Origin of the sequence: Pedobacter glucosidilyticus DSM 23534, from assembly GCF_000425145.1 — a bacterium.
In the GTDB taxonomy this organism is placed as follows: Bacteria; Bacteroidota; Bacteroidia; order Sphingobacteriales; family Sphingobacteriaceae; genus Pseudopedobacter; species Pseudopedobacter glucosidilyticus.
This window is the reverse complement of sequence record NZ_AULF01000015.1, coordinates 1-115343: the sequence shown is the minus strand read 5'-3', so window position 1 is coordinate 115343 and position 115343 is coordinate 1. Positions and strand designations below refer to the sequence as shown.

Below are 115343 nucleotides of genomic sequence, written 5' to 3'. Positions count from 1 at the left end.
CTAACATGGTTGCAGTTGCTGTAAGTAGTACAGGCGTCATCCTAGTTCTACCCGCTTCTAAAACAGCCTCGAAAGGTTGCATTCCTTGTTCTATCATTAAATCGGCAAATTCTACCAATAAGATACCGTTACGCACCACAATACCTGCTAGTGCCACAATACCTACCCCCATCATCACGATAGACATTTCCATTTTAAATAAGCTAATACCTAACAATACCCCAATGATACTAAACAGAATTTCACTTAAAATGATGATTGGCTTACCTATAGAGTTAAACTGAATCACGAGGATAATTAGAATCAGGAAGAAAGCTACACCTAAGGCTAAACCTAAGAAAGCTGCTGTTTCTGCCTGCTCTTCTTGGGCACCAGCCATTTTAACCAACACGCCATCAGGTGCATTAAATTGATTAATTTCTCTTTGGATATTAGCTACAACTTCGTTCTCATTATAATCAGACAATACGTTTGATGATAAAATAATGATTCTTTTTTGTTGCTTACGCTTGATACCTCCGTAAGTATTTACATAATCAATATCAGCAAAAGAAGAAACTGGTACTTGACGAATCATACCGCCCATACCCATATCACGATAAGTAATTTTTAAGTTTCTAAGCGCCTCTAAACTATTGCGTTGGTCTTCCTGAGCTCTTACGTTAATTTCATAATCCTCATCCAAATCACGGAATTTAGAAACTTCTTTACCGTAAAGAGCAGTTCTTAAATCCAAAGCAATTTGTCCGGTAGAAATACCTTCACGGTTGGCTCTTTCTCTATCAATATCAAAAATAATTTCTGGCTTATTGTTTTGGAAGTCGGATTTTAACTCCTCAATCCCAGGTATATTTTTGGCTACTAAGTAGTTTTTTAATCTTTCTGATGTTACCACCAAAGAGTCTAAATCATCACCCGTAATTTCTATACTGATAGGTTTAGCTGTTGGCGGACCAGATTGTTCTTGGGTTACAGAAATTTCTGCTCCAGGAACACCTTTCACAGCTTCTCTTATGGCTGTCATATATTCTGTAGTTGGTTTGCCGCTACGCTTACCAAACTCCACAAAAGCTACGGTAACTTTACCACGGTTTGGATAATCGCCTTGATCTTCATCCTGAGGATCGGTTACACCTTTGGTTACGTTAGAGATAATAGAAGAAACATTTTGTTTTCCCATACTATCCACTACGGCTGTAACTTTAGCTTCAACTTTTTTGGTTACTTCGTTGGTATAAGCTTGATCTGTACCGACTGGTAAACTGATGTATACATAAGTAAAGTTAGGATCAGCTTCCGGGAAGAACACAAATTTAGGCTTCATAATCATGGTGAAAATGATAGAAAACACCAATAAACCTAAAGTACTTCCTAAAATAGTATAAGGCCTGTGTAACGCCCATTTTAAGAAATTGGCATATTTATCCTGATATCTTGGCCATACTTGATTTTGGAATTTATAGATAACTCTGTTAAGATAAAAATGCTGTAATAAGTAAAACAATGCTAATACAACTACCATATTACCAAAGCCAAAATCTATGATATAAGCTAAAACAGCAGCGCCAGCAAAGTATTTAAGCACCTTTTTAACTTGTTTATCAAAAGTTGGCTTATGGGTATCATCATGCTCATGAGCGGTCATAAAATCAACCGCAAAAACCGGGTTAATAATATAAGCTACCAGCAAAGAAGCTAATAGAGTGATGATGAGTGTTATAGGTAAAAAGAACATAAACTCGCCTATAATACCTGGCCAAAATGCTAGTGGAATAAATGGTGCTAGGGTTGTCATGGTACCAGAGAATACGGGTAAGAATACCTCGCCGGCGGCCATTTTTGCAGCTTGTTTAATAGGCACTTTTCCATTGTCGAAAATACGGTGTGTATTTTCGATAACCACCACAGCATCATCCACCACTATGCCTAAGGCAAGTAGGAAAGAGAATAATACAATCATATTCATGGTAAAACCAATGGTAGGCATCAGTAAGAAAGCCACACACATAGATAATGGTACCGATAATGCCACGAAGAATGCATTGGTAACCCCCATAAAGAACATCAATATCAGGGTAACCAAAATAAAACCAATGATGATGGTATTGATTAAATCGTGTAAAGTAACACGGGTTTGGTCTGATTGATCTCCGGTAGTAACAATTTCTAAGCCTTTAGGAAACTGCTTTGTCTTCATTTCGGCAATAACGGCCTCTATTTTGTCTGAGGCCTCAATTAAGTTCTCGCCAGAACGCTTTTTAACGTTTAGTGTAATTACATTTTTACCATATAAACGAGCAAACGATTCTTGCTCTTTAAAACCATCCACAACTTGCGCAATGTCTCTTAAATAAATAGAAGAACCAACAGGATTTTTAACCACGATATTGGCAATCTCCTCCGCAGAAGCAAATTCTTTTTTAATGTTTAAGGTACGTCTAACACCATCCATAGGAACAGTACCACCAGATGCTGAAACGTTTTCGTAACCTACCGCTCTTTCTATATCTGAAAAAGATATTTGTGCGGCGGCCATTTTGTTCATATCTACATTGATTTGAACTTCTGGGTCTAAAGCACCAACAATATCAACACCCGAAATTTCTGGTAAAGCCTCTATCCTATCTTTTAAGTCATCAGCATATTGCTTTAATGTTTTCAAATCATAATCTCCGGATAAGTTGAGATACATGATAGGCAAATCAGATAAATTAATATCTAAAACCTCTGGATCATCTGGTAAATCTGTAGGCAAATCTTGCTTGGCTTTATCTACGGCATCTTTAATCCTTTGTTTAGCATCTTTAATATCAACATCGGCATTAAATTCTGCGGTGATGAATGAAAAATCCTGATAAGAATTTGAGGTAACTTTTTTTAGCCCTTGCTGAGACTTTATTTGCTTCTCTAGCTGTTTGGTTACTAAATTCTCCATATTTTCTGGAGAAGTACCTGGGTAAACCGTAGTCACAAATATTTTAGGTATAGAAATCTCTGGGAAGTTTTCTTTAGGCAAGCTTACATAAGCAAAGTAACCTGCTATTAACAATATCACCGTAAGGACATAGATAGCAGTTTTGTTATCTATTGCCCAACTGGCGGGTTTAAATTCTTTTTGTACGTCTTTCATTGTTGTTTATTTAATCAACCCTGTTTTATAAACAGGTAAAAACATCTTATTTATAGTACGATTAAAACTTAACTAAATCACCTTCGTTAAGGTTGTTAAAGCCTATTGTGATAACTTTATCACCAGCATTTAAACTACTTAATACTTCTGCCATACCGTTATAAACATTACCTATTTTAACGGCTACACGTTTTGCCTTTCCGTTATCAGCAATTAGTAAGTAATCTCCTGCTTCTGATTTTTGTACTGCTTTGATGGGTACGGTTAAAGCATTTGCTTTCTCATAATCAACAATTCTTAAAACTGCTAACATATTAGGGCGATAGATTTTTTTGCTTGGCAAATTTACCTCTACACTAAAACTTCTTGAGGCTGGATCTATCACTTTAGAAGTGAAAGAAATTTTGGTGGTTAAAGAATCTTTAGCATCTGGAATAATGATTTCTACTTCATCACCTTTATCTATTCTTGAAGCGTAAGTCTCTGATAACAATGCTTTTGCTTTTAAATCATTAGCATTTACAATTCTTACACCTGGTGCACCTGGTTGTACAGCCATACCAATTTTCCAATCTAATTGGTCTATGGTACCATTAATTGGCGATTTTACTTTATACATAGCCGCTTGTTGTCTTAAAACCGCCATTTGCTTTTCTAAACCTTCTTTTTGGGTTTTAGCATTTAGGAACTGTACTTCGGTACCAATTTTTTGGTCCCAAAGATTTTTTTGACGGTTATATAAATTGGTGGCTAAATCTAACTGTGTTTGTAACTGCGCCATACTCTGACGAAGAACAGCATCATCTATCTGAGCTATAACTTGTCCTTTAGATACATTTTGGCCAATATTTACAAATATTTTGGTAAGCACACCAGCAGCCTCAGGGTTAACTTGTACGTTTTCTTCTGCATCTACCCTACCTTGTATTTCTATATAGTTTTTGAAGGTTGATGATTTAACTTCGTAAACATTAACATCTTTAGTTAAAGTGTCTTGATTAGAGCCTAGCTCGGCTTCAAGCTTTACTATTTTAGCATTTATTTCTGCTTGTTCTTTTTTAAGCTTATCTAGCTGTGCTTTCTTGTTATCATCGCCGCTTCCGCAAGCTGCTAAAAACACGATAACGGTTAGGTATATAAAATTTCTCATTGTATTATGGATTATATTTTTTTGATTATTCATTGATTTTACCGCTTGCTTTGTCTAAGTTAACTTTGTTCACTAAAGCATCATACAACACATTGATATAGTTATTTTCTGCCTCTTTTAAAGATGTTTGTGCTTGTGTAACTTCTATACTAGACCCCACACCTTGCTCGTATTTAATTTTAGAAACTCTTAAAATTTCGTTAGCTAAATTAAGATTGGCTCTTTGGTTGTTTAAAGAAGCTATACTATTTCTGAAATTGGTTGCGCTACTTTTAATCTCCAAATTGATATAGTTTTTAACCTGAAATAAATCATTATTTGACTTTTGTAGAGTAAGTTTTGCCTGTGCTACCCGGTTTGCTTTTTGAAAACCACTAAATATGGGTACGTTTAATTGTAAGCCTACTACTACCGTTGGAAATCTATTATCATAGAGCTGATTGAAATTATTACTTTGGAATTGGTAAGCGCCAGAACCAAAAGCAGCTAAACTGGGCAAGTATTGAGATTTATATCTTTTTAGGTCTAACTCGTTCAATTTAATTTGAGTTTGAGTTAAACTGTACTCAATTCTGCTTTTATAAGCAGTAGTATCTAATACCACTTCTTCTGTATCAGTTAAGTTAACATCAGCTATTTTACCCTCTACTATAAGCGTATGTTCTACTGGCATTCCAATTTGAAACTTCAACATTTGGTTGCCTAGCGCTAATAAACGTTTTATGTTTTCTCTTTCAGTAACTAGGTTATTATATAATACATTTAACCTATCTACATCAATTTTTTCTGCAAAACCATTTTCATTTAAAGCTTTTGTTTGTTTTAATTGCTCTTCTAATTGGCTAATATTTGCATTTAACAAATCTAATTGCTCATTATTTACCAAAACCATGTAATAAGCCTTTCTTACTGCTACATTGGTTTCTATCTTGGTTCTTGTAAAAGCTCTCTGAGAAAGTTCTTTAAAAGTTTTAGAGGCTTGTAAACCTACGATGTAACTACCATCAAATAAAAGCTGACTAACGTCTATACCTGTACTTGATTGATATTTAACCCCAAATTGTACTGGAGTAAAAGTACCTGGAGTACCACCAAAGATTTCTGAGGGTATCAAAGATGTTGGTATCTTCAAAAAATCCTGAAACGTTGCATTTCCACTAATTTGTGGTAAACCTATACCAATGGTTTCTTTTACTTTAGCATCGGCTATTTTCTTGTCTATATCTGCATTTAAAACATCTGTTTGATGCTTATAAGCATATTGTATACATTCTTCTAAGGTAAAACTATGTGTGGTTACCGTATCTGTTTGGGCCAGCAAAACAGAAGAAGAAATTAAACTTAAAATTGCTGCAAGCAGCATTCTGTTGGCTATCATGTGTTTACTATTTGTACTTGTCTTTATATTCTGTTATTAATTCTAATCCTTTTTGAGTTGCTACACCACATAAAAAATGGTTAGTAAGTTCGGTTATGACTTCATATAAACTATATTTTCCGCCTCGCACCAAGTCTGATTCAAACACCCAATCTATCTGGCTTACCCTTGAAGCTGCCAAAACTTCGATATTTAAATCATCGCGATACAACCCTTCTTTTATACCACGTTCTAAATTGATTTTACATTTCTGTAAAATATGACCATGTTTAAAATCTTTCATAATACCATTTGCTTCTGCATGATATTTCTCTAAATCGTAAAAAACTATCGGATTGATACCAGACAGGCTATCTTTTAAATAATTCATAATCTTGAACATCTCATCTATCGCGTTTTCAGCCTCGGCACTACAACAATCTAACTGACACTCATCTTCCTTTAAAATGGTGGTAAACATGTGGTTTACCAAATCATTCTTATCCTTAAAATTTACATAGAGTGTTTTTTTAGACATACCTAAATGCTTGGCAATGTCATCCATGGTAACACTGCGCAAACCGTATTTCATAAACAGTTTCTCTGCTTCTTTAATGATGTATAACTGCACTTCTTCCATAATTTCTAATCGCCGACAAAACTATGGAAACTTTTATCATTTCCAAAGTTTCCAATAAAAATTTTATTTTTCATAATTCAACGAGGTATTTTTCAAGAATCATTTCATCTTTCCTTAGCCTATCCCACTCATTTTTGTATTTTTGCAAAAATTTTTAACATGAGTTTATCTTCTTTATACGCAATTTCTCCAGTTGATGGCAGATATCATCAAGCAACTAAACAATTAGGTGAGTTTTTTTCTGAGGCTGGTTTAATCAAATACCGTGTTTTTGTAGAAATAGAATACTTTATAGCTTTATGCGAAGTAAAACTGCCACAACTTCAAAACTTTGATGCTAAAAAGTTCCTTGATTTAAGAAAGATTTATCAAGACTTTAGAGAAGAATATGCTTTAGAAATTAAAGAGATTGAAAAAACGACCAATCACGATGTTAAAGCTGTAGAATATTTTATTAAAAACAGATTTGATGAATTAGGCTTAGGAGAATTTAAAGAGTTTATCCATTTTGGTCTAACCTCACAAGACATCAACAATACGGCCATCCCTTATTCTTTGAAATTAGGTTTAGAACAAGTTATTTATCCAGAAATAGAGGCTTTAATTGCTTTATTAAAACAGTTAGCTACCGATTGGAAAGATATTTCTTTACTAGCACATACGCATGGGCAGCCAGCATCGCCAACTAAATTAGGTAAAGAAATTTTGGTTTTTGTAGAGCGTTTAGAAAAACAATACGAACAACTAAAAGCCGTTCCTTTTGCGGCTAAATTTGGTGGTGCTACCGGAAACTTTAATGCCCACCATGTAGCTTATGGCAACATCAATTGGCAAGATTTCGGTAATAAATTTGCAAACCAACAATTAGGTTTAAGTCGTTCTCAATACACTACACAAATAGAGCATTACGATAATCTGGCGGCACAATTTGATGCGCTGAAAAGAATTAATAATATCATATTAGATTTAGATAGAGATATGTGGACTTATATCTCTATGAACTACTTCAAACAAAAAATTAAAGCTGGCGAAGTTGGCTCATCTGCTATGCCACATAAAGTTAACCCTATTGATTTTGAAAACTCTGAAGGAAATGTGGGTATTGCAAATGCCCTTTACGAGCATCTGGCTGCTAAACTACCTGTTAGTCGTTTACAAAGAGATTTAACAGATTCTACAGTTTTAAGAAACGTGGGTGTGCCATTAGCACATACTTTAATTGCCTTAAAATCTACGGTTAAAGGTTTAAATAAATTATTGTTAAACCAAGATGCGATAGCTCAAGATTTGGAAGATAATTGGGCTGTGGTAGCAGAGGCCATACAAACTATTTTAAGAAGGGAAAACTACCCTAATCCTTACGAAGCATTAAAAGCTTTAACACGTACCAATACAGGTATAAATGCGGCTGTTATTGCTGATTTTGTGAATACTTTAGATGTTTCTGATGCTATAAAAGCCGAATTAAAACAAATTACACCAGCTAATTATACAGGAATATTTTAAAGTTCTAGATTAGACGATATATCATCTATAAATTAAGCTTTAAGCTTTGCGTAACTTTGCAAAGCTTAAAGTTTTTTAAGCCTAAATGTCTAAAACTTAACTTTGATTTTTAGCTAATATTGCATTTATAATCATATCAGCATGTTCTCTAGAGTTTTCTATAAACCAAAGATGTGTATCCATACCTCCACAAATTACACCAGCTAAATAAATACCCTCTCTATTGGTTTCCATAGTATCTGGATGGTGTTGAGGATATTGTTTTTCATCATCGGTTAAAGTAATTCCCATTTTATTTAAAAACTCAAAATTAGGTTGATAACCTGTTAGAGCTAAAACAAAATCATTTTCTAGGCACATTTCACCATCAGGGGTTTCAACAATAACTTCATTTGCTCTTATTTCTTTAATAGATGATTTAAAATACGCTTTTATAGCACCTTCTGCAATACGGTTTTTAATATCAGGTCTGACCCAGTATTTAACCCTCTCACCAATATCATCTGCTCTAACAATCATAGTAACATCAGCGCCTTTTCTATAACATTCTAAAGCAGCATCTACAGATGAATTACTAGCACCAACAACTATAACTTTTTGTAAAGCAAAATAATGGGGGTCTTTATAATAATGGTAAACTTTTGGCAAACCCTCACCAGGTACATTTAATAATACAGGTAAATCATAAAATCCAGTTGATATGATGATATTTCTAGATTGATATTTATTTTTAGATGTTAAAATTTCATAATATTGTTTTTTATCTAAAGCTTTTACTTCTTCAAAAAGCTTTATCTGAAGCTTGAATTTTAAGGCAACTCTGCGGTAATATTCTAATGCCTCGGACCGGGTAGGTTTTGGATGATTAGAAACAAAAGGAACATCGCCAATCTCTAACTTTTCTGATGTAGAAAAGAAAGTCATGTTTTGTGGATAATTGTAAATAGAGTTTACTAAACATCCTTTTTCTATAATCAAATAACTGAGCTTAGCTTGTTGCGCTTTTATGGCACAGGCTAATCCAATAGGGCCACCACCAATAATGATGATATCATAAACATCTTCCATAAATTATTTTGTTCCTATCACAAATAACGCAAGTTTTAGTTTTGAACAACGAATTCAAAATTTAGTTTAGCGTCTTCTGAATGAGAACCAATAAATAAGCCATATTTTCCTGATACCAAAGTTAAAGCTTGTTTAGTATCGTCCCATTTTTTTAAATCGTTGATAGGGATATTTATTTTAGTATTGGCTGATTGTTTTTGGTTTATGGATAATCTTTTATAATACCTTAATTCTTTTAAAGGCAACAACTTATTGTTTTGCGGATATTTGATATAAACTTGTAGCACCTCATCTCCGTCTTTGTTACCTATATTTTTAATATTTACAGCTGCATTTATAGTCTCGTTTTCTTTATAAACGTTTTGTGAGGGCTTGTTGTCCCAAGTATAATTAAAATTGGTATAGCTTAAACCATAACCAAAAGGAAAAAGTGCTTTACCTTTAAAATATTTGTAAGTTCTGTTAGCCATGTTATAGTCCTCAAAATCTGGTAAATCTTTATCAGAGGCATAAAAAGTTAAAGGCAATTTACCTGATGGATTATAATCGCCAAAAATAACATCAGCAATAGCGGTGCCTGCAGATTGGCCAGCATACCACGCATTGATGATAGCTGGTACATGAGCTGCTTCCCAAGGAGTAGCAATAGCGCTGCCAGTCATCATCACAAAAACAATGGGTTTTTGTGTTTTCTTTAAGGCTTTCATCAAATCTGTTTGAACCTGAGGCAACAAAATAGAAGTTCTATCGCCACCGTTAAAGCCCGGATAATTCACAGGCATTTCTTCGCCTTCTAATTGTGGAGAAATACCTCCTACAAAAATAAAAGCCTCAGCATCTTGATGTTTTTTAGCTAAAGCCTCAAAATCTTGCTTATAACGTGTTCCGGTTCTTAACTGAATAGATGCTTTTCCTTCTGTTTGCTGATATTCTACCACCAAACGATAAACTTTATCTTTTTCTATAGCTAGTTTAAATGTTTTTGCACCCCACCTGTTTCTTGTCCATGCGTTTAAAACTTCTTTACCATTGATGTAAAATTTATAACCATCATCCCCCTCCAGTTCAAAGGTTATTTCGCCGGTTTCATGTGCTTTATAATCTGTAGTATAACGGGCTGTAAAATGATAAGCTTTTAGATTATTAACTACTATTTGCCCCTCTTGCCAAAAGTTTTGTATTGATTTTTCATTTCTCACAAAAATTGGATTACCACTTAGATTCTGGTTATCAAAATATTCAGCCTTAAAACCTTGCTTACCATCGTATGAGAAACAATCATCAAGATTCATATAATTTAACAAGGTATCATTGGTAAAGTTAACAGCTTGTTCATATATCACTTTTGTTTGGGCTCCTACTTTATCTTGAATACCCTTTAATGCTGTAATGGTTGTAGACGGTATACCATTATAATTACCAAGTACAGCAATGGCATTATCAGCATTGGGACCTAAAACAACAATTTTCTTTAAGTTTTTATTTAATGGTAAGGTTTGGTTTTGATTTTTTAAAAGTACCATTGATTCTCTTGCCATTTTTAAGGCATGAGCCTGATGTGCTTGACTTTCTAAAATAGATTTTGGTGTTTGAGCATATTTTACTTTAGCAATATCATCAAACATCCCTAATCTAAAACGTATGGTAAATAACCTTTGTACGGAGATATCTATTTGTTTTTCTGATATTTTACCTTGTTTAACAGCATCTACCAATGCTTTGTAAGCGGCTGTTCCACAATCAATATCAGTACCATGTATTACAGCGTCTGCTGCTGCACTGGCGGCATCTGGATGTGTTTTATGGTTTTTATAAAAATCATCAATAGCCCAGCAATCTGAGGTTACATAACCTTTAAATTGCCATTGATTTCTTAAAATATCGGTCATCAAATCATCACTAGCACAACAAGGTTGACCTTTAAATGCATTGTAAGCACACATTACACCAGCAACTTTAGCATCAACAACTAAATCTTTAAATGCAGGTAAATAAGTATCCCATAAATCATACATGCTAGGAGAAACATTAAAAACATGTCTGGATGGCTCTGGACCACTATGAACAGCATAATGTTTAGCACAGGCTGCCGCTTTTAAATACTTAGGGTCATCACCCTGCAGACCTTTCACAAATGCTTTTCCTAAAGTTCCTGTTAAGTAAGGGTCTTCGCCATATGTTTCTTGCCCACGGCCCCAACGTGGGTCTCTAAAAATATTTATATTGGGTGTCCAATAAGTTAAACCCACATAACGCTGTCCCGATTTTCCGGTTTTAATGGCTTCATTATAGATAGCCCTACCTTCTAAAGCGGCATAATCTGCCATTTTATTTAAAGCATCAGGATTAAAGGTGGCTGCCATAGCAATTGCCTGGGGGAAAACAGTAGAATGATATGGTGTACGAGCTACGCCATGCAAAACCTCATTCCACCAGTCATATGCCGGAATGCCTAATCTTGGAATTGCAGGTGCAGCATTTAACATTTGAGCTACTTTCTCTTCTAAGCTTAATAAACTTACTAAATTTTGAGAGCGCTCTTCGGCAGTTAAACGGTCATCTTGAAATTTATAAGTTTGAGCCTGACTAAGGATAGAAAAAGTTAAAAAACAAACAATTATCAAATATTTCTTTAATTTCATAACACTTAATCTTATCTGATTCTTTTAAGTTGGATGGCATTTAAAATAGGTTCTGCTTTATTAGCTTGAAAGGAAATTGTTATACCTTCATTAGCTTTTGTACTCACACTTAATTTGGTTGAGAAAGCAGTTTCTGGCGTTAAAAATTCTTTATTACTTAGCTGTAAAGTTTGGTTATCATTTACAACAACAGCAAATACCCTCTCTGTAAATTTATCTTGCTGGTTTTGGTTACCTAAGTTATAAATTAAATCTTCCTTTTTTTCATCAGAAAGTAGCTCGGCAAAATGTAATATCAATTCGTAATCTCCGGCAGGAACATCAAATTTAAACTGCTCAATACCTATTCTTTGTGTTGCATAAATAGGATCTAAATCTGTATTCAGGATATTTTTATCGGTACCGTAGCTTTGTCTTTGACTGTTTTCTATAGAAAAAACTTTACCTCCAATATAACCCCAACTACCGGGTTTGTAAACTTGTTCTGGTATCCAAATTTGTCTACTTAAATTATCGTTAAAGTATCTATAATCTCCTAAACTAATATTTATATTTTCAAAGGGAATAACTGTATTGGCTAAATCGTCTGTTAACAGTTTAAAATTTATAACTAATTGATCTGTTATTTCTTCAAAACCGTTAATTTTTGCTGAAGCGATGAGAGTATTCTCGCCATTTACAAAAGGTACTTCAAAAGTGGCAATACCCAAAACTGATTTAGCCTCTGCTATAAATTTACCATTATGCTTTAAAGTTATATAAGGTTGATTACTAAATACTAATACAGTCTGATTAGAAGTTATATTTGAGTTAGAAACAGCAAAACCAGCCCTTAAATTCCATTCTTTAGAGCCTATTTGCAGATATGGTTTCTTTAATAAATTAGCTTGATAAAACCTGTATCCGTCTTTTGGTATTCTGTCCCAAGTCATGATACCTTTATTGTTGATATGCGGCATAGATTCAGTCCTTGTTTCCGAATTAAAATCAGCCAAATTCCAAATCATCCCTGCTGCTACGAAAGGTCTGTCTATCATAGCCTTTAAATAAGCTTGATGATACAGATTGGTATACTCCATTGATTTATCGAAACGAACAGGATTAAGACTATGTAAACGTGGGTCGGCATCAGCCCCATATTCGGTTATTAACAAAGGTTTATCAGGCAATTCTCGATGATGCTTGTCTAAAAAATCTGCAAAGCCATCTAATTTGCCAGAGTACCAACCTTGGTATAAATTCCAGCCTACTAGCATAGGAATTTTGGTTAACTTAACTTGTTGATATAAATCAAAATTACCATGATTTGGAATCATCGTATAACGAAAAGCGTCTTCCCTCCTAGTAATATTTTCTAGCTCCTCTGCTAGTTTTGTTATTTTATTAAAGTAAGCGATTTGCTCTGCTGAATTTTTCTCATGAGAAGGCAAGCGTAAAAGTACCTCATTCATATAAGCCCAAATAATTAAGCTAGGATGATTGTAATGCTGCCTTATCATCTCTAAATGCATCGTTTTAGCATTATCTGCAAAAGCATCAGACTCGGTAATTTGGTTTACGATAGGCGTTTCAACAGAGGCTAAAATACCTAACCTATCGCAAGCTTCTAAAATAGCAGGGTCTTGTGGATAATGTGCTATTCTTAAGAAATTACCACCCATTTCTTTTAATAAAACTACATCTCTTAGATGCATTTCATCTGTTAAAGCATGGGCCATATCTTTAAAATCTTGATGACGACTAGCCCCCATCAACTTTAAAGGTTTACCATTTAAGAAAAAGCCATTTTTAGCATCAAAACTAAACCATCTGAAACCTAAAGGATTAGAAATTTCATCTAAAACGATATTAGTTTTAATATCTGTTATAGAAGATATAAGACGGTATAGGTATGGAGATTCTGGAGACCATAATTGAGGATTTTTAAGGCCAATCATATTTTGGTTTAAACTTATTTTTTCTTGAGCTTTTGCTTGAAGTGTTTGTTTAATTTCTTTAATAATACCGCCTTGAGCGTTAACCAATTTATGACTAATGACCAAAGCTTTAGGGGCATTACTACGATTGATAAAAGCACCTTTGATATTTACCGATGCCTCTGAAGCTGATACTTTAGGCGTAGTGATAAAAACACCAGAAGAGGCGTAGTTATCCATATCAAAATGAACTTTATCTACCGCTTTTAAATAAACATCGCGGTATAAACCACCAAAAAAAGTAAAATCTGCCGTTAAAGGAGGAATATCAGGATGGTAAGTATTATCCACCTGAATAACTAATTCTTGAACTGTATTAGCACCATCTTCATTAAAAACAAGAAATGGGCTAATGTTAAAATTAAAGGCATTGTAACTACCAGTATGTTTTCCAACAAGCTTTCCGTTTAAAAACACGGTTGTAAGCTGTGCTGAACCTTCAAAATGTACATAGACAGTCTTATTTTTCCAGTTTGTAGGAATGTATATCGTCTTCTTATATGTTCCTAAACCACGGTAATAGCCGGGTTCATCATCCATGACATCAAATTTATTCCAGCTATGAGGAATAGATACCGTTTCCCAACTGCCTTGTGTATTATTTTGTGTAGTTCCTTTAGTAAACTGCCAATTAGTATTTATAGAGAAACTTTCTCTTACTTGGGCATTTACAGAAAAAGAAAATAATAGAAAAACAAATAATAGTAAAGTAGATGAATTTTTAATGTTCATGATTTATGGAATCGAAATAGGAAATTAATTTATAGCGATTGATGTTAAGTTGTTGCATTTTATGAACCAAAGCTTGGTAGGCTTTATAATCATTATCAAAAATCCCTTTATTAGCATCTCTATTAGATGGTTCGGCATTTTTATCTTCAGGGTCGTTATCCTGATACTTAAACCAGTGCCAACCTACACAATTTTTAGACTCTAATAATCCTAAGCAAAAGTTTTGATAAGCTTTGCCCCTATCTTCTTGAGTTTTCACTTGCCAGCCTGCACCAGAAATGTTTGGCAAGCCAGAATCCATACCTTTTGTATAAAACTCTGTGATGATGAACGGCTTGCCAGACCATTCTGTCCATTTAGCCATAAAAGATTTGGTTGGTGTCCATACGCCATAATAGTTGATAGATACGATATCTAAGTATTTCCCAACGGCTTTCATAAATTCTGGTATATTTTTCTCGCCAGAGTAAAACCTACTTCCAATAATCATGTGGTTAGCATCATACTTTTTGATGGCTTTAGAAACGATAGAGAAATATCTATCCCCAACATAAGCTAAAAAAGCTTTTCTGTGTTCATCAGTAATATCAGCTTGTTCAATACCTTTATCAGTAAGCCATTTTTTAGCAGCTTGGTAGCCATAATCCTGAGGATTTTTTATACTTAAATAGCCATCTAAATTTTTAAGGTTAAATGGCAATTCATTGTCAGTAAAATATCCAAATAAGTTTGGATCATCTTTATAAGCAACTAATTTTTGAGCCTGCTCATCACAATATTTTTCAAAATCGGGGTCGAATACAAAAATGGCATTCCCTAAGAAACCTGTATGCCCAGGAACGACAAAAGTACCACCTCTTTTTTTTCCATAAGAGGCCATAAAGCTTAAATTTAAACTATAAACAAAGGGCTTTTCTGTTTTATTATTTTTGATGATTAAATCATTTCTAGACCAAGAACCAGAAGAATTAAAACCCATTTTTTGAAGTTCTTGTGTGGTATTTTTCATCCATAAATCTTCATTTTTAAATAAATGGTTAAAAGCTTCTTTATTTCTTATAGATGCGCCAGGGCTTATAGCATTAACACTAACATTAGTACCCAAATAACCTTCTGCGTCTACTATCCACCATCTGTCTTTAACTTTTTCTGTTCTAAAAAAGCCGGTAGCCTTAAGTTTGTATTCCTTTTGGCTACCGTACTTATTTAAGTCGGACTTTGTTAGCGGTACAAAATCCGTCATATTATCAATTAACCTTGTTTCATAAAGTTTCCAATCTGAGTATTTAGAACTTCCTGATGCATTTGCACTTCTGGTTTTAGCATCTACATATTCGGGCTTATAGTTGCCACTTTGCTGTGCATAAGTATTTATAGAAACAGCTATTAAAATAAGAGCGTAGAAAAGTGCAGTTGCTTTAGTCATTATTATTGAAGTTGAATTTTTGATGATTTTGTTAAACCTTGTGTGCTTGCTTGTATAAGGTAAGTGCCTTGCCCTAATTTACTTTTTAAGGATAAAGATTTAACGGTATTATTTAAAATATCAAATTGTTCTTGATATACAAGCCTACCTAGCATATCAGTTATCATTAAAGTTGTTGTTTTACCTTCAAACTCAGATAAATTAACATTGATAACATCTGTTGATGGGTTAGGATATATCATTAAACTGGTATTATCTGATGAATTTAAGCTAAAATTAACAGATTTGACACCTTTCTCTGTAAACTTACCATCGTAATCATACTGTAGTAACTTATAATAGTTAGTACCTATTGCCGGATTGATGTGTTTGAAAGAATAAGTATGAGCAGCATTTGTGGTACCGTTGCCTTTTACTTTAGCTATAGTTGTAAAATTATTAGCTGTAGTAGCATGCTGAATTTCAAAATAATCGTTAATTCTTTCGGAAGATGTAGCCCAGCTAACATCTACTTGATTAGCATTTTTAATAACTTTAAAATCCTGAAGTTCTACAGGTAATGTTTGTGTTAATAGATATTCTCTTAAACGATATACGTCTTGTCCAATTTCTGTAAAAGACTGACGCATAGGCTCCCACCACCTATATTCTACATCTAATAAGCCTTTATTATCACCTTTTGTTGGATCTGCCGGATCTAAAGGAGTGTCTTTATATTCGAAATATTGAAATCCAACACTCGATTTATTCTTCAAAGTAGTCAGGGTAAAATTTTCAAAATAATCGGCTCTGTCTTGTTGTGTTAAAACTCTAAAACCAGCACCTAAACTGTTAGGCAAACCAGCATCGGCAGCTTGAGCGTAAAACTCACCAATTAAGAAAGGTTTATTTGAGTTGGCTGCCCAAACATCATATCTAGCGTTTAATTCTGCTTCTGTCCAAACGTTATAATTATTAACAGAAACTACATCGCAATGTAAAGCGGCACTTTGAAATAAGAAAGGGTTTTGCAAATCCTGATGTAAACGACTACCCAAAAACAAATGGTTAGGGTCTCTTTCTTTAATAGCCGTATTACAAACTTCATAATATTTAGCAGCTACAACCCCCGGCCATTCTTGCTTATCGGCATTGTTAGGAGCCACTAAATTACCACCATGTCTACTTTTCATCCAGTTTACAGCGGCTATATAATTTGGATCAGTATCAGCAGCAGCCTGACCGCCGTAAAAAGAAACATCAAGCCATTTTTCTATTAAACTAGGCCCTGTAAAAGCATTGGCTAAAGGCACTTCATTATCAGAAAAATAACCTACCAAGAATTTATTTGTTATTTCTGCAGTAGTAATTTCGGCGGCAGCTCTATTTCTACAATACGTTAAAAAGGCAGCATCAAAAACAGGAATAATAGAATTATCATAAAGTGTTCTTGTTCTGGTGTCTACACCTCTGTAATTTAAAGCAAAGTTTAACCTAGATGTCCATGGAATTTTATTATTAATAGTTTCATCAGAGAAATTTCCTATGGTGTTAGCATAAATACTAGTTAGTTGATTTACAGGTTCTACACCGCCACCTTTAAGTACAACGTTTACGCCCATCATGTAAAATAAATGCCCATCAGGGTCTAAAAAATGCCACACGCCAGTAACTGGGTCTTTATAGGTGCTAAAATATCCTGTACCTGTACCTTTATCATCAGCCAGCGAAGCTCTGTAAGGTGTTAAAGCCTCAACACGAGTAACGCCACTTACAACATTAGTAGCATAAGTATTACCATTTTGGGCAGTTATATTTTTATTAGAGATGGTATAACCTGTAAATGTTGGAGGCGCTGGGGCTGTATCTACAATAAAATTATCTATAGCGTAGCTAGGTCTATCGTTTGAACTTGCTGGATTATTATCGCCAGAAATATATCTTAAAATCCATCTTAACTGTAAAACAGGAACATTACTGCATTCTTCTGGCAATATGAAGGTAAAGTTTTGTAAACTCTGGCCGTTTGTACCTGATGTTTGTGCAGTTGTACCATTTCTTACCGTATTATTTACATTGGTAAACTCTCCGCTAGTACCAATACGATATTGTAAAACTAACGATGTAACCAAATTTAAGGTAGTACCGTTATAAACGTTACGTATAACCATGGCATCAAACTTAACCCTTACTCTTTGAGTAACACCAGCTGTATTTAATGCTACCATAATGGTATTATCTGATGAGTTTCCACTTTTAAAACCTATTTTTCCTGCAAAGTTGTAAACATTGTTACCCGTTGAAGCGGCAGTTCCATTCAATATGGTATTTATATTTACTCTAGGCTCTTTAATACGTGGATTTACCGAACCACCTGGAGCAGATTCTTCAACATTCCATCCATACCAACCTGCGGGATAGGTTGTTCCCATATTATCAAAATTTTGAGAATAGCCACCCGCAACGCTTACTGCAGTTGGATGAGTAACCGTAGCTTGGCCAAACACTACATTTGTTGAGGCTAAAAAAAGCGAGCCAACAAATAGTTTTTTTAAGTAATTGTATTTCATAAAATGCCTTTAAAATGATTTAAGAATTGGTTTATTTTGAGCAATAAAGCCCTATCCTATCTTGAAATAAGATAGGGCCTACATTGTATTTAGATTTTACTATCTGATATTAATAGCTAGATTAACGATGTCATTATAAATACCACCTTGAAAGTCTTTAGCTTCTACAGCAAAAGAATCTGTACCTGCTGTAGTGCCTGCATATAGATATTTAACAACTCCTCTGGTTATTTGCTCTTGTGTAAAAGATGAATTTACGTTAGCAGGTAAACCATTGATAACGATAAAACCATTTTGAGGTAAACTAGTAATGGTAAAAGTTATATTTTTATTAGCAGTACCTGTAAATTGTAACTCGTTTAAAGTTAAAGCTTTAACTTTTTTTGATAGCTCAACATCTAAAGGATTATTATTAACAGGGCTAATAATGGTTACAGGAGGACTGTTTAGAATAATCCTAGCTCTGAAACGACCACCATCAAACTCTTTTGTTCTAAAGCCAATGGTTTGGTCGGCAGAAATAGATGCACCAATATTCATGAAGGTTTTTCCATTCGCTAACGCAGAAATGTAAACGGGTGAAATATCAACATTTTGCCAAGTATTTCTTAAAGCTGTAGTGACATTTATACTTGCTATTGGAGAGGCTCCATACACAGGCATATTATTCCAATTTACGGTTAGCTCATTAAAATCTACATTTTGGTCTTCATAGAAATTTAAATTTGCTGGTCCGGTAATATTATGAAAATACATTTCTAATTTAACTGTACCAATTCTATCATTAAATCTAGGTTGTCTTACAGGGAACTGCGTTAATATCCTTCTAGCAAAATTGGCGTTGTTACCTGTGGCGTTTACTAATTTTGTAATGGTTTCTAGTAAAGTACCGTGGTTTCTATTTTTATTTGCGGTACTTCCGTTTTGGTTGTAAGTATCTTTTGATACATAAATGGTATCACTTAAAAAATCAACTAAATTAGTATTAATACTATCAGGAGGATTAACTGCACCAATATAATGGGTAAAGTTATTGACAACATGCCCCGCACCATTCTTAAACTCTAGATTTTGAGTTCTAACTGATGTACTTATTGAATTTGAAGTTGTTGGAGAATTAACTGTTAAAACATATTCGTTTGATACAGTAACCGTTCTGCTAAAGTATAAGCTATCATTACTTAAACTTACAAAAGCTGTGTTTTTACCTGCTTCTAAATCAAAAGAACGCACTTTTGTATCTGTAATAAGATTTAACAATAAATTTTTTAGTACAACGGGAGGCACATCTGTAACTGTAGCATAACCCAATCCTGTTAAAAATGATCTTAAAGTATTATTTGTGGGTATAATTACTGTCAAGCTTGCATCTTGCTGATTTAATAAATCTTTTAAGCCAGCATGTTCTATAGCTCTTCCAAATAAACCAACGTTTGTAGAATCATTTTCATGAAAGTTATTTTCAGATAAAAATTCCCAAATGGTTTTATTTAATAGATTTTGTCCGGCTGGCTGATGGTCAATATCAACACTTTTAAGGACAGAAAATTTTTCACAGGAAGTTAAGCCGATAGCTACTATCAGCAAACAAACCATTGATTTTATTAATGCTTTCATATTTTCCTGATTTATTTATAGAAATTATTTTGCTCTATTAAAGGGTTTTGTCTAATGATATTAAGGTTGATAGGGAATAATATATTCTCTGCGTTAACTACAAGGGGGCGTTCTGTATTATTAACGGTTACTTTGGTAGTAAATACCCTGCCAGTTCTTACCAAATCAAACCATCTTTTACCTTCAAAACATAGTTCTTTTTGTCTTTCTTCTAGAATTACATCATGAGCTTCTTGTACACTTAACGCTAAAAACGCTGCTTTTGCATCTAAACCTGTAGGTCCTGTAATATCATTATTATAATTGTTGGTTGAAGAAGCTATGCCAAAAACACGCTCTCTCACCTTTCCTAGTAAGGCCCAAGCACCATTTCTATCTCCTTTTAATGTTAAAGCTTCAGCTCTCATCAACATTATATCTGCTAAACGGTAAAGGATAACATTTTTATCATTAGCAGTAACCCTATCAAAGGTTCCTTTGGGGAACATTTTAAATATCTGAACATCAGATTTAAAATTAGCAAACACTCTTAAATCAGTCGGGAGAAATTTTGATGCAAATTCTGATTTGGCAAAATACTGAGCTAAACCCGGTCCACCTCCAAATAAAGAAATTAACCCTGATGTGGTACCTTCATCAAAGCTAAAGGCCATTTCAAAGATAGACTCAGGACCGAAACCATCAATAAACATTTTGGCGTATTCTGTATTATCAATATCAACCTGTGGTCTTGCCAGATAATCTATAGCAGGGTCATATAAATTAGCTAATCTGTATTGGGAGTTACCTAAAATTCTTGCTGATGTAACTAAAGCGCTATCTAAATCATTTCGCCACATGTAATAATCAGTTAATATAGCATCAATTCCACCTCTGGTTAAAGTTGCTCTGGTTTTTCTAGCATCGCTATAAGATACAGGTAACAAAGGTTGTGCTCTTAACAAATCCGCTACTATTTGATTGTAAACCTGTATACTATCGGTACGAGGGGTTTTAAATGCATTAATATCACCATTACTTATAACAGGTTCTGTAATTAATGGTACTGCTCCCCAAACTTTAACCATATACAAATAGCAAAGTGCTCTTAAACCAAGTGCTTGACCTAAAACTCTGTTATACTCAGCATCTTGATTTACATACAAACCTTTAGCCCTCATTTCTTGAACATTTTTGATGATGAGGTTAGCTTGACCTATAACACGATAGAAATTTGTCCAATCGGTTAAACCTAAATCAGGGTTGAGGGTGTTATTTTGTAATGCTAGAGTAGTTACATTATCAGGTCTGGTAACCTCTAAAATATCAGCTCTGGCTTCACCATAACTGATAAACTCTGTATTTAAGGTAGATTGCAATCGGAAATATGCACCACTTAAAGCTGCACTAGCTTGTGCGGGCTCGTTCCAAAAATTATCATAAGTATATTCTGTAAGTGGATCTTTATCTAAAACCGAGTTACAAGAGGCAAATACAACTAAAAAGCTGATTGCTATGAGAATATGTTGAATTTTAGTTTTCATATAATTAAAATTTAACGTTTAAGGATAGGTTATAAGAACGAGTTTTTGGGAAAGCACCATTATCAATACCAAAGCCTAATGGATTAGCGCCAGAACTTACCTCGGGGTCGTAACCAGTATAGCTTCCTAGGGTTAAAAGATTTTGTACGTTTATACCAATATTAGCATTGGTTAAACCCAATTTGCTGATTGTTTTTGCAGGTAAACTATAAGATAATGCCACATTTTGGAATCTGATAAAAGAACCATCTTCAACAAATCTGCTACTGATAGCATAGCTTTGCATCGGGTCTCCTTTAACCAATCTTGGTATATCGGTTACATCTCCTTGCTGTCTCCATCTTCTTAATTGTTTATCAGAATAGTTAGGGTCAAATTGGTTACTATCCTGATTTCTATTTAATTGGTTGAAGATTTGATTACCAAAAACATAATTTACAAATACACTAAATGTAAAACGTTTGTAAGCAAAAGTATTTTGCAAACCGCCAAATGCTCTAGGTGTTGGGTTACCAATAATTTGTAAATCATTGATATCTATAATTCCATCGTCGTTGATGTCTTCATAAATTACATCCCCACCTTTGTAAATATCACCATTAGCAGAGCCTCTTCTGTATTGCGAAGAAACACCATTTGCATCTATATAAACATTATCTTCATCCCTAGCATAAATACCTAAAGCTCTAAATCCGTAGAAAACACCAACTGCTTCGCCAACTCTTGCTAAACTAAAAGGATTTGGACGGTAATCTTCTCCACCAGGTAAAGATGTTACCCTATTTCTATTAGTACCCAAGGTAAATGAAGAAGACCACCTAAAGGCTTTGTCTATGATAATTCCATCAACACTTAACTCAAAACCTTGATTACTTAAGCTTCCAAAGTTGAAAGGAATAATGCTGTAACCTGTTTGTGAAGGTATTTGTACGTTAAATAGTAAATCGTCGCTGTTTTTGGTATAATAATCGGCTGTAAGATTTAATCTTCCTTTAAGGAAAGATAAATCAACCCCTAAGTCAAACTGCTTTGTGGTTTCCCATCTTAAATCATTATTACCCAAAGCATCAGCAACCAAAGAAAGTTCACCTAAATAAGAACCTGCTCTTGTAATAGCTCCTTGAGAAGCATAATTACCAATACTTTGATTTCCAGTGATACCATAACTAGCTCTAATTTTTCCATCATAAAGCCATTTATAGTTCTTCATGAAAGATTCTTGAGAAAATCTCCATCCACCAGATAAAGAAGGAAAATAAGCATTTTGATAGCGCTCGCCAAACCTTGAAGAACCATCTCTACGCATGATAAAGGAGAATAAATACTTTCCTTTATAATTATAATTAGCCCTAGTAAAATAAGAAAGTAATACGTTTTGCTGCTCGCTTTGGCTAAAGTTTGCTATACTAGCAGAACCACTAATAGAAGTTATTTGATTATCAATATTTCCGATACCTCTTACGAAAGTAGCATTGGAATTAAATATTTGATAAGACTGCCCTAATAATAAACTTAAGCTATGGTCTTTTTTAATTTTAGTGCTATAAGATAAAGTATTAACATTTTCAAACATGGTTCTTAGCTCGGGACGGTAATCACTAAAAACAGATCTGCCTGAAGAGTTAGTTGCCAAAATTGGGGGCGAGTAATAAAATGCCTCTGTATTACTAAAATCTAAGGCTATACTACTTTTAAATTCTAATGCTTTAGTAATATTAGCACCAACTTCTTGCTTTCCAATTAATCTCCAACGTTTAATATCATTGGTAACAAATTGTGCTTGTGCTAAAGGGTTGGTTTTAGAAGCCTCAAATAAAGGAATAATATTACCTGTTATAGGGTCGTAAGGAGCATAAACAGGCATGGTAGTTAAATACCTTGAGATAATGCTATTATCCTGTCTATTATACCCATAATTAGAAAGATTAAAAGTTGTAGAACCTTTTATAGCATTACTGATTTTGTAATTTACTTTAGCATTACCAAAAATTTGGTTGTATTTAGTTTCTACAACTATGGGTGCTAAATCTCTAAAACCTGCACTTATGTAGTAGTCAACGTTTTTCTCTTTTGAGCTACCACTAACGCTAAAATCTAGCTTTTGCTGATAAGTTTCGCGGTACATGATGTCTTGCCAATTAAATGAATTTCTAAAGTATGGATGTAAAGAATCATACAAAGGCACCCTATTAGGAGGTACTCCGGTTGCATTAAAATTAGCATCGTAATTTGCTTCTCTAAATTGAGCAGCATTAAGATTTCCAATTTTTCTGGATATACTTACCAAACCACTGTTATAAGCAAAGTTCATAACTGGCTTGCCTGCAGCACCTTTTTTGGTAGTGATGATGATAACGCCATTAGATGCTCTTGCCCCATAAATAGAGGCTGTACCAGCATCACGTAGAACCTCTATAGATTCTATATCTGCCGGGTTAATATCATTTAAAGGACTAAAAGAAGCTCCATCGTTTAATGATTCAAAAGCATCATTATTAACTGCAACTCCATCAATAATGTATAAAGGTTGACTAGCTCCGTTAATAGAAGAAACACCTCTTAAAGTTATATTAGCACCCGCACCAGGCTCGCCAGAATTGGAGGTAATTTGTAAGCCAGCTATTCTTCCTTGTAAACTAGTATTGATAGAACCACCAGCAAACTGATCTATTTGATCTGCCTTGATAGAACTAACCGAGCCGGTTAGCTCTCTTTTTGTTTGTGTACCATAACCAATAACTACAACTTCATCCAAATCTTTAAAAGACTCTTTTAATTGTATATTGATATTTCTTTGATTACCAACTACTTTTTCTTGGGTTTCAAACCCTAAATAAGAAAATATTAAGGTTGCATTATCTGTTGTTATATTGATATTATAACTACCATCAATATCTGTTAAAACGGTGCTATTTATATTTTTTACCTTTACTGCAACACCTGGCAGGGGTTCTCCTTTAACATCAGTAACAATACCTTTAATAGGAATTTTAGTTTGTGAAAATGCATTTGTACAGAGCAAACACATGAAAACAAAAACTCCTAAAAAACGGGGTATTCCGTAGTTTTGATAAAATTGTTTCATATCATTAATTTAAATTGGTTAGTAAAGAGATTAAGATGCTCTTAGTTCAATATCATTAAATCAATCCTAAATCAAAAAAGAATTAAGACTGTGGTTTAATAAATTGGTTTAGCTTATACTATTAAATGAAAGAAAAGAAACATAACAAGAATTAATGATGCAGCTACTAACAATAATTTTATTTGATTCTTTTCCATAATTTCTTTTAGCACTCAGCTAAAACAAATGTATTATGGCTCTTCATTTTCTTTCCAATACTAATCTTACACATTAGCCATACAAATCTTTCAGAGTTTTAAAAACCTTTGTTTTGAGAGATTAAAGTCCATGATTCTAAAAAAAGCTAAAAGATTTAAGAGGTAGATATGCATGATTTGAAGGGGTTAATATCTTTCTAATTGATATAGCTTGCAGTATTAATTCTTTTAAGTGTACAACACATTTAATAAACCAATTTAAATCAATTATGAACATGAGAAATTCACTCACCCTATCCTATCTTTTACTGTTTAATTTATTTGTTGGTGCTGCATGTAGTAAGACAGCTAAGCAACAAATAGTTGAAGAATTGCCAGCTAATGGTAACACCAACTACTATGTAGATGCCCTTAACGGCGATGATAAAAACAATGGTCGGTCTAAAAACAGTCCTTGGAAAACATTATACAATGTTAATATAAGAACCTACAAGCCCGGAGATTCTATTTTACTTAAAAGCGGTTCTGTTTGGGAAAGCAGACTTGTTCTAAAAGGGTCTGGAGTTGAAAACGCTCCTGTTGTTTTATCTTCCTATGGAGAAGGTGCAAAGCCTCATATCATGGGAAATGGAAAAGTAAACCAAGTAATATTATTAGATAATGTTGATTATTGGAAAATAAACAATCTTGAAATAAGTAATAAAACCAACGTTATTGGAAATAGAACAGGTATTTTAATACAAGCCTTACAACCAGGAGAGAAAAAGCATTTCCATATCACTAATAATTACATACATGATATTATGGGGGATTATTCTTTTGAAATGAAAGGTAAAAACACCGGAGGTATAGGTATTATTGGTGGCCCTGATACTAAAATAGACAATATCTTAATTGAAAATAATGAAATAGGTAATATTAACCGAGTTGGTATTTTCACGAATTTAACTGATGCAAAAAAAGCTACTCGAGGTAATAGACCCATCACGAATTTGATTATCAGGAATAATAAAATTCATCATTGTGCTGGTGATGGTGTTATTGTACGTTATGCTTATCGTCCGGTTATATCACACAACATAGCTTATGAAAACCACAATGCTCCGGAAAACTTGGTAGACCATGGCGTTGCTTTATGGTGTAGAAGTACTGATGAAGCTTTATTTGAATACAATGAGGTTTATAATACCAGAGGCAGTATGGATGGGCAAGCTTTTGATGCTGATTTAGATAGTTATAGAACCATCGTTCAGTACAATTATAGTTATAACAATGAAGGTGGTTTCATGTTGATTTATGGCTCATCTAGCGAAGCTATTGTAAGATATAACATCAGTGTAAATGATGGAAAAAAAGGTAACCACATTTTTGATTTTCCTGTTTGGACAAATCCTAGAGGTTCTGGTATATTCCATAATAACACCATTATACTTGCAGAAGGTAGCAGCCCTGTAATTGCTGATGAAGCCTTAGAAAGTGCCAGATTTTACAATAATATTTTTCACAATGCTGGGAACGGTAAACTAGTGGTAAAATCTGGAGGCAGAACAGCACTTTTTAATAATAATGCGTATTGGGGATATCATATAACTGATTTAACAGAGGCTAATCCTATAATCAACAACCCTTTAATTATTGCCCCACTTACCATAAATGCAGGTATCAATAACACTAGTAATTTTAAGTTAGATGGAAACAGTCCGTTGCTAAACAAAGGTATCCGAGTAAAGAATATAGAGCAACAAAATTATTGGCTACCAGATGAAGGTCTAAAAGATTTTGCTGGCAAAACCATCGTGAATTATAATTTCATGGGTGCTTTTGCAGATTAATTTTCTATCATTCTGGAAGTATAATCTTTAGGATTTACGCCAAATTGCTCTTTAAAACATTTCCTAAAATAATCGAGGTTGCTGAAACCTGTATGGTAGGCAACCTCGTTTACATTAAACTTCTTTTGTGCCAGCATTTGGGCAGCAATATTTAACCTTACGCTCCTAATAAATTCATTAGTATTTTGGTTAGTAAGCGCTTTTAACTTACGATAAAGAGTAGTTTTACTCATACCAACTACTTTGCTTAACTCTTCTACACTAAGCGTAGGTTCGGCAATATTCTCTTCAATAAATTTAATAGCCTTTTCTAAAAACTTTTCATCAGGTGAGGTAATAGCCAATTGTGACGGTTGCATATCTACCTTTTTGATATATCTCTCTTTAAGCTTTATTCTAGATTCTAGTAAATTCCATATCCTCATTTCTAAGTATTTCAAATTAAAAGGTTTGGTGATATAATCATCAGCACCAGTTTCAAGACCTTCTATTTTGTATAGAAGTGGTTCTCTGGCAGTAAGTAAAATCACCGGGATATGGCTTGTTCTCACATCAGATTTCAACTTCACACAAAGTTCTGTCCCAATCATGTTTGGCATCATCACATCACTTATAATAATATCAGGGATGAGTTGTGTAGCAAGTATCCAACCTTTTTCACCGTCTTCCGCTTTATAAACATTAAAATCATCGTTAAAATGATTACTCATAAAGTTCATCACTTCTTCGTTATCTTCTATCAACAGTAAAATCAGCTTTTCTTTACTCGTTGCTTTTAAAACTATTTCTCTTCGTTCTTTAATTTTATTTTTGATGACTGTATTTTCCTCAAACTCATAGGCATTAATATCTTCGCTATTATTATAATCTTTAACAATATCCTCATCATTAAAGTGATCTTTACCTAAAGGAAGTTGTATTTTAAATTGTGTTAAACCGCATTCATCTAAGAAAGCAGCTTTACTTTCAACCTCTATCCTTCCGTGATGAAGTTCTACCAATTCTTTAGAGAAAGATAAGCCTAAACCTGTTCCTTCTTGATTTTTCCCTTGTGTATTGAAATATTGAAATTGATTAAAAATTTTATGGATATTATCAGCAGATATACCTATTCCATTATCCTCAACAACAACAACAAGTTTATTTTCATCTTTTAAAGACTCATCATCTATAATAACATGAACATAACCGCCTTTATTGGTAAACTTTAACGCATTAGAAATCAAGTTGAAAATGATTTTCTCCATTTTATCTTTATCAAACCAAAGTTTAATGCTGTTTTTGTTTGTAATAAGCTTTAAGGTAATATCCTTACTAAGTGCATAAGATTGAAAAGCTGCTATAACTTCATTCAGAAACTTAACTATATTACCTTCAGATACTTGCAAATTCATACTTCCAGCATCAAATTTTCTATAATCAAGAATCTGGTTGGTTATTCGCATCAGCCTTTCGCCATTACGTTGTATAATTTGTAGCTGATTTTGAACTTTATTGTCTAAGCTATCAGAAGAAAGCATTTTCTCTATAGGTGATAAAATTAAAGTTAAAGGCGTTTTAATTTCATGAGAGATATGTGTAAAAAAAGATAACTTTCTTTGGGCCAGCTCCTGATCTTTTTCGTGACTCATTTGCTCAAAATCAAGTTCGTTTTTAAGCCTAATAGTTTTGTAAGAGAAATAATAAAAAGAGTATAATAAGCTTGAAAAAACTGTAAGATAAATTAAATATGCCCACCATGTTTTATACCATGGAGGCAATATCTTAATTTTTATTGTTGCTGGTTTTACATTCCAAACATCATCATTGTTAGAAGCTATAACCATAAAGGTATAAGTACCTGCATTTAAATTAGTAAAACTTACTGTACGCTGGTTACCTATTTCTTGCCAATCATCATTAGAAAAACCTTCTAACCTATATTTATATTTATTTTTACTGGGGTTTACAAAATTTAAAGCAGCAAATTTTATGGTGATGTTTGATTGCTCGAAGGGTAAGGTTATTTCTCTTAATACGTTAATATGTTCTTTTATGGGAGCACCTTCATCTTTAATATTTATAGGTTTATTATCAATATAAAAATCCGTAAAGGCAATATGAGGAATATGTTTATTTTGAATCAATTTTTCGGGATTAAAAATTGTTAATCCATCAATACCACCAAAAATAAGTTCGCCCTGTCGTGTTTTTGCCGTAGAACCAGACAGGAATTGATTACTCTGTAAGCCATCTGTAATGGTATAATGTTTTATAGATTCGATCTTAGGAATACGCTGCTTGCTAAAGCTAATCACGTTAATTCCTTTATTACTACTTATCCAAAGTCTGCCTTGTTTATCTTCATTTATTGCTCTAATTACATTATTAGCTAAGCCATCTTTTTCTGTAAACGAGCCAAATTTTTTATTTGAGCTATCAAAAACATTCAACCCTCCTCCTCTGGTTGCAATCCATAAACGGCCTTTACTATCTATAAATAAACTGGTGATATTGTTGTTATTTAATCCTTGTATTTGTTGAGGCTGACTTACATACCTGCTAAACTTTCCACTTGCTTTATCATAATAATTAACACCTTGTAAAGTACCTATCCATAAATTACCTTTCCTATCTTTTATAATAGAACTAATATGATTTCCGCTAATACTATTAACGTTAGAAATGTTATTCACAAAAACCTTTAAACCCTTAACAGGATGATAATATAATAGGCCACCGCCGTTTGTACCTAACCATACCCCACCATTATCAGCCAAAACACTGTAAACCTGACTTCTTCCTGAAACTTTTTCAGGATTTATACTAATCGGATTAAAACTTTTGGATGTAGTATTAAAGTAATATAAGCCATCAAAAGCACCTACCCAAAGGTTACCTTTTTCATCTTTTGATAAAGATTTTATCAAGTTTTCTGATAATTCTAAGCTATTTCTTTTAAGACTAAAAACGCTAAATTCTTCTTTTGATTTATTCAGATAATTAATTCCTCCGCCTTCTGTCCCAATCCATAAACCATCATTTTCTTCGGTTAATATAGCACTAACTACCGGGTTATTTAAGCCGCGAGTATTCCCTAATTGCTCACCAATCTTTAAGAAATTAGTGCTTGAAGGATTGTAAACATTTACACCTCCAGCAAAAGTTCCTATCCATATACTACCCGCTTTATCCCGCATAATCTTTAATACAGAACGATGAGATAAACTCTCTGGATTATATTTATTGTGGGTATAGGTATAAAATTGTTGTGTATCTAAATAAAAAATACAAAGTCCTTTTCTGGTAGCTATCCAAACTTTATAATCATCATAAAAGAAAATATCTCTCACCACATTTATAGGTAAGCTTTTACTATCAGCAGGGTTGTGGGAGTAGTTTCTACAAATTTTTGTGGTTATATCATAAACAAATAAACCAGCTTGTTCTGAACCTAGCCAAATATTCCCTTTCTTATCTTGCTTAATAACCCTTATATCTCCAGGAAAACTTTTTAGTTTCTCTTGAAGAGAAGAAGGTATAGCTACCACACTTTGCTTCTTGCTATGATAACATAGAAGCGTTTGTTTTAAGCTTATCCAAAGTATACCATCTTGATCTCTCAATAAAGTTTGTATCTTATATTTATCTGTTTTTTGGGTTATCAGGTTATTTTCTAATTGCTTAGTTTTTAAGTTTAATAATTTTAATCCATCAAAAGTTGCTAACCACAATTTGTTATTTTCAGCTTCTACAATTGCGGTTATATAATTTATCAGTTGTAAATTTTTACTATTTGAAGATGGAATACTAATATTTTCAAAATCTTCTGTATCACGATTATAAATAGATAAACCACCAGCAGAACCTATAATTAAACGATGATTTTTATCTTCTAAAATAACGTTTACTTGGTTATTAATTAAACTTTTACGATCTGCCGGATCATTCTTAAAAACTTTAAATTCATACCCATCAAATCTATTTAATCCATCTTCTGTACCTATCCAAATAAAGCCACTAGCATCTTGATAAACACTAAAAACAGTATTCTGAGATAAACCTTCGTTAATAGTTAAATGCTTAAAAATAGGTTCTTCATGCTGAGCATATAAAGAAATAGAATATAGGAAATTAAATAAAATTAAGCAGTACAACATCTTAAATAAAGCATTGCAAGACTGTAGTTTTTTCAAGAGAGTTACACTAAAATGATAAGACATCAAAAATTCAATTTTAGATATTTTTATTCTTAAGACGTTTGAGGGTTAAGCCTAAAATTGGTTAATTAGCTTAATTTAAATATTTAAATTAGAATAGGAAACAAAAGCAATATCTTTTTATTATGATAAATCTTATTTTTAATAAGGAGATAAATTTAAAACCTCACAAAAATTGTATTGATTTTAAATGAGTAATGCCCGGGCAATAGCCGAGCATTAAACACCAATTAACTATAATAAACCATTAACCTTCATTCTCTTTAGCTGTTTTATTAGGCTCTTTCATGATATTGTAGGGTTCGTCCATTGCCTGTACTTGTATCTTTATCGTAGTAGCTAAGCCTTTGATAGCTTCTGCTGGTGCTTGTATCACTAAACCTTTTTCAGTTTGTGACCATTTTATTTTTTCATCTGAACCAATAAAAGAAACATTTCTTACACGCTCTATTTTAGGTAATTGGTCTTTAGCAAATGATTTTAAAATAACTTCTTGCCCTGCGCCTAACTCGCCCAATAAAGTAGCATAAATAACACCTGTTTTTGTCGTATATCTTACATCTTTAGCAGAGTACTTTACTTTCAAAAACGCTTCTCTATTCTCGAAATGACCTTCTGGCTCTTTGGTAGGTCCTTCGCCATAGGTATACCAAGGTCTGGTATTATAAATAGCTTCTCCGTTAGTTTTTAACCACTTACCAACGCCCAATAAAACTTCTCTTTGGTTTTCTGGAATATCACCTGAAGGGGTTGGCGCTATATTTAATAGCAATACACCGTTTTTGCTTACCACATCAATTAGGATATGAAGAATATCTGATAAACTTTTGATTTGTAAGTTTGTAGTATAACTCCAATCTTTTATACCAATGGTTTCATCAGTCATCCAAGTTTTAGCTTCTAACCTATTTTTTCTCGACTTTTCTAAATCATCAACACTCATTTCTAGCGGTAAATCTCTTTGCTTTCTCACAATAACCACTTCCTGGTTTTTCTTTTTAGCGTGATTTAAATAATAAGCAGCCATTTTTAAACGGTAAGCTTCTGGTATCATGTGCAACCATCCATCAAACCATAAAATATCTGGATTATACTTATCTACTACTTCTTTAATTTTACCAAACCATTGGTTTTCTAACCATTCTTTTTCTGGGATATTGCCATAAAGTAATCTCAATTTAGGGTCTGTAGATGTAGTTGGCATACCTTTAAAAAATGGAAAATGGCTCTCCCAAAATTTTTCATAGTTTTTCTTGTTACTAAACTCTTCATTGGGCTTATCTACATAGCGTTGCAATTGCCTTTCATGATGAAAAGTGGTAATAAATTTCATATCCAGTTTTCTGATGGCCTTCTCCAATTCTCCTGTAATATCCTTTTTAGGCCCCATATCTTTGGCGTTCCAGGGTGTTAATTTACTATCCCACATAGCAAAGCCATCATGGTGTTCTGCCACCGGCCCAGCAAACTGTGCTCCGGCATCTTTAAATAGCTGTGCCCATTCTTGAGCATTAAAATTTTCGGCCTTAAAAAGCGGAACTAAATCATGATAACCAAACTTAGCCGGGTCTCCATATTTTTCTTTATGGAAATTATATTCTGCCATTCCTGGGATAAACATATTCCGCGGATACCAAGTACTAAAACCAGGAACCGAATAAACTCCCCAATGGAAATAAATACCAAATTTTGCATCGTTAAACCACTCTGGCGCTTCTTGATGTTTATTTATTGACTCCCAGTTTTCTACATAAGGTTTTACCTTTTGCGCATAAACTCCAGTAGTTAAAATTACAGAGGTAATGAATACAGAAATACCCTTTCTTAAGGATATAGAATATTTACTTATCAACATTTTTGTAAAGAATGATTTATATTAGGTTAATCCAAAACTACAAATAGCACATTTATTTAAGCACTACTATTCTTTTAAATAAACCATGTAAATCTTTCATCATTTAATTTTAACACTAAATCTTAAATATTTACTTTAGCATTTAAACCAATCCAATCACAAAAATTGAAAATATTTAAAAACTTAACAGCATTAGTTTTAATTGCTATTGTTGCCGGTATTTTAACAGGCTTATTTTTTCCTGAATTTGCCGATACCGCTCGCATTTTAAGCGAAACATTCATCAATATGATAAAGATGGTGATAGCACCTATTATTTTCTTTACCATTGTTTTAGGTATTGCAAGCATGGGCGATATGAAAAAAGTTGGTCGTGTTGGTGGTAAGGCATTACTTTATTTTGAGGTTGTTACCACATTTGCCCTTTTCTTCGGACTTTTTATTGTGAATTTGGTTAAACCCGGAGATGGTTTTGCCTTTAATGGTACAGCTAATGAAAAGGTAAACCAATATGTTGAAACTGCCGAAGGTATTAAATGGCTAGAGTTTTTTACCCATATAGTACCCTCTAATGTTATTAATGCTTTTGCCGAGGGCGATATTTTACAAGTACTTTTCTTTTCCATTTTGTTTGGTTTGGCTTTAACACAGATGGGTACAAGTGGGCAAAGTTTACTATTAACTTTTGATAGGCTTTCTAAGGTATTTTTCAATATCATGAAATTTATCATGAAACTTGCTCCGGTTGGTGCTTTTGGTGGCATGGCTTATACCATTGGAACTTATGGTTTAGATGCATTAATACCTTTGGGAAAACTGATGGTATCTGTTTATGCTACTATGGCCTTGTTTATTTTCATAGCGCTTAACCTGATTTGCTACTTCTATAAATTTAGTTTGTGGCAATATTTGAAGTTCATCAGACAAGAAATTCTCATCGTTTTAGGTACTTCTTCATCAGAATCTGTTTTGCCAAATATGTTAGATAAAATGGAACGTTTTGGCTGTTCTAAATCTGTAGTAGGTTTGGTTATCCCTACGGGTTATTCTTTTAATTTAGATGGAACAACCATTTACTTGGTGATGTGTACGGTTTTCTTGGCTCAAGTATTTGGTGTTGATTTAAGTTTTACGCAGCAACTTACCATCATCGGAATTTTAATGATTACCAGTAAAGGTGCTGCCGGAGTTACAGGAAGTGGCTTTATCGTCTTAGCTTCTACTTTAACAGCTTTAAAAGTTATCCCAACAGAAGGTTTAGCTATTCTTCTTGGTGTTGATAGGTTCATGAGCGAGGCAAGATCCATCACCAACTTAATTGGTAATGGCGTGGCTGCTATTGTGGTTGCTAAAAGTGAAAAAGAATTTGATGAAGAAAAAAATAAACTGGCTTTAGCCGAGCAGAATTAATCATTTAATTATTGATACTTCCAGGATGATACTGATAAACTACCTGGAAGTTTTGATGCTGAAACTCGGGAGCTATTTGACCAATTTTTAAGTCTTTTTTCTGCGGAGTAGGCTCGCAAACGCTATATTTTTCTCCTTTATATTCTATGGCTTCCCCAATAGGTTTATCAAATTTTACAGCCATGGTTATATGCGAAGGATACAATAAGGCTATCATAGGTAAATTATAAATCTCTTTTACCAGATAAAAAAACAAGGCTACCCTATCATCGCAATCGCTATATTCTTGAAACAAGGTTTGCTCTGGCGATAAACGTTTTTCTTTACCAAAATTTTGCTCATCGTTTTCGTATAAAAAAGCATTTCTGGTGAATCTCATCAAATAATCAACACCTTTCTTTTGGCTCATTCCTTTTAAATTATGCTTTAAATATGGAATTAAAGAACTATAGGTTTCTCTGCTTAAAGGGATATTAAAATAAGATTCAAAAGTAACACCCGGATAGTTCTTAAAAATAGCCTGAATATCGGCGTTAAGCTTTATTTTAAAATGATATGCTTTTTGTCTGTAATTAAAAGCCAATTGTTTTTCACGATAATCTTCTGGCTTAAAATCTGGTATTTGCGTTACCTTATAAGAAAAGGCTTTAGTAGCTTCGGGTACATTTAATTTTACAGGGATGATTTTATCTTTTGCATAATCAGCATATTTATAATCATGAAAATTTAAACACATCATTTGCTTACCACCCTCTAAATAATAAGGTATATCAGCTATGTCTTCATCACTCCAAACATAAAATAACAATTGGCTGGGGCCAATGGCTAATTTAGTATCATAACCAGATTTTGCCAGTAAAAACCATTTATACAGCGTATAACGTTCGTAATTATCTTCTTTTGGACTTATTTGTTGCGCTGTTTTCCTAATTAATTGATAATAAAACCAATCGTTCAACTGCTTTTTTTCTTTGTATTGTGTTAAAGTTTGGATAATAGGTTGATAATTACCTTTGTTTAAACGATTGTAAAACTGAATAATAGATGCTGAAGAGAGTCCATCGTCAAAAGGAATATCTACAGATGCATCTGTTGAGAAATTAAAGGTTTCATCATAAAACTGAAAGGCAAAATTTTGTGCTTTTACCTCTTGTTGTAAAAGAGATAAAAACATCAAAAAGAAGACAGAAATGCAATTTCTTGTAAAGCCTTTCATGACGTGTTAATAATTTGGTTATTCTAAATTTACACAAAATTAACATCAAATTCATGTCATGGGTTTATAATTTTACAACAAAAAAATAAGGCTTCGTTAATAACGAAGCCTTAAATCCCAAACTTATTTTATGATGTTTTTATAATTCCAATTTACCTTCTATGCTGTCATCCATTGTTTTACCAGTTACCAAAGACAGTGCCATTTTTGCAAAAGCCACTACCTGTCCGTTTTTGGTATCCCAATAATAAGATTGTGTAGGCACAACTTTAATAAGACTGATATTTGGGTCATCAACACCTTCCTGAAACCAAACCTTATGTAAAGGTTTCCATAACTCTTCAATTTTAGCTTTATCTAAAATAATTTCTGATATACCATAAACATTTAAAAAGCCAGCATGCTGATGCTCTTGAAAGAAAAGGTGTGTAAAAGGATCTGTTTGTAATTCTTGATTTCTTTGGCTGTCTTTAGCGCTCATGAACCAAAGATTGCCTTCTTCGTCTACTTTTAACAACTCCATAGGCGATGCAGTTAAAGGTAAACCTGTTTTGATACTGGTACAAAAGAAGCAGGTTTTTGCACCTTCTGCCAATTCGGTAAGTTTAGCAATAGCCTCTTTACCAGATAAAGATTGGTTATGGTTGTTTTCTGATGTTTGTTGGTTTTCCATAGTCTTTGTTTTTTTATTGAAGAAATACAAAGACTGTTCCACAGAAATTAAACCCAGCTAATATCCTTTTTAAGTAAGTTTAAAGTTTCTTCTTCTTTACTACCTGCTGGCGCTTTATAATCGTACACCCAAGCTGCCATTGGGGGCATACTCATCAGGATAGATTCTATACGTCCATCAGTTTCTAAACCGAATTTTGTACCAGAGTCGTATACTAAATTAAACTCGGCGTACCTGCTTCTGCGTTGGTATTGCCATTGCTTTTCTTCCAAGGTAAAGTGTTTATCTCTGTTTTGATTAGCTAAATGAGCATAAACCTTAGCAAAAGAACGACCCACGGCTTTAGAAAAATCAAAAATATCTGTCCAGCTATTTCCTGTACTTTCAGGTGTTAACCTATCATAAAAAATACCGCCAATACCTCTGGTTTCTTGTCGATGCTTGATAAAGAAATAATCATCAGCCCATTTTTTGAATTTTGGATAAAACTCAGGATTAGTATCATCACAAACATTTTTCATCGTTTGATGAAAAAATTTAGCATCCTCAGGAATAACATAATGCGGAGTAACATCTATACCGCCACCAAACCAACGGATGGGTTCTTGGCCGTCACTTTCCATTTCAAAATACCTAATATTCATGTGGATAATAGGCACCCAAGGATTATGCGGATGCAAAACTATAGAAACTCCTGTAGCAAAAAACTCTTCTTTATCGGTTTTAAAGGCTTTTTTAATAGCATCAGGAAGTTTGCCATGTACAGCAGAAAAATTAACACCACCTTTTTCTATCAAAGCACCGTTTTGTAGAACCCTGCTTCTACCACCGCCACCGCCGTTTCGCTCCCAGTTCTCCTCTTCAAACAAAGCAACACCATCTAATGCTTCTAAGGCATCGGTTATTTCTTGTTGAATATTCTTGTACTCTTCGGCAATGTGTTCTTTTTTTAGCATCAGCTTAGTGTTAACCTTAATTTATTCCTATATGCAGCAAGTAATTTGGTTTTAGAAATTACGCCTATAAAAACTTCTTTATCAAAAACAGGAAGATAAACCATATCAGTTTTATCAAAATAATCAACCATTTCTGAGATATTATCTTCTATGTTTAGTTTAACAGATGTTTTACTAACAAGCTCCTCAACAGTTAGCTTATTTTGCAAATCGGTATCTAATAAAACCTTTTTAACTTTATCAAACCATATAAAGCCTGCAAATTTCTGATGTTTATCCTTACAAATAATCAATTGATGGTCAGAATTTTTAAATACAGCTAATAAATCTATCAATTTACTATCTGTAGAAATTTCATCATATTCTGTTTCTAATATCTCATGAATTTTTATCAAACCCAGGATATTCTCATCGTAATTTTCGGTAAATATTTTCTTATCCTCTATTAAGTCTTTAACATCCATAGAATGAGGCTCAAAAACCTTAGCAATAACGTAAGCAGAGGTAGCAACTAACATCAAAGGAATCATTAACTCATAACCACCCGTAATTTCAGCTATCAAAAATATCCCTGTTAAAGGGGCATACATTACGCCACTTAATACACCACACATCCCTACTAAGGTAAAATTATTTACTGGTAAGGTATGGATACCCATTTTATTAAACAGTGAAGCAAAAAAGAAGCCCATAAAGGCACCAGTAAATAAAGAAGGAGCAAAATTACCTCCGCTACCACCGCTTGCTAAGGTAAAACTGGTTGCCAAAACCTTTGTAAGAAAAATTAATCCCGTAAAAAGGATTATCATCCAGCTGTTTTCTGTAGGGATGTTAAAAAAAGTACCCTGTAGCAAACCTTCTGGATTATTTGAAGCCAAGAATTTTACAGCTCCATAACCTTCCCCGAATAATGGCGGAAAAATAAAACATAATAAAGCAATGATTAAGCCTCCTAAAATAGCTTTATTGTAAGGACTCCATTTTAGTTGATGATGAAAAAAGTATTCTATTTTTCTAGATACCCGAGAATAATAAACAGCCACCAAACCACTAAATACACCTAACAGGATGTAATACGGTACATTACTATGGTCAAACTCTTTTAAGCTCCTAAATTCGAAAAGGATATCATCATTTAAAATGATTTTAGAGATTAAAGCACCAGAAACGGCAGAGATAATTAGGGGGATAAAATCAGAGAAAACTACACCAACTAAAATTACTTCTATAGCAAACATTAAACCTGTAATTGGGGCATTAAAAACTGCCGCTATACCTGCAGCTGCGCCGCAGGCCAATAATAAAATGCGCTCGCGGTAAGTTAATCTATACGTTCTGGCATAATTAGATCCTATAGCAGCACCAGTAACTGCAATTGGCCCTTCTAAGCCTGATGAACCACCAAAACCAACGGTTATAGCGCTTGTAATAACTTGGCTGTACATCTTAAACTTAGGTATAACGCCAGACCTTTGCGCTATATCTAACAGAATATTGGCTACACCTCTCCCATCTTTTCCTTTCAAAAATTTACGTATTACCCAAACGGTAATCAATATACCTGTTAAGGGCAAAAAAAGATTAAGATATGGATAATGAAATACTTTTAGCTGGCTATTAATTAATACATGTATATAATGAACCATAGACTTTAAAAGTATAGCTGCGGTTCCGGCAGATAAGCCAACCAATACGCCAGATAAAATCAAAAACTGATTTCTGGTAAGACGATGGTGAATTAATCTGATAATAAATTTATGCTGGTTCCAAAACTTCATACTATTCTTCTACATAATCTAAATCTTTGCCATAGGTTTCCTCGAGGTTATAAACTGCAATAAATGCAATAATTAGAGTTATAACTCCCACAATTAAACCCGAGTTGATAATACCTACCTGATTCTTCAAATACTCGAAACTAAATGTTACTAAAACTAAAGAACCTCTTATAAAATTAGGAACTGTTGTGGTTACTGTTGCTCTTAAATTTGTACCAAATTGTTCGGCAGCAATGGTTACAAAGATAACCCAAAACCCAGTAGAAATACCTAAAAGAAAGCAAATAAGATGATACGTTGAAGCATTAATACCTTTAGAGAACAGATATATCAAGATACTGGCTAAAGTTGCTATCAAAAATACAAATACTACTTTTTTACGCGTTTTAAAATACTGACTTAAAACACCACTCAATATATCTCCTGCCGATATACCTAAATAGGTGAATATAATCCCTTTTCCGGCACTTAAGGGTTCCGTAGCACCCATCGCAATACCAAATTCTGGTGCAAATGTTACCAATATACCCACTACAAACCATGTTGGTAAAGCAATTAAAGTACAATTGATATATTTTTTGAAACGAGGCCAACTGGTAAATAACATTAAAAAATTGCCTTTACTTACATTTTTATGTTGAATTTTGTTATAAATATTTGATTCCATCACGCCTAAGCGTAATACCAATAGTAAAAGCCCCATACCACCACCAATAAGATATGCTGTTTGCCAAGTAAATTTATCACCAACCAAGCCAGCAGCAACCGCCCCTAGCAAACCTATAGCCGCAACCAGCATGGTACCATATCCTCTTTTTTCTTTACTCATGCTTTCCGCAACCAAGGTTATGCCTGCACCTAATTCTCCTGCTAAACCAATACCAGCAACAAATCTAATAAAGGCATAAGTAGGCACATCAGTAACAAAGGCATTGGCAATATTTGCTAAAGAATACATCAAAATAGAGCCAAATAGAACTTGTAATCTGCCTTTTTTATCGCCCCAAATACCCCACAAAATTCCACCTAGCAACATGCCTATCATTTGGGCATTAATTAAGGTAACGCCTACAGAAAGTAGGTCTTCTTGAGCAACACCTATAGATTTTAAACTCGCCACCCTAATCACAGAAAATAATACCAAATCATAAATATCAACAAAATAGCCTAGTGCGGCTACAGTGATTAATAAGGTTACGTTTTTATTATTCGAAGGATTCATAAAAAGCTGAAAGTGAGCGGCAAAAATAAGATTTACATCTTATTATAAAAGTAAATAAGAGCTTTAAAAAGAATTCATTCTTATTTTGTTTAACAAAAACATAAAAGACCTAAACATTTTTATCCCTTTTTAGTTATTAGGATGATGGAAAACTTCATACATTATAATCCTACCAAAATCCTTTTCGGAAAAGATGTTGTGGATGATATTTGTCAGGAAATTTCGCCTTATGGTAAAAAAGCACTCATCATCATAGGAAAAGGTTCTGTTAAGCAAAACGGTGTTTATGCTCGTGTGGTTTCTTTGATGAATATTTGTGGGTTAGAGCATTATACCTACGAGGGAATACAATCTAATCCAACTTTTCAAGATGCTGATGCTGCTGTAAAACTAGCTAAAGAGAAACAAGTAGATATGATTATTGCTTTAGGCGGTGGATCTGTGATAGATACTGCAAAAGCCGTAGCTGCAGGTTTTTATGTTGAGCACTCTGTCTGGGATTTTTATTTAAGAAAAGTCCCAACACCAACGAAAGCCTTGCCTATCATATCTATACTAACGCTAGCAGCAACAGGTTCAGAGATGAATAATGCAAGCGTTTTACAGGATAGTGAAAATGGTATTAAAACGGCTATTCTTAACGATTTGCTTTATCCTAAAGTATCATTTTTAGATCCAGCATTAACCACCTCTGTACCGCTTCATTATACAGCTTATGGTGTTGTTGATTTAATAGCACATGCTTTAGAGCAGTTTTTCGGAAAAGGAAATGCTCCTTTAACAGACCATTATACCGCTGATATTATCAAGCTAGCCATAAGCTATGGTCGTAAAGTGATGCAACAACCACAAGATTATGATACTAGAGCACAAATTATGTGGTTGGCTACCAATGCTTTAAACGGAACACTTAGAGCAGGCAAAAGCCCGGGCGACTGGGGCGTACACAATATAGAACATACCCTAAGTGTGCTTTATGATATTCCACATGGTGCTGGTTTATCTATAGTTTATCCTGCTTGGCTAAAAATTCAACTACCAAAAATTAAAGATAAACTTGCCTTTTTAGCTAAACATATTTTTGAGTTTACTTCTATTGATGATGAAGTACTAGGTTTAGATTTTATTACAGCTTTAGAAGCTTTCTTTAAAGAAATAAATTCGCCAGTTAGCTTAACAGAAGTGGGTATAAATATTCAAGAAAAGCAAAACATCTTAAATAACCTAGCTCAAAACAAGGTAAGCGGAATGGTTTACGCCCTAACATCAAAAGACCATCAAGATATTGTAGATGAAATGTTCTAAGTTTTGATTGTTGTTGCATGAAAAAGCCGCTTCGATTATCTCGAAGCGGCTTTTTAGATTTTAGCTCTCTAAGAATTATATAGATTTAATAATATCTCTTAATCCTAATGATTTGATGATAGCTCTATATCTGTTGATATCTTTTTTGAAAAGATATGCTAATAAAGCTCTTCTCTTACCAACCAGTTTTTGAAGTGCTAACTGGGTAGAGTAATCTTTTTTGTTTTTCTTTAAGTGACCAGTTAAATGCGCAATTCTGTAAGTGAATAACGCAATTTGACCTTCAGCAGAACCAGTGTTGGTTTCTACTTCACCGTGTTGTTTGAAGATTTCTTTCTTCTTCTCTGTACTTAAATACATTACCTGAATAATATTAAAGCGTAAAAAATTTAATTAATTGCCTGCAAATGTAAGGCTAAAAAATTAAATATCAAATCATTATTCTGCATAATTGTTAATGTCTAATTCCCAACTGTAATCAGCATAATCTATTTGAGGTTTTTTATCCTGTGGGATGAGCTTAAAATCTTTTAATATCTTTAAAACACCTTTCTTACCACCAAAATCGCCTCTAAACCAACTCATCAATGGACTTACCATAACTTTATTTTCAGAAGATTGATACTTGACTACCTCAGTTAGATAAGACTTTGTTGCCTCTTGTAACTGCTTTTCTAATGCTTCAGCCTTATAAATTCTTACTGGCGGACAACTTTTTGCGCCACAATTTAATGCAAAATGTATACGATAATCTCTTTCTGAAACCCTTAACTTACGCTCTGTTTTAGGAGGAAATACCTTACGAATATAACCTAAACCAAACTTAAATTGCGATTTCCTGATGATGCCATTTTCGATATCATCAAAACTAAAATCATGTTCTGCAATTCTAATTTGTTTAGTTGTAAAAAAGCTAGCCCTGTCTATAAACTTGTTTGGCTGCTCTTTTAAAATAGCTATGATATAAGCATTATAAATATTTATCCAAAAAGCCATACGTTGGTTATCGTTAACTAAACTTTTGGTTAAATCTTCCATTTTTATGCTAGCCAATTTTTCCTGAATATCTTTTACAGATTTACCTTCTTTAAGTTTCATCAGCATTTCTTCTGAAAGCTTATTATAAGAAGTGCTTGTAACTTTATTTTGTAAATAATTGGCTTTTTTTACTCCACAAGAAGCTAATCCTAAAGTAAAAACAAGAGCAAATATGATATGAGCAACAATATTCATCTTAAATGTTTTATTTTTCAAATCTTAATCTCTAATATAGACGTAATTATATCAAGCTTGGTTTTATTAATTTTTATCTATGATATCCGTCAGCGTAATTATTCCTACTTATAATGAAGAAGACAACATACAAACATTGCTCCAGCACTTAAAAAAGATAGAAAATTTCCAAGAGATAGAAATATTGATAAGTGACGGCGGCAGTACAGATAAAACCATACAGATTATTGAAGCAGAAGGTTTTACATGTTTACAAGGCGGACAAAAATCCAGAGCTAAACAACTCAATTTTGGAGCTAAACATGCTAAAGCTTCTATTTTGTATTTTTTACATGCAGATAGTTTGCCACCTTTAACCTTTGTAGCTGATATAAAAAAAGCCATTAACGAAGGTTTCCCTATAGGGTGTTATCGCTTTAAATTTAACTCGCCCAAAAAGATTTTAAAAGTTAACGCCTATTTTACCCGTTTTGATAGGCTGATGTGCCGAGGCGGTGACCAATCATTATTTATAACCAGCAAGGTTTTTGAAGAGCTTAAAGGATATGATGAGCATTATAAAATTATGGAAGATTATAATATCATCATCAGAGCAAGAAAAAAGTACGCTTTTAAAATCATCCCTAAAGATATTATCGTATCTGCAAGAAAGTACGACCATAACAGCTATTTCAAGGTTAACATCACCAATTTAGCCGTTTTCATCATGTTCTTTTTAAAGATAAATCAGGATAAGATGATAAACTTTTATAGGAAAATGCTAAACCATCAGGAAAGCGAACTAAAATACTAGCATGACTAAAAAAAACATCTGTGGAATACAGCAAATAGGTATAGGTTATAAGAATATTACGGAATCTTGGAAATGGTATATCAAATATTTTGGTATGGATGTTCCCGTTTTTGAAGATACGGCAGAAGCAAAACTGATGACTAAATATACCGGTGGACAAGTTTTTAATCGCTATGCTATTTTGGCTATGAATATGCAAGGTGGCGGTGGTTTTGAGCTTTGGCAATTTAAAAACAGAGAGCCTCAAAACCCTAAAGAAGCCATTAAAATGGGAGATTTAGGCATCCAAATCGTAAAAATTAAAAGCCCTGATGTACAAAAAGTATACGATTTCTATAAAAAGGAAAATCTGAATTTGCTTAGTCCGTTGATGAAATCGCCGGAAGGCAAATTGCACTTTTATGTAGCAGACCCCTACCAAAATATTTTTGAAATTATAGAGAGTAAAAATTGGTTTAACTTAAAAAAGCAGCTTACCGGAGGTGTTGCAGGTGTAGTTATTGGCGTTTCTGATTTAAATCAATCTCTAAAGCTTTATAAAGACATATTAGGTTATGATGAAGTGATTTATGATTTAACAAGCAGTTTCGAAGATTTTTGCGGTTTGCCCGATGGAAACATCGTTTTTAGAAGAGTTTTATTAAGACATAGCCAAGCGAAATCTGGTGGCTTTAGCAAACTTTTAGGCGCAACAGAAATTGAGCTTATTGAAAGAAAAGACAAACAAGGTGTTAAAATTTACAAAGACAGGTTTTGGGGCGATGCTGGTTTTATTCATATTTGTTTTGATGTGATTGGGATGCAAGGCTTAAAAGCAGAATGCGCTGCTGCAGGGTTTAATTTTACCGTAGATAGCTGCGATAGCTTTGACATGGGCAAAGCTGCTGGTCATTTCTCTTATATTGAAGACCCCGATGCTACACTTATCGAATTTGTAGAAACTCACAAAGTACCTATCATTAAAAAACTAGGTTTATTCTTAAGTTTAAAAAGCAGAAATCCGCATAAGAACTTACCAGATTGGATGGTGAAACTTCTAGCGCTTAACCGAGTGAAGTATTCTTGATAATTCGTTTTTAAGCCCATCAATACGTTTGTAAACATCAGGATGTTTGACTTTTAGCAGTTTTAACTTTAATTTACCTATCATGATAAAATAGCTTTCTGACAAATAATAATGTAAAATACTCGTTAGAAGTAAAACCCCGATGTAGATGCTATCAACATTAATCATCACAAACAAAAGAACAATCAGCATCATATAAATGACATAAATAAAAGTTGCAGAAACCATTCTTACTGCACTTATAAACTGCTTATCTTTTATCCGTTTCAAAATTTGCCTAACCACAAAACTTGGCAAATAATTTATTACAAAACCCATTAGCACCATTGGAAGCGTAAAAATCAATATCGATACTTTTAAAGTATCTAGATTACGAAATGCTTTTAAAGTGATGTTATTTACAGAAAGTATATTTTTTAATTCTTCTACTTTATTCTTGGTAGCTAAAAACAGATTTTGGTTTTCTTCTTTCTGTATTTCAAAATTAGTAATTATCTCTTTTGAGCGATTTATAAAAGGTTCATCTGCCAAATCTTGTTTAGAAAGCTCGAACATGAATTCATAAAAGCTATCATCATCAGTATTGGGAATAATCAGCATTTTAGCGGCAATACTAGAGTGAATACTTTTTAAAAGTAACTGTTTACGACTTTTAAATTCATCTTTTGGATTTATATCATCCACAAAAATCAAAGGTAATGCAGTTACGCTCACTTGTGTTTGCAACAGATAGGGTTCTTCATAATCAATAACTAAAGGTAAAACTGCTACATTTTTAAGGTCATCCCTTAAAGCTAAATCTGCTATACCGCTTTTAAATGCTCTTAATCTTTTTTCTACTACGCAGTTTCCTTCCGGAAAAATCAGTAAAGCACCATTTTTTTTAAGCAAAGCAGCGCATGCATCAAAAACCTCGTGGTTATGTATTAAAGCCTCTCTCCCATCTCGCAACCTATAAACTGGCATCATATTTAGTCTTTTTAAGAACCATCTCTTTATCGGACTGTTAAAAACATCGGCTCTTGCCAGAAAATGAATTTTTCTGGGTAGAAGAACTGCTAATAAAATGGCATCTAACAAAGAGTTACCGTGGTTACTGCATATTATGAAGGCTTGATTTTGAGGTATAGTTTTTAGTCCATGTGTGTATATTTTTTTAAAATAAACTTTAATAACCAAACTAAAAATGAAATGAAATATGTGGTATATCATGAATATCAAAACTTAAAACTAAAACAATTTTATTTAATATAGCCTATCAATTTATGGAAATAGCCCTGGTTTTGGGATTACTTTTACTAGCCATCATTTTATTTGCAACAGAAATTGTTTCTGTTGATGTGGTAACCATCTTCCTACTTATAGCTTTAGCCTTGTTGGGCATTTTAACTCCCGAAGAAGCTTTTGAGGGTTTCTCAAGCGATTTTATCATCATACTGGCTTCAATTTTTGTGATGGTTGGTGCTTTGAAAAAGACCGGAGTTATTGATAATTTTATCTCTAGGGTAGTTAATATTAAAAAACAATCAGCTAGTATGTTAACCATTATCGTGATGCTATTTGCCTCTTTAACATCTGCTTTTTTAAATAATACTACTATAACAGCTTTAATGCTTAATCCCACCATAGGATTATCAAAATTATCTGGTATAGCTCCCTCCAAAGTATTAATGCCACTTGCCTTTGCTTCTATTTTAGGGGGTACATGTACGCTTATTGGCACCTCTACAAATGTTGCGGTAAGTGGGTATTTAGCAAAACAAGGTTTAGAAAGAATAGGTATGTTTGACATAGCTCCTATTGGCTTGATTCTATTGGTTGTAGGTATTTTATTTATGATAAGTATTGGCAAAAAAATGCTCCCTGTAAATTCAAAAGAAGATTTAGAGGAAGATTACGCTGTAAGAAAATACCTAAGTGAGGCGGTTATCTTAGAGAAATCTCCTATGGTAGGACAAAAAATGGTAGAATCTGAGATTGCAAAAATGGGCTTTAGCATTATTTCTATCATCAGAGATAAAGCAAAGTTTATCCCTAACAGATATACCAGATTAAATTTAGGCGATACATTGATTATAAAAGGTGATATTGATGAACTTTTGAAAATAAAGGACATCCCTGGCGTTGAAATAAAAGCCGATCTCTTGGATTTTAACACCAAAGATGATGAATTACACCTAGCAGAATTGATGGTTTTGGGAAGATCTGATGTAATTAAGAATACCGTAGAAAAACTCAACTTTAGGCAACGTTATGGTATAAGCATTTTAGCTATTTTCCGTAAAGGAAAAACCATTAGTGATAAAATAGGGAAACTTCGTTTGCAAATTGGAGATTTGATTTTGGTGCAAGGTAATAAAGAAAGTATAGACCTCATTCGTACAGAAATAGATGACTTTATCATTCTCGAAGATTATAAACCCAATTTAAATCTCCGTAAGAAAGGAATTTTAACCTTATCTTTTTTCTTACTGTCCATCATCTTGGGGACAACAGGTATCATGCCTTTGGCTATTGCTTTTTTATTTGGCGCCTTTTTAACTGTAGCTTTTAGGTGTATCAATGCTAATGAAATTTATGAAGATATTGATTGGCGTTTGTTGGTTCTAATTGGTGGGATGAGTGCTTTCGGTATTGCTATGACAAAAACCGGAGCAGATAAATTTGTTGCAGACTTTATCATTCAAATTTTTGAACCTCTAGGCTCTTATGGTATTTTAGGAGGTTTTATTTTATTAACCGTATTGTTAACTCAACCTTTAAGCAATGCTGCTTCTGCACTGGTGGTTTTACCCATTGGTTTACAAACAGCAACACAATTACAAGTTAACCCTATCACCTTTGCTATTGGTATTATGATGGCAGCTTCTGTTTCGCTGCTTACCCCTTTTGAGCCTTCTTGTATTTTGGTTTACGGACCAGGAAAATATAAATTCTTTGATTTTGTTAAGATAGGTGGTTTATTAACCTTAATTTTGATGGTTATTTTATTGATAACCATACCGATATTTTTTCCTTTTTAGATGACAAATTTTAGCAGGTTTACCACCAACTATAAAGTAAGACCAGATGATATAGACATGTTTAACCATGTGCATAACAGCAAATACCTAGATTATGTATTAGCTGCCAGATACGAACAAATGGATACACATTATGGCATGTCTATGGAGAAATTTCTAGAACTAGGTTATGGCTGGGTAGTACAAAAAGTAGAAATAGCATTTAAAAGACCTTTAGGTTTAGGCGACCATTACAGTGTTACTACAGGTTTGGTAAGTATTAACCATCGAGGCTGTAAAGTAAGTTTTGAAATTAAAAACTTAAAAAACAATAAACTAAGCGCCGATGGCTGGTTTGATTTTGTGATGATAGATTTAAAAACTGGTAGAGGTGTTGAAGTAAGTGATGAAATGATTGCTAAATATTCTATTTAGATTGGTTTATTTATTCTAACGGCTATTGCGCTCAAGGCTTTCCGGCCTCATAGGCAGCCAATCTTATTCACTTTTTTCTTGATAAAAAGTGAACAAAAGACGAGGAGTGAGTTTATGAATGTCTAAGAAAAAACATAAACAAAAAATGAATAAATCAAGGGTGATGAATATTTGTTGTGAATCCTCCATAAATCTTTTATCCCCTAACGGGAGTCGTAGTTAGTTCTTAAATATCCGCTTCTTAGGGTCTTTCTACTTTACACTCTATACTTTCTACTCTAAATAAAACAATAAAGCCTGATGAAGTTTTCATCAGGCTTTGTCAATCTATATCTTAAAGATATTATCTTGAGGCGATATCAACAAAGGTTCTATCTTTCTCACCAATATAAATCTGACGAGGTCTTCCGATAGGTTCTTTGTTTTCTCTCATTTCTTTCCATTGAGCAATCCATCCCGGTAAACGACCTAAAGCAAATAATACCGTAAACATTTCTGTTGGGAAACCTAAAGCTCTGTAGATGATACCTGAGTAGAAATCTACGTTTGGATATAATTTACGATCAACAAAATAAGGATCATTTAAAGCTACTTCTTCTAATTTCTTAGCGATATCTAAAACTGGATCATTGATACCTAATTTTGCTAAAATATCATCACAAGCTTTTTTAATAATTTTGGCTCTAGGATCAAAGTTTTTGTAAACGCGGTGACCAAAGCCCATTAAACGGAAAGAATCGTTTTTATCTTTGGCTTTGTTAACCCACTTGTCTACATCGCCACCATCGTTTTTAATTTTCTCTAGCATTTCTATTACAGCTTGGTTTGCACCACCATGTAACGGACCCCAAAGTGCAGAAACACCTGCCGAAATAGACGCATATAAGTTACAATCTGATGAACCTACAATTCTTACCGTAGAAGTAGAGCAATTTTGCTCGTGATCTGCGTGAAGAATCAATAACTTGTTCATGGCATCAATAACCACTGGGTCTATGGTAATTTCTTCTGTACGCTGACCGAAAGTCATGTACAAGAAGTTAGTAACATAATCGTATTTGTTTTGAGGATAAATAACCGGATGTCCTAAAGATTTTTTGTAAATCCAAGAAACAATGGTTGGCATTTTAGCTAACAATTTGATAATGGTTAACTCAAACTCCTCTTTAGTTTGATGTGGATCTAAAGACTCTGGGTAAAAAGAAGATAAAGAACATACTAATGAAGACAATTGCCCCATTGGATGAGATTTTGATGGGAAACCATCAAAAAACTTCTTCATATCTTCATGCACCAATGTATGTCTGCTAATTTTACGCTGAAAGTCCTCAAGCTCTGTTTTAGTTGGTAAATTACCGTAAATCAAAAGATAAGCAACTTCTAAAAACGTAGATTTCTCCGCAAGTTCTTCTATACCGTAACCTCTGTACTTTAAAATACCTTGCTCACCATCTAAGAAAGTTATAGCACTTTTGGTTGCTCCGGTGTTTTTAAAACCACTATCTAAGGTTACATAACCTGTTTGATCTCTTAGTTTTGAAATATCAATTGCTTTTTCATTCTCGGTTCCTTCTAAAACTGGTAACTGAATAGATTTACCATCTAATTTAAGTTCTGCTGTTTCTGACATAAAATTGGTGTTACGCAACAAATTTAATTAAATCAATTAATTAAAAAATTATTATTGTATTAATATTCTATTAGAAATATCTTCTTTTTGTAATATTTATATAGGCATTTCTATTATTGCCTCAAGTATAAGCATATATTTCAAAAATTGTTTGTCTAGAAACAAAAAAAGCCAACTTTCGTCGACTTTTTTACAAAATTTTTAAAAAATCTTATTTAGATAGGTTAAACGAATAAGCTGCTCTTATAGCTACCATTCCGTTGCTTCCATTTTCATATTCGAAACCCTCATAGCGTAGTGCTATATCCCATTTTTGATTAGCATAACCCACACTTGGAGCCCAAACAAAAGGTGTTCCGTAACCTTCTTTTGTAGAAAAAGCAACACCTGCTTCTGGCTGTAAGTAAAAGGTATCTCCAAAAAAGAACTTAGCTCCTGCCTTCAGCGGAATTAAATCCGAACCAATTCTTTCTCCAAGTATTTCTGGCTTACCTAAAAAACCATAATATCCGGTAGTTAAGGTTAAAGATGTACGAGCCCCTAAATCATGCTGTAATCTTAAATCAGGTGCGATAACAACATCTGCTACATTACTTTTGGTTGGTACACCTAAACTTAAACCAACACCTAAACGAGTTCTTGATCCATCTGGGTTAGTAGTTTGTGCCTGTAAGTTATTGCTTATTGAAAAGTATGATGTTATTGCAGCTACTGCAACAAACGTTTTAATTATTGTTTTTTTCATTTTTATTTATTTAATACAGGGGGACTAAAACAAAGAGCAGACCAAAAAAGAGTTAGATTACCTTTTAAAAAGTTATCTTAAAGGAGATGAACCCTTTATCAAATACATTAAAATAATAATCTAAATAAAACTAATTATTGTAGAGAGATTTTCTGTAGGCATTGGGAGACATTCCTACGGTTTTTGAAAACAAACGAGAAAAATACTGAGCATCTTCTATCCCAACTTTAAAAGCTACTTCTTTTACTAAAGCATCGGTATATTCTAAATACTGGCAAGCTCGCTGCATTTTCAATTGTAAAAAATAATCAACCGGAGACAGCCCTACTTTCTTTTTAAATACAGAAGAAAAATGTGGAACAGATATATTCATGTATTGAGCCATCTCTGTTAAAGTGATATTCTTATCTAGATTCTTTTTCAAATAATCTATTACCTGATTTACCAAATCCTGGTTTTTATCTTTTTGCTTAGGTCTGATGTGTATGATAAAAGAAGTTAAGAAATGTAGTAAGCCCATATTTAAAAGCGTCATCACTTCTTTGCTATAACCTCTTTTTAAATTCTTGTAAATGGTATCAAATAGTATAATACGTTCTTCATCATAAGCTAAAAACCCTTTATAAGATTGGTTGTGCTGATAAAATAATTGGAGAATATCATTGGCGAAAGTGCCATCAAAATTAAACCAAAAAACTGTCCATGGTGTTTGATGATCTGCCATAAATCTAAAAGGCTTATTTTTAGGGATAAGGAAAAAATCTCCGGCTTTAATAGTTAAATCCTCATCTAAAATTTGTGCTTTGCCTAAGCCTTGTATGCAATACATTAAAGTATAATGATTATAACCCTTTTGCTGCTCATCGGCATGGTACTTAGCTTTAGGGAAGAAGCCCATCCCAGAAAAACTCAAAAATTGAGGATTATCAATTAAATGACGTCTACTGGCTGTTATTTCAAGAATTCTCTCGCCTTCAAAACCTTGTTTCTTTTGCTTCAATTTTAAATTTTAAACTCAAAACTACATAAAATAATACAATAACTTCATCATATAATCCATTATGTTGCTATTTCTTTCCTCTAATTTCACACTTTCAAAACTCATAGTTTTTGGGTATCTTATTTGCACATTCCATTAAGACCTTAAATTATGAAAACCAATTTTGTAAAGGTTAACACCATATATATGAAGAATTCACACGAACTTGTTTTAGAAACATTTAAAGAAAAGTTTAATGAGCAACCTTTGGTTGTTTGCTCGCCAGGAAGGGTAAATCTTATAGGAGAGCATACAGACTATAACATGGGTTTTGTACTACCCGCTGCGGTAAATAAGGCTGCTTATATAGCTATATCTAAAAGAGACGATGATAAAATTGTATTGGTAGCGGCAGATATGGATGATGAGATTGAAACCTCATTAAACAACTACAGCTTCTCTGAAAAAGGATGGCCTAACTATGTTATATGTATTGTTGACCAGCTTTTAAAAGCCAATAAGCAAATTAAAGGTTTCAATGCCGTTATTTCGGGAGATGTTCCTTTAGGCGCCGGCATGTCATCATCAGCTGCTTTAGAATGTGCGGTTGCTTTTGCTTTAAGCGAGCTATACAATTTGCAATTATCTAAAATGGATATTGCTAAAATTGCACAAAAAGGCGAGAACGAATTTGTAGGTGTTAAATGTGGTATTATGGACCAATTTGCCAGCGTTTTTGGTAAAAAAGGCCATGTGATTAAACTAGATTGTCGCTCTTTGGAATTTGAATATGTATCTTTTGAATTAGAAGGAATTAAAATAGTGCTTTTTGATTCTATGGTAAAGCATTCTTTAGCTTCATCAGAATATAATGTTAGAAGCAGTCAGTGTCAAGAAGGTGTTTCTATCATCCAACAAAAATATCCCGAAGTTAAATTCTTAAGAGATGCTAGCATAGAAATGGTTGAAGAATGCTTGCATGATGCTAGTGCAGATATTTATAACCGCTGCAAGTATGTAGTAGAAGAAAACAACAGATTGTTAGCCGCTTGCGCTGATTTAGAAGCCGGAAATATAGAAGCCTTTGGTCAGAAGATGTACGAAACCCATACTGGTTTAAGCGAATTGTATGAAGTAAGTTGCCCTGAGCTAGATTTTATTGTAAGCTGTACCAAAAAAGAGGAAGCTATTTTAGGTGCTAGGATGATGGGTGGTGGCTTTGGTGGCTGCGTAATTTCTTTAGTAAAAGAAGCGCATTTAGACGAAGTGATTAAAAGAGTTAAAGAGGCTTATTTTAATAAGCTGAATAAAGGAATGAATGTTTACATATCGCAAATAGAAGACGGTACAAGAATTTTAGCCTAATGGAATTTAATTTTGATGAACATCCGCATAAGCGTTTAAATATATTAACTGGCGAATGGGTAATGGTTTCTCCGCATCGTACCAAAAGACCATGGCAAGGTAAAGTAGAAACTGTTAACAATACCCCAAGACCGCAATATGATGCAAGCTGTTATTTATGCCCGGGTAATACCCGTTCTGATGGCTCTGTAAATCCTGCATACACAGGTCCATATGCATTTACCAATGATTTTTCTTCTTTATTACAAGATACTCCGGAAGGAAAAGTAAATAAAAGTGATTTATTACAAGCCACTAGCGAACGTGGCATTTGCAGAGTTATCTGTTTCTCGCCACGACATGATCTTACGCTTCCGCAGATGGAAGTAAAAGCTATAGAAGATGTTATTACTTTATGGCAAACAGAGTTTAGAGACTTGTCTACCTCTCATAACTGGATAAAACACATCCAAATATTTGAAAACAAAGGCGATGTGATGGGATGTAGTAACCCCCACCCTCACGGACAAATTTGGGCGCAAAGCTCGGTACCGGTAGAGCCTGCAAAAGAAAGTGTACAGTTTTTAAAGTATTATCAAGAAAACCAAAAAAGCTTATTAAGTGCTTATTTGGAAATAGAGCTAGAAAGCCAAGAACGTGTGATTTTAAAGAATGAGCATTTTGTTGCCTTAGTACCTTTTTGGGCAGTATGGCCATATGAGACTATGATCATCAGTAAAAGACAAGTTCAAAATATTCTTGAATTTACCGAGGCTGAGAAAACTGCTTTAGCAGAAATTTTAAAGCAATTAACCATCAAATACGATAATTTATTTGAGACCTCATTCCCATATTCTGCTGGTATGCACCAAGCACCTGTAAATGATGGCGACCATCCGGAGTGGCATTGGCACATGCACTTTTATCCGCCTTTGTTACGCTCAGCTACGGTAAAGAAGTTTATGGTAGGTTATGAAATGTTGGCTAATCCGCAACGTGATATTACACCAGAACAAGCTGCTAAAAAGTTAAAAGATTTAAGCTTAGTGCATTATTTAGGCTAATTAAACCAAACCAATATTTACAAAAAAGCTCGGTTTAAGAAAAAAAAGAGCTTTTTTGTGCAATAATAAGTATTGTAAAATTTAAATAGACTATGGCAGTTATCAATCACCTAAAACTTAGTTCAGTATCTTTAATGATAGTAATTATCCGCCTCAAGAGCCGGCGAGGCCCATTACTTTTTAGAGGAAAAAAGTAATCAAAATGAGCCTGTGCGAATTCATGAATACCTTTAAAAATCAATAAAAACTAATGAATAAATCCTTGAACAATCCCGCAGGAGCCATTACCACACAAGGCTTATCCACACTCAAAAACAGTGAGCGCTTATTTTTGCTAGCAAGTGGTTTATGAAAGTTAGTATAAACTCGAACACAAAACCGCATTCGCTATAGGCTTTGTTTAAGTAAAAAGTCAAAAGTATAAAGTAAAAAGACCTAAATGCCTTAAGAAGTATAAATTCAAAATTAAAGAGTAAAAAGATTTGAAAAGCGGATATTTAGGAAGTTCCTTTAAAAATCAAATTTGCCTTTCCGAAGAACGAAGGACGGCCTATGAAGATTTGGAAGTGTAGGCAAATAAATCTTTTGCATAAACTTTCATAAAGAACTATCGGAAAACAATCCGACGGGTGTTGTAGAAACTTTAAATATGCAAAGCCTTTCACACCACTCAGGATTGTGGATAAAGATTTATTAAGACGAAACGACAAATATTCAGCAGCCTTGAATTATTCATTTTTTGTTTATTTTTTTCTTAGGTATTCATGAACTCGTTCCTCGTTTTTTGGGGACTTTTTTTTCAAGAAAAAGTGCCTAGGGCTGGCCGCCTATGAGGCCGGAAAGCCTTTAGCGCAATAGCCAATAAAAAGAAGCCTCTAACCTACTAGGATAAGAGAAACTTATAACATAAATAAATCTTCACTCCCCATAACAAAAAACAATCTCTCATTCACTAAAATCAAAAAATCAACATCATAAAAAAGCTCGATTTTAATCAAAATCGAGCTTTTTTATTTAAAGAGATATAATTCTAGAAAACTAAAATCAATACTAATAAAATAATGATGATAGCTGTTGCAGATAAATAAACACCTCCAGACAATGCCTTAGATTCTTTTTTCATCTCTAACAATTCATTTTTGATCTCTTTACGCTCTTCTCTACTTAATTTCGAACGATCTAAAGATTTGATTTCCTCAACACGTTGAGAGATTTCTTGTAATCTTACTTTCTGACGTTCTGTTAATTCTGGGTTACGTTTTTCTGTACCCGATGCAAAAGCATTTACAGAACCCATAAACATGAAGACTGTTAATGCGAAGTAAATTAATCTTTTCATATTGATAAGTTTAGCTATTAATAAAACTATTCTTATGCTGTTAAAAATTGTACCAAATAAAGAAATCAGCTAGAGATTATTAAAAGTCATATCAGCATTTTCCTACTGTCCTAAAAACTATCTATTACTAGGCATATCATTTTGCCTATCTACAGCCGGGCGTTCTGCTCTGTTAACCAAATCCCAGGCAGTGTAAAACACCAACTGCGCTCTTTTCACTAATAAAGGAAAATTTATTTTTCCTATTTCATCGGTTTTTTTGTGATAATCTTCATGTGTACCATTGAAATAGAAAATAACCGGGATGTTATGCTTAGCAAAATTATAATGATCTGAACGGTAGTAAAAACGATTTGGATCTGCAGGATCATCATACCTGTAATCTAAAATCATGTTGAGATAAGTCTTGTTGGCTTTTTCACTAATATTTTTTAGGCTCGAACTCAATTTATCCGAACCTATAACGTAAATATAGTTAGCAGAATCTGGATGTTTTTTATACAAATCGCCTACCCTACCTATCATATCAATATTTAAATTAGTGATAGTATTAGCTAAAGGAAAAGCCGGATTTCTAGAATACCATTCTGAACCTAAAAGCCCCTTTTCTTCACCTACTACAGTCATAAATAGGATGCTTCTTTTGGGTCCTTTCCCCTCTTTTTTGGCCTGTACGAAAGCTTCTGCCAATTCCATTACAGCTGTTGTACCAGAGGCATCATCATCAGCTCCATTATATACGTCGCCATCATCTGCAACGCCAATATGGTCGTAATGTGCGGTAATAACGACAACTTCATTTTTCAGCTTTTCATCTGTACCTTCTAAGAAACCTAATACATTATCAGCCTCTAAAGGCTTGATGATAAGTTCTATATCAACATCTAAATTACCATTAAAAGTAAATGAAGCAGGTTTTAGGCCGTTAAGAATCTGATTAGTTTCTGTAGTAAGATCTTTCTTAGTACCACCCATCAGCTTGCCTAATGCCGCTTTAGTAAGGTAAATAATGGGTATGTTAGATTTAGTATCACCCAACATCAAAGCCGGACGATCTTTATTGGTTCCGTTTTGCGACATACGGTTTACCTGCTCGCTTAGGATGATGATAGCTTGAGGTTTTTTAGCCTTTAAAGCGTCTATTTTTTTCGTACGATTGCTTGTCCAATCAGAATAATTACCGTTAGCTGTAATTAGAGATTTACCATTTCTTGCTGGCTCTCCCGGAAGTACAATAGCAACTTTACCCTCTAAGTTAAGATTGCTTAAATCATCATATCTTTCAGAGATAATACCGTAGCCTACAAAAACAAAGTTTTTAAAAGTCTTTTGAATTTTGGCTTCTGATATACCACTCAAATAGAAATCTTTAAAAAATTCTAGGGTCTCACCATTGGCAATTACATTGGTTTTAGAAAGATATTGTTCTCTTAAATCCAATCTCTGAAAATAATCACCATTTACAGGGGCTTTAAGTCCTATACTTTTGAAATGGTTTCTGATATACTCAGCGGCTTTTTGTGCACCTAAATCACCAGTTTCTCTTCCGGCAAAATCATCGGCAGCTAAAACACTTAATTTTTTTGTAGCGTCTGCAACGGTTATACTTTGAGCATATTTTATAGGTGTTTGATCCTGAGCAAAAATAACTGAGGAAACACTGATCACGACAGCAGTAAAAAGTATTTTTTTCATACTGATGAAGATAAACATCTTATTTTAAATCTTATTGTAACAAGATTAGTTTATCAGGGTTTTTAAAAGCAAAATCAAAGACGGTTTTTTGAATAAAATTGTAAGAAGGATAAGGTGTAACTTTGGATTTAATATCATCAAGCTCACTTACAATTTCTTGACTTTGCAAATAGCCCATACCATAAAAATCTCCTTTTTCTATTAATATACAGCATTTTTCATGTTCATCTCTTCCCTCATCTATAATCAAATAGCTCTTAAATTCATCAGCAAAGGTTTTTAAGGCAGCAGCAACCCTTTGGTTATACGTAAGCGCATCCTCTTGTTTTAAGCAAGCATCACAACATATTGCAGCATGTATTTCTTTGGTTAACGTACTTTTAAACCCACACAACTTAGGGCATAGCTCGTGGTTTTCTATAAGTTTTCTGAGGAACAAAATAGCCTCTGCCTTGCTATTAAAGCTATGGTAAGGTTTCAAAAATTTAATCTTTTTACCAACTCCAAGAGTAAGATAACCCGCCTGATTTTCATAAACATATAAGGCAAACCTTAGCTCCGGATTTTTTAAAGCCCTATTTTCTTTGGGCCATAATCTTTTAATTTCTATAGCCTCAAAAATTAAAGCTTGTAATTCTGAGCCACAAACTTCAAAATCTACATATTTGACATGTTTTAAAAAAGCTTGTTTTTTTTCATCGGGATTATTATTGGCGAAATGACTACAAACACGTTTATAAATATTTACAGCCTTACCCACATAAACAATTTTCTTTTGTTTGTTTTTAAAATAATAAACCCCAGGTGCATGTGGTAATCTATTGAGTTGTTCTTTGTCTAAAAGTGGAGGTAATATATGCTCTTTTGAGTTTGCTTTTAGGGCTAAGGCAATTACATCCGACTGGTCTCTGTTGATAAGGATTTTAAATAAAGAAGCTGTAGCAAAGGCATCTCCCATGGCCCTGTGTCTATTTTCTATGCTGATTTCTAACTGCCTACAGAGTTTACCTAAACTATAGGATGGAAAACCAGGCAATATTTTTCTGGCTAGACGTACCGTACACAATTTTTTACTATTGAGCTGGTAACCCGCTTTTTTTAAATGGTAATGAACAAAAGAATAATCAAAATTTACGTTGTGCGCTACAAATACTTTCCCTTCTAATAAATTAAAAATCTGAGGTGCTAAATCTTCAAATAAAGGTGCTTGGGCAGTCATCTCATCATCTATACCTGTAAGAGATTGTATAAAAGGCGGAATAGTTTGCTGCGGATTTACTAGAGATTCAAACTTTTGAACCACTTTGGTGCCATCAAATATTACTATAGCAATCTCTGTAATGCCATTAGCACTTGCATGGCTTCCTGTAGTTTCTATATCAACAATTGCGTACAACCTATCCATAAAGCTAAAATACTAATTTAATTAGCAAATCAATAAACAAAAAATTATTCTTATAAAAATTTAGATTCGTTTGTTATTTATATATTTAGCCATATTTTAATTAAATGAAAAGAACATATTTAACCTTAACAGCTTTACTTTTAGTAGGAAGCTTTACAACAATTAACGCACAAACTAAATCTAAAAAGAAAGCAGCTCAAAAAACACCAGTTGTAGCGCCAGCATTAACAGCGGTAGACTCTGCCAGCTATTCTTTTGGTTTTAAAATAGCCCAAGGCTTAAAAGCTGATGGTGTAACTTCTTTAAACTATGCTATGCTTTCTAAAGCTATGGAAGATGTTTTTAAAGGCGATTCTTCCCTATTAACAGACGAGCAGGCTTCTAATGCAATTGGAAGTTTTTTACAGGCTGCTACCAAAGCAAAATTTAGCGAAGCCATTGCGAGCAACGAAAAATTTCTTGCAGAAAATAAAGTAAAAGCTGGCATTAAAGAAACTGCAAGCGGCTTACAATATGAGGTTCTTACGGAAGGTACAGGCGCAAAACCTAAAGCAGAAGATTTTGTTACGGTGCATTATAAAGGTTCTTTATTAAACGGTAAACAGTTTGACAGCTCTTACGACCGCGGTGAACCTATTAATTTACAATTAAACAGGGTTATACCAGGTTGGACTGAGGGTGTACAATTAATGTCGGTAGGTTCTAAATATAAATTTTATATCCCTTATAAGTTAGGATACGGAGAAAATGGTGCCGGACAGGATATTCCACCTTACAGCACTTTAATTTTTGAAGTTGAACTGATTAAAATTGGTCAGTAAAATATATAAAGATTTAATTTTTAATATAGCTAAGTGTTTAAACGCTTGGCTATTTTTTTTATATTAAGGAGTTTTTTTTTACTCTACCTAAACATTAAAACTATTTACAATAATTTCTTCATTTCATTAGGGTAAATTTCTTCTGATTTGTTTTAACTAAGCATTCATAACAACCTTGCTGTGAATGATTTAATTATTAACCAATTTAATAAACCCTTTTATGAAAAAAATCTATTTTTTATGGATTTTAGCAGTCATTTGCTTAAAATTCAACCAACAGACTTTAGGTCAAACTCCCTATCCTACTTCCACAAAACTTTCGGACATTATTGGTGTCATTCACATGAATGGGACTTACAGATTTAACCCTTCTAAAGATTTTATGAAAGAAGGAGTTGATGAAATTGAGAATATGGGAACCAGTGTGATTAAATTATTTATGGGAAAATCTACCGCAGTCTCTTATCCAAGCTATTGGGGGAATACATGGCCCACATTTACAAACTTAACAGCTTTGGCACAAACCAGTTATTTTCAAGATGCATTTAATCGTACTCAATTTAAAACTTATGTGCTTACTGCATTTGAGATGACAAATCCAGGAAATGTAACCAATTTCAAGGATGGTATTAGCCCTACAGAAGAAACAAATCTTTACAATGAAATCTACAATTTCACTACCTATCTCTGTAATACTTATGCTGGTACTGGGAAAACTTTTATACTTGCAAATTGGGAAGGCGACGGAATGTTAGGGTTTGTTAACGAAAGTCCGTTACCATCTCCTACCGTTCAATCCATACGTTTGGCAGGATTAGTAAAATGGTTTCAAATTAGACAAAATGCTATATCTGCTGCCAGAACAGCCGCAAACAAGACAGGCGTAACTGTACTGGGCGCTGCAGAATTCAATCATGTTTCTATCAGAAAAACTTACGATTGGCCCACTGTTATAGACTCTGTAGTACCAAAATTGAATATGGATTTATATTCTTTTTCTAATTGGAAGTCCAATACACCAGAAACTGTTGACGACTTTAATGGCACATTAAACTACATTAAAGCTAAATGTCCTGATTCTGACTTATTTGGAGCTAACAATATCTACTTAGGTGAAACTGGAACTTTTGAGAATTATAGTGTTGTTGGAGATATCCCGGCTCATAACGACTATAGTGACCGTGTCTCAAGACAAATTATGCAAAGAAATACAGAACTTGCTTTAAAATTTGGTATAAGATACATTTTGCATTGGCAAATATATTGTAACGGTTTGAGGCAAGGGGTAGTGCTTCCGCCCGGACAAAATGCAACAGAGAGCCAATTAAAAGGTACTGGAATTAGAAGAGCTGATGGATCATATTCTGGCATTTACAACTACTATAAAGCTATAATGCCTAAAACAATAGGTGAGTATTTACATACTTATGAGGCTGAAGCCCAACTTACTGCAAAAAGTACTGGAGATACAGAGAGTGATGTTATTTACACTGGAGCAAGCGGTCTTTATTTTTCTAAATTAGACGCTAATGCCGTTGGTGATTGGATACAATACACCTTAAGAGTTTCACAAACAGACTCATGCACCATAAAAGTAAAATATCGGAAAGGACCAACTTATGGTAAATTTAAATTAACAGTTGGAAGCACTGTATTAAATACAGTTGTAGATTGTTACAAAACAGGTGATAACACTTTTGCTGAAGTTACTTTAGGTAAAATTAAATTTAATGGTAGTCCTGCTAGTTATAATTTCAAATTCAATGTAGAAGGAAAAACAGGAGCTGAATATGATTTAGGAATTGATGCTATTGAAATAATACCAAGTACTGGTCAATTCTTTAATGTTACATCATTTGCTCGTAACAGCCCACTACTTGAAAAAATTCATACTACAGAAGATGTGGTTTTCACTGATTTCAAATTTTATCCTAACCCTGTTATACATAACTTTTCTACCGAGTTAAACAAGCTTTATGATATTACTATGTTTGATTTATCTGGTAAGCAAGTGATGCAACAATACGGCTTAATGGGTAAACAACAGTTTGATTTATCAAATCTTAATAAAGGAATCTATTTATTAAGAGTAAATAGTGAAGGGAAAACGATTGTTAAGAAACTAATATTGCAATAATTATTTCTCTACAAAAGTACTATTAAGTAAAACATTAAATCCCCGATTCTTTCGAATTAGGGATTTAATTAAAAAAACAAGTGCAAAATATTCAATATTAGAAAAGCTATGATTCTTCTAGATAATCCAAATCTTTAGTAAAGGTTTCCTCCATGTATTTTAAAGCCCAAAATGCTAAGCCTAAACTGATGATCCCTACTGCTATACCTGCATGTATTAAGTTGTTATTGAAAAAGCCTGTGAAAAACTGAAACAACAAGCTTAGTGGCACTACTGCTCCTCTTACTACATTGGGTACTGTGGTAGTTACCGTGGCTCTGATGTTAGTACCAAACTGCTCGGTTGCTATCGTCATGAAGATTACCCAGTAGCCTACAGAAAATCCTAAAAATATACAGATACTATAAAAAGTAGTTAAACTGATTTGACTGGAGCCTAGAAATAAACTTATACCTATGACTGATAAAAACAGATATACATAGACTACCTTCTTCCTGCTTTTTAGGTATTGGCTTAGCAAACCACTCGCTATATCGCCTAGCACCAAACCTGCATAACAGCAAGCTACAGCTGCTCCGCCGTTTACTTCGCCATCTACTTGTAATACTTTACCAAACTCTGGTGATAAGGTTATCAAGATTCCTACCACAAACCATAAGGGTACTCCTATCACTACACAGCCTAAGTATTTTAAAAAACGCTTTCGGCTTTTCAATAACATCATAAAATCTCCACTCTTCTCATTACTATGGTGGGCTTTCTTAAACATCCCCGATTCTGTTACTCCTACTCGAAGTAATAATAATGACAGTCCTAATCCTCCGCCTATGAAAAATGAGGTGCGCCAATCAAAATATTGGGCTATGAAATAGGCTACCACTGCCCCACTTACGCCTATAGAGGCCACTATCGTTGTCGCATATCCTCGCTTCTCTTTGGGCATAATCTCTGCTACCAAGGTTATTCCGGCTCCTAATTCTCCTGCTAAACCAAAGCCCGCTATAAAACGCCAAAAGGCGTATGCATCCGTACTCTCTACAAAGCCATTAGCGATATTGGCTATAGAATAGATAAATATGGAACCAAATAACACAGATAATCTACCTTTCTTATCTCCTAATACGCCCCATACCAATCCGCCTATCAGTAATCCCAACATCTGGGCATTTAATATGTATATGCCTTCATTCGTTAAGGTATCCCCTGTTAAGCCCATGGATACTAAACTGGGTACTCTTACGATGCTGAATAGTAATAAATCATAGATGTCTACAAAATAGCCTAAGGCTGCTACTACTACCGCTGCGTTTAATATTCTTGTGTTTTTTTTATCGTTCATTTAAATGGTTGGATATATTGAAATAGAAATTAGACCTGAATGTTGAATTAAATTATAAAAGCTCCTTTTGCAGGTACTGATAACTTTTACTAATACTCTCAAATGGATCTATGTTAAAGTTTTCTTGCTCTAAATAATAGTATTTGATACCCGATGACTTACGCTCAGCAAATATTTTTTTAAAGTCTATAGAACCATTACCTATTTCGGTGTTCAATTGTGGCTTTTGTTTATCCATATCCTTTATGTGCCACATCACAAAACGATTAGGATATTTATTAAATAAATCAACAGGATTAAGTCCAGCTCTAGCCACCCAATAAATGTCCATCTCAAAATCTACCAAAGCAGGATTAGTATTCTGAAGTAAAATATCATATCCAGTTTGTGAACCATATTTTATAAACTCATAATCATGGTTATGATAACCTAGTTTTAGTCCGTTTGTCTTACATCTCTCACCAATGGCATTAAATTGTTTAGCTAATTTCTTATAATCATCAGCAGATTGCCTAAGAGACTCTTTTAATGCTGGGATAACCAAATATTGATGATTTAGCTGTTTAGAAACCTCTATCATTTCATCTAAATTATCTTTAGTACCACTTAAAAAATCATCCATACCATAATGTCCACTCGGACTTTCTAATCCGTTAGCTGCTAATATTTTTTTAAGTTCTTTTACTTCTAAGTCCCAAAATTTACCATTATTATAACCATAAACTTCTACTTGTTTGTATCCTATATCAGCTACTTTAGAGAGAACTTTTTGAGGATTACTTTCTAAAATATCTCTTAAAGAGTAAAGCTGAATGCCGAGAGTTTTCTGAGATGATGCTCCCCAAACACATGAAGGAGTGATTGCCAAGGCAGCCAATGCAAGACTGCTTTGTTTTATAAATAATCTTCTATTTGTCATATATAATTTTCATTTATGAGAAAAGCTTTATAGCTCTCCCTTTTTTAATTGTTCTACCGCATAATTTGCTGCCCTTGCTGCTAAAGCCATAAAGGTTAGAGAAGGATTTTGTGTAGCTGTAGATGTCATACAAGCCCCATCTGTAACAAATACATTCGGACAATTATGTAATTGATTCCATTTATTTAGTAAAGAAGTTTCTGGGTCTTTTCCCATTCTTACGCCACCCATGTGATGAATGTCTAATCCTGGTGCTTGTTTGGTGTCTTCTGTTTTGATATTTTTGAAACCAGCTTTGGTATACATATCTGTCATGGTTTCAAAGAAATCTTGTATCATTTTTTCATCATTGTCATCATAATCAATATTGATTCTTAACAATGGAATACCCCATGCGTCTTTTTTTTCTGTGTCTAGAGCCAGATAATTGGTTTCTTTAGGGATAGTCTCTCCCATCATACCAGATTTGATTTGCCATGAGCTTAAACTCGGCTCATCCAGTAGATTTTCTTTTAAAGTATCCCCAATACCTTCGTAGTTATTTATTGGCCACTTTTCTGCAATAAAGGTTGAAGCATAACCTCTTAAAAAATCTGTTTCCTGCTTATATAAATTTTTAAACCTCGGCAAATAAGCACTGGTTGGCCGTCTTCCTCCGGTATGGGTGCTATCTTGAAAACCATCATAAGTAGCATAAATACTGGCTCTGTAATTATGAAAAGCAACGTATTTACCTAATAACCCGTTATCATTACCCAAACCATTTGGAAATCTTTCTGACTTAGAATTTAATAAGATAAGGTTGGTATTAAAAGCTCCTGCATTTACGAAAATAATTGGCGCAAAATATTCTTTTGATTCTTTTGTATTAGCATCAATTACTTTTACGCCAACAGCTTTATTCTTTTTATCATCATAAATAATGGAGTGAACAACAGAAAAAGGTCGCAGCATTAAATTACCAGTTTTTTTTGCCCAAGGTAAAGTACTAGAATTACTACTGAAATATCCTCCAAAAGGGCAGCCTCTTTGACATAAGCTTCTATTTTGGCATTGTACTCTTCCTTGCTCAAAATGTATAGGCTCTGGCTTAGTTAAATGTGCACAACGGCCATAAATTACATCTCTACCTTTATAATTCTTGGCAACAAAATCTTTAAAATAATTTTCAACACAGGTAAGTTCTAAAGGCGGTAAAAACTCTCCATCTGGGAGATTGGGTAAACCATCTTTATTACCTGATATTCCTGCAAATTTTTCTACGTAGCTATACCAAGCATCAAGATCTTTATAACGTATTGGCCAATCAACAGCAAAGCCATCTCTTTTTGGCCCTTCAAAATCAAAGTCGCTCCAGCGTTGGGTTTGTCTGGCCCAAAGTAAAGATTTACCTCCAACTTGGTAACCTCTTATCCAATCAAAAGGCTTTTCTTGTATGTATGGATGTTCTGTATCTTTAACAAAAAAATGTTGTGCATCTTCTCTAAAAGCGTAACATCTACTTACAACGGGATTATTTTTTTGAATTTCGTAAGGAATATCACCTCGGTGTTTAAATTCCCAAGGCATCATATTGGTTGTTGGGTAATCTTTAATGTGCTCAACATTTCTTCCCCTTTCAAGAACTAATGTTTTTAGTCCCTTCTCGCAAAATTCCTTAGCCGCCCAGCCACCACTAATTCCTGAACCGATGACAATAGCATCAAAAGTGTTATTTTTATTTATATCCTCCATGATTTTTATTGTTAAGAAACAACTTTTACACAACCATAAAACACACCGGGTACAAGCTTGTATTCCTGAACTTTTGTTAGATAAAATTCTGAATGTGTGTATGAACGTATGGTAAGCTGACGTAAGTTTTGAAAGAAAAAAGTTATATCTGAAGGGATACTATCGCCTGTGGCAATTGTCCTTAAAAATGCTAATTTTTCATCAGCCTCTAGTTTATGAAAAGAATTACCCAACCTTTGCTCGCATAATAAATCAAATTCTTTAAGCCCTTTCACAAACTTTTGCTGTTGTTTTGGTGCATAACAATCATCTACCATCGTTAACGAAAATTCAAGCGCTTGAGTTCCTAATGCTCCAGGGATAACAGTTTCTTGCTTTTTAGTTTCTGGTATAAGCGTATCACAAATAGCGGCAATAATGTCTTCCTCTCTGATTTCTAAAGTGATATTTTTCAACATCACGGCAGGCTCTCTGCTAAACCATGAGCAAGATGGTAAAACTAGGGTAGCTAAGGAACCTATTAACAGTGTTTGAATACTTGATCTTCTATCCATTATTGATAATTGAATGATATTATTTAACTTTTGAAATCATTGAATTTGCTTCAGCAACTAAATAATTTCTGAATAGCTCGGCTGCAAAAGCTCTTGTTATAACTCCTTTAGGCGTTTCTATTTTAAGATTATTATCTTTTACAATTTTTTCAAAGTTCTCTTTAGATATAGGGTCTTCAGGAAAAAATCTTTTTCCTGGCATGTCCAACAATCCATTTATTAAACATAATTGTGCCGATTTCCAGTTATCTGTGCCTTTAACTAGATCTATGATAGGTTTTCCATAAAGTGGAGCTCCAGCTTCTAACTGCTCTACCTGAACCAATACTGCCGGAACATTTCGCGGTTGCACACCTAACTTTACTGAAAGTGCAGCTATGTTACCTACCGCCTGACCATTAAGCATCGTACTTGGCTGTAATCTGGTTGCCCCGTTTACCAAACGAGATTGAGAAATATTTTTCTCTGCAGCTAGAAAACCATCTATTTTCTCTGGGATAAAAGATCTCATGGGTACATAAAAAGCCCCTGTTCTTGAATCCCAATCATGAGATTCTGCTGCAGAACTTGCTGCAGGATCTATATCAATATCTAAATCCTGAGGACGTTTAGAGCCATGTAAATCCTCTGGATAATCATTAATAGAAATGGCATCTTTGAAAGGAACAGGTTTTTTAGTACGATCTATTTCAGAACTTATTAGTGTATGTAAACCAACTATTCTTCTGCTTTCTCTTACATATGGCATCACAGGAAAATGTTTTAATACTGCTTCATAAGGCTTTAAATCTGGAAAATCTGTTACCATTTTATTTGTTAACCATATGTTATAAGGACTATCATATTTTTGAGAAACGTCTACAGACCAATTTAAACCAAGCTCGTTCTGCATGTAATAAATTAGACCTAATGTTTTTTTACGGAGTTCCATCTCCTTTTTCCATCTCAATTCTGGTACTTCAATATCACCAACAGAAACAGGTACATCATTTTGTGCAATATTTAATTCTGTTTTAGTAGTATATTCATCTATACCTTTAGTTTCTGAATTAGGTAAACCCCTATAATAAGCTACAGTATTCCAACTTGTAGGATTTGCATACACATTATAATCATCAGCCGTATGACGCTTAATATAAGACAAGTGTCTTTTGTAAGCTTCATAACCTTTTGGAGGTGTTTTAACTTTTAATTCTTCTGGTACGCCAGCACTATATTCTTTTACAATAGCTGTCCAAGTAAAATCTTGAACTTTAGAAGCATGCTCAATACTACCGCTTACATGCTTTGCAATTCTGTATCTCGCACCGGTTAAGGGAATAACATCGCCATACTCGGTTGCATCAACCAAGATCTTACAGGCAATTTTTTCGGTTTTTTTTGCTCCTGATAATCCCTTTTCAATCTTCACAGCGTTTATTTTATCTCCTTGTTTAAATACCTCTACTACTTTGGTGTAAAGCATAACATCTATATGCCCTTTACCCAGTTTATTTACTTTCTTAATCATATCGTAAATAAGAACCTGACCAACCGATGGTTCAACAGCACAAGATTCTGAATTCCAATAGCATGTACCTACAGTTTCTCCAATATTTTTGTAATATTGATCTGCTTTATGGTAAAATTCTTGGTAAATACCATGATTTCTTATCCCCACAGTACCCTCATCCATTGTAGCAACACCTGCTGCCGACATTTGCCCACCTAACCAATCTGTTTCTTCAATAAGCAATACATTACATCCCATTCTTGCAGCTTGTACTGCAGCAGCAAAACCACCTGTACCACCACCAGCAATAATAACATCGTAGTCTTTTGCAGCTACATTTAACACCATTAAAACAGCTAGTACTGCTGTTATCAAAATTCTTTTCATATGATTTATTTTTTTTACCATTCTAGTTTATCTGTATATATTTTTCCGTTGTTTTCTATCTTCAAACCTTGTTCTGGACCAACTGTTAAATCTTCTTTTTTCATGAAAGTGGTACTGATGTTTTTTCCTAAAAAGTCTTTAGAAAATTGATTTCCTGTAATTTTAACATCTCGGCATCCTTCTAATAAGAAGTTAGCTTTGACTATGGTATAAGGTTCATAGTTATAAGTTCTTGTAAGTGTATTATTGGTAAATTGGAGATTACCAACTGACCTTGCTCTTAAAATCGGATAATCAAAATGCAGAAACTTATTATTTGTGATGATGATATTACGATGATAAGGTTTTGAATCTTCATCAGTAGGTAAAACGGATGGTGTAATATCTATAACAGCTTCTCCCCACTCCCAACGACCTCCGGTAACACTACCAGAAGTCATACAATTATCAAAAACATTATTTTTGATAATCATGTCTTCATTAGCACCAGATTCCATCCAACCTTCCAGGTCTCCTTCTATCAATAAAGCATGGCCTGCTGTAGTAAAGTAATTCCCTTCTATTAAGACTTTTTTAGGTGTAGTTGCCCTTATACCTGTACCACGATGTCTTTTCATGATTCTATTGTTTCTAATTTCAACAGATGGTAACCACTCTGCACTTTCCATCACATCTGCCGTATCAACCAAATCGGAAATAGGCTTATCAAATTCTACTTCAAAAGTGCCTTTCCAATCTGAACCACTAACAAGCTTAATAGACTTGATATGATTAGTAGCTACTTTCTTCCCGGTTTTAACATCTACATACCATACATCTTCCCCCTCTCCAAAATGAAAACCTTTGAAACTTTTTACTAATAGTTTATGAGAAGATAATTTTTCTTCAATTGGTGCATACATATTGTGTACATTAACAAAATCGTCTCCCCCTCCGTTATATTCGCAATTTTCTATTTTGATTAAACCTTTGCATCCTTTTAAGTGAATACCATCAGCCATATTGGCAAATAACCTTTGCTTAGATGCTCTTGCTATAATATCAAAATTGTCTATAAAAATATTTTCTGTTGCTGTAGCATAAATTGCTAAACTTCCTCCATGATATAAGGTAATATCCTTAATGTTAACATCTTTGCATGTAGCAAACTGGAAAGAATTGGCAGCATAGATATAGTTATACATCGTGATGATATTGCTTATTTCGGGACGTTTTATCCAGTTAAATGGTCCTTTGAAAGAGATAAGTCCGGGTTTTAACTCTTTGGCTTCATGTGCATAAAAATCGCCAGCAGGCTCGTCATGTGTTTGAGGAATAATATTACCGGTTTTTTTATCAAAAACTTGTCCGTACTTAGCTTTATCAGAACGCCAACCTTTACCTAAATACCATACTTTTTTATTAACTATTTCATAAGGATATTGCTTTTTATCTATTTTAAGATGTATAGCTGTATCGCTTACTAAAACGAACTCTCCTTGGGTTACCATGGGTCTATCATAATCCACAGAAAAATTCTGAAATGTTATATTTTCGCACTTCGTAATATTAAATGGAATTGTTCTTCCATGAAATATAAACTCCGAACCTTGTCCATCTATAATTAAATCTTTAAAGCCAGATAGCTCATTTGCTATATACGTTTTTTCTGTAGGTGTATCGTTAATATCTGGTATAAAATGATAAACACCTTTTGGAAAAACTATTTTTGAAGACGGGTATTGCTTGGCTTGTTGTAAAGCCTTTTTAAAATAAGTAATAGCATTATCTTTACTATTAGGCTTTAATCCCATAGTACCGATATTGATAACTTGTTGACCAAGGGTTACACTTAGTAAACAAAAATTTAGGATAAGTAAACAGATACTTTTTCTCATTTGTTAGGTTTAATTTTATAAAAACGGATCTTATTCAGAGGGTTCTAGGTAAGCTGCAAATCCCCCTCCGGCAGATAAAGCAATTTTGATTTCACTTTTATTGGTTACTATTTTTTCTTTTTTTAAGGCCTTATGTGCTAAAGCATCATCTTCATAACTGATCATCTTAAACTTACCTTCGCCCAGAAAATCTAACTTAAGTGCTAATGTTCTAGTATCGCTGTTATTAAGGGCACCTATAAACCAGCTTTTTTTATCTCTTCTGGCCATGGTAATGTATTCTCCTACAGCCCCATTCAATACTTTAGTATCATCCCAAACGGTTTTTACTTTCTTTAAAAATTCGCTACCTACTTGGTTTTTATAACTGTTAGGATGATCGCAGGCTACAGTTAATGGGCTATCAAAAACTACAAATTGCGCTAACGTATTAGACCGAGTTAACATACTTTGAGTGGGACTTTGGATACGAAAGTCATCTATCTTCCTATTTTCAAAACCACCAGGAGTAAAATCCATTGGACCAGCTAGCATTCTGGTAAAAGGTAAAGTACAAAGGTGTTCTGGTGTAACCATTAGAGACCATTTATTCCATTCATTACCAAGAACTCCTTCTCTTGTAACCTGATTAGGATATGTTCTACCCAATCCGGTTGGTTTATAAGCACCATGAAAATTAACCATCAATTTATACTTAGCAGCTGTTTTAACAATACGCTCATACCAGTTTACCATTTCTTGGTCATCACGATCCATAAAATCTATTTTTACGCCAGCAATACCCCATTTTTCATAAAGCGCACATACAGCATCCCAATCAGAGCGGTTTACATCCGTCCAATAAAGCCATAATATGAGTTTTACATTTTTATCTTTAGCGTACTGAATTAATTGGGGCATATTGATATTCGGAGCAGATTTGGTAATATCAGCCTGTGCTTTATTGTATTCACCATACCATTGCCAATCTACAATCATGTAAGGCCAAGTCATATCAGAAGCTAGATCTATAAATTGCTTAATGGTTGGTTCATCCATCTTTACATCATTACTGTACCAATTGTCCCAAGCAGAAATACCAGGCTTTATCCAAGATGGATCTTCAATAGCACAAGGAGGATTAAGATTATTAATCATTTCTGACTCTACTAAACGACCCGGAGTTTCACCTACAAGGACTACTCTCCAAGGCGTATTAAAAGCTTCTTTTTTGGTAACTTTAGTTGTTTGACTGCTATCTATTGATGGTGATAACATCATGCTAAGGCCAAATTTATTTTGCTCTTTTTTTAAATACATACCTGCATAATCAGTTAGGTCTGCTTCGGTAATTACGGCATAGCATTTATCAGATATTTTAACTGTTAAAGGCAAACCAATAAGCATTTTTTGTGTGAGCTCTGATAGTTTACGTTTATAAAAAAAAGATTCTTGAGGAGATACTGGCTTTATATGATCTGCCGCCCAACAAATACGATCTTCACCAAAAGAAAAAGTTGAATGTTCTTCTTTAATCAAATAATCTACGCCATTTACAGATTTAGGAAATTTTACTCTGTAAGCTACGCCATCATTATAAACTCTGGCAATCAGTTGTAGCTTACGTTTTGGAGCAACTTTTTCTTGAAGATTTATCAATATCTCGGTATAATTGTTCCTTACTTTATCAAATCTCTTTAATACTGGTATCCAAGTTTCATCTGTAGTTGTAACTTTAGTATCGATAAGCATGAGCTTATTTTTTAATTCGGGCATGCTGGTATTGAACTCAAAATTTACCAACTGGGCTGTAAGCACATGTTCACGATTAAATAATATTTTACCAGATAAGCTTCCTTCTTCTGATATATCAATTAAAAAATCAACTTTCTTGTCTGGAGATTGTACCTGATATTGGGCATACAAAAACTGTATACCTAATAAACAGCTTATAAATGACACTAAAATTCTCTTCATTTCTAGACTTATTCTAATACCTATTCTCATTTTTTTATGATAACAAACCGGTTATCTTAAATTTTAAAAAAGCAATAGCTATGCTTAGGTTAATGTTAAATAAGGCTTTAAGTATGTCTCAACTTTGCCTTATTAAACTATTAACAGGGTTATATAATTTCTAATTTTACAGGTTCATCATGATACATGATGAACCTGATGGATTTAACATATTTTAGTTGATAGCTAATTGTATAGGTTCTGAATAATTCCACCTTGGAGTTCCGGTGGCATCTGCAGTTACCACCACTGCACCAACCCTAAACCAGAATTTTGTTGCTGTTGGATATTTAGAGAATAAATTTCCTTGTAAGGATAAATCTATCTGTAAAGTAAACTCTTCATTTGCGCCAGGTATTCTATTTAAAGTTAAAAGACCTGCATTGGTTGGTTGTGTTGCAAATCTGGTTCCTATACTTACAACTTTATCTATATAGCTAAATAGTTGTGTTGATGCTACTCTGGTTGTGGTACTTCCCGGGGTTGAAAGCTTAAATTTGGCTACAATAAGATTTCCATTCTTTACAATACTTAAATCTCTAACCTTTATATAAGGCTGAACTGTAAAGTTTAACTCATTTCTACCAGCCTTAATTTCATAGTTTTTAAGTGTATCCAAATTTCTGAAATTAGCATCACGAACCACGATATCATAAAATCCAGGAAATATCAACCCTCTCTCATAAGTTCCATCTATTTTAGGTGTAATAGCTTGTCTTTCTGGAGCTGCGAAATTACCTTTCTCAAAATAAATAATCTTTGTGCCCTGTGCAGATACGTCTGATTGTACATTCTCACCATCCTGATCTACAATTCTACCAAATATAATGGCCTCAGGTTGGTCATAATTATCTATTTCACAGGATGATACCATCATCACCACTGCTAATAATATTAAATTAAAAATCTTCTTATTCATATTGTATTGTTTAAGATGAATTAGTTATTAGGTATCAATCCGTTAGCGCCAGTTCCAGGAATTGCGAGATAATAATCACGAATATCTCCGCCAGAACCCCATGTCATGGTACCAGAAACTTTATTGCTGATATCTCTCACGAAGAAATAGGAAACCGGTGTTGTGGTTAAGTCTAACACAGGGCATAAAACTTTATGCTTAAATGAATTATAAATAACATGATACTGTCTTCTTCTGATTAAATCCCAAAGTGTGTAGGAATTCTCCATACCAAACTCTACTCTTCTCTCGCGTAATACTTGTTCTAGTGTAACACTTGGGATTTCATAGGTATGACCTGCTCTTTTTCTGATAATATTTACAGCTTTTGTTGCTAAAGCTTGGGCATTATTGGCTGTGTAGCCACTCTCTAGAACTGCTTCAGCAAAATTTAATAATACCTCTGCGTAACGCATTTCAATAAAATCCTGAGTACAAGAACCAGAAACAGGTAATGGATTATTATTTTCTACAACATATTTTTTTACAAAAAAACCTGTTAAAGAATATCTGGAATTAATATTAAACCCAGAATAAGAGGTAGGACTACTAGCTCCGTAAGAATAATAAGTTGTACCATCTTTTACAGCACTACCATCTTGTCTGTAAATAAATGTACCGTTTGGCCTAACTAATCCTGCCTGAGAAATAATTTTTGTATTCTTCCAAATAGAACTAGGGGTAATAATTGTTGCAAACATTCTAGCATCTTTACCTGCAAAAATATCTTGAGGATCATTAAAATGTTTGTATTGTGTTTGGCTATTTGCGGTTGGTGAGGCATATAGCAAGCTGTTATCGTTTCTGGTATTGATAGGTACGCTAGCTCCGTTTGAGGTATAGGTTTCGTATAAATCGATAAGATCTAAAGTAGGATTTACTGTTCCTCCATCATTATAACCATTACTTACTTGTGGTGTACACATTAAGAGATCCCAATTGTGACCAGTACCTACTCCAGGAAGCGTATATCCTTTAATAAAGATAGCTTCAACTCTAGCTCTTTGTGCATTTTCAAATAGCCCTTGGTAATTTGCGGCTGCCTCTGCAGGCGAAGCAGGATTTGGCATATATAAACCATGACCTGTAGGACCTATATCCGCATTAGGATTAATGATTTGTAAAGACGCTTCTATACATTTAGTATAATAATCATTGGCTACTGCTGTAGAAGGCATACCGTCTACTAACTTTTGTCTGTAAGCTTCTGAGGAACCATTGTTAACAGGATATTTTGTAATGGAGGCTGCATATAAAGCAACTCTTGATTTTAATGCCCAAGCTGCTGCTTTGGTGGCTCTTCTTTCCTCTGCTGGAATAAGGTATTTTGCAGCAGTATCACATTGTGCCAATATAAAATCATAAGTTTCTTTCTCTGTTGCTCTGGTAAGTTTTAAGTCTTCTATATTCCCACTAAAATCTTGTGTTTTAGTAAGAATAGGTACACCTCCATATCTTTTGGCTAATGCAAAATAAGTGTAAGCCCTACAAAATGCAGCCTCACCTATTAATGATTGTTTTTTTGCTTCAGAGAGAACAGAGGTTTTAATACTAGGAACGGCTTCTTCAAGTATATTGATATCTCTAATAAGCTTATAAGCTTCTACCCAATAAGGTGCTTGTGCTCCGCCCTTTCCATACATAATATGAAAACCTCTAGATGCAACTGCATCAGGAGTAGCAACTAAAAAATATTCTCCAGCGTGACTACCTGCAGAATAAGTGTTAAATCCAAAATCCGCTCTAGGTTTATAATTAAAATCTTCTATCGGTAATTGCTGATAAATAGAAGCCAGATAAGCTAAAATACCTTTCTCATCTCCGTATAAAGCATCTGCAGAGACTTTATTAGTAACTTTAGCATCTAAAAAATCTTTACCACATGCACTTAGTAATAATGTGATGATAAATAAATATATAACGTTCAATTTTTTCATAACTCAATAATTAAAAGGTAACGTTTAATCCTAAATTGATAGACTTTATCAAAGGATAAGCATAATTAGAACCGAAGTCGCCCTCTCCTCTTTCTGGATCAAATAATTTAAGAATTCTATCCGTACGTGTATAAATGTTTGTTGCATTTGCATGTATTCTCAAATTATCAATCTTTACTTGATTCAATAATTTTTTTGGTATAGTATATCCAATCTCAATATTTTTTAATCTTACATAAGAAGCATTTCTTCTGTAAATATTATTTGTTAGTCTGATAGTTGGCGCATCTAGTGGTCTTCTTGTTGCTGGAAAATATCCAGGTACCCATTCACTATCTTTGTCATAATAATCCGCTAGACGCCATCTATCCATTAGATATTGAGGTGCATTTCTATCAGAAAATAAAGGTGTTTGCCACTCGTTTCCTAAATTTATGGTATAATTTGCTGCTCCTTGAACAAGAACATTAAAATCAAACCCTTTGTAAGATCCGTTAAAGTTAAATCCAAACTGAACAGGAGGCTGTCCAGAAGTATAATCAGGACTTGATGAACCACTCGCCAATACCTGTCCTCCTCTAAACATTGGTAACATATCATCTGTAGTAATTAATCCATCCCCATTCACGTCACGATAAATAGGATCTCCAGGTAGCTGGCTTATATTACCTGTTGTACCGTCCATAAAAACAGGATAATTTCTGATTTCCTCCCAATTTTGGAAACGCCCAATTACATCATAGCCCCAGATGATATTCTTATTACGGTATGATTGATCATTTTTCCATTTAGAATAACTAGACTGAAATGGATTTTGCTCTCTATACAAATTCATAGACTGAGAGATATTCATATTGGCACTTATACCATAAGAAAACTCACCTATTTTATTTCTATGATTGATAGTAAAATCAAAACCTTGCACTCTATCAGAGTTAAGATTTTCTTGAGGTAATGAAGCCCCAAAAGTATTAGGTAAAGAACCTGCTCTTGTAGCTAGAAGCCCCTCTCTGTTTCTACGGTAAACATCAAATGTTAAACCAAACAAACCATTTTTAAATAACTCCAAATCTATACCAGCATTTAATATTTTGGAACGAGACCAAGACAGATTGTTATTCACTAATAAAGGTGCTTGTACCAATGTTTTATAAACACCATCAACAAACTCATATCCTAAACTAGAACCAGTTTGGTATCCCGCTACGTATTGAAAAGGCTGTCCAACATCTTCACCAGTTTCTCCGTAAGAAACTCTTAACTTCATATTTTGTAAGAAGCTTAAATTATTTTTGATGAAACCTTCTTCAGATACTCTCCAGGCAAGCATTACCCCCGGAAAAAAACCCCATCTTTGGTTAGGACCATATCTAAAGGAGCCGTCTTGCCTAAAAACAAATTCTGCTAAATATTTTTGCTTAAAATCATAGTTAAATCTTCCAATAAATGATTCGTAACGCTGTTGTAATTCATTGCCATCATTAGTTTGATTTATTAAACTTCCTTGAGCTAATACATCAACTGTAAAGAAATCTATATCTCTTCTTGCAAATATCGATTGAGAGTCTATAGTTCTTAACTCATGTAAAAACATGCTTGATATATTATGCTTATTATTAAAAGATGCTTTATAATTTAACTGACTTTGTAAGTTTAGTCTTTGAGAACTTGGCAAGTTAAATGAAATAGCATCACTAGAATAAGTTGATGCTTGTACAGTTTCTTGCGTAACTGGATCTAACCTATATAATTTTATTTGTCTGGATAGAAATTTGTTAGATGAATTGTTTAAATCAAAAGCACCAAAAATTCTTGCTTCAAGCCCTTTAACACCAGGTATCTTATAGTTTAAAGATATAGAAGACCTTAATAAATTTGTTTTGGTATCATTATAACCTGTTAAATCTGGTCGAATAAGGGCTACCGGATTGGTTGTGCCTGCAACAATAGCAGCAGGAAAATTAGGATCATCATTAATATAAGGTTTTTGGTAAGGAACTGCACCATAAACACCAGAGAGTATACTGGTAAATCCTCCAGCTATCTGATTGTTTAAATCTCTTCTTCCAAAAAGATTAATATTTAAATCCAGAGATTTGGCTAATTTAATATCGCTATTAGCTCTAAAATTAAATTGTTGAAAGTTTAAAGGATTCTCTCTAACTAATCCGTTATCTTTTGTATAACCTGTACTTACAAAGTATTTAATATTTTCACTTCCGCCACGTAAAGATAAATTATGCTGTTGCTGTATTGCACTAGGCTTCATGGTCTCATTATACCAATCTACACTTTCATAACCTGGTTCTACCCCATCTTTATATTTTTGCGTTTCTTCTCTGGTATTAGTTGGCCCAAGCCAAATATTGGCACCCAATTCATTCCTAAGGTCAACCCAATCTGCAGAATTAACTGCTTTAGGAATACTTGTAGGTGAAGAAAATCCAAGATTGTTAGAGTAGTTAACTTTTACAGGACCAGAGCTTCCTTTTTTTGTTGTTACTAAAATAACACCATTAGATGCTCCAATACCATATATAGCTGCTGAACCATCTTTTAAAACAGATATACTTTCTATATCATTAGGATCTAATCTTTCAAACTCGCCAACTCCATCTCTTATTACGCCATCAATAACGATTAAAGGCGTACCAAAACCACGTATGTTAATAGAAGTCTGTCCACCACCAGGTTGACTGCTGCTTTGTCTGATTTGTACGCCTGAAATCTTTCCCTGAACATTCTGAATTAAGTTTGGTGATCTGGTATTTAAAATTTCTGTTCCTTTTAATGTAGATATAGAGCCTGTTAAAGTTTCTTTTCTTTGTGTACCATAAGCCACTACTACAACTTCTTCTGTTGCTATAGATTCTTGTTTTAAAGTAATGTTAATTATAGATTTTCCTTCTACAGGAATTTCTTGGGTGGTCATCCCTAAAAATGAAAATCTTAGTACGGCATCTTCCGCAACATTATTAATGCTATAATTTCCATTTACATCTGTAAGGGTAGCATTGGTTGTACCTTTTACCGATACAGATACTCCGGGTAATGGTAAACCTGTATCATCTAAGACTTTACCCTTTATATTTATTGATTTTATTACAGGTTTATTAAGGTTTGCAGGTAATACTTTGCTAATAACAATATTATTATCAATAATGGTATAAGTAAACAAGGTTCTATCCAAAACTTTGTTCAAAACCTGTTCTATATCAACATTTTTTAAATCTAAAGAGTATTTTTTATTTAAGTTTAATTGGTCTGTTTTTATCAAAAAGCCATAATCAGTAGCTTTTTCTACTTCGCTTAAAACTTTAATAAGCGTAGCATTATGAACTTTGATATTGAACTTAATATCTTTTGCCAAGGTATCTGAGGCAAATACTATGGTGGAATGGATAATCAGCAAGATTGCTATTTTTATTATAGCAAGAAACTTCCCTGATCCAGATTTTTGATTAATCTGAAGTATTTTACTTTTATTCATAATTTAGGTTTAGTAGGTTAATAATAGGCATTAGAAATGCCTTTTATTGATTTTGAGAAACCTCCCCTTTTCTCAAAAAAATCAACTTTACATTCTTATTTTATGTCATATTTAATGAATATTAGATTTTAATAAATGGTGATTTTATCAGGCTGGCCAACCCTATTCTTTATTTCATAATTAAAACGAGTAGTTAAACGTAACATCTCTAGAACTTTAACTAATGATGTTTCTTTCTTCACACTCAAAGAATATCTGCTATCTTTAATTTCTTGGTCTTTAAACTCAAACTCTACATCATACCAAATACTTAATTCTTTAAAAATATCTTCTAGTTTTTCATTGTTCAGTACGAATTTTTGATTTCGCCAAGCATTAACTGTAGATTCGTTTAAAGAACTGAGTACAATTCTACCTGTCTTATGAGAATAAGTGGCTGTTTGTCCTGGACTTAAAGCTGTAAGAATGTTACCTTTTTCTGAAAGAATATCTGCTTTACCTTCAATTAAAGAAGTAACAACAGATTCAGAAGAATAGGCTTTTATATTGAAAGTAGTACCTAAATCTCTCACGGTAACTTTTCCAACTTTTACTAACAAAGGAAAATCTTCACGATGTTTTACTTCAAAATAGGCTTCTCCCTTTAATTCAGCTAACCTTTGCTTATTCTCTAAATCTTCTTTATAAGTTAGCTCTGTACCAGCATTTAGCCAAACTTTTGTCCCATCAGGAAGCTCAACACTACTTAAACTTCCCTTTAAAGAACTAAATTTATGAACTCCTTGATCTGGATAATTCTTAATATTTCTTAATACCAGATAACCTAATATTGCTCCTAATGAAAAAACAACCAAGAAGATTGCAGCATATTTTAGGCTTCTTCTTATCAGCTTAAGAATACTTCCTCTCTTATTGTGCTTTATAAGACCCCAAGTTTCTTCAAACTCGGCTTCTATATCATTCGTTTGATATTGACTACCTAATTTTAACCAAAGACTTTTTGTTTCGTAAAAATCATTTTCTGCTTCTTTGTTATTTTCCAAAGTTTCGTAAAATGACTCTTTCTCGGCAGCAGTAGCTTCTCCCGTTATTATTTTAGATAATAGATTTCCGTCCAACTTATTCATGGTTTGTTAAGTAAACAAATAAAGAAGGATTTACCCTAATGATAAATTGAAGAAAAATGAAAAAAAATATTTTTTTGGCTTTAACGAAGTAACCTAGTTAAAAAAACAAGCAATGGCAGATATTCTTTTAAATCTGAACGTAGTATCTTTAAAGCTTTGGTTAGATGCGCTTCAACAGTTTTCTGGGAAACACCCAAACGTTCTGCAATTTCTCTATTTTTTAATTGTTCAAACCTACTTAGCTCAAAAACAATTCTACAGTGTTCTGGTAAATTCTTAATAGATAGATCTATTTTTTCTTTTAATTCTTTTACCTGTAGGTAGTCAAACCCTATCCTATTTAAACTCTCGTATTGATAATGTAATTCTAATGATTTAATTTTCTCATGATGTTTAAGCAATAATTGTCTCCTTTTCAAAATATTCAAACAATTATTTTTCACCATTTTAAATAAAAAATTACGATGATTAGTATCTTCCTTTAAATCTTCCCAAATATCCCATAATTTAACAAAAGCTTCTTGAACTACCCCTTTAGCTTCATCCTCATCCTCTAAATAATTACGACCTAAAAAGAATAAAGATTGATAATTTTCATTAAAAATCTCTTTAAATTTTTTCTTATCTAACGATCCAACTTTACTTTTTTCTTCAGTCATAGAAATTTACCATTAACTAAACACAAATAAACGTCTACAGTACATTTATTGTCTAATTACCCACCGTGTGATGTTCTTTTAAAATTAACTGATTTATTAATAATCTTCTGTATGCTTTAAATGATGTAAGAAAAATAATTTTAAATATTAATTGGTTTTTTTTAATAAGGAAATTAAAAATAACACATTTATCTCTTAACAAAAAAAGAAATTAATATTTATATCCAATAACAGAAGTAGAAAAATAGTACAATTAACAAACGGCATTAAAGTGATATTTGATTAGTCACTTATCTATTTTGAATAAATGCTTTTTAAAGAAAAAATCAACTTCGAGTTTATGAAGAGTATAAACTCAAAGTTGATTAGACTGAATGTATTATTGTAATAATACTTATTTCGGTATTTTCAATTTAAATGTTACCTGTGCTATTTTACCTATAAATGGTGAAGTTGGCCAAGGGTTTGTAAAGGTTGTAACAGGACGTGTTTCGCGTTGAATTTTTTCAACTTTTAAAATACATATTTTTTGTGTTACGCCCGTAGTAGAGCCTATAGCACTTACACCAGCAGATGCAGGATCTAATCTTAATAAGCAGTTGTCACCTTCTAACAAAAACGGCATCCTGTCTCCAGTAATAAGATTAGCATTGTATGCTTTTAAATCTGCAATGGTAACATTATCTGTATTAAATGGAGCAACAGTTGCTTGGTTAGTAGAAGGACCAATCTTTAACATCGTTGTTTGATTGCGATTAGGCCAATTACTAGCAGGAACCATAGAAGGGAATGTATAGGATGTATTATTCCATGTGTAAGTTCCACCCACATAATAAGATTCATTAGCAGCCAAAGAAACCGTATTTTTAGGCCCCATTAAGCGGAATCCTGTATCACCTGTATAAGCCGGCGTTCCGGTGAACCATAATACATACATATCTATATTCTTAATCTGAGAGAAAGCTTCTCCTATAGTCATAGCTTTATTTAAGCCAATAGAATAAAATGGTAAAATATTAGGCTCTTCAATTATTCCTCTATTATAAAAATCACTACCCAGAGTAAAAGTACGCACTTCAAAACCAACGTTAGTAGGAATATCAACAGTACTGGTTCTATTTAATCTGTCTGTTACTAATACTCTTATAGCGCTTACGTTATCACCTAAAGTAACCGGGTTATTTACATCTACACTTGGTAAATTATTATAAACCAAAAGAGGTAGAGCTTCTATTTCGGTGTTTTGTTTCATTTTACTGATTTTCACATTTGAAACACCACTTGCAGAAGTAATATTTAGTCTAAGATTTACAGTTTCACCAATGTTAGCATCAAACTCGGGAGGTCCGAGGATAGTAATAACTGGTGGGGGCACAGCAACGTACTTAATAGGTAGCGTTTCTATCCTTAACTTATTGTACTCATCAATTGCAGTAACTTGTAAAGCAATATCTCCGTCTTTATAAACAATATTTTGTTCAAAAATGTAAGTAGAATCTTGATTTACTGGTAAAGGTGTTGCTAAAGGAACATTGGTTATAGGTGTTGCTGATTTATTATTATAAAGCTTTACTTCCACCCTATTAAGTCTTGCCGCCCCTCTTACAGTAAACTTAGTAGTTGGCAAAACTGCATTAGGATTATTTTCATCAAAAGCAATTTCAGCAAGTTCAAACGTTATAGCTGGTGGAGCTTTGTATCTAATAGTAGATATTGGCACCTTAATTTCTGTAACTCTATCTGCGATATCAGTAGCTATAATCTGAAAAAATTTAAAATCTTCTTGCCATAAGGGTAATTCTTTTATAGAGTATTGTTTATCATCATAAAAAGTATTGATCTTTTTATAGTCCTCAATAGAATCATCCATCTTTATTATTTTAAGATCTATAGATTTTAATCCTAAATCCGAAAACACTACACCAATTAAAGGAATATTATCTGCCACATTTAAGTCGGGTTTTAATTCCTCTATCATCAGCTCTATAACTGGTGGTTCTGTATCTCCAATATCAATTGTACTTTCTTTTTTACAAGCGGTAATGCTTAGTATGATAAGTACAAGCATATAAGCCAAATATTTTATTGTTTTCATCACTTTATATTTATTTAAATGATTAATAAGCTGTTACGTAAGATGCATTTCTTTTAAAAAACGCATAGTTTCTGTAAACATGGATAGGACCATTATTAGCTAGAATATTTGTAGTTACTGAGTTTATTCTTTGACTAGCATAATTACTATTAGATTGGTTGATGATAACATTACCATTAACAATTTGATCTTGAAAAACTGCCGTTGCCTGAGCAGATTTTTCTACCATAATGGTTAAAAGCCCATCTTCACCTTCTAATAAAGTTTTCACATAAATAGGTTCTATAGGTAATTTTTTATTGTAAGCATGATACTCGCCTACCATAATATGGTAAAGGAGTAATTTTCTTACTTTTTCAACATCAACACCTATAAAGTCTCCGGCACCATATTTAGCCAGAAAATTTTCCATTGCAGTGTTATTTAAAAATAAATAGGTGTACTTTCTATCAGTTTGAGTATAAAAGTCACGCATTTCTGCATACTCAACAGCTTCTATCATTCTTGAAAATATATCTGGTCTGCTTTGCATAAACTCCCAGGCAGTCATATTGATATTAGGATTTAAAGGTTCTCCTTCATAGTCATAATCTTTCTGAAGGCAAGATGTCCCTATTGTTAATAGGCAAAACATCAATATGCTAAATATTTTGGAGCGCATATTAAAGTGTAAATCAATTATCTTATTCATATTCTTTCAGATTTAATAGCCAGGATTTTGTTTAATATTTGGGTTCTGATTGATGTGTATATAACTAATTGGGAATAACGCTTGCGACTCGTTACTGATACCGTTTATCGGGCCCATAACTTTAACTACACGCTTATTCCTAACCAAATCAAACCATCTTTTACCTTCTCCAAGGAGCTCCTTCTGGCGTTCATCTAAAATATAATCAACCAATTCATCTCTTGAAGTAAAAGAAGCTTGGGTTCTTGTACTAGCTTCTATACCTGCTCTTCTTCTTACTGTAGTTGCAACCAAATTAAGGGCATCAGCAAATTGATCTAAATGTGCTTTTGCTTCTGCTTGCATTAAGACAAGGTCTGTATAGCGATATACTGGATAAGCTACTTCACATTCTGGAAAAGCATTAAAGCTAATGGTACCGCCATTTCTTACATACTTATTTACTTTAAATGTCCCAGGTGCTATTGAAGCTTGTAGATAATTATCAAATCTATTATCACGCGGACTAGTATTTGCTGCAGCTGTAAAAATATTGGTAAGTTTTGGTGATAAGATTACCCCAGACAGAAACAAATTATGAATAATGCTGTACTGTGCAACGTTATTTAATTCTTTTAAATCAAAATGTATCACAAATAGCAGTTCATTACCTGCGCCATACTCATCTCTCAAACGATCGCCCAAATCACCTGTTTTATTATTCAAATCTGTTACGAAAGTATTTTTTAAGACTTCCATACTAGGTTCAAATCTGGTAAAAGGCTGACTAGTTGCACCTAAAATAGACCTAACTTTGTCTATAGTTCTATCTGCTGCTTCGTAATCTTCCATCCACATAGAAACATCAGCTTGAATCGCCAAAATTCCAAATCTAGAAATTCGCTTACGCTCTACATTGGCAGGATCTATTAACTCTTCTGCTTTTTTTAAGTCGGGCATAATAACATCACGTAAAACTTCTTCTTTAGCAGTTCTCTCTTTAAATTGACCTTTATCTAAATTATCAATAGGCTCTAGGTAAACAGGTACAGCACCCCAAACACGTACAGCATAGAAATAGCATAAAGCTCTCATGGCATAAGCTTGTGCAAGGAAATCGTTTTTTTCTATCGTATTTGGCAAGTTTGCATTTGGAATATTTTTGATAGCAAAATTTGCATTATTGATAACTTTATATAAACCAGCCCAATTGGTACAACCCATATCAGTTGTTAATTGATTAGAGATTAGCCTACCCCTATCACTAGCAGCTTCTGTTGTTAATACATAATTATCTGAGCGTAACTCGCCCCAATCAAAGAAGTTTAAACGCAATGCATCTCTAAAAGAGGAATAAATTTCTCCAACTCCGGCTTTTACATCTCTTTGGTTTTGCCACATATTTTCTGCCGTAACCTCACTTATCGGTTCTGGCTCTAAAAATTTATTACAAGAAGAAATGGTTAATATTAAAACAACTGCAACAACCTTAAATACAACAAGATTTGTTTTGCAAATTTTATATTGATAATTCATGTGATTAAAAATTTAAGTTAAAGCCTAATCCAAACTCACGCTTACGCGGATATCTATTGGTATCCATACCTAATGCTAGTGCGCTAAAGTTTGAAAACTCAGGATCGTAACCAGAATAATTGGTAAAAGTGAAAGCATTATTTACATATCCATACATGCCCAAAGACTTAATTTTAAGTTTAGTAGTTACTTTGGGAGGTAATGAATAGCTTAATCTTATGTTTCTGATTTTAAGAAATGAAGCATCTTCTAAATAAATAGAATTCACATTACGATCATTCTGATATTGGTCTGCATAGGGTCTTGGATATTTAGTATCGTCCCCTTGTCTTATCCAAAAATTATTGGCAAAATCCATACTTGGAACTGTAGAGAAGAAAGGCATGCTCATTTGGTTAAGCGTGTATCTTGCCTGATTATAAATTTGACCACCTACAGAAAAATAGCTTCCTATAAATAATCCAAATCTCTTATAGTTAAAAGTAGTGTTAATACCGCCCACAAAATCTGGCTGTGCATTACCTAATACTTTCCTGTCACTATCATTAATAATTCCTCTACCGTTAACATCATTAGGGTTATCGTACCAGTTTACATCACCGCCTCTAAAAGAAGTACCATCAGTAAAAGTTTTTTGATTTATACTGCCTGTATATGGGGCACCATTTAAAGTATAACTATCTAATATGTATTTTCCGGCTGCATCCTTTATCATTTGCCCGTTAGCATCTGTTTGGAAAACTGGGGTTAGTTGCTGCCAATCATTAGAAAAAGCATTAGATTGGTCGTATGGGAAGATATTTAATTGTTCATAGCCAAAGAAATCACCAATACGCCCACCTTGTGAAATCCACCAAACATTTTGGAATAAATAAGGCTGACCATTAGCAACAGATACAATCTGGTTATTATTTCTGGTTAGGTTAAGTCCTAAATTCCAACTAAATGTTTTTTTCTTGATGATATCGCCTCTAACATCTATCTCTATACCTTTATTAGAAATAGAGCCAATATTTCTTCTTACGACATCAAATCCCCATTCTTTAGGTATTTCAAAATTAGCGAGTAAATCATCAGTTTGTTTGTTATAATAGTCTACCGTTACGTTAAATCTGTTTTTGTAAAAACTTAAATCAAGAGCAATATTTGATTGTGTAGTTTGCTCCCATCCTAAATTATTAACTGCTATACGTGAAGCCGTTATACCAGATACATCATCATAAATACCTCCAACGCTGTAAGATAATATAGCATCGTAATTACCTATACTTTCGTTTCCGGTAACCCCATAACTTACTCTCAATTTAGCATCATTTAAAACACCTTTAGCAAACTTCATAAAAGACTCGTCAGAGAATCTCCATGCAGCAGATGCAGAAGGGAAATAACCGTATTTTTTATTTGAGGCAAATCTTGAAGAACCATCAACACGTACGGTAGCATTAAAAATATACTTTGATTTATAGTTATAACCAATTCTTGTAAATGCAGATGCCATAGTATGTACTGATTCTTCTGTTCTGGTAGCAGCTAAATTGAAGTTAGCCGAGAAGGCATTCATCGTATAAATAGCATCTGTAGCAGAATTACGTCCGCTAAATCTATCAGACTCTGTTCTCCAACCTTGAGCACTAACACCTGCAAGCCCTGTAATGGTATGTACTTTATTAAAAGTTCTGCTGTAATTCAAATAGTTTTCATTCATCCAGTTCCAGTTTAAGGTACCTACAGAAGAACCACTATTAGTAAGCCCGCCACTAAATAAGAAACTAGGACGCATGAACTTATACTTAGCCAATGATAAGTTAGCATTTAAACTACTGGTAATTTTTAAGTGAGGAGATATTTTAAACTCTCCTAATTGATAAAAAGTACCTCCATAACTATCGGTAAAATTAGTTTCTGCAGGTAAGGCCAAAGGATTACCACCCCATAATACACCTATTAAGGTGTTATCAGGATAATAAAAAGATAAATTGGGCTTTCTGGCCAACATGGTATTGAGGTAGTTAGACTCATCAGCGCCTTTTTTCTTAGCATAAGAAAAGTTAATTCTGGTAGAGAAGTTTAACTTCTTGGTCGCATTATAATCAGCATTTAATCTGGTGGTAATACGGTCAAATGAGGTATTCTCCATAATACCATTTTCTTTTAGATAACCAGTGGATAAGAAATACTTTAGATTATCTGTTGCTCCGCCAAAATTCACATCAATTTGGTTTTTATTAGCTGTCCCGAATACTGCATCTTGGTAATCATTATCGCTATTTAAAATAAAGTTTAAACTATCAGCCATTTGAGCCACTAAACCTTGTACTACAGCAGCTGGCACCAAATTTCTACCCTCACCATTAATATATTCCATTTGTTTCTTTTGCAAGGTTCTATATTGTGCAGAGTTAAGTTGAGGTAAACTATTAGCCAGATTATTCATAGAGTGCAGGTACCTAACATCTAGGGTTGGTGCTTTTTTATTTCCTTGTTTTGTGGTAATGATGATAACACCATTAGCAGAACGAGCACCATAGATAGCCGCCGAAGCCGCATCTTTTAATATGTCTATAGATTCTATATCGTTAGGATTGATAGCATCTGCATTGGTCTGTTGTACACCATCTATTACATATAATGGTCCAATACCACCATCATTAAAGGTAGAGGCACCACGTATAACAATAGAAGCCCCTTCTCCTGGCTGTCCGGACCCTGTTGATATTTGTACTCCGGCAACCTGTCCTTGTAAAGCTTCTGCTAAATTGGTTGGCATTCTTCGCTCAATATCTTCTGCCTGTACTGAAACAACTGCCCCTGATAAATCTCTCCTATTGGTAGAGCCATAGCCCACTACCACAACTTCATTAAGAGCAGTAGTTAACTCGCGTAAAACAACATCTATTTTACTTTTATTTTCTACCATAATTTCTATACGCTGAAAACCAAGCATATAATAAGAAAGTACAGTTTTAGCATTAGGAACTTTTATCTTATAGTTACCATTTGCATCTGTAGTAGTAGCCGTTGTACTACCTTTAATAGCAACTACAGTTCCTATCAAAGCTTCTCCATTTTCGTCTTTTACTGTTCCACTCACTTCTATACCTGTAGTTGTTTGTTTACTTTGGGCCAATAGCTGACTAGGTAAATAAACCATTAAAAGCAGTAAGAGTAGTTTTCCTGATTTTTTTAAATAAAAATAATTCATACTTATAATTTGGTCTTTTGGTAAGCTTAGCTAAACATGAGCTACTAAAGATTGGCTAAATCTTTAGCTATTGTGTTTGGTTTTAAAACTTATTGGTTCAGGTTTGTTGAAAAAAACAAGAACCAATTTTACACCTAAATAGCTCTTGCAATTCTGATGATTGCACATCATTCAGAATACCATTTTCTTATTTTCAAATTTATTGGGACTTCCTGCTGTTAAGAATGGATAGAAATTGCAAAACCATAGACTTTTTGACTTTTTTTTATAAGTACTATGAGGTAGAAATGTGCATGTTGATCAGGTAACTTAAAAAAACAAAGTGCCTTTATGTATTAATATTTGATTACTAAAAAGCCATCTGGTCTAAGAATTTCAAAAGCATACTGGCTATTTATGTTTGTTAATGTGATAGTAATTTTCTCGCCAGGTTTGAGTTCTTTGAGTATAAATTCTTTCGTCTCCCCGTTTACATCCAGATACTTTAAACAATAATTACGTAAGGTGTAAGATGGTATAGAATGCTTTACTTCTAATTCTACTATTGCATGATTTTCATCTTTTTTAGAGACCTTAATAATATCTATCGGACTACAAAGTTGCTTAAATACCTGATAAGAAGGTTTAGGCTGAAGATAAACATTGGTTAATCCATGACGTCTAATTTTATACTTTCCTAACCCCTCTTCTCCCATCTGCGTACGGTAATCATTTAAACAGAAGTAAATAAACCCTAGTATGTAAGGATTTTCGCGGTACAATTTGGTATGGTACAACATATCATCTATCCGTCTTAAATCTCCTCCAGCAAATGCTGGTTCGCATAAACCGTATTCTGTAATCAACAAACCTTTATCTTTAACAATTGGATTAATTTTATCGAATCTGTTTGGTAAATCAGTTCTATCTTTACCATTCCAAGTACCAACATATTCATTCCATGTGGGTAAATCACCATGTAAAGATGGATCAGTAGCTAATCTTTTATCCAGCCTATCACTAATCACAGTGAATAGCCTCGAAGTATCTAATTGTTGGGCAAAGGTTTTAAGTGCGCTATTGTCTTCTAAAGTTGAGGCCACTTCATTATTTAATCCCCAAGCAAAAATTGAAGGATGATTGTAATGAGCATTAATCATTTCACTAAGCTGAGATTTTGCTACCTGCAAAAGTTGTGGGCTTAACTTTTGAGGTTTTTGCCACCAAGGGAGCTCTTCCTGAACTAAAATTCCAAGTTCATCCATCTTATTTAGAAATGCTTCGTCTTGCTGCCAGTGAAAACGTGTAATCACAATATTCAAGTCTTTCAACTTTCTGGCAACAGAATCTATAAACTTAAGAGGCTCTGCTATCCCATAAGCGGGATTACTCCCCGGCATATATTCTATACCAGGTAACCTCACCAGCTCACCATTTAAGTACCAATTACCTTGTTTTATATCAATTTGTCTAAAACCAAAATGTACTTCCTTGATGTCTGATGATTTACCATTTCTTAGGGTTGTTACTTTTAAATCATACAAAGCTGGGTTGTCAAAATGCCATGGTATAACTTTATCAAATTTAACTCTCCAAGAGAAACCTCTGGCTGCTTTACTCAGCTCCTTTTCTTCACTAAACATCACTTTACCCGTTTTCCTTTCTATACAAATTACTTTTATTGCCAGCTTGTTAATTTCATGCTCATTTAAATTGATATTGATAAAAGCTGATGCTGAACTATCCCTAAGGTTTAATTGAGGTGTTACATGCAAATATTTAATAGATGGTTTTGAACTGATATGTAATTTTACATTTCTGGTTATCCCACCATCTGCCGCCCAGTCAAAAGATTTTGCAAAAGGCAGCATGTTTTCTGAAAAACTATTATCTACACAAACCACAAGCTGGTTTGATGTACCATAATTTAAATATTTACTGATTTCAAAAGAAAATGGAGTATACCCGGATTGTAAATGTTCTCCTATTTTTTTTCCATTTAGATAAACTATAGCATCATGATAAACAGCTCCAAAATGTAACATGACCACACTATTTTTCCATTCCTGTGGCGCTTCAAAGTCTTTTTTATACCACGCTTTACCATAATAGTTCTGATGTTCATCTTCAATATTCCAAGTATGAGGAACCATCACATCTTTAGCAGTTTGTGGAAACTTTAAGGCATAATTTTGTTGATTGCCTTTAGTAGTTTTATCAATAACGAACTGCCATTTTCCATTTAGTGATACATCCTCAATAACTTGTGATTTTGATATCATTATCCCTAAAAATAAAGGAATAAACACGAATATTTTTTTAAGCATTTTATACTTTTTTAAAATTCATAAGCAGTGGTTCATCCAAATCTAAAATGAATAAATACTAGTTTCAATAGACAGAAATTGCATTTAAATGGACTTTTTAACTTTTACATAAAGTAGATGCTAAACAAATTTTTCTCTTTTCCAGCTGTTTTGATTGAGATAATAGTATTTACCTATTAAAAAATATCTTAAACGTTATATAGCCAAAAAATCTATGCTTATGCTATTATAATCCATTTATTTAAACCGTTCTCGTGAATATTTTAGAGGTCGACAAAATTTTCCATAGTCGTAACCAATTATTCAATAAATAAAATAAACATGAGAAAACTTTACTCAACTTTTTTACTAGCTATACTTTTGCTTGCTAGCAGCTTAAAAGCTGCACAAAGAGTTTCTATTGCCAGCGGAAACTGGACAGCCACTACTACTTGGGAAAACGGCATAGTACCTACCGCTGCCGATGATGTTATCATTACACAAGGACATACCGTAACACAAAATAATGGTACTACAGGTGGTGTAACTATAGCAAGTTTAACTGTTAATGGTACTATTATTTTTGCTGACAATGCGCAGGAAATGCGTGTAACAGGTAATTTCACCATAGGTACTACTGGTATTTATAACAGTTATGGGGTAACTAATAATGTGGCTAAAAGGTTATATCTGGGAGGAAATTTCATCAATGATGGTACAGCAGATTTTACTAAAAATTTCACCAATACGGCTACACCTTCTCTTACTTTAAATGGTACAACTCAACAAAGTATAAGTGGTACTGGTAGTTTTGGATCTTATTTTCAAATTATTGAACTTAACAATAGTAATGGTGTTGTTATTAATACTCCTATTGTTATAGCTCGTTCATTAATACTTACATCGGGCACTTTAAACAATCAAAGTACGGTAACTATAAACCATTCTTTAGCAAGCTTAACATCAGCTACTATAGATATTACTGCTCCGGCTGCATTTACCGGAAATCAGGTTACTCGTGGTAATAACAGCACAGCTGCCATTAATATCATTTACAGAGGCTCCGTACAGGCAGTTGCAGGTTCAGAAATACCTAGTTCCTATTTGACTACTAATGATTTAACTTCAAGAACAGCAAACGGCATTACCATCAACAACAGCGCTGGGTTGCTATTAAATTACGATGTTATTCTTACCTCTAATGGTACACCACTTACTTTCACAAATGGTATCATCAGTCTTGGAAACGGTGTAACCCTTACTTGTAATAATCTCCCTGCGGCAGGTAGCACAACTAGTTTTATACAAGGTGGTACTGTAGCTATCAGAGTTAGAAGTGATAATACTGCTCCGGTAAATTTCCCTATCGGTTCTGGAGGCGAATACAGAAAGGTAACTTTTGGCGATATGAAATCAGTAGGTAGCCCGGCAACTTTTGTAAGCATCAGCTTAGGAACTCCTACAGGTGGTACAGCGGGGTCTGGCTTAAGTAGCATCACTAGCAGTAGAAGATGGTTAGTTAAAATATTACCTAGCGGCCCAGCAAACACCGTTTACAATGCTATCTATAAAAGTATAAACTTTACTTTTGGTAATTCAGATGGAGGTAGCAATGTTAGCGCTATTGGCACTTCTACAACTTTAGGAGGTGCTTATGAAGCTTTAGCCAATACAAGTATTACTAGTAATATCATTACAGCTACCAATAGTAACGATTGGAATTTAAGTACCACTGATAACTATTTCACATTAGGCACAGCGGGCACTTTGCCTGTTGATTTACTTTATTTTAATGCTGTAGCCACGCATAATAAAGAAATAAAATTAACATGGAAAACCGCATCGGAAATTGCGAATAAAACATTTACTGTACAGCGTTCTACAGATGGTATTAGTTTTCAGGATATTTTAGAAATAAAGGCAAAATATGCAGGATACGATTATGTAGATTATGATAGAAGTCCAATTTCAGGAACAAATTATTACCGTTTAGTTCAATTTGATCAAAACGGTACATCTAGTATTCTAAAATACGCTAGTGCTGAGGCAAACTTACATGATATAAGTGTTTCTTATTATCCTAATCCAGTTATCCAAACGCTTAACTTATCCATACCAAATCTTCAAGATGATTTTATTCAAGTAAACCTTTTTGATACCTCAGGTAAGAGCTTGTGGTCTAAACAGCTTGCTAAAGAGCAATTAAAAACAGATTATGCCATAGATATGGGGTATGTATACAAAAAAGGCATTTACATTTTAACCGTGGAAGCTAAAGATATTTCTAAGAAAATTAAAGTGATTAAAAACTAGAAGGAAAACCATTATCCGCTCATAATATGATATCACATTATAATTATATGAAAACAATAATTTATAGTATTCTATTTTCTCTTCTTTTTGTATCCATAAAAAGTTATGGACAGTCTCCCTACCCACCTAATACTAGCTTATCAGAAATTATTGGTATTACACACATGAATGGTAAATACCGTTTTGACCCTAGTAAAGATTTTATGAAAGAAGGAGTGGATGAAATTGAAGCTATGGGTAGCAAAGTGATTAAACTTTTTATGGGACGTTCTACAGCGATAAACTATCCCAGATATTGGGGTAATAACTGGCCAAACCTAAACACCAATACTTTTACATTAACAGATTTAGCGCAAACTTCTTACTTTCAAGATGCTTTCAACAGAACTCAATTTAAAACTTATGTATTAACCACATTTGAACTTACCAACAATGGTAATGTTACAAATTTTCAGGATGGTATTAGTCCAGAGGAAGAATCAAAACTTTATAATGAAATTTACAATTTCACTACTTATCTGTGTAATACTTATCAAAATACAGGAAAAACTTTTATCCTTTCTAATTGGGAAGGTGATGGAATGTTAGGCTTTGTTAATGAATCGCCTAACTTACCATCTGTAACCACGCAAAACACAAGAATTAACGGCTTTATAAAATGGCTTCAAATTAGACAAAAAGCTATAACTGATGCTAGAAATGCAGCCAATAAACAAGGTGTTACTGTTTTAGGTGCAGCAGAATTTAACCATGTAAATAAAGGCCAAACGTATACTTGGCCTACCATGATAGATAGGGTTGTTCCTTATCTGAATATGGATTTATATTCTTTCTCCAATTGGAAATCGAATACGCCATCTTCTGTGGATGATTTTAATGATTTGATTAAATACATTAAAGATAGATGCCCTACTTCTACTTTATTTGGGAGAAATAACCTTTATTTAGGTGAAACTGGCACTTACGAATATCTAAATGTTGTAGGCTATATTAATGGAACAAATGCTGCAAGTGATCGTGTTACCAGAGAGATTATGCAACGTAACACGGAGATGGCTTTAAAAGCTGGCGTAAGATATATTGTACATTGGGCCATATTTGATAATGGATTACGCACAGGTGTTACTATTACACCAGAAGATAGAAATGCTACTGAGAGCGAGGGTATGGGTGTTGGTATCAGAAGAGCCAATGGCTCCTACTCTGGCACTTACACTTATTATAAGTCTATCATGTCTAAAACTATTGGTGAGTATCTAAATGTTTATGAGGCGGAAGCACAGGCTACTTCTAAAAGTTCTACTGCTACAGAGGGAGATGTTCTATTAGGCGATGCCAGCGGATCTTACCTCTCTAAACTAGAAGCAAATGCAACCAATAACTGGATACAGTATGCTTTAAGAGTAAGCCAAACTGGCGAATGTAATGTAAAAGCTATGGTAAGAAAAGGACCTACTTATGGTAAATTCAGATTAAGTATTGGTAGCCAAACCTTAAATACAGAAATTGATTGTTACAGTCCAACAGGTTCTTTTGAGCTGGTTGATTTAGGTAATTTCACTTTTGGTACTAATCCAGCAACTTATAATTTCAGATTTAATGTTACAGATAAAAATAGTGCTGCAACAGAATATGATTTGGGTTTTGATGCTATTATTCTAAGCCCAGCAACTAAACAAGATCCTATTTTAGCTAACTTCCCAAATATCACCAAATTAGATAATGATGCTGCATTTAACCTTACAGCCCCAAGTAGTAATAGTGATGGAGCATTTACCTACAGTAGCAGCAATACCAATGTTGCTATTATAAACGGTAATCAAGTTAGTATAACAGGTATTGGAACCACAGAAATTACAGCTACTCAAGCAGCAACAGCTAATTTTAATAGCGGAGAAATTAAATTGTTACTAACTGTTAATTCAAGCATTCCCGCTCCACCAAGACAAATTACATCTATTGCGAGCGGAAATTGGCTTGATGCTAATACTTGGACTAATGGAAATATCCCTTTAGAAACCGACGAAGTGACTATTAGTAATGGCCATACCGTAACCCAAAATGTTGAAAGTATTGGAGGAGTTAGTGTAGCAAAGTTGAGTATTGAAGGTACCCTGCAATTTTCAGATTTGGCACAAGAACTCAAAGTAAAAGGTAATTTAACCGTTGGAGCTCAAGGTAGGTTAAATAGCTTTGGCTTAAGTAATAATATTGGAAAACCCGTATCTGTAGGTGGAAATTTAGTTAATAATGGTACTATAGATTTTTCTAAAAACCCAAGCTCAGGAAACTCATTAACCTTAAATGGTACAAGCTTACAAGAAATAAGTGGTAGTGGAAGTTTTGGAAATATACAATCTTTGGCCTTAAACAATCCTATAGGTGCAACACTTAGCACCCCTATTAGTATTATTAGAGCTTTAAGATTATTAGCAGGCGAATTAAACAATCAAAGTACACTTACGCTTAACCAGTTTAGTGGTATCACAACCATTGCAGTAGAAATTACCGCTCCTGCTAAACTTTTAGGCAATCAGGTGGAACGTGGTGGCGCTGCTAATATTAACATTACCTACAGAGGAAATGTACAAGCTATTGCAGGTGCAGAAATTCCATCAGCATTCATCAGTACTAATAACATTACTTCTAAAACTATCAATACTTTAACTATTGATAATAGTGCTGGGTTAATCTTGAATGATGATATTATTTTAACTTCTGCTAGTATTCCCCTAGTATTTACCCGTGGGATTATCAAACTTGGCCCTAGTAATACCCTTACTTGTAATAATTTACCCGCAGCAGGTAGCGCTACTAGTTTTATAGAGGGTGGTACCCTTATCTTAAGGGTTAGAAGTGATAATACTGCTGCTGTAAACTTTCCTGTGGGTTCTGGCGGACAGTACAGAAGAATTACTTTTACAGATATGAAAGCGGTAAGCGCTCCTGCAACTTTTGTAGGCCTAACTATTACTGCAGCAGAAGGAGGGTCTGTTGGAACTGGTGTAACCAGTTTATCATCAAAAAGAAGATGGATGGCTAGAGTTACTAGCGGGCCAAACGCAACTTACAAAAATGTAAGCATTTTATATGGTACAGATGATGGTGGCAATGATATTGATGTTATTGCTAATGCTACAACTATAGATGGTACTTATCAGGGATTAAATGTAAATGCTCCAGCATCCTCTGTTATCAGCACATCTAATAGTAGTGATTGGACCTTAAGCAATAGTAATATTTACTTCGCTTTAGGAAATAAAAATCTAGATGTTTTACCAGTAACATTAGCAAGTTTTACTGCCGAGGGCCTTTCTAACAGCATTAAACTTGGTTGGAAAACTTTATCAGAAACAAACAATAAAGTTTATGTTGTACAACGCTCCCAAAATGGTATTGATTTCAATAATATATTAACCATAGCTGCTAAAAATGAAGCTGCTAGTTATATAGCTTTTGATTCAAAACCATTAAATGGTGTTAATTACTACCGTTTAGTTCAGTATGATGTTGATGGAACTTATAAAGAACTGGCTATTACGTATGCTACTTTTACTTTACAAAAGCCTGAGTTAAGAATTTATCCTAATCCTGTACAAGATGTTTTATCTATACAAAGTAATGAATTTGATTCTGGAATGGTTAATTTAAGAATTTTCTCCATTACAGGGAAACAGTTATTAGCCCAAAGCATAAGTGCAGATAGTTTAAACAATGGCTATTCTTTAAATATGAGTAATGGTTTTGAACCAGGTATTTACTTATTAACAATTTCAAATAGTAATCATATTAGACAAGTAAAAATCATCAAAAAATAAATTCGATTCATTTCAAAGTATGATGAAAAAGGGGTAGATGCAAATAGCATTTACCCCTTTTTCATTTAAAAAAATGAGTTTCAAAAAGTTTAAATGTAACTTTTACACTTTTTTTAAAATTCTCATTAGGGTATACCCAACTTTATTTGTTCTTATAGCAAACTGATATAAACTAGATTATTACAAACTGCTATTTAATTTTAGCGCTATTCTTAAAAGATAATTAAAATACATCATGATGATGTCATCGAACTGTATCATTTCAATCTATAAGTTTTCATAGAAATCTATAGAAACTTTATGATTACCTCCCCAGATGATATGGCTATACATCATCCACCTGTAGCTAAAAATTCTTATAGCACAAGATTACTTGTAGCAGTTATTCAAATCTTGATTTAGATCAAAAAGATTAAATTTTATGGAGGAAAAAACTATTACTCAAAATTTCATTAAAGAAGAAGCTACAGAACAAAAAATGCTTTTTTTACCATCCAATACAAAAAGGATAGTAAGCAATAATTTTTTAATTAAAGGTTTGTATGTTACAGCTTTAGGGTATTATCCAAATGCTACTCATCACAACTATCAAAGTAGAACTGGCGACCAGCATTACACTTTATTATATTGTGTTAAAGGTTCTGGAGTTGTAGAATTACCCAATCGCCACATCAATCTACAACAAAATACCTTTATTATTATCCCTAAACATACCGCATTTCAATATTACAGCTCCATTCAAGAGCCTTGGTCTATTTACTGGATTCACTTTGATGGAGAACATGCAAATCACCTATATCAAAGATATCAAGAAAGTAATAGTATGGATTTGCCTTATAGAGAAGAGCGTATTGAGCTTTTTAACCAAATTTATGGAATGATAGAAAGTTGTGTAAATGAAAGAGAAATTGAAATCTGCCAGTTAAAAGTATTATCATATATTTCTTCTTTTATTTATTTAGAGAACATTCAAAACTCTATCAATCAAATAGATATTGTATCTAAATCTATAGCATTCATGAAAAAGAACCTAGATAAAAGATTTAATATTGAAGAGTTTTCTCAACAACATCGTCTTTCTATTTCTCATTTTTCAAGATTATTTAGAGCTAAAACAGGAACTTCACCCAACCAATATTTCAATTTGTTAAAAGTTAAAAAATCTTGTCAGTACTTATGTTTTACAGATCGAAATATCAAAGAAATTAGTATGGAACTAGGTTTTCAAGACCCATTTTATTTTTCAAGAATGTTTAAAAAACTAATGGGTATTTCTCCGGTAAACTATAAAACTCAACAGAGAGAATCTTAACTTGAGTGTTAAGTTAGAAGGGTGAGTATTACTGTTATTAAAAATCAAAACACTTTTTAACAACTTCTTCTTTAAAGCTATCAGTATTCGTTTGTACAAAAGATGCCAGTTTGTAAAACAAAAGTCAATATTATAAGGCCATTTTGCCGGGTTTTGCCGCAAGATGCCCCCATTTGCCGGATTTTGCCAGTCTTTTTGCACACTTGTTCGAGACCTCTTCGAGACTTCTTCGAGAAATAGGGGTGTTTTCCCGAACAACGCTCGAATATGTCTGGGAGAAGGTCCCTATCTTATCCCATCAATACTTTTCATAGTAAGCTTTTATAACGGCTTGCGCTTTTTTATTTTGTGGAGTCCAATCGTCGTTTTGGATCGGGTTCATTCTTCTGAAAGAGGAATACCATTTCCATGCGAAGCCTCCGGCAAACCAAGGTTCTTTCCATAAACTCAAGAAAAGGGCTTCATAAGCATTGGCTTGTGCCTGTTGGTTTATGTTTCTTTTTTGATATTCTGCCTCCCAAGATTTCCAAGCGGGTTGCTCCATGCTACGGTAGCCGTACTCGGTAAATAAAATGGGCTTAGCTACTTCTTTACTGAATTTCGCTAGCTGTTGCTGGTAGGGTTTCCAGGCTTTCACCAGTTCTTTAACGCTAGGTTCTTTGGCTTCTGAGATTGGGAAATAGCCGCTAATACCTACAAAATCTAAATCTTGCCAAAAGGTGATTTGCTGGTAATCATCCCAATTGGCGCAATAGGTTAATTTTCCTGAATATACTTTTCTAATATCAGCGATAAGCCTTAACCAAAATTGTGGGCGTTTAATGGCTGCATTTCTATACTCGGTACCAATACAAATCATATCGGCTTGCTCTTGCTTGGCTAGTTGTGCAAAGGTTAAGATATACTTTTCATAATCTTGCTCCCATTGCTGCCATTGGGCTTCGGTGGCTAAATCAAAGCTACCTATCCAGGCACCTCTTTGCAGCCAAACTTGTGGTTTTACCATTACTTTTAGTCCGTTAGCATGGGCCTGTTTAATGGTGGCTTTTACACCTTCTAAAGATTCTCCCCAGTACTGCCTTTCGGGATGATAAATAACGGCAGGCTCGTTTACATTTGAAAAAGCATAAGGAATAATAGCCACCCAACCTGCTTGAATATTTTTAATTTCTACAGACCAGGCATCATCAACCACACGTGGCGGTGCAACAAAACTTATCCCGTTGATTTTATCTTTTACCCAAACGGCATTTTTCTTCTGAGACTCGGCCTGTGAACAAGAGAGCAACAAAAAAGTAAAAACCAGTAAGATTTTATTGTTGCCAATAAGCATATCTAGAAAGGTCTTTTAAAACGAGGTTTCTACCGTCCCAAGTATTTTGTTTCATGAGTACGTTAGGATAAGCTTTCGCAAAATAATACATATTTACTTTATCTTTCTCTAAAGTAAGCTCTACCTTCCAAGTGTTAGAAGCTTTATCATCGCTAATTTTAAAATTGGCGTCGTAAACTTTTAGCTTGCCTACTTTACTGCTAATCTGACTTTCTAAAACCGGAGCGGAGAAGGTTAAACCTTCTTGAAATTTCAAGGCTCTTAAAGTATAATTTAATTGGTCTTCTAATAAAATTCCTGCTGCAATTTTGGTTTCCCCATCGCCTTCGTTATCCCAATAAGAATGATAGGCAAGATTAAAACCTTTATGGTCTTGAAGGTATTCTTTAAAAGTATTGCCGCACCACTCTTGCGAGCTAGTAGTCATTTTATCTAATACCAAAGCGTTTTCTCTGAGGAAAAACATAGAAGTTAAGAAATGATAAGGATAATTATCCGTAGGGATACGAGCAAAAGCATTCACTTTTAATACTTTGTAAAGATCTTTACGCTGGTAATCATCGGTTTTAACCCTAAAAGCTTTATTAAAATCTTCTGATACAGTGATATAGGTATAATCAAAACTTCTTACTTTACCGTAAATGGTACGAGTGGCTTCATAAACAGCTACTTCTGCCAAGCCATCATCCCAATGTTTTTGATTAGCCCAATCCGGATGAAAGTAAGAACTGATGGTTGCAAACTGATCTCGCTTTTTGTCTTGTGTTTGCGCTTTTTCATTACAAGAAAAGCAAAATAACGCCAATATGATAAGTATATGTTTCATCTTTTTAAATGTTAATATATGATGAACAAACTATTCCTCTGAATGTTCTTCTTTCAAAAACCACCAGCTTTAACCACCCAGACTTCAAACTGCGGACCACCGACTGCGGACTCCCAAAACTTACCTCACCTGCCCGTTACCTGTCACATACCATTTTTCTGTCACGAGTTTTTCTAATGCAAAAGGACCACGAGCGTGTAGTTTTTGCGTAGAGATGCCTATTTCTGCACCTAGACCAAACTCGCCACCATCGGTAAAGCGAGTTGAAGCATTGGCATAAACAGCCGCAGCATCAACATCATTCATAAATTTGTGGATAAGATCTGGATCTTCTGAAACAATAGCTTCAGAATGTTTGGAAGAAAACTCGCTAATATGCGCTAAAGCTTCCTCTATCCCATCCACAACTTTAACAGAACATTTTAGGGATAAAAACTCGCGACCAAAGTCTTCTGCTTCTGCCCTTTGCAGGAAAGGATATTTTAAATCGCTCAGGATTTGATGAGCATAATCATCAGCGAAAATTTCTACGGCATGAGGTAGCAAATCATCAGCAACTAATTTCAATAAATCTGCGGTAACACTTCTATCCACGACAACGGTGTCTAAAGAATTACAAACAGATGGTCTGCTCACTTTAGCATTGGTGATAATTTTTGATGCCTTTTCTAAATTAGCAGTACTTTCTACATAAGTATGGCAAACCCCAGCACCAGTTTCTATTACCGGAACTTTAGCGTTTTGTCTTACAAAATCTATCAATTGCTGCGAGCCTCTAGGGATAATAATATCTACATATTTGGTTGCTGTAAGCAATTCTTGCACATATTTACGGTCTACCGGCATCAGCTGTACAATATCAGGATTTAGCTGATGTGCCATTAAAACATTACGGATAATATCTACCAAACAGATATTGGTAAAATAAGCATCGGTACCGCCTCTTAGCAAACAAACATTACCCGAGCGTATACATAAAGCAGCTACATCTATGGTTACATTAGGTCTCGATTCATATATCACCCCAACAACACCCAGTGCAACTGTTTTCTTTTGCACTTGAAGTCCGTTAGGTAAGGTTTTCTCTGATAAAAGCTGCCCCGTTGGATCTTCTAAAACAGCAACTTCATTTACGCTTTTAGCCAAGCCAATAATTCTATCGGCAGAAAGTAATAGCCTATCTTTTTTAGGATCTGCATCATCCATTTTAACTAAATCCTTCTGATTTTCAGCTATAATCAAATCGCTATGCTTGATTAAATCTTTAGCTAAATCGTGTAAAACAGCCTGCTTTTTTTCCGCAGATAAATTTTTAATGACTGTTGTTGCTTTGGATGCTGCTTTTAATATATCCTGAATATTTTCCATTTCCTATAAAATTTAAAGTAAAACGATGTCATCTGCATGAGCAATTTCCAAGTTTTGCTTTTTGGTATCTGAACTTAAAATTTTTGAATCTATTTTAGATTTTGCCACTGCGAAAGCTATGCCTTTCTCGTCTGAAATTTCAAACACCTCGCCTGCTTCAAAATCTCTTAATACTTTTTTAACGCCTACAGCTAATAAACTATGTCTTGCTTTTAAAGCTTTTTGTGCTCCATCATCAACCTGAAGCTGCCCGGTAACCAAACTACCGCTGGCCAACCATTTATTTCTGGATGGAATGTTACAAGGCTGTGCCAAACATACTGTACCAGTTTCTCCTTTAATGGCTTTTAAAATGCCATCTTGTGTACGTACGCCAAAAATTACAGCTTTTATACCCATTTGGGTTGCTAAACGGGCAAAGTTAAGTTTAGATGTCATCCCACCTAAACCTACGGCAGATTTCTCCTTTTTAGCTAGGGATAAAGCTTCTTTATCTATCACTTTTATTTCTGGAATCACTTGTCCATCGGCATCTAAAACACCCGGAACAGAAGTGCTGTATAAAATCTGCTCGGCACCAAAACCAACCGCTATTAAAGTTGCTAATTCATCATTATCAGAAAACTTAAGTTCGAGGTTGCTCACCACATCATTTTCATTGGCAACGGGTATGATACCGTTTTTCCAGAGTTCTTCATAGGTTTTTTTAAGCTGTAAAAACTGGTCTCTGTTAGAGAAATGATGACGCTCGCACAAACTTTGGGCAATTGCTAATTGAAAAGGCGCAAAATATTTAGAATAGGTTTGCAATAACAAAGGATTGCCAATGGCTGCTGCCGCTTTACGCTCTATTAAAGTGCCTGCATATTGTTGTAAATGCTTTTTACCTGCTGCTACCGCACCCGATGAAACTAAAACAATATTATAATTTTGATGTAATTGGGCAATCTGACGGGCTATTTCACTCACTACCAGTTCATCAAGCTCTCCTTTACTAGTGGTAATGGAGGCCGAACCAAATTTGATAACGATTATGGGCTTCTTCAATCTCTTTTTATTTGAAGCGTAAAACTATAAAAATTTGAATTGAATTAGGTTAAATCAGTGCAATTAAAGCTGCTTTTTTAGTGGTTCTATTTTTGTTTAACTCATGGTATGGAATCTAAAAGAAAGAGATTTATAAGGCATTTAAAACATTTTACTTTATTTGCCAGACTTGCTTTTGAGAATTTTAAGAAAAACGACCCTTTAAGACTAGCTGCTTCTACAGCTTTTTTCGCAACTTTTGCCTTACCGGCTATCATTATTGTGCTTTTACAATTGTTTGGGATGTTCTTTAACCGAAAAGAATTTGGACAAAATATACTGGAAAAACTTTCTGAAAATATAGGAACTGTTAGCGCAGATGAAATAAGAAGCATTTTAAGAAATATTTATGCCATGAGCGAAACGTGGTACATCACCGTTTTGGGGTTTATTTTTTTGCTCTTTGTTTCTACTACCCTATTTGTCATCATCAGAAATACCATTAACCAGTTATGGAGTATCAAAGTAAAAGAACATCCCGGTTTTAAATTCCATATCAGGCAAAGGGCAAAATCCTTGGGTATCATAAGCTTAGGTGGTTTTTTATTATTTATAGTTTTTCTATTAGAAGGGATAAGAATATATCTGGAAAAAGAATTTGGCTACCTGCCTATTTTAGGTAATTTTCTTAACGAACTGATATTTTTAAGCGTAGCTACTACTTGGTTTAGCATTGCTTTTAGGTTTATTGCTGATGGAAAACCCTATTGGCGTATTAGTTTTTTAGGAAGCACTTTTACAGCTATTTTATTTACTATCGGAAAAATCATCCTGAAAGCAGCACTTATCAACTCTAATATTAATGAGATTTATGGTACTTCTGGTGCCATTTTATTGGTGATGCTATACATTTTCTATTCGTCCTTTATTTTTTACTATGGCGCTTGTTTTATACACACCATGAGCGAAGAGCTGAAACTACCTATTAAAGTCAGCAGTATGGCCTATAAATTCAAACTTGAAGAAATAAAAGGAGAAGTTTAAACTGGGTATGAAGTAAATAAATCGTTGTATGATGCAACAAAGTGTGGAGTTTATCTACAATAAAGAAATACTCATACATTTTTTAAAATTCTAATTATCAAACACTTATATTATTATTTATCGTTTGGCATCATTATCAAACATAGGTTTGTATTGTTAAACATTAAAATTAAATATATAAGTTATGAAAAAGTTCATTTTATCAGCAGCAGTATTAGCATTCGCAGGATTAGCAACAGCAGAAGCAAAATCATTATCTTTTGACAGAACATTTGCTTCGCAAGACACCACCAAACAAGACACGGTGAAACAGGATACTACTAAACAAACACCTGCGCCAAAGCAAGAAGAGTCTATGTATAGTGAGGTTGCGCAAGACACTACTAAACAAAACACTCAAACCGCAGAGCAATCTACTCCAGTAAATATGGAAGATCTTCCAGAGGCAGTAAAAACCACTTTACAGGCAGATTTATTTAAAGAGTGGATACCTAGCTCAGCAACTTTAGTTAAATCAGAAGATAAAGAGTATTACCAAATTGAGGTAAAAAAAGGTGAGGAAGTAAGAGCCATCAGAATTGGTGCAGACGGTAAAGTAGTACAATAAATTAATCATTTTAACAATTAACACACATAAATGATGCATAAAGCCGGACTTTGGTCCGGCTTTTGTGTTTTTTAACTTGTACAGTACAGGTTTTTATGGCAAAAATACTTATCGTTGAAGACGATATTACTTTTTCACAACTCTTACAAGGTTTTTTAAAAAAACACCAACATGTGGTAGAAGCAGCAAATACCATCAAAAATGGTCTTAAACTGCTTGATGAAAACTCTTTTGACCTATTATTGCTAGACTACCGTTTGCCAGATGGTACAGGTTTAGACATTTTAAACCATGTTGCCCACAAAAATTTAGGAATGTCTGCTATCATCATGACCAGTTTCAACGATGTACCAACGGCTGTTAAAGCAATGAGACTAGGTGCTTTTGATTATATCACCAAACCTGTGAATCCTGATGAATTACTCATGATCATGAGTAATGCTTTGAATAAAAAAGTAGAAAGTTTACCTAAAAAAAGTACTAGTCCTGATACCATTATTAAAGGCAATAGCCCAGAGGCTAATAAATTATACAGTTATATAGATTTGGTTGCCCCTACGGATATGTCGGTTATCATTCAGGGAGAAAGTGGAACAGGAAAAGAATATGCCGCAAGAACCATCCATACCCAAAGCAACCGCAACCATAAACCTTTTATAGCTATAGACTGCGGAGCTTTATCTAAAGATTTAGCTGCTAGCGAGCTTTTTGGACATATTAAAGGTGCTTTTACAGGTGCTTTACAAGATAAAAAAGGGCAATTTGAAGTTGCTAATGGCGGTACTTTATTTTTGGATGAGGTTGGTAATTTAAGTTATGAAGTGCAGGTAAAGTTATTAAGGGCCTTGCAAGAAAGAACTATACAACCTTTAGGAAGCACCAAACAAATTAAAGTTGATGTTAGAATTTTAACAGCTACCAATGATGATTTAATGGATAGTGTAGCTCGTGGAGATTTCAGAGAAGACCTGTACCACCGTTTAAATGAGTTTAAAATTCAATTACCTCCATTAAGGGCAAGAGGAAAAGATTTAGAGCTTTTTATTACTCATTTCATCAACCTTTCTAATCAGGAATTGCAAAGAAATGTAAAACTGCTATCGCCAGAAGTTAAAGATTTATTGCTACGCTATTCATGGCCAGGAAACTTAAGAGAGCTTAAAAATGTGATTAAAAGAATGGTACTTTTAAGCCCTACAGAAACGGCAGAAGTAAGCGCTTTACCTGATGAAATGTTATTTACAGTAAACAGACAACAAGCCGTTCAAAATGATTCTACATCAGATTTAAAAGCTATTAACGAGCAAAATGAAAAACTTTTGATTACACAAACTTTAGAGAAAGTAAAATATAATAAATCTAAAGCAGCTAAACTTTTAAATATTGACAGAAAAACGCTTTATGCTAAAATTGAGCGTTATGAGATAGATTGAATATAGCTTATTTAAGAATACCATACCCTTTATAGCTCTAAATAAATTTTATTAAGACTCTTGCAAAACTTGATGCAAACCTTGCCCTGCTGCTAGTAGCTCTTGTGTGATGGTTTTGGTATAAGCTGTTATTTCTGCCTTAAAATCTTGTACAGAAGCACCAGATCTTATTTCTTCTAAACGTTTTTCCCACTGTCCGGTAAGCTCGGCATGGGCTATTTTTTTATCTTTTACCACCTCATAAACGGCTAAGCCCTTTTTAGTAGGTACTAAATTCTTTTTCTCCCTACCGATATACTCTCGTTTAATTAGTGTTTCTATGATGGATGCCCGGGTAGCAGGTGTACCTAAACCACTTTCTTTCATGGCGTAACGTAGCTCTTCATCTTCTATATCTTTACCGCAAGTTTCTAATGCTTTAAGTAAAGTAGCCTCGGTATACAAGGGCTTAGGCTTGGTTTGTTTTTCTAAAACAGCTTTATTGGTAACAGGTAAATACTCATCTTGAGCTACTTTTGGTAGAGAAGCGTTTTCGCCCTCTTTCTTTTCATCATCAGGATCATTAAAAACCGAACGCCAACCCGCAGATTGTATCACCGTACCGTTGGCTATAAAATCAGCCCCAGAACTTACACTTATCTTCGTAGTTTCTTTGATACACTCTTGATGAAAAGCTTCTAACATACGACCAACAACCATATCATACACAGCTTGCTTATCTTCTGATGAATAGCCGGCATTTTCGCCAGTTGGTAAAATAGCATGGTGATCTGTCACTTTTTTAGCATTAACACTTCGCTTATTAAGCTTTATGGTGGCTAAATATTCGGCTTGTTTACCAAATTGTGGATGCTGTTGGTACTTGGCAATTAAAGCTGGTATACCTGCATAAATATCATCTCCAATGTATCTGCTTCCTGTACGCGGATAGGTAACCAACTTACTTTCATATAATTGTTGTAAAATACCCAATGTTTGGTCGGCAGTATAACCTTTTTTCTTATTAGCTTCCTGCTGTAAGCTACTTAAATCATGCAGTAAAGGTGGTGGTTCTTTTTTAGCTTTTGCTTCTACTTTGGTGATATGCCCACCTGTTGGATGTCCAGCTGCAACATCTAAAACCTGACCTAAAACGGTTTCTGCTTCTTCTTTGCTTTTATAATTTACTGCTGAGATAGCTCTAAAAAGATGTCCATCTTTATTTAATTGTATGGCTACCTGAAAATATATTTGAGGTACAAATTGTTGAATTTCAAGATAGCGCTGGCAAATCATAGCTAAGGTTGGCGTTTGCACCCTTCCCAAAGAAAGTACGGCTTTGTTTCCTGCCGAGATACTTAAAGCTTGGGTAGCATTCATCCCTACTAACCAATCAGACTCTGAGCGGCAATGGGCCGAATTAAAAAGCGTATCATAATCAGACCCGGGTTTGAGGTTTCTAAAACCATCTTTAATAGCAGCATCTGTTTGAGAAGAAATCCATAAACGGCGGAAAGGCTTTTTACATTTCAAATAATAGTAAATATATCGAAAGATGAGCTCTCCTTCTCGCCCAGCATCAGTAGCAACTATAATTTCTGTACACTCATCAAACAAAGCTTTGATAACATCTAATTGCTTTCTTACGGCAGGGTCTTCTATTACCCCATCTTTGGTTTTAATTTTTCTTACGGCCAACTTAAATTTATGCGGAAGCATGGGTAAATTTTGCTGTTTCCATCCGTAAAAACCATAATCTTGTGGAGGTGCCAATTGCAATAAATGACCAAATGCCCAAGTAAAACTATAGCCTTTTCCTTCTATATATCCCCCTTTTTTATTGGTGGCTCCAAAAACTTTTGCGAGTTCGCGGGCAACAGATGGTTTTTCGGCTATAACAAGTTTCATTTAAGATTTAGAAATAAGTTTACAAATCTTATGATAATAATTGATGATGTAGGCTAATGTGAATAAATTTTCTTTGTTCTGGATATTTGATAACAAATTTGACTTTAGACAATCTGAAAATCATTATTAATTATCCTATCATACGAAGAACTATTAAATAACAAATCCTCAATATAAAGTTGATAAACTAAATATTGAGGACTTTTTTTAGAAAGAGCTTTTTAATTTCGCTCTTTTATTATATCACCAAGTTTATTTACCTGCTGCTTTAGCGTGGTCTGCTAAAAACTGTGCTAAACCGTTATCAGTTAATGGGTGTTTTAATAATCCCATGATAGAAGATAAAGGTCCAGTCATTACATCGGCGCCAATTTTAGCACACTCTACAATATGTACAGAGTTTCTGATAGAAGCTGCTAAAATTTCGGTTTCATATCCGTAATTATCAAATATTAAACGAATATCTTCAATTAAACCAAAGCTATCAGCACCAATATCATCTAAACGACCTAAGAAAGGAGACACATAACTTGCGCCTGCTTTAGCAGCCAAAAGTGCTTGCCCAGCAGAGAAAATTAAAGTACAATTGGTTCTGATTCCTTTGCTACTGAAATACTTTAAAGCTTTAATACCGTCTTTAATCATAGGGATTTTTACTACAATTTTAGGGTTTAAAGCAGCTAAAGCTTCACCTTCTTTTACCATACCTTCAAAATCTGTAGAAATTACTTCTGCACTAACGTTATCATCAACAAGATCGCAAATAGCTCTGTAATGATTTAAAACGTTTTCTTCTCCGGTAATACCTTCTTTAGCCATTAAGCTTGGGTTGGTAGTTACGCCATCTAATACGCCTAAATCTTGTGCTTCTTTAATTTGTGCAAGGTTTGCGGTATCTATAAAAAATTTCATGTTGTTTAATTTGAAAATTGTGAATATGTATTTGGTTAATTTGTTGAATTTAATATATATGATGTATCCATCTCAGATGCAAATCTATTTAAAATAATCTTTTTTTAATCATTTAAATCGATTGTTTTATCAGAAATTAACAGAAAAAAATACTGGTAGAAATATAAAGAAGAAAAAAAATGGGCTAGCACCTTCTATCGCACCGCTACAACCTCTTACCCTTGCTGCGTTCCCACCCTGGGGGAGTTCAGAAGGAGCTGGTCGTAGAAGACTAACCCGGCACAAAGGTATAATTTTTATGCGTTTTAACGCAAATTTTCTTGTTTTATAAACAAGTGACTGATTATCAAAAAGAAAATTATTTTTTCTTTCGCTTTTTAAGTGGTTCTTGGGCTGCTTCTTTCAATAAACTCTTCCAATCATGAGGGTTATCTTCTGAAATAGCCAATGTTTCTTCATACTCTGTATGGCGTACTTCCATTGTCTTAATCGGGTTTGTTAAGTAAGTTTCTATTTCGGCGAGTATTGCTTTTTCTTCTTCACTACAAAATGATATAGCTTTTCCCCTGCTTATCCCTCTACCAGTTCGTCCTATACGGTGAACATAATTTTCGGCTACATCGGGCAAATCATAATTAATAACATAGTCTACGCCTTTTACATCTATCCCTCTAGAACTTACATCGGTAGCTATTAAAACTTTTATTTTACCGGTTCTAAAATCTTCTAAAACATCAAATCTATCTTGTTGCTCTTTATCGCCATGTATGGTTGCGGTGGTAATAGCAACTCTTTCCATAGCTTTTGCCACACGTTCTGCTCTAACTTTTGTTCTTACAAAAACCATCATTTTCGTTTCCGGATTTTCCTTTATCAACCTCTCTAAAAAGAACCTTTTATCATCCATTTCAACATATATAACTGCATGGTCTACATTTTTTGAAACAGGGTCTTTGGGTGATAATTGAATCCTTACAGGCTTATTTACCAGAGCATAAGCCAAATCTTTAATAGTTTCATTAATGGTAGCCGAAAAAAACATAGTTTGTCTTCTTCGTGGTAAAAAGGTTATGAGCTTCTGTATATCAGCATAAAAACCTTTTGCCAGCATGTGATCGGCCTCATCTAAGACTAAATAGTCTATTTTTTTTAGGTTAAGGATGCTTTTGTGCACCAAATCCATAATACGGCCAGGCGTAGCAATTAAAATATCAACACCTTCTTTTATTTCTTGAAGTTGTGGGTCTATAGCTACACCACCAATAATAGCAGTGGTTTTAATGTTTGTATACTTAGCTAATTCAACAAAAACATCTTGTATTTGCAAGGCTAATTCTCTGGTAGGCACCATCACAACAGCTTTTACATGTTGCTCTTGCTGGTAGCGTTTCTTTTCTTGCAACATGCTAATTAAAGGAATCGCAAAAGCAGCAGTTTTACCCGTTCCAGTTTGGGCTATGGCCAAAATATCTTGTCCAGATAAAATTTGAGGGATAGACTTAAATTGTATATCGGTAGGTTTTTTGAAACCTAATTCTTCTAAACTTCTTTTTAACTCTGGTGATATATGGTATTTATTGAATTTCATGCTGTCCAAAGGTAGCAATCTTTAAACTAATTGATTATTTTTAGCTACGTGAAAAATATAATCCTCCTTATCCTTATTGTTTGTATCAAAAGTACTTATGCCCAAAAAGTTGGATTAGTTTTTAGCGGTGGCGGTGCTAAAGGCTTAGCTCATATTGGCGTTTTAAAAGCTTTAGAAGAAAATAATATTCCTATAGATTATATTACAGGTACTTCTATGGGTGCTGTAGTTGGCGCTATGTATGCAGCAGGATATTCGCCAGAAGAAATAGAGTATATTGCTTTAAGCGATGAATTTCAGAATTGGGTAGCAGGCAAATACAGTAGTAACTACAGCTATTTTTATCAAAAAAAGCCAGAAAACCCTTCCTTTTTTACAGCTAAAATCCAAATTGATTCTGGTTTTAATTTAAAACTACGTTCTAATTTAATCAATGATATTCCTTTAAATTTTGCTTTGATAGAATTGTTATCGCAAGCTTCAGCTAATGCTAAAGATAATTTTGATCATTTATTTATCCCTTACAGATGTATGGTGTCTGATGTGCTTTCGCAAGAAATGATAGCACTAAGGAAGGGAAATTTGGCTGAGGCTGTAAGAGGTAGCATGACAGTTCCTTTAGTTTATCGCCCAATAAAGATAGATGGAAAATATGTTTTTGATGGTGGCTTGTATAATAATTTCCCGGTTGATGTGATGAAGAAAGACTTTAACCCTGATGTAATCATTGGTGCTAATGTTTCATCCAAAAACTTTACAGATTATCCCAAAGATAATGACGATAAATTGATGAACCGCCTGCTGGTTTATCTTTTTTTAAGTAAGACTGATTCTAGTGCAATTGGTAAAAATGGTATTTATATAGAACCAGAAATGGCAAACTTTAGCGCTACCAATTTTAAACCTGTGAAAGCCATTATACAAGCCGGCTACTTAAAAACATTAGCCAATATGGCTGAAATTAAAGCTAAAATTGCGCAAAGGGCATCATCAGAAGTGCTTACTGCTAAACGTAAAGCTTTTACCAACAAGAATCCATACCTAACTTTTAATCAAGTAAACGTTTACGGAGTAAACTCTAAAAAGCGCTCTTATATTAAAAACACTTTTAATTACGATAACAAGCAGTTATCGCTTTTAGAAATTAAAGAAGGTTATTATAAACTTTTGGGCGATGATAATTTTGAAACTGTTTATCCGAGCTTAAAATTTAAACCAGAGACTAATAATTATGAATTTGATGTTCAAGTACAATCAGAAACCAATTTTAAGGTTGATTTAGGTGGTAATATTTCTAGCAGACCTATCAGTAATATTTTTTTGGGCTTGCAGTACAATTATTTAAATAAGCTAGCTTACACTTTTAATAGTAATTTTTATTCGGGTCGTTTTTACCAATCAGCACAAAGTGCCATCAGGGTTGATTTCCCTTTTAAAACACCTATCTTTTTTGAAACCGAATTTGTGTATAACAATTGGGATTATTTTAGCTCGGGCGAACTATTTGCCATCAATAATCGCCCTCCAGCATTTATTAAACAATCCGACAGAAGGGTGGGTATAAAATTTGGTATCCCGATAAGGAATAACACCATTTTAACTTTACGTGGAGCTTATTTTCATAACCGGGATAACTATAGTCCTACTGACAATTTTAATGTTGGTGATGTATTAGATAAATCAACTTTTGATGGCTTTTTGTCCTCCATCAGATACACTAAAAATAAACTTAACTACAAGCAGTACGCTAATACGGGGTCTTATCTAAGTTATGGTTTATCTTATTATACCGGTACAGAAAGCTATAACCCTGGTAATATTTTGCGCAATACGCCAGAGTTTAATCTCATCACTTCATCAGCCAATAATAGGCAGTGGTTTAAATTTGATATAAAGGCCGAGAAGTTTTACCGCATAGCTCCACACTATCATGTAGCTTATGTTACTGATAATGTTTACGCTAACCGACCAACCTTTACCACTTTTAAAAGTAATTTGTTAAGTACAGCGGCATTTTATCCTTTACAAGACTCTCGGTCTATATTTTTAGATAATTTAAGGGCCGATAAATATTTAAGTTTAGGAATGAAGCATATCTTTTTATTAAAAAGAAACTTAGATTTGCGTTTAGAGGGATATGTTTTTCAACCTTTTGAGGAGGTTAATTTAAAAGGTTTGCAACAAACAAAATTGGGAACGCTTTTTTCTGACAGACACTTCATAGGTGCAAGTTCTGTGGTGTACCATAGTCCTGTTGGACCAGTTGCATTAAATTTTAATTATTACCAAAATCAACCCCGTCCGTTCGGGATTTTATTCCATATCGGATACTTACTTTATAATAAAAGAGCTATAGAATGATAAGACTTTTTACTTTGTTTATTTTCTTCTTATCTGGTATGATAACCGCTTTTTCTCAAACGCATGAAAATTTTATTATCAAAGATTTCATCATTAAAGAAAGCTTTTTAAAAGCTGATAAAATAGCTATTATTGCTACAGATTCTTTAAAAAATCCAAGAACATCTATCAACGGAACTTATAAATTTGATATTAATGGTTTTAGTAAAGATTTAATTTTTCATGATGGTGTGGCTGCTTGGGATATGCCTGTAGAAAAATCTACTTTCATGTACATTAAACATGAAAATGATGAAACTGATGTTTCTAACTTATACTACATCTATAAATCAAGCGAAAGCTTAACTCCCATCCGTATAAGTTGGTATATTTTACTAGCCATACCTGTGGGTTTAATATTGCTAGGCTATATGTTTAGAAAATTAATAGGCTTGATGGTTTTTATTTTAATGGCTTATATCTATTTTAATTACAGTAAAGGCTTATCTATGGGTACTTTTATAGAAAGTGTATTTGATGGTTTAAAAAATCTTTTTTAAACTTAGAAAGGCATTCCTATACCAAACTGGATTTGTGTTGTAGAGTAACGGTCTGGATTATTGGTATCTGCATAAGTAGCTTTCAACTGCTTTTTAGCTTCTCTGTCAAAATAGTATTTGGTTATCCATTGGTCTGCACCTCTAAATTGTGGATCTTTAACTTTAAAACCAGCATCTAGTCTAAACACAAAGAAAGAAACATCAAAACGTAAACCTACACCTGTTCCTATGGCCATCTGTTGCCATAATTTATTGAATTTAATTTGTGCGCCTTCAAAACCATTATCTCTTAGCTGCCATATATTACCAAAATCAACAAAAGTTGCTCCTTTTACTTTACTACCAAAAAAATTATCTAAAATTTTAAAGCGATACTCTAAATTACCTTCAAACTTTAAATCTCCCAATTGGTCAATATTTCTTAAATTTAAACGTGTAGAATCACTTTCTAAAGAGCTTCGGTTATAGTTACCAGGACCTAATGTACGGGCTTGCCAAGCTCTGATACCACTTGAACCGCCAGCAAAAAATTGTTTATCAAAAGGTAAGGATTTAACGTTGCCATAAGAATAGCCAATACCTGGGTTTAGCCTTACTACAAATTGTTTTTCTTGACCCAAATATTTATAAAATCTAAAATCTGTTTCTAACCTAGCAAACTGATAATAAGGAACTCCCAATAAAGTTTTTTGTCCTCTCGTATTGCTTTTACCAATAGCCTGTGCTGCTAGAGCTGCTGTATTACCACCTACTTCTACTATTCCATTAAAAAAAGTAAAATTACTTAGCGTTGAAAGCCTCGCTAAATTAAGTGTGTAATTGTAGATAGAGCTTGAAACCAACTGAGACCTTAAGGTATTTAAAAAGAAAGCATAGCCTCTGTTAATCAAATCCTGCTCTACCACAGGGTCTATCATACCTAAAGCGTACTGTATATTTATGGGAGTTAAAGAATGTAGTTTATATTTTGTTTCTACCCAATCATGGGTAAAGTTGGTACCTAGCGCTCTTCTTAAGTACCTATCTTTTAATTCATATATCTGAAAATTAGTACCTAATCTGGTTCTTGGAATACCACTATAACCGATAAAGGGCAGGTTAAAAGGTGTTACCAATCTGGGAAAGGTTAAACTAGCACCTATTTGGTAGTCTCTACTTAGCAATCTATCAGAAATACTTCCTGTAAGATTCTTATCAAACTGTAAACCACCTCTTAATTTAATTTCTAAAATTTCTGCTCCACCAAAAATATTTCTGTTTTGATAAGTTAAACCCAAATTAGCCCCAGTAATACTAGAGTTAAAAGTATAATCTCCGTCTATCCTATTAGATTTCTTTTTTAAAGGGATAATATCTATTAGCCCCACTAGCTCTGTTGAATTGGGTCTTTTCCTAAAATCAACAGACACACTTTTAAATACATTGAGCTCAAACAAGCGTTGGTTTGTTAATTCTACATTCTCTATTGAGTATTGCTCGCCTTTATTTAGAAAAATATAAGGGGCTACTTTAGATGTTTTAAAAAATTTCGAGTAATCGAAAAAATAATACTGAGAATCTATTACTGATGTATTTCTTTGCGCTCCTTGTTTGATAATTCCGGTACTTGGTTGTATTCTGATATAAGTATTGTTAAGCGTGTATTGTTGGTGGGTTGTAGTATCAGGATTTAAAATTTCTATGGTAACGTTTGCTTGACTGTTATTTAAATTGGTATCTATTTCGGCTCTTACATATTGCCTGATGAAATCATAATAACCATTTTTTTTCATCAGCGTATAAACCTGGTCTCTTTCATAAGCAATGCTATCTTCATCTAATCTTTGACCGGGGGTTATACGGGTAAATTTATTTCTATTAGCTAAATAAAGATCTTTAATATCTTGATTTTTAATATCAAAACTTATGTCTTTAAACTTAAAAGATGGACCCTGTACTGCTGTAAAAGTGATACTTGCTTTTTTTTCTTGTAAAGCTATAGCGCTTTCTACTTTAGCATTTAAAAAACCTTTTGTGTTTAAAAACTTCTGAATTTGTGCTCTTGAAACTTCAACCAAAGAGCTATCTAAAAGGTGCGGAGCTTCGCCTAAACTTTTTTTACCTTTTTTATTGAAGGTATTGTAAACCCATAAATTAAAAGGAGAATTAGGTCTAATGTCTAAAGAAACGTAAGACTCTGCCTGCTCTTCAAACTCTTTATCTACCCCGTTTATGTTAAGCTTAGTAATTAAAGCTTCATTTTCTTTTAATCTTTTAGTAGACCTACAAGCACCTAAAATTAAAGTGAAAAGAAGTAATATTGTAACAGGATAAATAATATATGCTTTCAAAATCTCAAATAAGTTTTATCAAATCTCTACACCAAAAAAAATACCGCAAAGAAAACGGTCTTTTTTTAGTTGAAGGTATGAAATCTATAACTGAATTTTTAAACTCTCAGTATAATGTCCAAAGTATTTATTGTTTGGATGCTCATGTTTCAAAATTGCCTAAATTATCTCAGAAACAAAAAGTTTTTGAGGTGAGTGATCAAGATTTAACTAAAATTAGCACTTTAAAAACACCACAAGAAGCTTTAGCCATTTTAGAAATCCCGAAACAAGATAGTTTTAAGCAATATAAAGCAGATAATGAACTGGCTTTTGTATTAGATGGGATACAAGATCCCGGCAATTTAGGAACCATTATTAGAACCTTAGATTGGTTTGGTTTCGATAAAATTATTTGCTCAACAGATACGGTAGAAGTATATAACCCAAAGGTAGTACAAGCTACTATGGGCTCTTTAGCCAGAGTAAAAGTTGTTTATACGGATTTAAAAGAGCTGTTAAGTACAGATATTTCACCTATTTATGGTACTTTATTAGACGGTAAAAATATTTTTGAAGTTAAATGGCCTTCTTCTGGATATATTGTTTTGGGTAGTGAGGGAAATGGTATCTCTAAGGAAATCAAAGCTTTAGTTACTGAAGCTGTTACCATACCGGGTGCCGGGAATACTGAATCTTTAAATGTTGCCATTTCTGCTGCTATTTGTTGTACAGAAATTAAGAGAATTAATTACATTAAAAATTGACTTGTATAATAATTTTACTATTTTTGCAGTCCTTAAAAGAAAAGGTCGAGTGGCCGAGTGGCTAGGCAGAGGTCTGCAAAACCTTGTACAGCGGTTCGAATCCGCTCTCGACCTCATTTAAAGTTTTATATATAAAAAAAGTCATGGCAGTAACGCGTTTAAAAAGAAAAGACAGAAGAAATAAGACCGTTTCACGTCTTGAAGTTCAGTTTCTTAAGAATGCTTCTAACATCGAAGTAGGAAGTCGTTCTAAAGAAGGAAGAAGTCAAGTTGTAAAAAACAATGAAGTATTAGCTTCATTAAACGCATCTAAATAATTCGATAGAATTTACTCTTCTAAGATTTAACCTATATATCGGCCGGTATATAGGTTTTTTTATGCGTTTTCTAAACAAGTTTGTTAAAACTTATAGCCATAAATATTTCTCTTCAAACTCAATCCCATGTTTATTAAGCAAGGCTATATACTCTTCTTTATATGTTTTTTGTTTGTGATGCTCTTCTTGATTTTTAACATAATTAATTACTCTATTTTTTTCTTTAATACTGTATGTAAAAGCACCATATCCTACCTGCCAGCCTATAAAGTTTTCAAATAATTTTTGCGGATCAAGCGTAAAAGTTGGGGAGGTTTAAAGATTTGATTAATTTTGTATAAAATCAATATTTTGGATTCTACCTTACTATCATTAATCTTACCGGAAGGTCTTAGCGAATACTTTGAACTGGACAAAGTAGAGACTGTATCAGATTCTTATTACATCTATCTTCAAGAAAGGAATATACAACCCAAAGAGTTCACCTCTGAAAAGCTAATTTCTAAGGGTTTTTTCGATGAGATTTCTGTCAGAGACTTTCCCTTACGCGGAAAACCTTGTTTTTTAAAGCTTAAAAGGCGGAAATGGATGATCG

At 33.8% G+C, this 115343-nt stretch carries 76 protein-coding genes, 1 tRNA gene and 1 other RNA gene (1 of these 78 running past the window's edge); 24 read left to right on the top strand and 54 right to left on the bottom strand.

Annotated elements, in window-relative coordinates:
• The 4 genes from H510_RS0106595 to H510_RS0106580 all read right to left on the bottom strand — a co-directional run.
• Positions 1–3130, bottom strand: the 5' portion of a protein-coding gene (locus H510_RS0106595) for an efflux RND transporter permease subunit (RefSeq protein ID WP_026903599.1). Its footprint begins 242 nt before the window's first position; only the first 3130 of its 3372 coding nucleotides appear in the window; it begins with the start codon at positions 3128–3130; its stop codon lies off the left edge, out of view.
• 61 nt (positions 3131–3191) lie between these two features.
• Positions 3192–4280: an efflux RND transporter periplasmic adaptor subunit gene (locus tag H510_RS0106590; protein WP_026903598.1), complete on the bottom strand. Its 1089-nt coding sequence runs from the start codon at positions 4278–4280 to the stop codon at positions 3192–3194.
• Positions 4281–4305: 25 nt separating this feature from the next.
• Positions 4306–5658 (bottom strand): TolC family protein, encoded by a 1353-nt coding sequence (locus H510_RS0106585; protein WP_026903597.1) that lies wholly within the window; start codon positions 5656–5658, stop codon positions 4306–4308.
• Positions 5659–5665: 7 nt separating this feature from the next.
• Entirely contained in the window at positions 5666–6277 is a 612-nt protein-coding gene (locus tag H510_RS0106580) for a TetR/AcrR family transcriptional regulator (RefSeq protein ID WP_036692157.1), read from the bottom strand.
• A 159-nt stretch (positions 6278–6436) separates the two neighbouring features.
• Between H510_RS0106580 and purB the strand changes: the two genes are divergently transcribed.
• Positions 6437–7783 carry an adenylosuccinate lyase gene (purB, locus tag H510_RS0106575; protein ID WP_026903595.1) on the top strand — a complete coding sequence of 449 codons (1347 nt, stop codon included), beginning with the start codon at positions 6437–6439 and terminating at the stop codon, positions 7781–7783.
• A 96-nt stretch (positions 7784–7879) separates the two neighbouring features.
• Here purB and H510_RS0106570 read toward each other — a convergent pair whose 3' ends face one another.
• The 8 genes from H510_RS0106570 to H510_RS0106535 all read right to left on the bottom strand — a co-directional run bounded on the left by H510_RS0106570 (position 7880) and on the right by H510_RS0106535 (position 24401).
• Entirely contained in the window at positions 7880–8851 is a 972-nt protein-coding gene (locus tag H510_RS0106570; RefSeq protein ID WP_026903594.1) for a YpdA family putative bacillithiol disulfide reductase, read from the bottom strand.
• A gap of 35 nt (positions 8852–8886) precedes the next feature.
• Positions 8887–11493, bottom strand: a complete 2607-nt coding sequence (locus H510_RS18400; protein WP_051291090.1) for a glycoside hydrolase family 3 protein — start codon at positions 11491–11493, stop codon at positions 8887–8889.
• An 11-nt stretch (positions 11494–11504) separates the two neighbouring features.
• On the bottom strand, positions 11505–14201 hold the full coding sequence (locus tag H510_RS0106560; protein ID WP_036692155.1) for a glycoside hydrolase family 2: 2697 nt from the start codon (positions 14199–14201) through the stop codon (positions 11505–11507).
• Positions 14191–15627 (bottom strand): hypothetical protein, encoded by a 1437-nt coding sequence (locus H510_RS0106555; protein WP_036692154.1) that lies wholly within the window; start codon positions 15625–15627, stop codon positions 14191–14193. The genes H510_RS0106560 and H510_RS0106555 overlap by 11 nt, the downstream gene beginning before the upstream one ends.
• Positions 15628–15629: 2 nt before the next feature.
• The gene (locus H510_RS0106550; protein ID WP_026903591.1) at positions 15630–18176 is read right to left on the bottom strand and encodes a T9SS type A sorting domain-containing protein; all 2547 of its coding nucleotides are present in this window, start codon (positions 18174–18176) and stop codon (positions 15630–15632) included.
• Positions 18177–18275: 99 nt separating this feature from the next.
• Positions 18276–19793, bottom strand: a complete 1518-nt coding sequence (locus H510_RS0106545) for a CBM96 family carbohydrate-binding protein (RefSeq protein WP_026903590.1) — start codon at positions 19791–19793, stop codon at positions 18276–18278.
• A gap of 11 nt (positions 19794–19804) precedes the next feature.
• Positions 19805–21316 (bottom strand): RagB/SusD family nutrient uptake outer membrane protein, encoded by a 1512-nt coding sequence (locus H510_RS0106540; protein WP_026903589.1) that lies wholly within the window; start codon positions 21314–21316, stop codon positions 19805–19807.
• 4 nt (positions 21317–21320) lie between these two features.
• Positions 21321–24401, bottom strand: coding sequence for a SusC/RagA family TonB-linked outer membrane protein (locus H510_RS0106535; protein WP_026903588.1), 3081 nt, complete (start codon positions 24399–24401; stop codon positions 21321–21323).
• A 472-nt stretch (positions 24402–24873) separates the two neighbouring features.
• Between H510_RS0106535 and H510_RS0106530 the strand changes: the two genes are divergently transcribed.
• Positions 24874–26430 (top strand): right-handed parallel beta-helix repeat-containing protein, encoded by a 1557-nt coding sequence (locus tag H510_RS0106530; protein ID WP_026903587.1) that lies wholly within the window; start codon positions 24874–24876, stop codon positions 26428–26430.
• On the opposite strand, the gene H510_RS0106525 is transcribed toward H510_RS0106530, so the two are convergent.
• Together H510_RS0106525 and H510_RS18395 are read right to left on the bottom strand one after the other, a co-directional pair.
• Positions 26427–30605, bottom strand: coding sequence for a hybrid sensor histidine kinase/response regulator transcription factor (locus H510_RS0106525; protein WP_162143061.1), 4179 nt, complete (start codon positions 30603–30605; stop codon positions 26427–26429). The genes H510_RS0106530 and H510_RS0106525 overlap by 4 nt on opposite strands.
• Before the next feature lie 271 nt (positions 30606–30876).
• A complete protein-coding gene (locus H510_RS18395; protein WP_081659213.1) occupies positions 30877–32484 on the bottom strand; it encodes an alpha-L-fucosidase in 1608 nt (535 codons plus the stop codon).
• Between the two features lie 165 nt (positions 32485–32649).
• Between H510_RS18395 and dctA the strand changes: the two genes are divergently transcribed.
• Positions 32650–33894: a C4-dicarboxylate transporter DctA gene (gene dctA, locus H510_RS0106515; protein ID WP_026903585.1), complete on the top strand. Its 1245-nt coding sequence runs from the start codon at positions 32650–32652 to the stop codon at positions 33892–33894.
• Between the two features lie 4 nt (positions 33895–33898).
• On the opposite strand, the gene H510_RS0106510 is transcribed toward dctA, so the two are convergent.
• From H510_RS0106510 to H510_RS0106490, 5 genes are all read right to left on the bottom strand, one after another.
• Positions 33899–35110 (bottom strand): hypothetical protein, encoded by a 1212-nt coding sequence (locus H510_RS0106510; RefSeq protein ID WP_245584798.1) that lies wholly within the window; start codon positions 35108–35110, stop codon positions 33899–33901.
• 139 nt (positions 35111–35249) lie between these two features.
• Positions 35250–35783: a pyridoxamine 5'-phosphate oxidase family protein gene (locus H510_RS0106505; protein WP_026903583.1), complete on the bottom strand. Its 534-nt coding sequence runs from the start codon at positions 35781–35783 to the stop codon at positions 35250–35252.
• A gap of 47 nt (positions 35784–35830) precedes the next feature.
• The gene (gene hemF, locus H510_RS0106500; RefSeq protein ID WP_026903582.1) at positions 35831–36739 is read right to left on the bottom strand and encodes an oxygen-dependent coproporphyrinogen oxidase; all 909 of its coding nucleotides are present in this window, start codon (positions 36737–36739) and stop codon (positions 35831–35833) included.
• Positions 36739–38517, bottom strand: a complete 1779-nt coding sequence (locus tag H510_RS0106495) for a chloride channel protein (protein ID WP_026903581.1) — start codon at positions 38515–38517, stop codon at positions 36739–36741. The genes hemF and H510_RS0106495 overlap by 1 nt, the downstream gene beginning before the upstream one ends.
• A gap of 1 nt (position 38518) precedes the next feature.
• A complete protein-coding gene (locus tag H510_RS0106490) occupies positions 38519–39739 on the bottom strand; it encodes an MFS transporter (protein WP_026903580.1) in 1221 nt (406 codons plus the stop codon).
• Between the two features lie 141 nt (positions 39740–39880).
• On the opposite strand from H510_RS0106490, the gene H510_RS18390 reads away from it, so the two are divergent.
• The gene (locus H510_RS18390; RefSeq protein WP_081659212.1) at positions 39881–41044 is read left to right on the top strand and encodes an iron-containing alcohol dehydrogenase; all 1164 of its coding nucleotides are present in this window, start codon (positions 39881–39883) and stop codon (positions 41042–41044) included.
• 75 nt (positions 41045–41119) lie between these two features.
• Here H510_RS18390 and rpsO read toward each other — a convergent pair whose 3' ends face one another.
• On the bottom strand, positions 41120–41404 hold the full coding sequence (gene rpsO, locus H510_RS0106480) for a 30S ribosomal protein S15 (protein ID WP_026903579.1): 285 nt from the start codon (positions 41402–41404) through the stop codon (positions 41120–41122).
• A gap of 78 nt (positions 41405–41482) precedes the next feature.
• Positions 41483–42277 carry a DUF547 domain-containing protein gene (locus H510_RS0106475; protein ID WP_026903578.1) on the bottom strand — a complete coding sequence of 265 codons (795 nt, stop codon included), beginning with the start codon at positions 42275–42277 and terminating at the stop codon, positions 41483–41485.
• A 79-nt stretch (positions 42278–42356) separates the two neighbouring features.
• On the opposite strand from H510_RS0106475, the gene H510_RS0106470 reads away from it, so the two are divergent.
• Both H510_RS0106470 and H510_RS0106465 read left to right on the top strand, forming a co-directional pair.
• The gene (locus H510_RS0106470; protein WP_051291088.1) at positions 42357–43070 is read left to right on the top strand and encodes a TIGR04283 family arsenosugar biosynthesis glycosyltransferase; all 714 of its coding nucleotides are present in this window, start codon (positions 42357–42359) and stop codon (positions 43068–43070) included.
• A gap of 1 nt (position 43071) precedes the next feature.
• Positions 43072–44136 carry a VOC family protein gene (locus H510_RS0106465; protein ID WP_026903576.1) on the top strand — a complete coding sequence of 355 codons (1065 nt, stop codon included), beginning with the start codon at positions 43072–43074 and terminating at the stop codon, positions 44134–44136.
• Here H510_RS0106465 and H510_RS0106460 read toward each other — a convergent pair.
• Positions 44107–45348: a 1-acyl-sn-glycerol-3-phosphate acyltransferase gene (locus tag H510_RS0106460; protein ID WP_026903575.1), complete on the bottom strand. Its 1242-nt coding sequence runs from the start codon at positions 45346–45348 to the stop codon at positions 44107–44109. The genes H510_RS0106465 and H510_RS0106460 overlap by 30 nt on opposite strands.
• Positions 45349–45401: 53 nt before the next feature.
• Here H510_RS0106460 and H510_RS0106455 point away from each other — a divergent pair, with 53 nt between their 5' ends.
• Together H510_RS0106455 and H510_RS0106450 are read left to right on the top strand one after the other, a co-directional pair.
• Positions 45402–47159, top strand: coding sequence for an SLC13 family permease (locus H510_RS0106455; RefSeq protein WP_026903574.1), 1758 nt, complete (start codon positions 45402–45404; stop codon positions 47157–47159).
• Positions 47160–47573, top strand: coding sequence for an acyl-CoA thioesterase (locus H510_RS0106450; protein WP_026903573.1), 414 nt, complete (start codon positions 47160–47162; stop codon positions 47571–47573).
• Positions 47574–47916: 343 nt separating this feature from the next.
• Here the strand turns inward: H510_RS0106450 and H510_RS0106445 are convergent, their stop codons facing one another.
• The 3 genes from H510_RS0106445 to H510_RS0106435 form a co-directional block, all read right to left on the bottom strand.
• A complete protein-coding gene (locus H510_RS0106445) occupies positions 47917–49203 on the bottom strand; it encodes a citrate synthase (protein ID WP_026903572.1) in 1287 nt (428 codons plus the stop codon).
• A gap of 211 nt (positions 49204–49414) precedes the next feature.
• Positions 49415–49948: a hypothetical protein gene (locus H510_RS0106440; protein WP_026903571.1), complete on the bottom strand. Its 534-nt coding sequence runs from the start codon at positions 49946–49948 to the stop codon at positions 49415–49417.
• 130 nt (positions 49949–50078) lie between these two features.
• The gene (locus H510_RS0106435; protein WP_026903570.1) at positions 50079–50948 is read right to left on the bottom strand and encodes an AraC family transcriptional regulator; all 870 of its coding nucleotides are present in this window, start codon (positions 50946–50948) and stop codon (positions 50079–50081) included.
• Between the two features lie 186 nt (positions 50949–51134).
• Between H510_RS0106435 and galK the strand changes: the two genes are divergently transcribed.
• Both galK and H510_RS0106425 read left to right on the top strand, forming a co-directional pair.
• On the top strand, positions 51135–52292 hold the full coding sequence (galK, locus tag H510_RS0106430) for a galactokinase (protein ID WP_026903569.1): 1158 nt from the start codon (positions 51135–51137) through the stop codon (positions 52290–52292).
• Positions 52292–53335, top strand: a complete 1044-nt coding sequence (locus H510_RS0106425) for a UDP-glucose--hexose-1-phosphate uridylyltransferase (protein ID WP_026903568.1) — start codon at positions 52292–52294, stop codon at positions 53333–53335. The genes galK and H510_RS0106425 overlap by 1 nt, the downstream gene beginning before the upstream one ends.
• Before the next feature lie 1030 nt (positions 53336–54365).
• On the opposite strand, the gene H510_RS0106420 is transcribed toward H510_RS0106425, so the two are convergent.
• The 3 genes from H510_RS0106420 to H510_RS0106410 all read right to left on the bottom strand — a co-directional run bounded on the left by H510_RS0106420 (position 54366) and on the right by H510_RS0106410 (position 57774).
• A complete protein-coding gene (locus H510_RS0106420; protein WP_026903567.1) occupies positions 54366–54674 on the bottom strand; it encodes a seryl-tRNA synthetase in 309 nt (102 codons plus the stop codon).
• A 117-nt stretch (positions 54675–54791) separates the two neighbouring features.
• Positions 54792–56369: a M28 family peptidase gene (locus H510_RS0106415; protein ID WP_036692151.1), complete on the bottom strand. Its 1578-nt coding sequence runs from the start codon at positions 56367–56369 to the stop codon at positions 54792–54794.
• Between the two features lie 31 nt (positions 56370–56400).
• Complete coding sequence (locus H510_RS0106410) at positions 56401–57774, bottom strand: exonuclease domain-containing protein (RefSeq protein WP_026903565.1); 1374 nt, start codon at positions 57772–57774, stop codon at positions 56401–56403.
• Positions 57775–57878: 104 nt separating this feature from the next.
• Here H510_RS0106410 and bamJ point away from each other — a divergent pair, with 104 nt between their 5' ends.
• Both bamJ and H510_RS0106400 read left to right on the top strand, forming a co-directional pair.
• Complete coding sequence (bamJ, locus tag H510_RS0106405; RefSeq protein ID WP_026903564.1) at positions 57879–58595, top strand: BamJ family beta-barrel-assembly machinery protein; 717 nt, start codon at positions 57879–57881, stop codon at positions 58593–58595.
• Between the two features lie 220 nt (positions 58596–58815).
• The gene (locus tag H510_RS0106400) at positions 58816–60732 is read left to right on the top strand and encodes a T9SS type A sorting domain-containing protein (RefSeq protein ID WP_026903563.1); all 1917 of its coding nucleotides are present in this window, start codon (positions 58816–58818) and stop codon (positions 60730–60732) included.
• 106 nt (positions 60733–60838) lie between these two features.
• Here H510_RS0106400 and H510_RS0106395 read toward each other — a convergent pair whose 3' ends face one another.
• From H510_RS0106395 to H510_RS0106315, 17 genes are all read right to left on the bottom strand, one after another.
• Positions 60839–62071, bottom strand: coding sequence for an MFS transporter (locus H510_RS0106395; RefSeq protein WP_026903562.1), 1233 nt, complete (start codon positions 62069–62071; stop codon positions 60839–60841).
• Between the two features lie 52 nt (positions 62072–62123).
• Positions 62124–62990, bottom strand: a complete 867-nt coding sequence (locus H510_RS0106390; protein WP_026903561.1) for a sugar phosphate isomerase/epimerase family protein — start codon at positions 62988–62990, stop codon at positions 62124–62126.
• A gap of 27 nt (positions 62991–63017) precedes the next feature.
• Complete coding sequence (locus H510_RS0106385) at positions 63018–64724, bottom strand: GMC oxidoreductase (RefSeq protein WP_026903560.1); 1707 nt, start codon at positions 64722–64724, stop codon at positions 63018–63020.
• Positions 64725–64735: 11 nt separating this feature from the next.
• Positions 64736–65278: a gluconate 2-dehydrogenase subunit 3 family protein gene (locus tag H510_RS0106380; protein ID WP_026903559.1), complete on the bottom strand. Its 543-nt coding sequence runs from the start codon at positions 65276–65278 to the stop codon at positions 64736–64738.
• Between the two features lie 19 nt (positions 65279–65297).
• Positions 65298–67157, bottom strand: coding sequence for an FAD-dependent oxidoreductase (locus H510_RS18385; RefSeq protein ID WP_162143060.1), 1860 nt, complete (start codon positions 67155–67157; stop codon positions 65298–65300).
• Positions 67158–67171: 14 nt separating this feature from the next.
• Positions 67172–69034, bottom strand: a complete 1863-nt coding sequence (locus H510_RS0106370; protein ID WP_026903558.1) for a glycoside hydrolase family protein — start codon at positions 69032–69034, stop codon at positions 67172–67174.
• Positions 69035–69064: 30 nt separating this feature from the next.
• Positions 69065–70990: a glycoside hydrolase family 97 protein gene (locus tag H510_RS19855; protein ID WP_162143059.1), complete on the bottom strand. Its 1926-nt coding sequence runs from the start codon at positions 70988–70990 to the stop codon at positions 69065–69067.
• Between the two features lie 214 nt (positions 70991–71204).
• On the bottom strand, positions 71205–71948 hold the full coding sequence (locus tag H510_RS0106360; RefSeq protein WP_026903556.1) for a DUF3823 domain-containing protein: 744 nt from the start codon (positions 71946–71948) through the stop codon (positions 71205–71207).
• Positions 71949–71968: 20 nt separating this feature from the next.
• Positions 71969–73924: a RagB/SusD family nutrient uptake outer membrane protein gene (locus H510_RS0106355; protein WP_026903555.1), complete on the bottom strand. Its 1956-nt coding sequence runs from the start codon at positions 73922–73924 to the stop codon at positions 71969–71971.
• Between the two features lie 10 nt (positions 73925–73934).
• A complete protein-coding gene (locus H510_RS0106350; RefSeq protein WP_051291086.1) occupies positions 73935–77414 on the bottom strand; it encodes a TonB-dependent receptor in 3480 nt (1159 codons plus the stop codon).
• Positions 77415–77542: 128 nt separating this feature from the next.
• Positions 77543–78541 (bottom strand): FecR family protein, encoded by a 999-nt coding sequence (locus H510_RS0106345; RefSeq protein WP_026903553.1) that lies wholly within the window; start codon positions 78539–78541, stop codon positions 77543–77545.
• 80 nt (positions 78542–78621) lie between these two features.
• The gene (locus H510_RS18380) at positions 78622–79200 is read right to left on the bottom strand and encodes an RNA polymerase sigma-70 factor (RefSeq protein ID WP_051291085.1); all 579 of its coding nucleotides are present in this window, start codon (positions 79198–79200) and stop codon (positions 78622–78624) included.
• Between the two features lie 394 nt (positions 79201–79594).
• A complete protein-coding gene (locus H510_RS0106335) occupies positions 79595–81295 on the bottom strand; it encodes a hypothetical protein (protein WP_026903552.1) in 1701 nt (566 codons plus the stop codon).
• Positions 81296–81317: 22 nt separating this feature from the next.
• Entirely contained in the window at positions 81318–81986 is a 669-nt protein-coding gene (locus H510_RS0106330; RefSeq protein ID WP_211226548.1) for a fasciclin domain-containing protein, read from the bottom strand.
• 12 nt (positions 81987–81998) lie between these two features.
• Complete coding sequence (locus H510_RS0106325) at positions 81999–83501, bottom strand: RagB/SusD family nutrient uptake outer membrane protein (protein WP_036692148.1); 1503 nt, start codon at positions 83499–83501, stop codon at positions 81999–82001.
• A gap of 4 nt (positions 83502–83505) precedes the next feature.
• Positions 83506–86703 (bottom strand): SusC/RagA family TonB-linked outer membrane protein, encoded by a 3198-nt coding sequence (locus tag H510_RS0106320; RefSeq protein WP_026903549.1) that lies wholly within the window; start codon positions 86701–86703, stop codon positions 83506–83508.
• Positions 86704–87038: 335 nt separating this feature from the next.
• Entirely contained in the window at positions 87039–89009 is a 1971-nt protein-coding gene (locus H510_RS0106315; protein WP_081659210.1) for a glycoside hydrolase family 2 protein, read from the bottom strand.
• 321 nt (positions 89010–89330) lie between these two features.
• Between H510_RS0106315 and H510_RS0106310 the strand changes: the two genes are divergently transcribed.
• The 3 genes from H510_RS0106310 to H510_RS0106300 all read left to right on the top strand — a co-directional run bounded on the left by H510_RS0106310 (position 89331) and on the right by H510_RS0106300 (position 96431).
• Positions 89331–91301: a T9SS type A sorting domain-containing protein gene (locus H510_RS0106310; RefSeq protein WP_026903547.1), complete on the top strand. Its 1971-nt coding sequence runs from the start codon at positions 89331–89333 to the stop codon at positions 91299–91301.
• A gap of 47 nt (positions 91302–91348) precedes the next feature.
• A complete protein-coding gene (locus H510_RS0106305; protein WP_162143058.1) occupies positions 91349–95119 on the top strand; it encodes a T9SS type A sorting domain-containing protein in 3771 nt (1256 codons plus the stop codon).
• Between the two features lie 421 nt (positions 95120–95540).
• The gene (locus H510_RS0106300) at positions 95541–96431 is read left to right on the top strand and encodes an AraC family transcriptional regulator (RefSeq protein WP_026903545.1); all 891 of its coding nucleotides are present in this window, start codon (positions 95541–95543) and stop codon (positions 96429–96431) included.
• 298 nt (positions 96432–96729) lie between these two features.
• On the opposite strand, the gene H510_RS0106295 is transcribed toward H510_RS0106300, so the two are convergent.
• From H510_RS0106295 to proB, 4 genes are all read right to left on the bottom strand, one after another.
• The gene (locus tag H510_RS0106295; protein WP_026903544.1) at positions 96730–97764 is read right to left on the bottom strand and encodes a glycoside hydrolase family 113; all 1035 of its coding nucleotides are present in this window, start codon (positions 97762–97764) and stop codon (positions 96730–96732) included.
• Positions 97745–98590, bottom strand: a complete 846-nt coding sequence (locus H510_RS0106290; RefSeq protein ID WP_026903543.1) for a hypothetical protein — start codon at positions 98588–98590, stop codon at positions 97745–97747. The genes H510_RS0106295 and H510_RS0106290 overlap by 20 nt, the downstream gene beginning before the upstream one ends.
• A 120-nt stretch (positions 98591–98710) precedes the next feature.
• On the bottom strand, positions 98711–99958 hold the full coding sequence (locus tag H510_RS0106285) for a glutamate-5-semialdehyde dehydrogenase (protein ID WP_026903542.1): 1248 nt from the start codon (positions 99956–99958) through the stop codon (positions 98711–98713).
• Positions 99959–99970: 12 nt separating this feature from the next.
• Positions 99971–101005, bottom strand: a complete 1035-nt coding sequence (gene proB, locus H510_RS0106280) for a glutamate 5-kinase (RefSeq protein ID WP_026903541.1) — start codon at positions 101003–101005, stop codon at positions 99971–99973.
• A 108-nt stretch (positions 101006–101113) separates the two neighbouring features.
• On the opposite strand from proB, the gene H510_RS0106275 reads away from it, so the two are divergent.
• From H510_RS0106275 to H510_RS0106265, 3 genes are all read left to right on the top strand, one after another.
• Positions 101114–102028: a YihY/virulence factor BrkB family protein gene (locus tag H510_RS0106275; RefSeq protein WP_026903540.1), complete on the top strand. Its 915-nt coding sequence runs from the start codon at positions 101114–101116 to the stop codon at positions 102026–102028.
• Positions 102029–102212: 184 nt separating this feature from the next.
• Positions 102213–102635, top strand: a complete 423-nt coding sequence (locus H510_RS18375; RefSeq protein ID WP_036692146.1) for a hypothetical protein — start codon at positions 102213–102215, stop codon at positions 102633–102635.
• 95 nt (positions 102636–102730) lie between these two features.
• Positions 102731–104068, top strand: a complete 1338-nt coding sequence (locus tag H510_RS0106265) for a sigma-54-dependent transcriptional regulator (RefSeq protein ID WP_026903539.1) — start codon at positions 102731–102733, stop codon at positions 104066–104068.
• A 51-nt stretch (positions 104069–104119) separates the two neighbouring features.
• Here the strand turns inward: H510_RS0106265 and H510_RS0106260 are convergent, their stop codons facing one another.
• The 4 genes from H510_RS0106260 to H510_RS0106245 form a co-directional block, all read right to left on the bottom strand.
• Complete coding sequence (locus H510_RS0106260) at positions 104120–105955, bottom strand: DNA topoisomerase 3 (protein WP_026903538.1); 1836 nt, start codon at positions 105953–105955, stop codon at positions 104120–104122.
• A 252-nt stretch (positions 105956–106207) separates the two neighbouring features.
• Positions 106208–106867, bottom strand: a complete 660-nt coding sequence (gene fsa / locus H510_RS0106255) for a fructose-6-phosphate aldolase (protein WP_026903537.1) — start codon at positions 106865–106867, stop codon at positions 106208–106210.
• A 179-nt stretch (positions 106868–107046) separates the two neighbouring features.
• Positions 107047–107145, bottom strand: an RNA gene (gene ffs, locus H510_RS19850) — signal recognition particle sRNA small type.
• Positions 107146–107225: 80 nt separating this feature from the next.
• Positions 107226–108455, bottom strand: a complete 1230-nt coding sequence (locus H510_RS0106245; protein ID WP_026903535.1) for a DEAD/DEAH box helicase — start codon at positions 108453–108455, stop codon at positions 107226–107228.
• Positions 108456–108503: 48 nt separating this feature from the next.
• Between H510_RS0106245 and H510_RS0106240 the strand changes: the two genes are divergently transcribed.
• Both H510_RS0106240 and H510_RS0106235 read left to right on the top strand, forming a co-directional pair.
• The gene (locus H510_RS0106240; protein WP_026903534.1) at positions 108504–110816 is read left to right on the top strand and encodes a patatin-like phospholipase family protein; all 2313 of its coding nucleotides are present in this window, start codon (positions 108504–108506) and stop codon (positions 110814–110816) included.
• On the top strand, positions 110813–111355 hold the full coding sequence (locus H510_RS0106235; RefSeq protein WP_026903533.1) for a hypothetical protein: 543 nt from the start codon (positions 110813–110815) through the stop codon (positions 111353–111355). Before H510_RS0106240 ends, H510_RS0106235 begins: the two co-directional genes overlap by 4 nt.
• Positions 111356–111357: 2 nt before the next feature.
• On the opposite strand, the gene tamL is transcribed toward H510_RS0106235, so the two are convergent.
• Positions 111358–113685 (bottom strand): translocation and assembly module lipoprotein TamL, encoded by a 2328-nt coding sequence (gene tamL, locus H510_RS0106230; protein ID WP_245584797.1) that lies wholly within the window; start codon positions 113683–113685, stop codon positions 111358–111360.
• Between tamL and H510_RS0106225 the strand changes: the two genes are divergently transcribed.
• The 4 genes from H510_RS0106225 to H510_RS20380 all read left to right on the top strand — a co-directional run.
• Positions 113676–114431: a TrmH family RNA methyltransferase gene (locus H510_RS0106225; protein WP_026903531.1), complete on the top strand. Its 756-nt coding sequence runs from the start codon at positions 113676–113678 to the stop codon at positions 114429–114431. The genes tamL and H510_RS0106225 overlap by 10 nt on opposite strands.
• 43 nt (positions 114432–114474) lie before the next feature.
• A tRNA-Cys gene (locus H510_RS0106220) sits at positions 114475–114545 on the top strand.
• 29 nt (positions 114546–114574) lie between these two features.
• Positions 114575–114748: a hypothetical protein gene (locus H510_RS0106215; protein WP_026903530.1), complete on the top strand. Its 174-nt coding sequence runs from the start codon at positions 114575–114577 to the stop codon at positions 114746–114748.
• 351 nt (positions 114749–115099) lie between these two features.
• Positions 115100–115343 (top strand): ISAon1 family transposase N-terminal region protein (locus H510_RS20380; RefSeq protein ID WP_026903529.1); only part of this gene is annotated, 244 nt, incomplete at its 3' end.

Bases quoted from the DNA above. Each gene is read 5' to 3' on its own strand.
- H510_RS0106590 (WP_026903598.1), bottom strand. From the start codon at position 4,280: ATGAGAAATTTTATATACCTAACCGTTATCGTGTTTTTAGCAGCTTGC.
- H510_RS0106585 (WP_026903597.1), bottom strand. From the start codon at position 5,658: ATGATAGCCAACAGAATGCTGCTTGCAGCAATTTTAAGTTTAATTTCT.
- H510_RS0106580 (WP_036692157.1), bottom strand. From the start codon at position 6,277: ATGGAAGAAGTGCAGTTATACATCATTAAAGAAGCAGAGAAACTGTTT.
- purB (WP_026903595.1), top strand. From the start codon at position 6,437: ATGAGTTTATCTTCTTTATACGCAATTTCTCCAGTTGATGGCAGATAT.
- H510_RS0106570 (WP_026903594.1), bottom strand. From the start codon at position 8,851: ATGGAAGATGTTTATGATATCATCATTATTGGTGGTGGCCCTATTGGA.
- H510_RS18400 (WP_051291090.1), bottom strand. From the start codon at position 11,493: ATGAAATTAAAGAAATATTTGATAATTGTTTGTTTTTTAACTTTTTCT.
- H510_RS0106560 (WP_036692155.1), bottom strand. From the start codon at position 14,201: ATGAACATTAAAAATTCATCTACTTTACTATTATTTGTTTTTCTATTA.
- H510_RS0106555 (WP_036692154.1), bottom strand. From the start codon at position 15,627: ATGACTAAAGCAACTGCACTTTTCTACGCTCTTATTTTAATAGCTGTT.
- H510_RS0106550 (WP_026903591.1), bottom strand. From the start codon at position 18,176: ATGAAATACAATTACTTAAAAAAACTATTTGTTGGCTCGCTTTTTTTA.
- H510_RS0106545 (WP_026903590.1), bottom strand. From the start codon at position 19,793: ATGAAAGCATTAATAAAATCAATGGTTTGTTTGCTGATAGTAGCTATC.
- H510_RS0106540 (WP_026903589.1), bottom strand. From the start codon at position 21,316: ATGAAAACTAAAATTCAACATATTCTCATAGCAATCAGCTTTTTAGTT.
- H510_RS0106535 (WP_026903588.1), bottom strand. From the start codon at position 24,401: ATGAAACAATTTTATCAAAACTACGGAATACCCCGTTTTTTAGGAGTT.
- H510_RS0106530 (WP_026903587.1), top strand. From the start codon at position 24,874: ATGAGAAATTCACTCACCCTATCCTATCTTTTACTGTTTAATTTATTT.
- H510_RS18395 (WP_081659213.1), bottom strand. From the start codon at position 32,484: ATGTTGATAAGTAAATATTCTATATCCTTAAGAAAGGGTATTTCTGTA.
- H510_RS0106510 (WP_245584798.1), bottom strand. From the start codon at position 35,110: ATGAAAGGCTTTACAAGAAATTGCATTTCTGTCTTCTTTTTGATGTTT.
- H510_RS0106505 (WP_026903583.1), bottom strand. From the start codon at position 35,783: ATGGAAAACCAACAAACATCAGAAAACAACCATAACCAATCTTTATCT.
- hemF (WP_026903582.1), bottom strand. From the start codon at position 36,739: ATGCTAAAAAAAGAACACATTGCCGAAGAGTACAAGAATATTCAACAA.
- H510_RS0106495 (WP_026903581.1), bottom strand. From the start codon at position 38,517: ATGAAGTTTTGGAACCAGCATAAATTTATTATCAGATTAATTCACCAT.
- H510_RS0106490 (WP_026903580.1), bottom strand. From the start codon at position 39,739: ATGAATCCTTCGAATAATAAAAACGTAACCTTATTAATCACTGTAGCC.
- H510_RS18390 (WP_081659212.1), top strand. From the start codon at position 39,881: ATGATGGAAAACTTCATACATTATAATCCTACCAAAATCCTTTTCGGA.
- rpsO (WP_026903579.1), bottom strand. From the start codon at position 41,404: ATGTATTTAAGTACAGAGAAGAAGAAAGAAATCTTCAAACAACACGGT.
- H510_RS0106475 (WP_026903578.1), bottom strand. From the start codon at position 42,277: ATGAATATTGTTGCTCATATCATATTTGCTCTTGTTTTTACTTTAGGA.
- H510_RS0106470 (WP_051291088.1), top strand. From the start codon at position 42,357: ATGATATCCGTCAGCGTAATTATTCCTACTTATAATGAAGAAGACAAC.
- H510_RS0106465 (WP_026903576.1), top strand. From the start codon at position 43,072: ATGACTAAAAAAAACATCTGTGGAATACAGCAAATAGGTATAGGTTAT.
- H510_RS0106460 (WP_026903575.1), bottom strand. From the start codon at position 45,348: ATGATATACCACATATTTCATTTCATTTTTAGTTTGGTTATTAAAGTT.
- H510_RS0106455 (WP_026903574.1), top strand. From the start codon at position 45,402: ATGGAAATAGCCCTGGTTTTGGGATTACTTTTACTAGCCATCATTTTA.
- H510_RS0106450 (WP_026903573.1), top strand. From the start codon at position 47,160: ATGACAAATTTTAGCAGGTTTACCACCAACTATAAAGTAAGACCAGAT.
- H510_RS0106445 (WP_026903572.1), bottom strand. From the start codon at position 49,203: ATGTCAGAAACAGCAGAACTTAAATTAGATGGTAAATCTATTCAGTTA.
- H510_RS0106440 (WP_026903571.1), bottom strand. From the start codon at position 49,948: ATGAAAAAAACAATAATTAAAACGTTTGTTGCAGTAGCTGCAATAACA.
- galK (WP_026903569.1), top strand. From the start codon at position 51,135: ATGAAGAATTCACACGAACTTGTTTTAGAAACATTTAAAGAAAAGTTT.
- H510_RS0106425 (WP_026903568.1), top strand. From the start codon at position 52,292: ATGGAATTTAATTTTGATGAACATCCGCATAAGCGTTTAAATATATTA.
- H510_RS0106420 (WP_026903567.1), bottom strand. From the start codon at position 54,674: ATGAAAAGATTAATTTACTTCGCATTAACAGTCTTCATGTTTATGGGT.
- H510_RS0106415 (WP_036692151.1), bottom strand. From the start codon at position 56,369: ATGAAAAAAATACTTTTTACTGCTGTCGTGATCAGTGTTTCCTCAGTT.
- H510_RS0106410 (WP_026903565.1), bottom strand. From the start codon at position 57,774: ATGGATAGGTTGTACGCAATTGTTGATATAGAAACTACAGGAAGCCAT.
- bamJ (WP_026903564.1), top strand. From the start codon at position 57,879: ATGAAAAGAACATATTTAACCTTAACAGCTTTACTTTTAGTAGGAAGC.
- H510_RS0106400 (WP_026903563.1), top strand. From the start codon at position 58,816: ATGAAAAAAATCTATTTTTTATGGATTTTAGCAGTCATTTGCTTAAAA.
- H510_RS0106395 (WP_026903562.1), bottom strand. From the start codon at position 62,071: ATGAACGATAAAAAAAACACAAGAATATTAAACGCAGCGGTAGTAGTA.
- H510_RS0106390 (WP_026903561.1), bottom strand. From the start codon at position 62,990: ATGACAAATAGAAGATTATTTATAAAACAAAGCAGTCTTGCATTGGCT.
- H510_RS0106385 (WP_026903560.1), bottom strand. From the start codon at position 64,724: ATGGAGGATATAAATAAAAATAACACTTTTGATGCTATTGTCATCGGT.
- H510_RS0106380 (WP_026903559.1), bottom strand. From the start codon at position 65,278: ATGGATAGAAGATCAAGTATTCAAACACTGTTAATAGGTTCCTTAGCT.
- H510_RS18385 (WP_162143060.1), bottom strand. From the start codon at position 67,157: ATGAAAAGAATTTTGATAACAGCAGTACTAGCTGTTTTAATGGTGTTA.
- H510_RS0106370 (WP_026903558.1), bottom strand. From the start codon at position 69,034: ATGAGAAAAAGTATCTGTTTACTTATCCTAAATTTTTGTTTACTAAGT.
- H510_RS19855 (WP_162143059.1), bottom strand. From the start codon at position 70,990: ATGAAGAGAATTTTAGTGTCATTTATAAGCTGTTTATTAGGTATACAG.
- H510_RS0106360 (WP_026903556.1), bottom strand. From the start codon at position 71,948: ATGAATAAGAAGATTTTTAATTTAATATTATTAGCAGTGGTGATGATG.
- H510_RS0106355 (WP_026903555.1), bottom strand. From the start codon at position 73,924: ATGAAAAAATTGAACGTTATATATTTATTTATCATCACATTATTACTA.
- H510_RS0106350 (WP_051291086.1), bottom strand. From the start codon at position 77,414: ATGAATAAAAGTAAAATACTTCAGATTAATCAAAAATCTGGATCAGGG.
- H510_RS0106345 (WP_026903553.1), bottom strand. From the start codon at position 78,541: ATGAATAAGTTGGACGGAAATCTATTATCTAAAATAATAACGGGAGAA.
- H510_RS18380 (WP_051291085.1), bottom strand. From the start codon at position 79,200: ATGACTGAAGAAAAAAGTAAAGTTGGATCGTTAGATAAGAAAAAATTT.
- H510_RS0106335 (WP_026903552.1), bottom strand. From the start codon at position 81,295: ATGAAAACAATAAAATATTTGGCTTATATGCTTGTACTTATCATACTA.
- H510_RS0106330 (WP_211226548.1), bottom strand. From the start codon at position 81,986: ATGAATAAGATAATTGATTTACACTTTAATATGCGCTCCAAAATATTT.
- H510_RS0106325 (WP_036692148.1), bottom strand. From the start codon at position 83,501: ATGAATTATCAATATAAAATTTGCAAAACAAATCTTGTTGTATTTAAG.
- H510_RS0106320 (WP_026903549.1), bottom strand. From the start codon at position 86,703: ATGAATTATTTTTATTTAAAAAAATCAGGAAAACTACTCTTACTGCTT.
- H510_RS0106315 (WP_081659210.1), bottom strand. From the start codon at position 89,009: ATGCTTAAAAAAATATTCGTGTTTATTCCTTTATTTTTAGGGATAATG.
- H510_RS0106310 (WP_026903547.1), top strand. From the start codon at position 89,331: ATGAGAAAACTTTACTCAACTTTTTTACTAGCTATACTTTTGCTTGCT.
- H510_RS0106305 (WP_162143058.1), top strand. From the start codon at position 91,349: ATGAAAACAATAATTTATAGTATTCTATTTTCTCTTCTTTTTGTATCC.
- H510_RS0106300 (WP_026903545.1), top strand. From the start codon at position 95,541: ATGGAGGAAAAAACTATTACTCAAAATTTCATTAAAGAAGAAGCTACA.
- H510_RS0106295 (WP_026903544.1), bottom strand. From the start codon at position 97,764: ATGCTTATTGGCAACAATAAAATCTTACTGGTTTTTACTTTTTTGTTG.
- H510_RS0106290 (WP_026903543.1), bottom strand. From the start codon at position 98,590: ATGAAACATATACTTATCATATTGGCGTTATTTTGCTTTTCTTGTAAT.
- H510_RS0106285 (WP_026903542.1), bottom strand. From the start codon at position 99,958: ATGGAAAATATTCAGGATATATTAAAAGCAGCATCCAAAGCAACAACA.
- H510_RS0106275 (WP_026903540.1), top strand. From the start codon at position 101,114: ATGGAATCTAAAAGAAAGAGATTTATAAGGCATTTAAAACATTTTACT.
- H510_RS18375 (WP_036692146.1), top strand. From the start codon at position 102,213: ATGAAAAAGTTCATTTTATCAGCAGCAGTATTAGCATTCGCAGGATTA.
- H510_RS0106265 (WP_026903539.1), top strand. From the start codon at position 102,731: ATGGCAAAAATACTTATCGTTGAAGACGATATTACTTTTTCACAACTC.
- H510_RS0106260 (WP_026903538.1), bottom strand. From the start codon at position 105,955: ATGAAACTTGTTATAGCCGAAAAACCATCTGTTGCCCGCGAACTCGCA.
- fsa (WP_026903537.1), bottom strand. From the start codon at position 106,867: ATGAAATTTTTTATAGATACCGCAAACCTTGCACAAATTAAAGAAGCA.
- H510_RS0106245 (WP_026903535.1), bottom strand. From the start codon at position 108,455: ATGAAATTCAATAAATACCATATATCACCAGAGTTAAAAAGAAGTTTA.
- H510_RS0106235 (WP_026903533.1), top strand. From the start codon at position 110,813: ATGATAAGACTTTTTACTTTGTTTATTTTCTTCTTATCTGGTATGATA.
- H510_RS0106225 (WP_026903531.1), top strand. From the start codon at position 113,676: ATGCTTTCAAAATCTCAAATAAGTTTTATCAAATCTCTACACCAAAAA.
- H510_RS0106215 (WP_026903530.1), top strand. From the start codon at position 114,575: ATGGCAGTAACGCGTTTAAAAAGAAAAGACAGAAGAAATAAGACCGTT.